The sequence below is a fragment of the Silvanigrella paludirubra genome, assembly GCF_009208775.1.
Classification (GTDB): domain Bacteria; phylum Bdellovibrionota_B; class Oligoflexia; order Silvanigrellales; family Silvanigrellaceae; genus Silvanigrella; species Silvanigrella paludirubra.
Genome location: NZ_WFLM01000001.1, coordinates 230687 through 346029, shown reverse-complemented (window position 1 = coordinate 346029; position 115343 = coordinate 230687). Strand labels below are relative to the sequence as shown.

At 29.7% G+C, this 115343-nt stretch carries 86 protein-coding genes (2 of these 86 running past the window's edge); 33 read left to right on the top strand and 53 right to left on the bottom strand.

Annotated features, from left to right (window positions below; genetic code table 11):
• On the bottom strand, nt 1-869 hold the 5' portion of the coding sequence (gene pstS / locus GCL60_RS01710; RefSeq protein WP_153418132.1) for a phosphate ABC transporter substrate-binding protein PstS. The gene continues 238 nt to the left of window position 1, outside the view; the window shows 869 of its 1107 coding nt (coding positions 1-869); the start codon lies at nt 867-869; its stop codon lies off the left edge, out of view.
• Between the two features lie 248 nt (nt 870-1117).
• Entirely contained in the window at nt 1118-2626 is a 1509-nt protein-coding gene (locus tag GCL60_RS01705; RefSeq protein WP_153418131.1) for an FGGY family carbohydrate kinase, read from the bottom strand.
• Between the two features lie 56 nt (nt 2627-2682).
• On the opposite strand from GCL60_RS01705, the gene GCL60_RS01700 reads away from it, so the two are divergent.
• The 5 genes from GCL60_RS01700 to GCL60_RS01680 all read left to right on the top strand — a co-directional run bounded on the left by GCL60_RS01700 (nt 2683) and on the right by GCL60_RS01680 (nt 14090).
• Nucleotides 2683-3825 (top strand): glycoside hydrolase family 3 N-terminal domain-containing protein, encoded by a 1143-nt coding sequence (locus tag GCL60_RS01700; protein WP_153418130.1) that lies wholly within the window; start codon nt 2683-2685, stop codon nt 3823-3825.
• Nucleotides 3774-4436, top strand: a complete 663-nt coding sequence (locus GCL60_RS01695; RefSeq protein WP_153418129.1) for an energy transducer TonB — start codon at nt 3774-3776, stop codon at nt 4434-4436. The genes GCL60_RS01700 and GCL60_RS01695 overlap by 52 nt, the downstream gene beginning before the upstream one ends.
• 256 nt (nt 4437-4692) lie before the next feature.
• The gene (locus tag GCL60_RS01690; RefSeq protein ID WP_153418128.1) at nt 4693-5718 is read left to right on the top strand and encodes a gamma-glutamyl-gamma-aminobutyrate hydrolase family protein; all 1026 of its coding nucleotides are present in this window, start codon (nt 4693-4695) and stop codon (nt 5716-5718) included.
• A 262-nt stretch (nt 5719-5980) separates the two neighbouring features.
• A complete protein-coding gene (locus GCL60_RS01685) occupies nt 5981-11842 on the top strand; it encodes a calcium-binding protein (protein WP_153418127.1) in 5862 nt (1953 codons plus the stop codon).
• Between the two features lie 610 nt (nt 11843-12452).
• Nucleotides 12453-14090: a peptide ABC transporter substrate-binding protein gene (locus GCL60_RS01680; RefSeq protein ID WP_153418126.1), complete on the top strand. Its 1638-nt coding sequence runs from the start codon at nt 12453-12455 to the stop codon at nt 14088-14090.
• A 206-nt stretch (nt 14091-14296) separates the two neighbouring features.
• On the opposite strand, the gene GCL60_RS01675 is transcribed toward GCL60_RS01680, so the two are convergent.
• The 3 genes from GCL60_RS01675 to rlmN (GCL60_RS01665) form a co-directional block, all read right to left on the bottom strand.
• On the bottom strand, nt 14297-15040 hold the full coding sequence (locus tag GCL60_RS01675) for a Bax inhibitor-1/YccA family protein (protein WP_153418125.1): 744 nt from the start codon (nt 15038-15040) through the stop codon (nt 14297-14299).
• Nucleotides 15041-15135: 95 nt separating this feature from the next.
• Nucleotides 15136-16239, bottom strand: coding sequence for a tRNA dihydrouridine synthase (locus GCL60_RS01670; RefSeq protein ID WP_153418124.1), 1104 nt, complete (start codon nt 16237-16239; stop codon nt 15136-15138).
• Nucleotides 16236-17312: a dual-specificity RNA methyltransferase RlmN gene (gene rlmN, locus GCL60_RS01665; RefSeq protein ID WP_153418123.1), complete on the bottom strand. Its 1077-nt coding sequence runs from the start codon at nt 17310-17312 to the stop codon at nt 16236-16238. Before rlmN (GCL60_RS01665) ends, GCL60_RS01670 begins: the two co-directional genes overlap by 4 nt.
• A 141-nt stretch (nt 17313-17453) precedes the next feature.
• On the opposite strand from rlmN (GCL60_RS01665), the gene GCL60_RS01660 reads away from it, so the two are divergent.
• The gene (locus GCL60_RS01660) at nt 17454-19691 is read left to right on the top strand and encodes a DUF4301 family protein (protein WP_153418122.1); all 2238 of its coding nucleotides are present in this window, start codon (nt 17454-17456) and stop codon (nt 19689-19691) included.
• Nucleotides 19645-20166 carry a hypothetical protein gene (locus GCL60_RS01655; RefSeq protein ID WP_153418121.1) on the top strand — a complete coding sequence of 174 codons (522 nt, stop codon included), beginning with the start codon at nt 19645-19647 and terminating at the stop codon, nt 20164-20166. Before GCL60_RS01660 ends, GCL60_RS01655 begins: the two co-directional genes overlap by 47 nt.
• Here the strand turns inward: GCL60_RS01655 and GCL60_RS01650 are convergent.
• Genes GCL60_RS01650 through GCL60_RS01625 form a run of 6 tightly spaced genes read right to left on the bottom strand, consistent with a single transcriptional unit; the run spans nt 20140 to nt 26137 of the window.
• Nucleotides 20140-21102, bottom strand: a complete 963-nt coding sequence (locus GCL60_RS01650) for a DMT family transporter (protein WP_161998036.1) — start codon at nt 21100-21102, stop codon at nt 20140-20142. The genes GCL60_RS01655 and GCL60_RS01650 overlap by 27 nt on opposite strands.
• A 43-nt stretch (nt 21103-21145) precedes the next feature.
• Entirely contained in the window at nt 21146-22471 is a 1326-nt protein-coding gene (locus GCL60_RS01645; RefSeq protein ID WP_153418119.1) for a glutamate-cysteine ligase family protein, read from the bottom strand.
• A gap of 38 nt (nt 22472-22509) precedes the next feature.
• Complete coding sequence (locus tag GCL60_RS01640) at nt 22510-22932, bottom strand: ExbD/TolR family protein (protein WP_153418118.1); 423 nt, start codon at nt 22930-22932, stop codon at nt 22510-22512.
• Nucleotides 22933-22935: 3 nt separating this feature from the next.
• Nucleotides 22936-23580, bottom strand: coding sequence for a MotA/TolQ/ExbB proton channel family protein (locus tag GCL60_RS01635; RefSeq protein WP_153418117.1), 645 nt, complete (start codon nt 23578-23580; stop codon nt 22936-22938).
• A gap of 23 nt (nt 23581-23603) precedes the next feature.
• Nucleotides 23604-24857: an aldo/keto reductase gene (locus tag GCL60_RS01630; RefSeq protein WP_153418116.1), complete on the bottom strand. Its 1254-nt coding sequence runs from the start codon at nt 24855-24857 to the stop codon at nt 23604-23606.
• 14 nt (nt 24858-24871) lie between these two features.
• Entirely contained in the window at nt 24872-26137 is a 1266-nt protein-coding gene (locus GCL60_RS01625; RefSeq protein ID WP_161998035.1) for an ABC transporter permease, read from the bottom strand.
• Nucleotides 26138-26399: 262 nt separating this feature from the next.
• Here GCL60_RS01625 and clpB point away from each other — a divergent pair, with 262 nt between their 5' ends.
• Both clpB and GCL60_RS01615 read left to right on the top strand, forming a co-directional pair.
• Entirely contained in the window at nt 26400-29003 is a 2604-nt protein-coding gene (gene clpB, locus GCL60_RS01620; RefSeq protein ID WP_153418114.1) for an ATP-dependent chaperone ClpB, read from the top strand.
• A gap of 224 nt (nt 29004-29227) precedes the next feature.
• Nucleotides 29228-31018, top strand: a complete 1791-nt coding sequence (locus GCL60_RS01615; protein ID WP_153418113.1) for a leukocidin family pore-forming toxin — start codon at nt 29228-29230, stop codon at nt 31016-31018.
• Here GCL60_RS01615 and GCL60_RS01610 read toward each other — a convergent pair.
• Together GCL60_RS01610 and GCL60_RS01605 are read right to left on the bottom strand one after the other, a co-directional pair.
• Entirely contained in the window at nt 31000-31728 is a 729-nt protein-coding gene (locus GCL60_RS01610) for an aspartate/glutamate racemase family protein (RefSeq protein ID WP_153418112.1), read from the bottom strand. The two genes, GCL60_RS01615 and GCL60_RS01610, sit on opposite strands and share 19 nt — an antisense overlap.
• A 23-nt stretch (nt 31729-31751) precedes the next feature.
• The gene (locus tag GCL60_RS01605; protein WP_153418111.1) at nt 31752-32456 is read right to left on the bottom strand and encodes a hypothetical protein; all 705 of its coding nucleotides are present in this window, start codon (nt 32454-32456) and stop codon (nt 31752-31754) included.
• Nucleotides 32457-32604: 148 nt separating this feature from the next.
• On the opposite strand from GCL60_RS01605, the gene GCL60_RS01600 reads away from it, so the two are divergent.
• From GCL60_RS01600 to GCL60_RS01590, 3 genes are all read left to right on the top strand, one after another.
• A complete protein-coding gene (locus GCL60_RS01600) occupies nt 32605-35106 on the top strand; it encodes an alpha-ketoacid dehydrogenase subunit alpha/beta (RefSeq protein WP_153418110.1) in 2502 nt (833 codons plus the stop codon).
• 407 nt (nt 35107-35513) lie between these two features.
• The gene (locus GCL60_RS01595; RefSeq protein ID WP_153418109.1) at nt 35514-35939 is read left to right on the top strand and encodes a hypothetical protein; all 426 of its coding nucleotides are present in this window, start codon (nt 35514-35516) and stop codon (nt 35937-35939) included.
• A 51-nt stretch (nt 35940-35990) separates the two neighbouring features.
• Nucleotides 35991-36449 (top strand): hypothetical protein, encoded by a 459-nt coding sequence (locus GCL60_RS01590; protein ID WP_153418108.1) that lies wholly within the window; start codon nt 35991-35993, stop codon nt 36447-36449.
• A gap of 505 nt (nt 36450-36954) precedes the next feature.
• Here the strand turns inward: GCL60_RS01590 and GCL60_RS01585 are convergent.
• The 5 genes from GCL60_RS01585 to GCL60_RS01565 form a co-directional block, all read right to left on the bottom strand.
• Nucleotides 36955-38085 carry a DUF2786 domain-containing protein gene (locus GCL60_RS01585; RefSeq protein ID WP_161998034.1) on the bottom strand — a complete coding sequence of 377 codons (1131 nt, stop codon included), beginning with the start codon at nt 38083-38085 and terminating at the stop codon, nt 36955-36957.
• Between the two features lie 72 nt (nt 38086-38157).
• Nucleotides 38158-39720: a hypothetical protein gene (locus tag GCL60_RS01580; protein WP_153418106.1), complete on the bottom strand. Its 1563-nt coding sequence runs from the start codon at nt 39718-39720 to the stop codon at nt 38158-38160.
• Nucleotides 39717-40067 carry a hypothetical protein gene (locus tag GCL60_RS01575; RefSeq protein WP_153418105.1) on the bottom strand — a complete coding sequence of 117 codons (351 nt, stop codon included), beginning with the start codon at nt 40065-40067 and terminating at the stop codon, nt 39717-39719. Before GCL60_RS01575 ends, GCL60_RS01580 begins: the two co-directional genes overlap by 4 nt.
• Complete coding sequence (locus tag GCL60_RS01570; protein WP_153418104.1) at nt 40036-40656, bottom strand: chemotaxis protein CheW; 621 nt, start codon at nt 40654-40656, stop codon at nt 40036-40038. Before GCL60_RS01570 ends, GCL60_RS01575 begins: the two co-directional genes overlap by 32 nt.
• Nucleotides 40637-43636, bottom strand: coding sequence for a chemotaxis protein CheA (locus GCL60_RS01565; RefSeq protein WP_153418103.1), 3000 nt, complete (start codon nt 43634-43636; stop codon nt 40637-40639). The genes GCL60_RS01570 and GCL60_RS01565 overlap by 20 nt, the downstream gene beginning before the upstream one ends.
• A 115-nt stretch (nt 43637-43751) precedes the next feature.
• Between GCL60_RS01565 and GCL60_RS01560 the strand changes: the two genes are divergently transcribed.
• Nucleotides 43752-44363 carry a Maf family protein gene (locus GCL60_RS01560; protein WP_161998033.1) on the top strand — a complete coding sequence of 204 codons (612 nt, stop codon included), beginning with the start codon at nt 43752-43754 and terminating at the stop codon, nt 44361-44363.
• A gap of 32 nt (nt 44364-44395) precedes the next feature.
• Entirely contained in the window at nt 44396-45109 is a 714-nt protein-coding gene (locus GCL60_RS01555; protein ID WP_153418101.1) for a YggS family pyridoxal phosphate-dependent enzyme, read from the top strand.
• 11 nt (nt 45110-45120) lie between these two features.
• Here the strand turns inward: GCL60_RS01555 and GCL60_RS01550 are convergent, their stop codons facing one another.
• The 5 genes from GCL60_RS01550 to priA form a co-directional block, all read right to left on the bottom strand.
• Entirely contained in the window at nt 45121-46167 is a 1047-nt protein-coding gene (locus GCL60_RS01550) for a hypothetical protein (protein ID WP_153418100.1), read from the bottom strand.
• Between the two features lie 250 nt (nt 46168-46417).
• Complete coding sequence (locus tag GCL60_RS01545; RefSeq protein WP_153418099.1) at nt 46418-50053, bottom strand: ATP-binding cassette domain-containing protein; 3636 nt, start codon at nt 50051-50053, stop codon at nt 46418-46420.
• Between the two features lies 1 nt (nt 50054).
• Complete coding sequence (locus GCL60_RS01540; protein WP_153418098.1) at nt 50055-50951, bottom strand: hypothetical protein; 897 nt, start codon at nt 50949-50951, stop codon at nt 50055-50057.
• Complete coding sequence (locus GCL60_RS01535) at nt 50923-52188, bottom strand: response regulator (RefSeq protein ID WP_153418097.1); 1266 nt, start codon at nt 52186-52188, stop codon at nt 50923-50925. The genes GCL60_RS01540 and GCL60_RS01535 overlap by 29 nt, the downstream gene beginning before the upstream one ends.
• 71 nt (nt 52189-52259) lie before the next feature.
• Nucleotides 52260-54401: a replication restart helicase PriA gene (gene priA, locus GCL60_RS01530; RefSeq protein WP_153418096.1), complete on the bottom strand. Its 2142-nt coding sequence runs from the start codon at nt 54399-54401 to the stop codon at nt 52260-52262.
• Between the two features lie 93 nt (nt 54402-54494).
• On the opposite strand from priA, the gene GCL60_RS01525 reads away from it, so the two are divergent.
• Entirely contained in the window at nt 54495-55166 is a 672-nt protein-coding gene (locus tag GCL60_RS01525) for an HAD-IB family phosphatase (RefSeq protein ID WP_153418095.1), read from the top strand.
• Between the two features lies 1 nt (nt 55167).
• Here the strand turns inward: GCL60_RS01525 and GCL60_RS01520 are convergent, their stop codons facing one another.
• From GCL60_RS01520 to GCL60_RS01495, 6 genes are all read right to left on the bottom strand, one after another.
• A complete protein-coding gene (locus tag GCL60_RS01520) occupies nt 55168-56016 on the bottom strand; it encodes a dienelactone hydrolase family protein (RefSeq protein ID WP_153418094.1) in 849 nt (282 codons plus the stop codon).
• 163 nt (nt 56017-56179) lie between these two features.
• Complete coding sequence (locus tag GCL60_RS01515; RefSeq protein ID WP_153418093.1) at nt 56180-57631, bottom strand: sensor histidine kinase; 1452 nt, start codon at nt 57629-57631, stop codon at nt 56180-56182.
• Nucleotides 57628-58155, bottom strand: coding sequence for a D-aminoacyl-tRNA deacylase (gene dtd, locus GCL60_RS01510; protein WP_153418092.1), 528 nt, complete (start codon nt 58153-58155; stop codon nt 57628-57630). The genes GCL60_RS01515 and dtd overlap by 4 nt, the downstream gene beginning before the upstream one ends.
• 22 nt (nt 58156-58177) lie before the next feature.
• Nucleotides 58178-59044 (bottom strand): CPBP family intramembrane glutamic endopeptidase, encoded by an 867-nt coding sequence (locus GCL60_RS01505; protein ID WP_153418091.1) that lies wholly within the window; start codon nt 59042-59044, stop codon nt 58178-58180.
• 32 nt (nt 59045-59076) lie between these two features.
• Nucleotides 59077-60384 carry a glutamate-1-semialdehyde 2,1-aminomutase gene (hemL, locus tag GCL60_RS01500; RefSeq protein ID WP_153418090.1) on the bottom strand — a complete coding sequence of 436 codons (1308 nt, stop codon included), beginning with the start codon at nt 60382-60384 and terminating at the stop codon, nt 59077-59079.
• Nucleotides 60384-62045 carry a CTP synthase gene (locus GCL60_RS01495; RefSeq protein WP_153418089.1) on the bottom strand — a complete coding sequence of 554 codons (1662 nt, stop codon included), beginning with the start codon at nt 62043-62045 and terminating at the stop codon, nt 60384-60386. Before GCL60_RS01495 ends, hemL begins: the two co-directional genes overlap by 1 nt.
• A gap of 81 nt (nt 62046-62126) precedes the next feature.
• On the opposite strand from GCL60_RS01495, the gene GCL60_RS01490 reads away from it, so the two are divergent.
• Nucleotides 62127-63785 carry a hypothetical protein gene (locus tag GCL60_RS01490; RefSeq protein WP_153418088.1) on the top strand — a complete coding sequence of 553 codons (1659 nt, stop codon included), beginning with the start codon at nt 62127-62129 and terminating at the stop codon, nt 63783-63785.
• Between the two features lie 6 nt (nt 63786-63791).
• Nucleotides 63792-65915 carry an asparagine synthetase B family protein gene (locus GCL60_RS01485; RefSeq protein ID WP_153418087.1) on the top strand — a complete coding sequence of 708 codons (2124 nt, stop codon included), beginning with the start codon at nt 63792-63794 and terminating at the stop codon, nt 65913-65915.
• Here the strand turns inward: GCL60_RS01485 and GCL60_RS01480 are convergent.
• Complete coding sequence (locus tag GCL60_RS01480; RefSeq protein WP_153418086.1) at nt 65912-67039, bottom strand: response regulator; 1128 nt, start codon at nt 67037-67039, stop codon at nt 65912-65914. The genes GCL60_RS01485 and GCL60_RS01480 overlap by 4 nt on opposite strands.
• Before the next feature lie 69 nt (nt 67040-67108).
• Between GCL60_RS01480 and GCL60_RS01475 the strand changes: the two genes are divergently transcribed.
• Entirely contained in the window at nt 67109-67780 is a 672-nt protein-coding gene (locus tag GCL60_RS01475; RefSeq protein WP_153418085.1) for a MarC family protein, read from the top strand.
• Nucleotides 67781-67789: 9 nt separating this feature from the next.
• Here GCL60_RS01475 and GCL60_RS01470 read toward each other — a convergent pair whose 3' ends face one another.
• Nucleotides 67790-68827, bottom strand: a complete 1038-nt coding sequence (locus GCL60_RS01470; RefSeq protein ID WP_153418084.1) for a hypothetical protein — start codon at nt 68825-68827, stop codon at nt 67790-67792.
• A 149-nt stretch (nt 68828-68976) separates the two neighbouring features.
• Between GCL60_RS01470 and GCL60_RS01465 the strand changes: the two genes are divergently transcribed.
• From GCL60_RS01465 to GCL60_RS01440, 6 genes are all read left to right on the top strand, one after another.
• Nucleotides 68977-69627 carry a lysoplasmalogenase gene (locus GCL60_RS01465; protein WP_153418083.1) on the top strand — a complete coding sequence of 217 codons (651 nt, stop codon included), beginning with the start codon at nt 68977-68979 and terminating at the stop codon, nt 69625-69627.
• Between the two features lie 200 nt (nt 69628-69827).
• Nucleotides 69828-79406: a non-ribosomal peptide synthetase gene (locus GCL60_RS01460; RefSeq protein WP_153418082.1), complete on the top strand. Its 9579-nt coding sequence runs from the start codon at nt 69828-69830 to the stop codon at nt 79404-79406.
• Nucleotides 79407-79422: 16 nt separating this feature from the next.
• Nucleotides 79423-79734 (top strand): STAS domain-containing protein, encoded by a 312-nt coding sequence (locus GCL60_RS01455; RefSeq protein ID WP_153418081.1) that lies wholly within the window; start codon nt 79423-79425, stop codon nt 79732-79734.
• Between the two features lie 2 nt (nt 79735-79736).
• A complete protein-coding gene (locus tag GCL60_RS01450; protein ID WP_153418080.1) occupies nt 79737-80129 on the top strand; it encodes an ATP-binding protein in 393 nt (130 codons plus the stop codon).
• Nucleotides 80126-82030: a SpoIIE family protein phosphatase gene (locus GCL60_RS01445; RefSeq protein WP_153418079.1), complete on the top strand. Its 1905-nt coding sequence runs from the start codon at nt 80126-80128 to the stop codon at nt 82028-82030. The genes GCL60_RS01450 and GCL60_RS01445 overlap by 4 nt, the downstream gene beginning before the upstream one ends.
• Before the next feature lie 143 nt (nt 82031-82173).
• Nucleotides 82174-82956: a substrate-binding periplasmic protein gene (locus GCL60_RS01440; protein ID WP_153418078.1), complete on the top strand. Its 783-nt coding sequence runs from the start codon at nt 82174-82176 to the stop codon at nt 82954-82956.
• Here GCL60_RS01440 and rlmN (GCL60_RS01435) read toward each other — a convergent pair.
• The 7 genes from rlmN (GCL60_RS01435) to lspA form a co-directional block, all read right to left on the bottom strand.
• Nucleotides 82949-84070 (bottom strand): dual-specificity RNA methyltransferase RlmN, encoded by a 1122-nt coding sequence (rlmN, locus tag GCL60_RS01435; protein ID WP_153418077.1) that lies wholly within the window; start codon nt 84068-84070, stop codon nt 82949-82951. The genes GCL60_RS01440 and rlmN (GCL60_RS01435) overlap by 8 nt on opposite strands.
• Before the next feature lie 7 nt (nt 84071-84077).
• Nucleotides 84078-84983: an alpha/beta fold hydrolase gene (locus tag GCL60_RS01430; protein WP_161998032.1), complete on the bottom strand. Its 906-nt coding sequence runs from the start codon at nt 84981-84983 to the stop codon at nt 84078-84080.
• Nucleotides 84984-84993: 10 nt separating this feature from the next.
• On the bottom strand, nt 84994-85935 hold the full coding sequence (locus tag GCL60_RS01425) for a ribose-phosphate diphosphokinase (protein ID WP_153418075.1): 942 nt from the start codon (nt 85933-85935) through the stop codon (nt 84994-84996).
• A gap of 210 nt (nt 85936-86145) precedes the next feature.
• The gene (locus tag GCL60_RS01420) at nt 86146-87138 is read right to left on the bottom strand and encodes an OmpA family protein (protein ID WP_153418074.1); all 993 of its coding nucleotides are present in this window, start codon (nt 87136-87138) and stop codon (nt 86146-86148) included.
• A gap of 273 nt (nt 87139-87411) precedes the next feature.
• Entirely contained in the window at nt 87412-88911 is a 1500-nt protein-coding gene (locus GCL60_RS01415; RefSeq protein ID WP_153418073.1) for a carboxypeptidase M32, read from the bottom strand.
• A gap of 13 nt (nt 88912-88924) precedes the next feature.
• Nucleotides 88925-91414, bottom strand: coding sequence for an ATP-dependent Clp protease ATP-binding subunit (locus GCL60_RS01410; protein ID WP_153418072.1), 2490 nt, complete (start codon nt 91412-91414; stop codon nt 88925-88927).
• A 66-nt stretch (nt 91415-91480) separates the two neighbouring features.
• Nucleotides 91481-92107, bottom strand: coding sequence for a signal peptidase II (gene lspA, locus GCL60_RS01405; RefSeq protein WP_153418071.1), 627 nt, complete (start codon nt 92105-92107; stop codon nt 91481-91483).
• A 151-nt stretch (nt 92108-92258) separates the two neighbouring features.
• On the opposite strand from lspA, the gene GCL60_RS01400 reads away from it, so the two are divergent.
• Nucleotides 92259-94334 (top strand): hypothetical protein, encoded by a 2076-nt coding sequence (locus GCL60_RS01400; RefSeq protein ID WP_153418070.1) that lies wholly within the window; start codon nt 92259-92261, stop codon nt 94332-94334.
• Nucleotides 94335-94363: 29 nt separating this feature from the next.
• Nucleotides 94364-95068: a Crp/Fnr family transcriptional regulator gene (locus tag GCL60_RS01395; protein ID WP_161998031.1), complete on the top strand. Its 705-nt coding sequence runs from the start codon at nt 94364-94366 to the stop codon at nt 95066-95068.
• Here GCL60_RS01395 and GCL60_RS01390 read toward each other — a convergent pair.
• The 8 genes from GCL60_RS01390 to GCL60_RS01355 form a co-directional block, all read right to left on the bottom strand.
• Nucleotides 95065-95526, bottom strand: coding sequence for a sugar dehydrogenase complex small subunit (locus GCL60_RS01390; RefSeq protein WP_153418068.1), 462 nt, complete (start codon nt 95524-95526; stop codon nt 95065-95067). The two genes, GCL60_RS01395 and GCL60_RS01390, sit on opposite strands and share 4 nt — an antisense overlap.
• A 334-nt stretch (nt 95527-95860) precedes the next feature.
• Nucleotides 95861-96499 (bottom strand): hypothetical protein, encoded by a 639-nt coding sequence (locus GCL60_RS01385; protein WP_153418067.1) that lies wholly within the window; start codon nt 96497-96499, stop codon nt 95861-95863.
• A gap of 135 nt (nt 96500-96634) precedes the next feature.
• Nucleotides 96635-97663 carry a chemotaxis-specific protein-glutamate methyltransferase CheB gene (gene cheB, locus GCL60_RS01380; RefSeq protein WP_153418066.1) on the bottom strand — a complete coding sequence of 343 codons (1029 nt, stop codon included), beginning with the start codon at nt 97661-97663 and terminating at the stop codon, nt 96635-96637.
• Between the two features lie 17 nt (nt 97664-97680).
• Complete coding sequence (locus GCL60_RS01375) at nt 97681-98763, bottom strand: chemotaxis protein (RefSeq protein WP_153418065.1); 1083 nt, start codon at nt 98761-98763, stop codon at nt 97681-97683.
• A 33-nt stretch (nt 98764-98796) separates the two neighbouring features.
• Nucleotides 98797-101028 (bottom strand): chemotaxis protein CheA, encoded by a 2232-nt coding sequence (locus GCL60_RS01370; RefSeq protein WP_153418064.1) that lies wholly within the window; start codon nt 101026-101028, stop codon nt 98797-98799.
• Nucleotides 101029-101072: 44 nt separating this feature from the next.
• Nucleotides 101073-101381 carry an STAS domain-containing protein gene (locus GCL60_RS01365; protein WP_153418063.1) on the bottom strand — a complete coding sequence of 103 codons (309 nt, stop codon included), beginning with the start codon at nt 101379-101381 and terminating at the stop codon, nt 101073-101075.
• Nucleotides 101382-101394: 13 nt separating this feature from the next.
• A complete protein-coding gene (locus GCL60_RS01360; RefSeq protein WP_153418062.1) occupies nt 101395-101964 on the bottom strand; it encodes a chemotaxis protein CheW in 570 nt (189 codons plus the stop codon).
• A gap of 18 nt (nt 101965-101982) precedes the next feature.
• Nucleotides 101983-102351 carry a response regulator gene (locus GCL60_RS01355; RefSeq protein ID WP_153418061.1) on the bottom strand — a complete coding sequence of 123 codons (369 nt, stop codon included), beginning with the start codon at nt 102349-102351 and terminating at the stop codon, nt 101983-101985.
• Nucleotides 102352-102500: 149 nt separating this feature from the next.
• Between GCL60_RS01355 and GCL60_RS01350 the strand changes: the two genes are divergently transcribed.
• The 4 genes from GCL60_RS01350 (at nt 102501) to GCL60_RS01335 (ending at nt 106400) form a co-directional block, all read left to right on the top strand.
• Nucleotides 102501-102845 (top strand): YhbY family RNA-binding protein, encoded by a 345-nt coding sequence (locus GCL60_RS01350; RefSeq protein WP_153418060.1) that lies wholly within the window; start codon nt 102501-102503, stop codon nt 102843-102845.
• A 10-nt stretch (nt 102846-102855) separates the two neighbouring features.
• On the top strand, nt 102856-103452 hold the full coding sequence (folE, locus tag GCL60_RS01345; RefSeq protein ID WP_153418059.1) for a GTP cyclohydrolase I FolE: 597 nt from the start codon (nt 102856-102858) through the stop codon (nt 103450-103452).
• Nucleotides 103453-103537: 85 nt separating this feature from the next.
• A complete protein-coding gene (locus GCL60_RS01340; protein ID WP_153418058.1) occupies nt 103538-105169 on the top strand; it encodes a peptide ABC transporter substrate-binding protein in 1632 nt (543 codons plus the stop codon).
• A 37-nt stretch (nt 105170-105206) separates the two neighbouring features.
• Nucleotides 105207-106400: a hypothetical protein gene (locus tag GCL60_RS01335; RefSeq protein ID WP_153418057.1), complete on the top strand. Its 1194-nt coding sequence runs from the start codon at nt 105207-105209 to the stop codon at nt 106398-106400.
• On the opposite strand, the gene GCL60_RS01330 is transcribed toward GCL60_RS01335, so the two are convergent.
• Nucleotides 106366-107358, bottom strand: coding sequence for a diaminopimelate epimerase (locus GCL60_RS01330; RefSeq protein ID WP_153418056.1), 993 nt, complete (start codon nt 107356-107358; stop codon nt 106366-106368). The genes GCL60_RS01335 and GCL60_RS01330 overlap by 35 nt on opposite strands.
• 39 nt (nt 107359-107397) lie before the next feature.
• Entirely contained in the window at nt 107398-107679 is a 282-nt protein-coding gene (locus GCL60_RS01325; RefSeq protein WP_153418055.1) for a 2Fe-2S iron-sulfur cluster-binding protein, read from the bottom strand.
• A 120-nt stretch (nt 107680-107799) separates the two neighbouring features.
• On the opposite strand from GCL60_RS01325, the gene GCL60_RS01320 reads away from it, so the two are divergent.
• From GCL60_RS01320 to GCL60_RS01310, 3 genes are all read left to right on the top strand, one after another.
• A complete protein-coding gene (locus GCL60_RS01320) occupies nt 107800-108639 on the top strand; it encodes a hypothetical protein (protein WP_153418054.1) in 840 nt (279 codons plus the stop codon).
• Nucleotides 108640-108716: 77 nt separating this feature from the next.
• Nucleotides 108717-109577 (top strand): lysophospholipid acyltransferase family protein, encoded by an 861-nt coding sequence (locus GCL60_RS01315; RefSeq protein WP_153418053.1) that lies wholly within the window; start codon nt 108717-108719, stop codon nt 109575-109577.
• Between the two features lies 1 nt (nt 109578).
• The gene (locus tag GCL60_RS01310; protein WP_153418052.1) at nt 109579-109764 is read left to right on the top strand and encodes a hypothetical protein; all 186 of its coding nucleotides are present in this window, start codon (nt 109579-109581) and stop codon (nt 109762-109764) included.
• 4 nt (nt 109765-109768) lie between these two features.
• Here GCL60_RS01310 and GCL60_RS01305 read toward each other — a convergent pair whose 3' ends face one another.
• The 5 genes from GCL60_RS01305 to aspA form a co-directional block, all read right to left on the bottom strand.
• Nucleotides 109769-110287: a GNAT family N-acetyltransferase gene (locus GCL60_RS01305; protein WP_161998030.1), complete on the bottom strand. Its 519-nt coding sequence runs from the start codon at nt 110285-110287 to the stop codon at nt 109769-109771.
• Between the two features lie 311 nt (nt 110288-110598).
• A complete protein-coding gene (locus GCL60_RS01300) occupies nt 110599-110973 on the bottom strand; it encodes a hypothetical protein (RefSeq protein ID WP_153418050.1) in 375 nt (124 codons plus the stop codon).
• Nucleotides 110974-111134: 161 nt separating this feature from the next.
• Nucleotides 111135-112556 carry a DHA2 family efflux MFS transporter permease subunit gene (locus tag GCL60_RS01295; RefSeq protein ID WP_153418049.1) on the bottom strand — a complete coding sequence of 474 codons (1422 nt, stop codon included), beginning with the start codon at nt 112554-112556 and terminating at the stop codon, nt 111135-111137.
• 21 nt (nt 112557-112577) lie between these two features.
• Nucleotides 112578-113957: a hypothetical protein gene (locus GCL60_RS01290; RefSeq protein WP_153418048.1), complete on the bottom strand. Its 1380-nt coding sequence runs from the start codon at nt 113955-113957 to the stop codon at nt 112578-112580.
• A 61-nt stretch (nt 113958-114018) separates the two neighbouring features.
• On the bottom strand, nt 114019-115343 hold the 3' portion of the coding sequence (gene aspA / locus GCL60_RS01285) for an aspartate ammonia-lyase (protein ID WP_153418047.1). The gene runs 523 nt beyond the window's last position; only the last 1325 of its 1848 coding nucleotides appear in the window; the start codon falls outside the window, past its right edge — the gene reads right to left on this strand; the stop codon is at nt 114019-114021.

The window sequence follows — 115343 nt, the reverse complement described above, 5'->3', positions numbered from 1 at the left end:
TTTTGATTCGCTAATAAGACATACATACCAGCTGATTTTTCCCATTCCGCATATAATGCGGCTGCTTGAAACGACTTTCTAAACGCTTCGCTTACCTTTTTTTCATTTTGAAATTCATTTGTTTCAAGAACAGGAACAATATTTCCTTCGGCATTATGCATTCGTGACCAAGCTAGTTTATTTTGCATTGCATAAGAATACTCAACATAGCCAATGGAGCCTGAAGTTAATTTAACCAAATTTGTTACGCCTTCGTTTCCTTTTCCACCAAAACCCATAATTCCTGTTGGCCATGATACATTCGTACCAAAACCTATTTCCCAAGCGTTCTTACTGGCATTATTTAAATAATATGTAAAATTAAAGGTTGTTCCCGATGCATCAGAGCGGTAAACAACAATGATTTTCTTATCAGGTAAAGAAAGCCCAGGGTTTAATTGAGCTATACGTTTGTCATTCCAATTTTTAATTTGGCCACTGTATATTTCAGCAATAGTTTTAGCATCTAATATTAGTTGCCCCTGAGAAATTCCTGAAATATTAGTTATAATAACAATACCACCTATAATTGCTGGAAATTGAATTAAACCTTTTTCATCTAGTTCTTTCGCTGTCAAAGGCATATCTGTCGCCCCAAAGTCAACAATTTTATTTTCAATTTGTTTAATTCCAGCACCAGAACCAATAGATTGATAATTTATTTTAGAATCCGTTTCTTTATGATAGGCAGCAGACCATTTATAAATTACCGGAGCAATAAAGCTAGATCCAGCTCCCGTTATTAAATCAGATGCCATAGAAATATTACTGCTTGATATGGCGATTGAAATAGCCATAAATGATTTTAAAAACTTAAATTCTAAAGTCATGTCATTCCTTTCGGTAATATTAAATTGTGTTTCTTTATTAAAAGAAATAATGAAACCAAAAAAAGAATATATTATTTTTTTTACTCTTAATATTTTTTATTGTTGAAAAAACTTGAAATAATTGTGTCAAATTAATTAAATAAAAAAGAAGACACATTTTTTTCATTATTATTTCAAAAATGTGTCTTGATTATTTAAAAAGTATATCCTAAAAAATTACAAATGAACATAAAAATACAATAATATTTTTAACTTCCATAAAACTGATTAACACAGTCTACTGCTTTCAACCAACGATACAAATTTGCATTCGCTAAGGCTTCAGGCATATGCGAATTGAATTCTTTTCCAATATCCGACTTTATAAAAGTAACATCTTCTTCTAATACTCCAATACATGCAGCTCTTGCTGCCCCTAATGAAGTTGTTTCTATATTTGATGGTCTAATTAATATTGTTTGCAAAATATCAGCTTGTAATTGCATTAAAAAATCATTTCTTGAAGCACCACCATCGACACCAACTCTTATGATTTTTTGTTCACTGATTTCTTCCATAAGCCTTAATAATTGGACATTTTGCATTGCGATACTTTCTAAGACCGCTCTTATTATTTGAGATTGTTGGGTTCCTCTGGTTAAACCAAATAAAACCCCTTTTGCCTGTGGATTCCAATAAGGAGCACCTAGGCCTGCCAAGGAAGGAACAAATAATACTTCTTCATCCCTTGGATAACTCATTGCGAGCTCAGCACTTTCTGCTGAATTTTTAACCCAACCAAAATTATCACGTAAAAATTGAACTGCTGCCCCTGCAATAAACGCAGAGCCTTCTAAAGCAAATACTCGTTTTTGTGGAGTGCTGTAGGCCACTGTGGTTAAAAGCCCATTATCTGCCTCAACAATATTTTCTCCTGTGTTCATTAATAAAAAAGCACCAGTACCAAATGTGATTTTTGCTTCGCCTGTTTTTACACAATTTTGTCCAAATAAAGCAGCTTGTTGATCACCTAAATTCCCAGTAATGGGAATACCATCAGGTAAGCCTTCAATTCCTTTTGTTACTCCAAAACGCCCAATACTTGGTTTGATTTCTGGTAATGTATTATTTGGAATTGAAAAAAGACTCATCAATTCTTGATCATAATTTCCCGTGTGCAAATTATATAACATTGTTCTACTAGCATTTGTGTGATCTGTAACAAAAGAAACGCCTCCCGTAAGTTTCCAAATAACGTAACTATCTACGGTTCCAAGGGCGAGTTCACCTGTATGCGCCCATTGTTTTGCTTTTGGATATTGTTCTAACATCCAACGCATTTTTGAAGCACTAAAATAAGGATCACAAACCAATCCTGTTTTCTTTAATATCATTTTGCGGAGTGATTCATTTTTTTTCAATGAATCACAAAACTCAGAAGTTCTTCTGTCTTGCCAAACAATAGCATTACCAGCAATTTCTCCTGTCTTTTTATTCCAAGCAAGACATGTTTCTCTTTGATTTGTAATCCCAATTGCAGTTACTTTACTAATTGAAAAGTTTTTTTCAGAATCTTGTGCCAATTCAATGCTTTTTTTTATAGCTTTTAACGTTGTTTCCCAAATGTCATTTGGATTATGCTCAACTAATCCAGGTCTAGGGTATATTTGTGGAAATTCAATTTTATTATTTCCATGCATAGAAAAATCATTCATACTAAAAAAAGAGGCTTGTATACCTGTGGTACCTTCATCGATAGATAAGATATAATTTGTCATATTTCCCACTCCTTATATTAAGGGAAGATCAATTGCATGCGTAGGAGGATAGTAGCTTGAGTTTAACTGTGCGACAAACAATTCCTAAAAAATTTGAGAAATTTTTTTATTCACTTCCTCTCATTGAACAAGCTGGTTTTTTTTTATGGCCATCGTTAGCAGCTGGAGAATTGAATGAGGAAGAAATAAAATTATTAAAATTAATAAAACCATCAGGAACTATTTTATTTAAAAGAAATATGCAAAGTTTTTCTCAATCAAGATTTTTAATTTCTACACTTAAAAAAAATTGTTCAAGAAAAAATTCCCTATTTAAAATGCCCTTTATTGTTTCTATTGATGAAGAAGGTGGGCGCGTTTCCAGACTTCCACCTCCATTTACAAGGGGAAAACCAGCTCTTGAATTTGCTGAACAAAACGATTTTGAAGGTCTACAAGGACAAATTCTACATCAAGTTTTTATTGCCAAAGCCCTTGGTATCAATTGTTTACTTAGCCCTGTAGCAGATATATTATCTGAACCTTCAAATTTAGTTATAGGAGATCGCTGTTATGGGAGAGACGCTGAAAAAGTAACTCAATTTTCTTCTTTTGTTAATAAAGTTCTTCTTAAAGAAAATATTTATTCATGTGCGAAACACTTTCCAGGTCATGGAAATACAACAACAGACTCTCATAAAGAATTAAGCATAAGTAATGTAACATTATCACAATTAAAAAATAGAGAGTGGATTCCATTTAAAAAATTAATTGATGATGAAGTTCCATTTATCATTAGCGCACATGTTATTGTACCTAGTTTAGACGAAAAAAATCCTGCCACATTAAGTAAAATTATCTTAAATAAATATTTAAGAAAAGAATTAGGGTTTAATGGGCTTATTATAAGTGATGATTTAAGAATGAATGCAATTGCAGAACATTATAAATTAAAAAGAAAAATTGAATCATCTATTACAGAAGAACAATCTGTTTCTTTATCTGAAGATGATTCTTTCTTAAAAAAGGCCTCAATCGATGCATTAAATGCCGGTTGCGATATATTATTAAGTTGTCAAAGTATTGTTAGAGAAGCAAAAATTGCTCATGCTATTGCCGATAAAATGAAAGCTGATAAAATTTTCCATATGAAGATGATGGAGAAAGCGTGGAATATTTTTTATATATTAACTCAAAAGACAAAGAAGAAAACTATTTAACCCGTGTAGGTTATAGCATTCTTTTTCATGTCTTTTTAGTATTTGCTATTGTTTTAATTAGACAAAACCCAGTTGAATTTATAAAAATATCTGTTTCTACCAATACAATCCAGCTTGCTGCTAAAAATGCAAAATCAAATAAACAAACAATTCAAAAACCTCAGGAAAAGCAAATTCCAAAAGAAGAACTTATAAAATCAGCTACTATGCCTAAACAAAATATTCAAAAAGAAATTCCAGCAGATACCTCAATTCCTTCCTCACAAGCAAAAAGCGTTGACAACCCAACTCCGGAGGGACAATCCTCAAACCCAAGCAAAGAATTTTACTCCGCTGAATCTACTGTAGATAAAACAGCACAATGCACTCTTCCAGAAATAAATTTATCTGAAGATGCTACAAATGCGGGAGTTACGAGTGGATCCGTAATCATTGAAATTCAAATTAATAGTCAAGGTAAAGTGACAGAAGCAAAACTGATAAAAGGTACAGGTTACAAAATTGATGAAATTGCTTTACAAGCTGCAAAGTTACTTAATTGCAAAGCAGCAAAAAGAGAACAAGAAAATGTTGGTGTTATAAAACGGATCAATTGGATAATTACTCCATAAAATAATTTAACTATATTATAAAATAATTGATTTAATTTAAATGATTCTATTTTTTTATTATTAAATAAAATTATTTTTAAAAAATTAAATATTTGTTTAATTATAGAATATTTAATTTTTAATTTTTTTTATCACTCTTAATATTGTAAAATATATTATTTAATAGTAATTTAAATTTCATCTATAGTTATAAATTATAGATGAAATAAATATATAATATTAAATAAAATATTTTTTATTTAATTGGAGTTTTATTATGAAAGAAAACTTAATTATAGGATTACTTTGGGATAAAAATAGTAATAAAGGTATAACAACTCCACTTGTTCGAAGTGCAATCGATGATTTTGATCATCATGTTTTAGAAATAAATAAAGACGAAATTGGAATCAATATAAATTTCTTATTAAATGAATTAAAAACCTTTCCTCTAAGAAAAACATTAGGAGAAAACTTAAGACAATTAACATTCAGAACACCTCCTCTTATTCCTCAAAATAGAAATCAAAACATTCATGACTCAAAAAAAATATTCCCTCCCCCAATACCTGCTAGACCAGTTCCTTTAAAAGAAAGTCATGGGAATGCGAGCAACGAGTTTTTAAATTATTTATTTTCAAATTCAAATAATTATATAAATATTTCAAAAATTAAAAATTATGCTTATACAAAACTAAATAATTGCAATGGGATGATTCTTCCTGGCGGAATTGATATTGAAAAATATTTTTATCAAGTTGAAACTGAACCATTAGATAATTTACTTAGCTCAGATCCAATTCGAACAATCCTAGAATTATTTATTATCAATCGTTGTGTTACTTTAGGACTACCCCTTTTAGGAATTTGTAGAGGCTGTCAAATTATTAATGTTTATTTTGGAGGAACTTTAAAAAATGTGGAAAATGAAAATCAAGAAGATCATAAAAAATTTGCTATAATTCAAAAAGAGAATTCTAGGCATTCTATTTTTCAAAATAAGAATCACATGAATGCTGTTTCTATGCATAATCAATGCATAGATTTAATTGGAAATAATTTAACTCCAACATCATTATCTATTCGAAATGATAATAACAAGGTAGTAAAATCGATAGAGTCAAAAACAGGTTCATTAATTTTAGGGACACAATTTCATCCTGAGTTTTATGACGACTATGGTTCGAATGAAAGAATTCATCAAAGAAATAAATATATTTTTGAGTATTATTTTAAAACATGTCAAAGCTATTTATATAAAATGGAAATAAATAAATCGATCAAAAATAGAAAACTTTCCTAAATTATTTTATGCTATATACTATAGCGTATTTTCTCGAAGCTAAATTCACAAATTGACACAAATATTTAATTTTATAAATATAAATTTCAAATTTAATCACGATATCATAATTATTTATTAAAATTCTTTTAATTTATAAAAATTTTTATTCAATTTTAAAATCATTGCAATTTCAAAATTCTTTTTATAGAACAAATGCAATTTATGATACTGATTATCATTATCATAATTTTTTCAAAATTAAATACTAGGAAATCCCATAATGATAAAAAAGTATTATCTTATTGCAATTTTTACAGTTACTTCCATAGCACTACAAACAAGCTGTGCGAAGAAAAAAAATGAAAGTTCATCTAATTTAAATTCTTCTTCTGAAACTCTCTTAAATCATAATTATAGTTCAATATTAAGGCAAAACGAAGAAATAGAAAAAAACAATTTTAATCACATTTTAAATTCTTATGAAAATATTAAAAATAATGCAGAAAAAATTAAATATTTAGAAGAGACATATAAAAATTATAAAGTAAAAATTGTAAAAATTCTAACAAAAAATTCAAATACAAATGTTAAAAAATCAGGAGAACAAGATAATATCCAAAAAGAAATATGGAGACTCTCAGCAACTTTTTATCCAATTGGAACTTCATTTAAAGAGTTTAGCAGTTTAAAAGAAATAAATTCGGAAATTCAAAATAAAGTATATCACGATCTAAAAAACAATTTTACCCGAATTGTTGATTTTGAAAAAAAATATCAGGTAAAAATCAATCATCTTTTGGGAAGTGATAGGTATAAATTTGAATTAACTGCAGATTGGCTAGATTCCACTTTAAGATTTGAAGATCTTGGATCCTTAGAAAAAACAGTTTTAAATGGATATCATTTAATTTGGGAAGATAAATTAACATCTGCTTATCGTATTATTCGAGGCAAATCTCCAAAATCTGTAAAAAGTATTTCTCCATTAAAAGCAAGTAAAGCATTTATTCTAGATGGATTCGATGACCTAGCTACCGCATTAGAAAGTTCACAGCTTTCTAGAAAACTTGTATATAGTATTCAAGGTTTAGTCTTTTATCCAACATTTATTTTTTTTGTAGGAAGCGGTGTGGAAGGAGCTTCTGATCAACACCAAGAATTAAAATCCGAATTAAAAAATTTACTTTTAGAAAGTTATACACAAGAATTAGAAATTAAAGAAACAATTGCAGACTACGTTCGTAAAGACGCTACTATTCCTCCAGAACTTGTTAAGTTAAATATTGATAATTTAAATTTCAAAATAAATGTTTTAAAACAAATTGGGAAATTAGTAAAAAACGCAGATTCAAAGATTTTAACCGAAGCTGCTGAATTCATGAAAAGCCAAAAAGCACTTTTAGATAAAAAAGAAACAGATTTAAAAATACAATTAAAAGAAATTCCTGATAATATAAAAACAGTTTTATATAAAATACGTGATATAAGTGATTTAAATAAACTGAATTTAAACACAAATGAGTCATTAGAATTTTTAGGGCAACTAAAAGAATTTAAAGAGACACAGGAAAATACACTAAAAACCTATTATGAAACCAAATTTCCAGGTGCGATGACGGAAGGAGGTTTAACATCCATGTATTATGGAATGCTTGCCTTTGAAAGCAGAGCGATACTAAATTTAATACAATCTTTTTCTCCAAATAATTTATCCCTTGGTTTTGATAAGGTAAATTTTGTAAACTTATTGGGAACTTTGGGTGATACTTTTCTAGCTGCAGGACAAGCGCAAATGGTTTTGGGAGGGCTTGTTAGTATTGGTTATGATATAAAAGAAATGCATACCATTTCAGGCTGGATTGATCTTATTAATAGCAGTTCTGCATTTGGAGAAAATAGTTCACCAGAATTAAAACAAACCAAAAAAATAATGAATGATTTTTATAAACGACTACGTGTTTTAACTGGATTAAAATCTATTGGCAATGTTTCATTAACAGCAGGGCAATTTGCAATGTTATTAGGAGGACCTTTTGGCTTTGGCAATAATCCGCTTACCTATAGTGGAGCAGGTGCTACTATTTTAGGAGTAGTTACAAAACAAGCATTTGAAAAAATGATTGAAAGCAAATATGAATTTGAAGATGCTGCAGAAGGTACGGAAGAACATAAAATTATTTCAGGAGATTATGATCTAGAAAATACAGAGCCAAATAAGACGGATCCCTTGGAAAGAATCATTTATAGAATAAAAAGATTAACCGAGTTATCTCAAAAAAGAGCACAAGTCCGTGTTTGGCATAAATTATATTCTGATTTAAAATACAATACAAATATTGAAAAATTAATTCACAAAACTAGAAAAAATTATTTATCTGGTCCCGGTTATCATGATTTTTATTTAAAAGCACTCGACTCTATTTTTCCAATTATAGATTCTACTGATTCAACACAAGAGCCTAATTTTATAAAAAGACAAACTCAAATATATAAAGATAATATTGATTTTTTAAACAATGCAAAAAATTATTTAGTACAAGCTAAGCAAAGTGATACATCTAGCCAAAATAACTCAAAGTTATTATTTCATAGATATATGATTCAACACCTTAGCCTAGTAAAAGAACAAATCGAAGCCAAAGGCCCTGCTCCACTAGCAAAAATGGAAATAGATATAGACACAGATTTATCTCAAATGACAACAAAAGAACTCTCAAAAGAAATAAAAGGTATTTTTAATTATGCCGATATTTTAGGTTTTAGTGATGATTTAGAAAGAAAAATATTAAGTAAAATAATAAAGGGTGATGGATCTATACTCGACAAAGGAATACTTGAGAAAGCAAAAGATTACATTCAAATTGAAAAAGTAGGATCTATAGATAACCCCAATAAAACAACTGTTTTTGCGGGAGTAAATTCAATTATTTCTTTTTACAAAAATTATTATTTACCTGACTTTTTAATGCAAAAAATGATTGAAAAACCTAAATTTATTGCAAATGATGCTACAAATGAAAAAATAATTTACTATTTTGATAGAGATAAATTTTTATCTGACCTCGATAATTTTTCAAATTTGAATTCTGATAAAAAAACAATTTTAGGGGATATATTAAAAACAATTTTTACTTCACCTGTTGATGAATCAAAATTAAAAGCAAAATTTGGAAGTGATCATAGAACACCGATTAAACAAATTTTTGATGGCATTTATAAACAAATTGTCCGACAAGATGTTTTAAGACCTACATTACATACAACTCTTCAACAACTCGAATTATACCAATTTACCGAAAAAATGATGGGCGGAGATAAATCTTCCTCAAATCACGTAAAATTTTTAAAAACTACAGCAAATCGAATTCTAACTGGAATAAACGGAATCAATGTTGGTATGAATATTTTGTATACTCCTGCAAGAATACAAAGCATTGCTCTTTTATCAAGAGAAGGAGATCATTTAAGAGCTAGCAGAGATAGCTTTGAAATGATTTTTGATAATGCAGACCTTGTTGTTGATGTCATTCGTGGCAAACATTTAATGCAAACACATCCAAAAATATTTCGCAATTTAGCAGGAGGGCAAGTTGTATTAAATTTAGTAACGGCTGGATTTAGCATTTGGCAAGGTGTTGATAATTTAATTCAAGCATCACGTTCAGAAGGATTAAGAAAACAAGATCATCAAGTAGCTGGTGGCATTGCTCTTGCTTCTGCGGGAGTTTCTGTTGCTACCGTTGCTATAATGCCATTTACTTCTATGGCAGGACCAATTGGAGCTGCTGCAGGCTTTGTTCTTATGTCTGCTCAAAGTATTTATTCTACGGTAAGATTGCACGAAAGTTTAACGGAACTTGGTGTTGATAGCCAAACCAAGGGGGCTCTAGGTGCTTTTAGTCTTATGACTTTTGGAATGCAATTTGATCACAGTAAGGTACCAGGTGTTGCTTATGCTTCAAAAGTAAAAGTGAAAGAAAATCAATTAATCGAAAGTTTAAAATACTTTAATGAAAATTGGGAAAAAAATAAACTCTATTTTACTAAAATAATATCACCTGGTATTAGTTATTATTACCCATATAATTTAAGAAAAAGTACTACATATTCTTGCAACATGGGTGGATGTTCAACCAGTTCATCAGGTGGAGAATTATTATCTGATAAAATACACCATTGCCAAACTAATAATATTTATCCAGAAAATAAACTTAGGGATATAAATTTTTCAAACCAACAAAAATATATTACCCAAAATTATAATAAATTAGATAATAAAAAATATAAAAAAATGGAAATGCCATATACTCCATCCTGCTTTTTCTGTGGAATTACTAATTATTATGATGATTCCCGTTATTGCAATGCCGAACCACAAACAGAAAAAGTATTTCTCGGTGATGCTTTAAGTAAATTTTCAGTCATGAAAACATTTTCAGCAAAGGAAAGAATTCCAAGCAATGTTCCAGCTAATATTTATGCCAATTTAATTTATGTGGGCATTGATGATCAATTTAAACATGGGAACTCAGTTTCACTCATTCATGGTGAAGAAAATTATAAAAACTTCTTTATTGTAAATAAAGGACAGTTTAGTTATGAATTAAATGGAGCAAATAAAGACGACTATTTTGAAATCCGTAGTTTGGCAAAAGAAACGGACAATAATAAAATAAAAATATCTGGTAATGATGGCGTAGATATTCTTTCTCTTCAATTCCTTGAAAAAGAAAATAATAATCGTTTTCTTTTTGTTAAACATAACAATCGACAAATTACAAAAGATAAAAATAATACAAATATTTATAATTATGAAAATAAATACGAAAATATTATTTCTCAATTTACAAATATAGACACTCAAGGTTTACCGCAAATAGAAAACATAGAACATTTTGTTGGATCAAATTATAATGATTTTTATATTGGTACATCGGAAGATGATTTTATATATGGAAATAATGGAAATGATAAGTTATTTGGAAGTGCTGGAAATGACGTGTTAGTAGGTGGCCCTGGATTAGATTATTTAGTAGGCGGTACAGGTAACGATACATATATGATTACAAAAAGCGATTTTATTGAAAATAAAGAAAGTTATGATATAATCAATATATTTAAATCAAATACCCAAGAACAACCTTTTTACACAAATAATAAAGAAGAAAAAGATATCATTCATACCGATTTAGATAATTTAGGAATGTACCGAGAAAACAACGATCTTTGGATAGTAACAAAATCGGTTGAACTCATTCAAAAACATAAATTAGAAAATTTAGGACATTTAAAAATAGCTAAAATAGAAAACTTTTTTAATGTAATTAAAGAAAATAACTATAACTTACCAATTATAACATCTAAAGAAGGATATATTTTTGTATATAATCCAGATGATATTATAGAGAATATAAATTGGCTAAATACAGTTATGGTAAATCCAGATATTAAAATAGATCATTCTGATATAAAAAATATAAACAATCAAATTTCAGCAACAAAAGGAATCCGTTTAGATAAATTAACTTCCTTATCGGAAACCCTGAATGCAATAGGATCCGCCGAATCTGAAATCATAGTTGGGAATAATAAGGATAATGTTCTAAATGGTTTAAGTGGAAATGATTATTTAAAAGGAATGAAAGGAAATGATATTTTAATGGCTAACTTAGATTTAAGTGAAAATAATAATTTACTTGAATTAGATGGTGGTGAAGGTGAAGATATTTATATAATTAACTTATCAAATACGAAAAAATCGACAACTCCAGCAGAAATTCGAATTACTGAAATTCCGGAAGAAAAAAATTCAATTGTGAATATTAATTTGTCAGATTATAATAATACAAATGAAATTTCTTGGACAGCAATTTCAAATTTAGGAACTATAAATATTCTAGATAAAAATAAAACAAAAATATTTACATTAAAGTTCAATAATTTAGCTCTTCCAAAGAAAATTAACATTTCAACAGCTAATAAAATTTATTCTATTGACCATGAAATTTTAAATATGCATGTTCAAAATGTAAAAAAAGAGTCATTAGAAAAACAAGGTGAATGGTTCATACGCAATTCAATAAATGATATTTTTAAAATCGAAGATAAAAGTAATGAAACTTCTAAAACACTTATAAATTAAGTTGTTCAAAACCTAGATTTAATTAAAATCTGAATAAATTCTTATTAAATATATTTAGTTGTGCAGACCGAATTCGCTTAAAAAAGTACTAAATATTTTTCACTTTCTACTACAACTGTTAAATAGACTTTCTCTTTATAATCTTTATAAGCTTCAAATTTCCATTCAATTCAGAATTTTTTTTCTCTAAATCATTGTGCTTTCTTGTATCTAGGTCTAAAAATGATATAAAATTTCAACTCATTATTAATTATTTATATTAATTAAAAACTATATAAAAACGATTCATATTTTTAAATATAAAATATTTAATTACAAATTATCAAATAAAATTATAATTTATTCATACTTTAGTAATTTTAATGTTATGTTGCAGGGGGCAATTCTGTTCGTAGTTTTCCTAATTTTACGTAAAGCGCAATATCTGATGATTTTATTAAATTTTGTTAAAAATAAATTGAACTTAGAATGAAAATTATAGAGAAAAACATTTTAATGTATTCCTTTATTTTATTTATTTTTTGTTGATCAAGCGATGCTCCTAGACGGTTACTTTGTTTAATGGTATTTTTTTGAATTACCAAAGAATACCATTTTTAAGGAGTAGCAAATGCCTAATGCATTGCATAAAGTTATTTCAATATCTTATATATTGTCCGTTATAATGTCTTTTAGTGGTCTCCAATCTGCTTTTGGAGCGGAAGTTCCTTCTGGTACGAAATTAGCGAAGAAGCAAATACTAAATAGGGGCAATGGTGCTGAAACTCCTACAATCGATCCTCAAAAAGTAGAAGATGTTCAGGGAAATAATATCACTCAGGATCTTTTTGAAGGACTTGTCCGCGATAATACAGATGGAATTATAGTTCCAGCCGGTGCTACAAGTTGGGAGTCAAGTAAAGATGGCCTTACTTACACATTTCATTTAAGAAAAAATGCAAAATGGTCTAATGGAGATCCTATCACAGCACATGACTATGTTTATGGTTTTCAAAGACTTGTTGATCCTAAAGTTGCTTCAACGTATTCCTTTTTAATATCTGATTTTAAAAATGCAGATGCAATTAATCAAGGAAAAGAACCTTTAAATACACTTGGTGTCGTTGCTTTAAATAATGAAACACTTCAAATTAAATTAAATAATCCAGTTCCCTATATTTTAGATATCCTTTCTATGAGAAATTGTTCACCTGCTCATAAAAAAATGATGGAAAAATATGGAGATAAATTTTATCAAGTTGGAAACATAGTTTCAAATGGTCCGTATATGTTAAAATATTGGAAAATTGGAGATAAGTTAACTTTAGAAAAAAACTCAAATTATTGGGACGCTAAAAAAACGGTTATTCAAGAAGTTAATTTTTATCCAACCCAAAATTTAAACACAGAACAACAAATGTTTTTAACAAATCAACTTGATATTACAAATGATATATCTATGGATCAATTTGAAAAATTAAAATCACAATTGGGTTCTGAGGTTCAAAGCAATCCTTATTTATCAAGTTATTGGTTTAGTTTTAATTTAGAGAAGCCGCCATTTAAAGATAATTTAAAGTTACGCCAAGCTCTATCTATGGTAATAGATCGTAATATTATTACGAAAGATATAACAAGAAGAGGCGAATTTCCTTCTTATGATTTAGTTGCAAAAGGTGCAAAAAATTATAAACAATTTACCTATAATTGGTCAAAAGATGAATATAAAATGAGAGTTGAAAAAGCGAAAAAACTTTATGAAGAAGCTGGTTATTCCGCTTTAAAACCATTAAAAGTTAATATTTTATATAATACAAATGATAATAGCAAAAAACTTGTTTTATCCATAGCATCAATGTGGAAACAAGCTCTTGGTGTGAATGCAACATTAGAAAATCAAGAATGGAAAGTGTTTTTAAAATCGAGACAAAATGGAGAGTTTCAAGTGGCTTGGGATCGATGGATAGCAGATTATAATGATGTTAATTCGTTTTCTGATTTGTTACGTTCAGGTAGTCAAATGAATAATGCAAAATATAAAAATACAAATTATGATACCTTATTAAAAAAAGCTTCCATGGAAGTGGATTTAAAAAAGAGACAAAAAATACTTGAACAGGCTTCCAGTGTTTTAATGAATGACTATCCCATTTTGCCATTATACTCTGCCGTAACAACACATTTGGTTAAAAAATATGTTGGAGGATATTCTGGTAAAAATCCATTAGATCATACAAGTACTTTTGATCTTTATATTAAAGAACATTAATTATATTTTACTAAATAAAAATGAAAATAAAAAATTAGTTTGTGGCTTAGCCATTAAGGAACAGACTCAATCAATATATAAAAAAGCTGTATAAGCGCATGTTTTGGATTTATTCACTCAATTCTAAAAGATCTACTTTTTTGAATAGAAATTAAAAGAGCAGATTAAATTAATAATCTGCTCTTTTCTTTGTTACCTAAACCAAATTAGCTTTTACGTCCACCAAAAATTTGTAACAAACTTATAAATAAGTTAATGAAATTTAGATACATAGTTAAAGCACCAAATATCATAAATTTACTTAATGCAGGTGAGTTGCCAGCACCATCAAAAGCAAGTTGATAAGCACCTTCACGAATACGTTGAGAATCATAAGCAGTTAAACCAGAAAATACTAAAATTCCAGCCCAACCTGCAAAAGAACGAAGAATTTCACTATGAATAAACATATTAATAATATAAGCGCCTAAAATCATAATTACGCCCATAAATAAAAATGTTTTCATAAAACCTAAATTTTTCTTTGTTACAGCACCAAAAACGGCAAGACCTGCAAAACCAACAGCTGCAACTGCAAACAAAGCAATCACATTACCGATAGGATATACAGCCATAATCATGGCAAAAGTAACACCTGTAATCGAAGCGTAAAGTAAGAACATAAATTTTAATGCCGAAGCGCTTAGTTTTTCTGCAGCAAAACTCATAGCCAATACAAGGCCAATTTGAACTGCAAAAACACCATAAATTGCAAAACGACCCAAACTTGCTATGGCTTGAAGACCACCTGTTTGAATGATTGCAAGACCCATTATGGCACTAAGAAGAACACCAAAGGACATCCATCCATAAACACCAGCAATAGTTTTGCTTGCAGTGGATTGTGCAATGGCATTTTTTCCTGCATTTTCCATCCAATTTGAATTATTTTGAAAACGATTAAAACTCATTTTTTACTTCCTTTCCTTTGAAAGTAGATAGGTACAAATATTACATGTACACTACTAAAGTTAAACGAAATCATTGAAATGACAAGAGGGCTTTATTAGGCATCCATACCTTCATCACCGACACCCCTGTCCAAATTTCGATCCATTTCATATTTTGGATCATAATCACTTGTTATTTCTTGAGAAAATCCAGTGAAACGAATAAAATCTTTAGGCGTTCGCAAAGCATAATCTTTTAAAATTTCTCGAGCTTGTGTTAAATCTTCTACTCTATTTAATAAATCACGAACCCCTTTGCTAGAAGGGAACCCTTTTGTGTACCAAAGTAAATGTTTACGAGCTAAAATAGCGGACAGTTTTGTTTTGCCATAATGCTCTTCTTGATAGCTAATATGTCTCATAACGACGTCAAACCATTCTTCAAATGTAGGAGACAAAGAAGTTCCTGCTAAAATTTCAGAAAAAATCCAAGGGTTTCCTAATGCGCCTCGGCTCACCATGACAGCATCGCATCCTGTTTCTTTTTGCATTTTATCAGCAGAAGAATAACAAAAAACATCGCCATTCCCAACCTTAACTACTTTTTGACTTAAGTTTTGGCCAACTGACATAGCCGATTTAATCCCATTTAAATCACAGGGAGTGGAATAACTTTCAGAACGGGTTCTTCCATGCACAGTAAACATGTCTACATTTGCGTTAATTACACGTTCTGTTGTATTTTCAACATTTACGTTTTCACGGGTGTAACCCAAGCGGTATTTGGCAGAAAGAGGGCGTTTGGTAGATGCTCGAGAAGATAAAACAGTTTCTGTAATACGTTCTGGGTCTTTTAATATAGCACTTCCACACCCTGCCCCTACCACTTTACGAACAGGACACCCCATATTTATATCAATAGTATTAAATCCTTGACCATCTAACACAGTTACGGCATGTGCAACTTGACTGGCAATAGGGCCTGTTACTTGAACTCCAAGAACAGATTCTGTTTTATGCCTAGCCATCATTTCAAAAGTACGTTTATTATTATAAGAAATTGCAGTGGCAGAAAGCATTTCTACATAAGTTAACCCAGCACCTAATTCTTGGCATATTCTCCGAAAAGGAATATCTGAGACTCCAGCAAGAGGCGCTAAAAAAACTCTATTTTTAATATGAAGATCGCCAATCATAATGGCTTGGTTGAAAAAACTCATTCTTTAATTGCCTTGTCTTTAATAAGCTGTCCACAAGCAGCTTGAATGTCTCTACCTTTTGAAAGACGAACCGTTGCTACCATTCCCGCTTTTTTTAATTCTTGTTGAAATGCATAAACTCTTCCCAAGTCAGGTCTTCTATAAGAAGCCCCTTCATGCTCATTTAAAGGAATTAAATTAATTTTAACCGAAACATCCTTTAATAAAGAGACAAGAGCTTCTGCATGTTCCTTTGAATCATTAATACCACGAAGTAAGGTATATTGAATCATAAATGAACGACGTGACCCATTTTTTGAATGTTCTTTAATAGTACGAACTACTTCGGTTATGGGATGCTTTACATTTACCGGCATGATTTTACTTCTTTCCGCTTCAAAGGGAGAGTGCAAAGACAAAGCCACGGCTACTTTTGTATTTTCCAAAACCTGATTTAAAGCTGGCATTAAACCAACTGTACTAATTGTAACCTTATTTGGAGAAAAATTTAGTCCTAGATTATCGCAAAAAATATGAGTACTTTCTATTACATTATCAATATTATCGAGTGGTTCCCCCATTCCCATATAAACAATATTTGTTACTTGTTTATAGGAAGATACCTGAAAATTGGGGTTTTCTGCTTTCCACTTTTCGGCCAAAATAACTTGGCCTACAATTTCTTCTGTTGTGAGGCTACGTAATAACCCCATACGACCCGTTTGGCAAAAACGACAAGCCTGAGCACAACCAACTTGTGTAGAAATACACTGTGTAAGCCTGCCTCTTTCTGGAATGAGCACACTTTCTACGAGCCTACCGTCTTTTTTTAAACGCATAGCAAATTTAACAGAACCATCATGTGTACTAGATTGTAGTTCATGTATTTCCAATGGGATATTAAGGTCATAATGATTTAAAAACCATTTTCTAACTTCTTCGCTAAGTCCTTCAAAATCTACGTCTTGAATAGGATTTTGTTTATATATTTTTCGAAAAAGTTGTTCTGCTCTTAACTGAGATTTTAATTCGCCAAAAGTATTGGCAATATCTTGTACAAGTTTGCTGCGATTTTGACCAAAAAAGGATTTCATTTCAATTTATTCCCATCATCACTTCACCAAAATGGTGATTCTTTATCAAACAAAGTATAAAGAACTGGTCAAGAGGTTTTTGCCTAATTTAGATATTCTTGATAACTTAATCTTGGATTCTATTTTTATAGGAGATAATGAATGCATTTAGAAAGTGATGTAAAAATAAATAAAAAATCTGAACAATCTAGTCCAATTTCTTCAGAGCTTTTATATGAGCACCAATTAGATTTCGAAAGAATTTCAATTCATCACTCAAGAATTCTTCAAGCATTAAATAAACAAATAAACACCACAATTCCTATTATGGGAGCCTGTACAACAAGTAATGGTGGTATTTTATCATGGAAACAAATTACAAGAATACTTTCCTCTACTTATCATCCTATGTTAAGAAAATTTCAAAAAAGCTCAATGAGTTATTGGAGAAATAATCATTTAGTAACATGCATTCCCGCAGCAGGAGCTGCATCCCGATTTTTTAGTGATATACAAAAATTCACTATAATTATAGAAAATAAAATCCCTGAATTTAAAGAATTATGCGAAGTATTTAATCGCGATAAAAAAACTAAAAATATTTCTTTTGAAAAACGAAAATCAATACAAGAAATTTTAATAAATCATAAAATATCTCCTGAGTTATCGTCATTATTTGAACAAATAGAAGATCAAGAATCACCAAATATAAAAAACTTATGCAATTCCTTTTATCATTTTTTAAGTGAGATACTTTATAAAGGAACATCATCAGTTATAAAAATGGATTATAAAATAAGTACAAATAAAGATTCTACTTCTTTTTTTAATTCAGAAAATTATTTAAGGACACCATGGAATTATTCAAACTTAAATAATAAAATAAAAAAATATTCCTCAAGCAATCAAAATCTAAAAAATGAGGGTAATAGTGATCATTGGATGGAAAGAATCAATCCTCAATCAAATATACATAAAAAAGACCAAATAGAATCCGAAAAAAATCATATTTATATTGGAAATCATGAAGAAAGCATTCTAAAAGCTTATGCTGTTTGTAAAATTTTATTAAATCAATATGGATCTCTTCCAAAAGCTTTAGTACCGACAACAAATGAAGGCGATTCTTTTTTAATGCTCAAGCTTTCAGAGCAAATAAAATTATTACCTTGTTTAGGAAATGTTCTTGTTGTCCCTACCAATATGAAAAAAGAATTTGAAAATCAAATTCAAACTCTAACTTCTCAAATTCAAGAAAGTACAATGGATATCTTTACTTTACGTAACAGCCCATTTGCTCCTGAATGGTTAAAAAATAATAGAAAAAATTCGGGGCAATGGTTTATTTTAGAACAAGGTAGAGCCCTCTCAACCATTCGTTTTAATATGGACGGAACTCCTTTTAAAGATGAAGACGGAAAATATACACCTGTTTCTGCAGGACATGGAGAACTTATCCATCTTTTTGATAAAATAGCGGATGAGTTTCCTTCGGCTGAATGCTTACATATTCGAAATATTGATAACGTAATTGGAACATCAAATGACCGCTCAGATGAGCTTAATGTACCTGCTGAAGCTTTTCGTATTGTGCGAGATTGTATCGAATATTTAAGAGCTAAAATTGAAGATTTATTATTTTCAGAAAATAAATGTGAAATATCTTTAAGAATTCATGACAAAATATCTTTACAAGTATTAGATTATTTATCCCAATTTATTGATAATAATCTTGCTCAAGAAGGTTTAAAAATTTGTTACGATAATAAAAATAATTTTAATGGAATTCCATTTCAAGCTTTTCATAAAATTATTGGGAATTTATTTCACTGGCAACCACTTTCTCCATCGTTAAATGAAATTGAGTCTTGGGAACAAACATTAACTTGGATGGAACAACCCATTTCTATTTTTGGAGTCGTGAGAAAAGAAGTTGCAGATATTGGAGGAGGACCTATTTTTGCCACACTCCCAGATGGAACTAAAATTAAATTATGTATTGAAATGCCACATTCGAGTGAAGAAGATTCAAATGAGTATTTTGGATCAAGAGGCAAATCAACGCATTTTAACCCTGTTCTTGCATTTTTCGAACTCAGAACAAACAAGAGGTCCTTTGAAAAAGAAAACTCTATAGGAAAAAAAGTAATTTATTCTAAACTTTTTGACGAACGCTTTTGGTTATTAACGAAAAGGGAATACAAAGGAATACCTGTATGTTATCATGAAACAGTGCTTCATGAACTAATTGGAAATTCTGCAACAACAAACTTAATTTTCATTGAAGTTCCTCGTACTCTATTTAGACCTCATAAATCTTTTTTTGATTCCTTAGGAAATGACAGGCGCTCATATGGTTTTGACGAAACTTTGGCAACTTCCGAAACAAGAAACTTTTAATATTGAGCCACCAAATGAAAAACAAGGAAGAATATTTTTTACGGAATTAAAAAAACAATTAGAAAAAGATATTATTTTTTTACGCAGCCAAAAAGATCTCGGAAAAGAATTATTTTTTAGTCAACTTAAAATATCTTTTGGAGACTTATCTTCAGAAATAAACTTAAAAAACAAAGACTCCATTGAAAATAAAAACTATTTATTTCTTTATATCCCAGGAGAAGCTGGGTTTTTAATAGAACCGAATTTTAAAATAGATACTTTTTATTTATATAGAGCGACAAAAGTTTTACAACAATTAGATTCAGGAAATTTAGAATCACCAAGAATACCTATGTTTATATTAAAAAGTGGGATCATTGAAGAATTTAAATTACTTGATGAAAATTATGTGCGTGTAAAAGAAAATAATAAAACTCTTTCCGTAAAACAAATGAGTGAAATGTTATTACTTTTGGCGGATTCGTTGGAATAATATTTTAGAATTATCACCAAATCTTACTCCAAGATAAATTGATAATAAAACACAAATCATACCCATAAAAGTGTAAATTTGTATTGGCTCATTTAAAAACACGATTGCTAAAATGGCAGAACTAATAGGTATAACACCCGTCATTAAGGCTGCTGTGTTGGAATCAATTTTTGAAATACCACGATTATAAAATACGTAAAATAAAGCACCACTAAAAAGGCCTACAAAAAAACTAAACAACCAGATATTAGAATCAAGTGCAAATATATTTACTTCATTTAAGCTATAAATGGCAAATGGTAAACAAAAAAGTCCATTAAATAAATTAATGAATAAACCTGAAATAACGGGTGACACCTTAATTTTAATCATTTTAGCAAAAATCGTAAATAAAGCTTCAGGAATCATAGCTAAAAATACAATAAAATTACCTAACCAAACTTTAGAAGAATCAAAATTAATTGAATTATTATGAGTTGGTTTACTTAAATTTAATATTAAAACCCCAAGAACAACCAGAAAAATACAAAATACATGAATTTGTTTTAATGGCTGTTTTAAAAAGAAAAAGGAAAAAAGAACAATTATTGTAGGAATAGAACTTCCAATAATTCCAACAGAAGTTGCCGTTGTCTTATCCATGCCACACATGTATATAAAATTAAAAAAGACTCCTCCAGATAAAGCCATTAATAAATAAATAAACCAATCTTTTTTAGAAAATTTTTCTTCCGTTAAATAAAACTGAAATTTAGATTTCATTAATAAAGAAACTGCTAAAAGTATAAGTACACCAAAAATATATCTAAGTTCTAATAAAAGCATAAGAGGTGCTTTTTCAATTAGATATTTATTTAAAATAATATTTACACCAACAAAAGAATTGGCTATTGTCATCTCAGTGACACCAATCAAATAATTATTCTTTTTTTGCACTTTCTTTATACCTTCTACAGAAATTTAATATATAAAATTAAATTTAAAAAAGATTTTTAAGAAACTCTTGAGAAGGCTTAGAAGTTATATTTTTAGTTACAAATTCTTTTGCGCTTTTTGCTTCCCAATAAGACTCTTTTAGTAGAAGAAAGTTTTTATAGGCAAGAACAGCTTTCATACCCTCGAATTCTTTATGTTGATTTAAAATATCAACAGCAAAATCTAATAAAGGATTATATAAGTGCGAAAAACTTGAATTTGAATTAAAAACATTTTTTACATCTACTTTATTTTTCTTAAGTAAATCCCAAACATCTTGCCTAATTTTTTTGGTTTTGGCAAGAGCATGAAAGAAGGCAATGGGAGCTAATGTATGTTCAAACGGTTGAGCATCTATATGGCGTATTTCAAGGAAATCTCTCAATCTCAAATGAGGAAATAACGTACCCAAATGGGTTTCCCAACTTGTTATATCTGGAAAAATGCCTTTGTATCCATTTTTTAACCAATTTTCAAAATTGAGTTCATTAAATAAAGGCTGCTCTTTTATAGGCAATCCTTCTACATAAAATACGTTTGCTTTACGCGCCCACTCTGCATAAGCACATTCCGAGTTTTCTGCAAAAGGCATATTTATTGGAATTCCAGAACGAGTCGGATCCATTTGATTCCAAATTTCTTGTCTTTCCGAATAAAATTTACTTTTTTTTCCTTTTATAAAACGAGAATTGGCAAATAAATTTTGAGTGATTGGGACTAAAACTAAAATAAGATCAACAGCATCTTGCCAATTTTCATCTCCAAAAATATCTAAATTGGCTTGTACAGTAGCACTATGTCTCATCATATCGACACCACGCACTTGCGGTGCCGATTCAAAGTAACGAGTCATGATTTGATAACGTTCTTTAGGAAGCACTAAAGGATGATCATCTGCTGCGATAGGATTTGTTCCATGAGATAAAAAAACAAGTTCACCATCAGATGCTTCTTCTAAAATTTTTAATCCTTTTGTAACGTTTTCAATTAAATCAGATAATCTTTCATACGGGGCCGATGAAAACTCAATTTGCCCACCTGGTTCTGCACTAATATTTCCACCTTGTTTAAAAAAAACATCTGTAATTAAAGACGAAGATTCATCATATTTTATTTTAATAGGAGTAGAAATTTCAGCGACACGTTTTAATAATATTTGCACATCCATTTTTGAACCATTTGTTCCAATGGGAGCAAGGGTATTTGAATCGTAGGCGTGCATTTCCATTTCTAGCCCAATTTTTTCGTTACCTTCTCTTGTTCCTTTAATAGGTTGTGTCCATACTCGGGAACATATATTTTCATTCATTAAAGCTTTTTGATTTAGCATTGCTCAGGCTCCATAAAAAGGGCAATTGGAGCCTCATCTTATTTTTTTTGTGTGGCGGGATCAAGTTGTAAAGCAAAATCTGATACCCCTTCTGAGCGAAGAGCATCCATTGCAACAACAACAGAATTATAAAGAGCACTTTTATCAGCACTTATCATAGCAACAACTTTTACTTTACTTTGAGTAGCATCACGTGCTGCTGATTTTAATTGATCTATTGTCACCATTTTTCCATCAAGCATAAATTCGCCATCTTTATTAATGGAAATATTAAAAGTTTTTTGATTTTGTAATTGCTCCGCAGTTACAGCTTTAGGTAATTCTAGTTTCATTCCTTTATTTACAATAAAATGTGCTGTTACCATAAATATAACTAATAGAACTAAAACAACGTCCACAAATGGAGTAATATTTATGTCAACAATGGGTTCATCATCACCACCACCAATTTTACCTGCCATTTTTTAGCCCCCTTTTCTTTGATTAGAGCCTAAATGGGTCATTACAATTCTAGAAGTTGCATCACTATTTGCCATTTTCTTTTTAATCGCACGATTGAAAAAGTTAAAAGAAACAACTGCAGGAATAGCAACTAAAATGCCAAGCGCTGTCGCAACAAGTGCTTCCGAAATAGACGCCATAATGACCTCAGGACCAGGAGCTGCCGCGGTTGATAAAGCATGAAAGGCTTCAATAATACCAATAATTGTTCCAAATAATCCTAGAAAAGGTGTGTTACTTCCTAAAGTACCAAGAACAACAGTGCCTCTTTCTAATCGTGTTTTAGCTGCAATCATTGTTGCATTCATAGATTCTTCTGCTGCTTTTAAATTATCTTTACTGCGCTCTAAACCAACTGCCGCAACATTTGCTTCCAGCATTTTTTGTCCAGAACACCAAGCAGATGTTTGCTCAATTGGCTCAGAAGAATTTAATCGTTCCGTTAAATTTTTAATAAACTCAGCAAAATCACCTTTCATTTTTTGAAAAAAGATAATGCGATCTATTATAATTGCTACGTTAATAACACTACAAACAATTAACAAATACATTACCCATTGCGGACCCGTTGCAAGAGCAAATTTAGAAAATTCTTGGGTAAGATTCATATAAAATCTCCATTTTAAACACACTAAGTACTAAATTCAAGGTTTTCATAAATACCGTACAAATGCTCTCTTGCTCTTGGCAATGAAGGACGAGCAAGAGCTTGCTCAACATCATCAACATAATGTTCTTTTCGAACACCACATAAAACACTTGTTACTCCAGGATACCAAGCTAACGTTGAAACTACAATTTGGGATAAAGTTGCATCGTCGTAACCCAATACATCAGCTAATTGTTCTTTAGCAAGACGTTCCAAATCGGAAGCTAATTTTGACCAATTTTCAAGACCAAGTTTCATTCCAGCATCTAATTTATCCATATCTTCTTTGTTTACTTGCGGTCTTGTCAATCTAATAAGTCCATCATTAAACATGGCATTAAAAGGTCTATTTAACATAACACCAATGTCATTCTTTTGTGCATAGGAAAGAGTGGATTCACCTAAATCTTCTATGTCATAAAATGCGGGTGAAACTTCTATCCAGTTCATAGGAAATTGAACTACTTTAAAATTTGGATTTTCAAATATAGATTTTGCAACCTCATGAACTTTTTTTATTGAAACTGAAGAATATTCTTCTTGAGGAGCTCCTAAATTATTTGAGCTAATTCCATATGCTTTTATTTTTCCAGTTGAAACTAATTTTTCAAGTGCGATAAAACTTTCTTTTAAACGACTATAAAATAAAGCTCTTGCTTCTTCTACATCCATTCCATCTAGTTCAAATCTTTTTAACATATATTCAGGGTTATGAAGTAAGTAAACATCAATTGTCTCAAGGCCTAATCTGCTACAAGAACGTTCTATTTGGTCAAAAATAAAATCAGGATGAATACAATGCCATGTTTCGTCACCAAATTTACTGATTTCTTGAAATCCGTTACCTTGTAATTCTCTAGATTTTGCTAACTCAATATTTGAAGCTTGAATATAACCAACTTTAGAAACAACAACTATATTTTCTCTTTTAATTATATTTTCATTAATTAATTTCGTAATTGTTTTTCCAATCAACATTTCCGATTGTCCATGTCCATAATTAGAACTGGAATCTATTAAATTTAATCCTTTACGAAGAGCACTCTCTAGTGCATTTACACAATCCGGAAATCCTAAGTTTTTAGAAAAGCCAATGCGATAAGTACCAAATCCAACGGGTGTTACACTAGGGCCTCCTTTATAAAGAACTCTTCTTCTCGATTCAAAAACGCGGCCTAAAGATTGACTTGAAGGTTTTGTCCCCTGAGAAGTCGCAAACCCGATATGAGTTGTCATAAAATATTACCTTTCTAATTTCCTTGATTTAAGCCATGCATTGGAGAAACTCTTGATGCTTTCCATGCTGGATACAACGCCCCAATAAAGGATAAAAAAATTGATGTAAAAAATGCAAAAATAATAAGTTGAAAATCAATATGAACTGGGATTTTTTCAAGATAATAAAATTTTTGAAAATCGCCTAAATAAATACCTGAAAATATTTTTAATATAATAAGTCCACAGATTACACCTAATGTGGAACCAAATATTCCTAAAACAATTCCTGAATAAACAAATGTGCTTATGACTAAAGATTTTTTTGCGCCTAAAGCTCTTAACAATGCAATTTGTTTTGCTCTATCCATTACAGTTAAACTTAATGTAACAATAATATTAAATCCTGCTACAAATGATATAATAAGAACTATTAATTGAATTGCGGTGCCATCTCTTTCAATTTGCTCAAAAAGTCCTGTATGAAGCTGTTGCCATGAAATGACATTATAAGGAATTTCTAAATTTAACTTTTTAGATACCAAAAGTGCTTGATCGGGGTTTTTCATACTAATTTCAATTCCACTTGCCCAATTAAGAGAACCAAATAGTTTTATCCCATCATCAAAATTCATAAACACTTGTTTTTTATCAATTTCAGAAAGTCCAGTATCAATAATACCTGTAACATATAGTTTATTATAACGAACACCTAAAGTATTTCTCTCCGAACCAAATGTCATTAAGGTAACTATGTTACCTATTTTAGCATCTAAACTTTCAGCTAATTCTTTTCCTAAAATAACATGAGGCAGAAATTCTGGTTTATTTCCTTCATCTAAGGTGTTTCTTTTTTGATCTATCAGTTTGCTAGAAACATCTAAAGTTTGAAGTGCATTTTTAGGATGCATATATGGATTTAAATTAGATGCCGATGATGATTTTGTTCCTTCTATAGCTCTTATATATACTGCAGAAGTTTGCCTTCCTAATCCCATTATAGATTCTTGATAGATAAAGTTACTCATTGAATTTAAAGGAACATTTATTAATTTTTTTAATTCTTTTTGAAATTCATTAGGATTATTAATACCGGAAGAAGAATAAATTGTTAAATTGGGGTTAACGGATGAAATGATATTTTTTATTTCGGATTGGAAACTATTTAATACCGTAATCACCACTAAAAAAGCGGCTACACCAAATGAGATTCCAACAATAGAAACTAAGGAAGTAAAGCTCAAAACTTTTGAGTTTTTTTTGCAAATAAAATTAAGTGCAAGCCTAAATAAAAGATTCACTTCAATTAACCTCATTTTGTAAATAAAACATCATAACACCAAAAAACTTCATAAGATAATTTGGAGCATTTCCCAAACGATGGTTTACCATATTCTTTTGTTTCTTAAAGAGGCGGCTTTCAAAAAGATATTTACTACTTTCTTGTTACTAGGTCTTGACAAAGGTTCCTCTGGATAAATCTTAAAATGATAGGAGTTGCCAAATACTTCTTTCTAAAATTTGACTTTTTAGAACTCCCTAAATTTCAAGGAGATAATCAACATGGCCTTAAATCTGACTCACCGCGCTCAAAATGCAATAAATGAAGCCCATACGATAGCAAAAAAAAATGGTAACCCAGAACTCACGCCCGCTCATATCCTTCAAGTCATTTTTACGGAAGAAGAAGAAATCATCCGTATGACTTGCCAGCATCTAGGGCTAAAAATATCAACAATATCAAATGAATTAAAAAAAATTATCGATCTCCTGCCCAAGGTTTCGGGTGGGAATGAGCCGACAAGCGGACCTTTTTTATCCTCATATATGGAATCAATTGATAAATTTAAAAAAGAAATGCAAGACGAGTTTATCTCTATTGAGCATTTTTTAATTGCGGCGCCAACATGTAAACAACCTTCAGTAGCTAGTTTATTTTCAAAAAATAATTTAGACACAAATACCCTTCAAAAAGCAATATTAACCATAAGAGGCAACAATAAAGTGACTGACCAGAGCCCTGAAAATAAGTTAGGTGTACTTGAAAAATACGCTCGTGATTTAACTAAACTTGCTGAAGAAAATAAACTTGACCCTGTTATTGGACGCGATAGCGAAGTACGTCGCGTGATCCAAATTTTATCACGCCGTACTAAAAACAATCCTATTTTAATCGGGGAACCAGGAGTTGGTAAAACAGCAATTGCCGAAGGCTTAGCACAACGTATTATTCGTGGTGATGTGCCTGAAACCTTAAAAAACAGAAAGCTATTAAGTTTAGACATTTCCGCAATGGTGGCAGGAGCAAAATTTAGAGGTGAATTTGAAGAACGCTTAAAAGCTGTTTTAAAAGCTGTTCAAGATGCTGCTGGAAAAATTATTCTTTTTATTGATGAAATTCATACCATGGTAAAGGCAGGTGGTGGCGAAGGATCCATGGATGCAGGCAATATGCTCAAACCAGCTCTTGCTCGAGGCGAATTACGCTGTATCGGTGCGACAACTCTGGACGAATACCGCATTATTGAAAAAGACACGGCTTTGGAACGTCGATTCCAACCCGTTATGGTCAATCCACCAAGCGTAGAAGACACTGTTACTATTTTACGCGGATTAAAAGAACGTTACGAAATACACCATGGAATCCGAATTAAAGACAATGCGTTACTTGCTGCTGCTACTTTATCAGACAGATATATAACAGATAGATTTTTACCAGATAAAGCCATTGACCTAATAGATGAAGCTTCAAGTAGATTAAAAATTCAGTTAGATAGCGTCCCTGAAAAAATTGATACGATTGATCGTAAAATTTCATCTTACAAAATTGAACTTGTCGCTCTCTCTAAAGAAACAGACTATCAAGCACTTGGCAGAAAAGCTGAAATTGAAAATCAATTAAGAGATCTTGAGACAGAGGCTAAAAAACTTCGCGAAAAATGGCAATTGGCTAAGGGAAGCGTGAATGAAATTAACAAACTTAAAAAAGATTTAGAACAAGCTCGAGTCAAAATGGAAGACTTTGAAAGAAGAGCAGACTATGCTCGCGCCAGTGAAATCAAATTCGGAGAAATGCCAAAACTCCAAGAAAGACTTCGCAATTTAACTCAAAATTCATCAGAAAATCCAGATTTAAAAAATGATGAAAGTTCTGTTTACTTAAAAGAAGAAGTAGATGCAGAAGACATTGCTACCGTTGTTTCAACATGGACAGGAATCCCATTAAATAAATTATTTTCTGCTGAGCGCCAGCGTTTACTAAAATTAGAAGATGAGCTCCGTGAAACTGTTGTAGGACAAGATCACGCCTTACGTTCTGTTGCTAATGCCATTCGCCTTACCCGAAGTGGTTTAAAAGATCCAAATAAACCAATGGGATCTTTCCTATTTTTAGGGCCTACTGGAGTTGGTAAAACAGAAACAGCTAAAGCGCTTGCTAAAAGTTTATTTGATACCGAAAAATCTATGATTCGCATAGATATGTCTGAATACATGGAACAACATTCTGTTTCTAGATTGATTGGCGCTCCTCCAGGGTATGTTGGTTTTGAAGATGGTGGTCAGCTCACAGAAGCGGTACGCCGTAAACCTTATACCGTTGTGTTATTTGATGAAATTGAAAAGGCACACCCAAAAGTGCTAAACGTTCTTCTCCAAATGCTAGACGATGGCCGCTTAACAGATGGCCAAGGAAGAACCATTAATTTTCAAAACTGTATTGTGATAATGACCAGCAATATAGGTGCTCATCGCATTTTGGAAGCGCCAGCTGACCAACGTAACAACGAACAATTAAAACAAGCTGTCATGGAAGAATTACTAACACACATGCGGCCAGAATTGTTAAACCGTATTGATGAAACTGTTATTTTCAATGCACTTGGTGAAGATGTCATTGAAAGAATTGTAAGCATTCAAATAGGTAGACTCAATAATAGACTTTTTGCACAGCAACATATGAACCTTGAAGTTGATCCTGCCGTTGTAACTACGATTGCTAAAGAAGGATGGGATGTAAATTTTGGAGCTCGACCTTTGAAACGCGCTCTTCAAGATCTCATTGAAGTTCCGCTTTCGATGGAACTTCTTGAAGGTAAATTTGCTGAAGGGGATACCATTCATGCAAAAGAAGACCAAAATAATATTATTACATTTTCTAAAAAATAAATAATATATTTCGATTTTTACGGCTTCCTTAAAATTAAATTATAAGGAAGCTTTATTTTTTAATTATTTTAAATTTTATTCTTTAAAAAATATATTTTTTTAATTATCTTCATTTTAAATATCTTATTGAATACCAATTTCTACTTTTCAATTTTAAAAAAAATAATCATTGCAAAAACAATATTTTAACAATATAAACTCGAAAACACTATATGGAGTAAAATATGAAAAATAATATTCAAAATAAATTGATATTTGCATGTCTATTTTCTTTAATATTTTCAAACTGTGGAAAAAAAACAGAGAATACAAATAGTAAAAATCAAAACAATGACGATAATTTATCAGAAGTATATAATAAAAATTTTGAAAACTTAGATTTAAATAATTATCAAGAACAATATGAAAAAAATAAAACTATAATAATAAATAATGAAAAAGAAGAAAATTCAGAAAAATACAAAATTATAATGGAAAAACTAGGAGGAATTAGTTTTCAAGGAAATTTAATCATATTAAAAAAAATGAAAGAAGGACCTAAATATATTGTATTTCAAGAAACTCCGACAAAAAAAGAATTAAATAAATATTTAGAAAAATTAAATAAAAAATCCTATAAAACGAATTCTACCTTAGTCAGAAACGATACAGGTATTTCAGAAACTTTTGAAATATCTTCGGCAACTGTTTCCTTAGTTAAAAAAAATATCTCTTGCCCTATGAAATTATATTCAAATGATGATGAAACAAAAGATTATTGCGATAGGAATGCTTCTCTTGAATTAAATTATAAAATAGATATGTCTGGTTCAAAAGCAACTATGAAAGAAGATCCTAAAACGGGATTAATGATCAAAACAGATAATGCAAAATATATTTTAATGACAGTGTCCCCTGAAGAAGAAGGAGGTACGGGGTGGCATATTGCCAAAGAGATTAATCAGGGGTTTAACCGTTGGAATGTGTTATTAACAAAAAGAGATTTTGTAGGACCATATGCCAATAAATATAATTTTTGGATTAAAAATACTACAAATAATCGAGAAGTCCATTTAGTAGAAACATTTCCACAAAATACAAACCCAGGAGCATCAATAACAAAAACAAATGGAATGACAGTAGGTATCTCTGGTGGATTAAATGCAGGGACATCAAACGCACATCCTTATGCTGTTGTAAATTTAGGTGCATCTATTCAAGTTTCCGATTCAAGAAATGTTTCTTATGTTACACAAGAGTATACAATAGAAAATGCCAGCTATAATAATATAGCAAGTTGGATTTGGGACTCAAAAGTAAATGATAAAATATGCGATTATATTTCAAGAAAAAGTTTTAATTCTTGCCATTATACAGAAGCAATCTGGAAAAAAAGTTGGACAGCAAATAAAAATAAATTTTCTGCTATAAGCCACAAATCGTTTACGCCCACTTTTCAAGCAATCTATAAAACAAATAAAAATAATGTAGGAAAATCGAATTTTGAAATGGGAACAAATGTAGAAACAGGAGTTATCTTAGGGAAAAAGACTTCACTAGGATTTATGTCTTATGTTAGTATTCAAACAGATAATTATAAAGCTCCTGATATAACTCAAAACTTTTCTGTCGATTGGAGCTCACCTTATTTTGCTGCAGAACAAAATATAAGACTTCAAAATATGTCTGAAACACAAAATACAAAATGTATTTTTGCACAAAAAAATAAAATAGTAACAGAATCTGAATGTGATGAAAGTAGAGGACAAATTTGGGGATATGATAACGAAGAAAAACAATTTAAAACAAGAATTGAAAATGATTTTTGTTTATCCGTTAATCAAGATAACTTTATAGAAGTAAATTCATGCAAAATGAATAATAATCAAAAATGGATTTTAAATTCAGATGGGTATATCCAATTAAATTCTATAAGTAATAAAGTTATTGGGATAAATTCGGATAAAAGATATATTCTCGTCGACAAAAACTCAAATAGTGCAATTAAATTTGAAGCCTATAAAGCTTTTTTATAATAATTTAAATCTAAATTTAAACAGCTTTTAATACAAGAAAAAGCAAGTATATCATTTGCATCAAATATTGGAATTATATTTTTTCCAATTTTATTATCTAAAAGCAAAGACAAATCTGAGAAATCAGTAACAATACTATCACAATTATTTTCTTCGCAATGTGTATAAATATTTTTCCATATTTTTTTAGAATGATTTGAAAGGCCTGTTTGTTTTGTTGATATCACGAGTTCATTTACTAAATTTTGCAAAGTTTCATCATAAAAATAAGAAGTTCCGATAGAGTTCAATTCATTCTGATAAAAACTATGATACATAGTTCCATCATTTATCAATAAGGCAGGTTTTTTATAATCATTTGAAATTAATTTTGCAACTTCTGTTGCCATATTTAAAATTGGGGCTTTAATTAAATTTGAAATATAATCAATATAAAAACAAGTATTACTACCAATAATTAAAAAATAATCAAAATTTGCATGATTATAATTTTCTAACAACAATTTTATAGAATTTTTTGTTTCACTTTCATTTGTTTTCTTATTATAAATAATATTATTAGATAAAGTCAAAAAAACAAAATTTGGGAAATAAAATTCTTTATTATGATTATTAAAACTTCGAGAAAAGTATGTAATTTTCTCTAAAAATGAAATTAGAATGTGTGGTCCAGACAGAGATAAAGCACCTATTACTAATTGAGATTGCATTTTAAATAACCCCTTATTTTAATTTAAAACTCCCAGCGAAATGATATTGGTAAAATTTTTGTTTCTATTAAGTTTTTTGCTATATTGCCACCAACCATATCTATAGTATAAGAATAAATAAATTCAATATTTGGTGAATAAATTAAATGCTCTTTTAATTTTTTGCCATATAAAAATCGAGTGGCAATATTTACCCCTGCTTTTTTAGTCATAAGAGTTGTAGAGTTATTAACCGTATTTTGAATTATGTCATACTCATAAGCGATTCTAAAGAATAATTCAAATAAATCCTCATCATTAAAATTTGGATAAATAAAAAAATATGGCCCAATTAAAAAATTAGATTCTAAAGTTTCATTTAAATTATTACCTTCTCCAAGAGTTTTTTGACTGCTGTTTACTAAACCATAAAGTCCTAATTCCAATTTTTTATAAAATTCTTTGCCAATTAAAAGTGAACCTTCTGTAGAAGAATTATATGGATTCAAAGCAATATTTGGTCGAATATTTATGTCATTTATTTGAAAACAAAATCCAATTGCAGGCCTGCCTGTAAATATTTGATATGTATTTCCTGAACTCTTTGAATTATCAGACAATATCAATTGATAATCATATAGAAATCCATCAATTTGCATATAATTACATGTAGATGGAGGTGTAATTGATTCCGCATATATACAAAAATTTACCATCAAAAATATGCATAAAATTAAAATATTTTTCATTTTATTCCTAAAAATGTTTAGATACTCCTTTTTAAAAAAAGAAGCTCATTGGTAGATTTTTTTAATTCTCTCATATATGTGTATGTAAAAGCAATCCCATATTTTTGGGATAATGCATTTATATCAAAGTTTATAGGAGTGAGTTTCTATGGAAACAACCCGAATTATGAAATCTCCAAATGGAAAGTATTCTTTTACTTTTGAAGAAATTATTGCAGATTACCGTTTAGCAATCCGAAGTCGATTTGCAAGTTTACTAGGCAGAAAAGAAGTTCTGACAGGAAAAGCAAGCTTTGGTATATTTGGTGACGGTGTTGAACTTTCACAAATAGCCGCAGCAAGGGCTTTTCAAAATGGAGATTTTAGAACGGGTTATTATAGAGATCAAACTTTTGAAATGTATCTTGGGAATGTTAATGTAACACAATTTTTTTCACAATTGTATGCTGATCCTGACATAAACAATGATCCGCATTCTGGCGGAAGACAAATGAACTCACACTTTGGAGTTCGCCTTTTAGACGAAAATGGAATGTTTAAAAATCAATTAAACATGAAAAATTCTATCTCAGATATTTCTCCTACTGCAGGCCAAATGAGTCGTATGCTAGGACTCGCTTATGCTTCAAAACTTTATCGTAACGAAAAATCTTTAGAGAAAATATCATCAAATTTTTCAAAAAACGGTAATGAAATTGTTTTTGGGTCTATTGGAGATGCATCTACATCTGAAGGTGTTTTTTTTGAAACAATGAATGCTGCAGGTGTTTTACAAGTTCCTTTACTGATGTCTGTTTGGGATAACGGATATGGAATTTCTGTTCCTAGAAGCCTACAAACAGTAAATAATTCAATTTCAAAAGCTTTATCTGGTTTTCAATCTGATAAAGAAGGAACAGGAATAGATATATATCAAGTTGAAGGATGGGATTATTTAAAACTTTGCGAAGTTTATTTAGACTCCTCAAAAAAAGTAAGACAAAAACACAAACCCGCATTAATTCATGTTATTGATATTACACAGCCCCAAGGACATTCTACGAGTGGAAGCCACGAACGTTATAAATCAAAAGAAAGACTCGACTGGGAAAAAGAATATTGCTGTATAAAGAAATTTCGTGATTGGATTGTGAAATCAAAAATTGCTTCACTAAATAAATTAAATGATATTGATGAAGAAGAACGAATTCATGTAGAAAAATCGAGGGCTCAAGCCTGGGAATTATTAATGAATCCGATTAAAAAAGAATTTAATGATGCTTTGTCTATTTTAAATAAAGTCCTAAAAAACACAAAACAAATTGACAAAATTCAAAATTGCATTTTTAATATTGAAAACTCTGTAACTTCGAATCGTAGAGTATTACATTCCAATTTATTTAAAGCCATTGTTTCCTTATCGAATGAAGAGTCTCAAGAAAAAACATTATTATTAAATTTTTATACCGATTTCTCAAAAAAATATTCACAACTTTATGAAAATAAACTCTATAGTGAATCAAAAGAATCGCCTCTTCATATTCCTAAAATAGATCCTGTTTATTCCCATAATTCAGAATCCGTTGACGGAAGAATTGTTTTGCAAAAGTGTTTTGATCAATTATTTTTAAATAATCCAAAATTTTTTGTAATTGGAGAAGATGTCGGAAAATTAGGAGATGTAAACTTAGTATTTGAGGGGCTGAATGCAAAATATGGAGATCTTAGAGTTACCGACACCGGAATTCGCGAAGCAACTATTTTAGGCCAAGGGATTGGTACCGCCATTCGAGGCTTACGCCCCCTAGTCGATATTCAATACTTGGATTATTTTCTCTATTGCTTACAAACAGCCTCAGATGATCTCGCCACATTGCATTATCGAACCGCTGGTGGACAAAAATCTCCGGTTATCATCAGAACAAAAGGTCATCGCCTTGAGGGCATTTGGCACACAGGATCTCCTTTATCTATGATTTTAGGTTCAGTTAGAGGCATGTATATTTGTGTTCCTAGAAATATGACTCAAGCTGCGGGAATGTATAATACTTTATTTCAATCTGACAACCCTGCGTTAGTAATAGAAGTTTTAAATGCCTATCGTCTTAAAGAAAAAATCCCAGATAATTTAAGTCAATTTACAGTTTGTTTAGGGCAACCTGAAATTTTGAAAACAGGGAATGATATTACAGTAGTGACCTATGGTGCTTGCTGTAAAGTTGCATGTGATGCCGCTTTGGAGCTTGAAAGAATAGGAATTTCCGTTGAAGTAATAGATATTCAAACCCTCATTCCATTTGACTTAACATCCACCATTTTAGAATCTATTAAAAAGACAAATGCCGTTTTATTTTTTGATGAAGATTTACCAGGCGGAACAAGTGCCTACATGATGCAACAAACCCTAGAAAAAAACAAAGCATTTCATTATCTTGACTGCATGCCAAGAACATTATCCGCAAAAGAAAATCGCTGCGCCTATGGGAGAGATGGGGATTATTATTGTAAACCTCAAATAGAGCATATGGTTGAAACTTGTTATCGCATTATGCAAGAAAGAGAACCTAAAAAATATATAGAATTATTTCCCTTGAATAAAAAAGTACAGGGCGCCATGTCTTTAAAAAATGAAGGAAACGAGCCATACAAGGAACAGCAAGAGTTATTCTAATTAGCTTGCAATAATTCTATATCATTAATATTACTTAAAAAAAACATACAAAACCTCATAAATATCTTTTATTTAATTATTGACATTTAAATAATGATAATAATAAATTGTAAAATTTAATAAAATAACAATCATTTATTAAATTATTTATTATTTGTAATCAAAAAATTAAAAATAAATTTTTTATTTAATAATAAAATAATTTTATATGTTACATAATTAATTCATAAAAATAAGTTAAATTTACAAATCATTTTTGACAAATTATAATAAAATTATACTTTTATATTATTATTACACATGAATTAAAATTATATTAAATAGATATTGACTATTTAAAAAATATTACTTAACAAGAATAACTGATTTTTTTGGTTATGGTTTTTTACTTAAAGGAAATATTTATTATGAAAATATTAAATAAACTATTAGCAATTTCTTGTATTTCAGCTTTATCAAGTGTGTCCACTTTTGCAAATGAAATAAACAATACAGAAGAAAATAATAATAATGTTGCTGTTAATTTTGTTTTTGGAACTGCTTTTTTAGCTAATGTTTGCTTAAATAACGATTGTCATTCAACTCAAGGAGCATTCACTCAAAGAGTTTTAAGCGCAAAAAAAGGCGATTTTATTTGTGTTAGTGTAATTGGTGGAATTAATACAGGCGGTGTAGTTAGATCTAATTATAAATTTGTTAAAACAAATGACGAACCTTCAGTTATTAGTTTTTGGGGCACATTTTTGAGTCCTAAATTTAATTTTTCATCTGAAACATTATCATATGCAATGAATAATGTTACATGGGGCAAAGGACCTTGCGATTTTAATTAAAAATCACATATTAAAGAAAAATAATTAAGTAGTTTCAAAAAGGAATTTAAAATGTTATTAAATAAAAGTATAGTAGTTTCATTATTATCATTAATAAGCATTTCAGCATTTGCTACAAACAAAGATCAAAATGATTCAAATTTTTCAATTCATTTTTTGTATTTAAATGCATCTAATAAAGTTAGTGGTTTTACAGTTTGTTCAAAAAATGGCTGCACACCTTCTACTCTTGGTGATGGTGACAAATTTTTAGATAAATTAAATAAAGGTGACAGCGTTTGTGTTTCTTACAATGTTGGTACTATTTATCGTACAAGCAGATTAGACTATTTCTTTAAAATTAATACTAATGATAATAATCGAATTGACTTTATTTCCTCAAATATTAGTTTAAATTTAACTTTATCTAATTATCCTGTTTATAAAGTTACTGAAGGTGAATCTTATTTAGCTCACACTCAATATACAAATGGCTTACTTCCATGTGCAAACTGGGATTTTACAAAGTAAAATCCCAAAATTCAGTAAAAATAGTTTTATATAAAGTATATTTTGTTAAATATTACGAAATATACTTTTTTAATATTTAAAAACCGTATATTTTAAAAAATAAAAATAGAAATTAATTTATTTATTTATTGCTCTATTATATAAGGATTTTTTCATATGAGATTTTTAAGTAAATTTATAGCTATATAATTTTTTAATGAATCTATTTTAATTTGCAGATTTATATAGACTCCTTTTTTGAAGTAATAAATGATGAAGAATTTTCTGAAATTTTGTGTTGATATAGTAGAAGTTCCTACAACTCATCTATGTTCAATTGTACGTTTAGATTATTATTTTAAAGTTATAAAAAAAATAATGATTTAAATATGAAAGTTTGAGGATTATCCTTTTATCCCTTTTTTAATTACTCTAGAGAATCTTTTGAATTTTTAACCAATGAAAATACTTATAGTAAATTACTTTGTAATAACTGTGATTTTAGAAATTTATCAAACAATAAATATTAAATTAATAATTTTAATAAATTATTTTTATTTGTACTTTCATTCATTGGTTTATTTAAAATTATTTTTTTTCCTTCATTTTTACCTTCATCAAAATATGAAGTATAAACTTTATTTGAAGTAGCTCCTTTTTTAGTTAATTTTGGAAATAAATTTTTGGTAAATGAATTTAATTTTAAATCTTCATTTTGCAAAATAAGCATAATTTTATTTTTACTCATTTCATTCGAATTTAAATTTTTAACTTTGTCACTTTGTATTTTATTTAATTTATTTTGAAATCCATCTAAAATACCTTTTTGGTAGGATAATTTATATCTATTGGGGACAGAATTTATTTTTTGATAATTTTCCCACAAAGAATTTATACGTTCTTTTAAAAAATAAAAGACAAATTCTGCCATTAAAACATTTTGTTTTGTTCCAATTATTTCTATGATTTTATGAGACTCATCAGATAAAGGATCATATAAATCAGAGTATATCACATTTACAAAATAATGAGATTGAATTAAAGAGGAAATATAAATATAAGTACTAGGCACAACTTTCTTTTTAAAATTTATAATTAAAGTACAATATTCTGAATTTATATTATCTTGAATTCGTTTTATATTATATTTAGAATATATTTCTTGCACTTTTTCCATGGCTAACAAAGACTCATTTTCATTAGCTGATTGCGCTAAACTCAATAATTTTTCTACTTTTCTTAAAATATTTTGATCTTCTACTTCAAAGTTTGAATTTTTCCAATGTGAAATTTTGTCTTCCATATTTAATGTTGATTTTCGATAATCTTTTGGAAGCGCTATAAGATCACAAGCTTTATGGAAATAGATTCCATGATTTTCATTAACTAAAAATATTTCACTAACGATTTGATGAGCCATTTCGTGTTTTAAAATATTTAAAACAATATCCCATGAATAATCAGAAATTAGTTTTGAAGAAAGAGTTATAATTTTATTTTGCGAATTCCAAGTTCCCCATGTTGCTGATAAATCTTCAATGATAATCATAGGCTTTTTTAGTTTTAATTTATATTGATAACAAATATGATCGTATTCTTTATAAAGCTGAAAAATAACCCTAGAAAACATTTCCTTTAAAATATTGTCAAATTTCATAAATCCTCGAATCACCAATAAAATATTTACAATTTTAATTAACATTCTTTTTTCATAAAAAAAAGATCTTATTTAGTCTTTAATAGGAGATAATGTTGTTTTTGTTGAAAATGCAGAACTATCTTTATTTTTCTCAGAAAACTGGCCTTCAGGTGCTTTTTGCGTATAAATTGGGACTACAATTTCCTTTGTTGCGCCCCCTGCTAAGGAAAGATCAAATCTCGTTTTTGGTAATACTAAATTTTGATCTCCTACAAAATAACTTAGCCAAAAATCTCCTTCTGGAAGATAAATTTCATCTGGTTTAAAAAACATAAGATCAATAGATTTTCCAAATACATTTGCACTTTTTGCTTCAAATCTAACAAAATCAGTTTTTATGTTTCCAGATGTATAACGAATTTCCCATTTAATTTTAACTCGACCCAATTTATCTGTTTTAACGGATTCTTCTGATGCATTTAAATTTTTAAATATACCTTTAATTCCTTCAATCCCATATTCATACTTTTGATCAAAAACAAGAAAAGGCATATCTGTCATGACTGTCATGAGTACAAAAGGCATTCTATTTATATGAATTGTTATCCTAGAAGGAGGATGACATTTATCATATTTTTCTAAGCAAGGAGGCGATATTACTAGTGCCCCCCTTGTTTTTACTTCACTTACTTGATTTTCTGTAACATCTACATATTTTTCAATTTCAGTACCTTCTAAAGTAACTCTATATTTTCCTGGAAAAACAGGATAATCCGTGTTTAAACGAAATAAAACTTTTTCATTGATATAGGCAAAGATGGGTTGTCCACCTGCTTTTAATCTTTCTTCAATAGGAAAGTTTTTCGGAGAAACAATTCGAATTACGCCAAGCTTTATCTCATAATTTGAAAAATCTTTAATACTTATTATTTTTTTACTTCCGTTAACTTCAATTTGATATCTTCCGCTTTGAAGCCAAATTGTCCCATTAACAGGAGATGAAATAACGAATTTTTTTTCATTAGGAGATAAATCTAATGGCAATGAAAAATATTTACTAGAATCTGTATTTATAGGTGAAGAAAGTGTTAATGGCCATAGAGATATTTTTTTGTCTGAAAATAAGGATGGATGAAGATTAAGTTCAATATTTCTTCCAGATATAGAAATTACATTTTTCCCTGGCAAAATATCAAACTCAGATTTATTTGTGAACCAATGTTCTTGACCGTCAAGTGGATCATAGCAAAAACTATTATATGTATTTCCTACTAAATTTTCAAAATGAGTATTATTATTTATTTCGTTTATAGGATTAGAATTTGAATCATTCTTATTTTTGTTTTGAAATTGCAAACTAACTTTACTTAAAACAACTTTTTGTTCTTTTACACCATCATTAAAAAATTCATATGAACTACATTCATTTGCTAATAAATACGTTCCAACTGGTAGCAATATTTTTGTATTTGTAGATAATCTCATTAAAGGGTAATATATTTTTTTATTATTATTATTTTTTGTAACTTTATATACAGTAACTCCTTTATTTGGAATTCCTAAAAATATAAAATACTGCTTTCCTTCTTTTGAAGAATTTTTGCTACAAGATAAAGTAAATAAAATAGTTAATATGAATATTAATAATTTCAATTACCACACCTCAGCATTGATGAGTATGAAAAATATTTATGGCCTTTAAATTGCAACAGTTTTCCTAAAATAGAAATTTGATTTCCCTTTTGAATACATTGAATACTACTTGTAATATTTTCTGTTGTTACTTGAATATAACCTGTTTTATCTTCTAATATAAACCATAATCCACCTGGTCCAACATCATAAATTTTTCCCGAAAGCACAACAGGAAAATCATAATAATTATTTGGTGTAAGAATAAGAAGTTTAATTTCAACAATCCTAGTTTTTTTTTCACAAGAAAAAAAGAGTGTTAATAACAAAATTATTTTAATGATCTGAAGAAGATTCTTCTCCACCATTTTCAGATTCCTCTTTTAGATCGAAAGTCATTTCAGCAACAATTTTTTCAAGATCAATAATACCACGAATTCTATCCCCAACTCTAGATACCCCAGCTAATATTCGATATTCAGCTGGAAAAAAGTTTTGGGGTATAGATTCCACTTCTGTCGGCTGTAACCTTACAAACTCGGTAATATCATCTACGATAACTCCAAAACCACCATAATCACATTGTAAAATAATCACACGTGTTGTTGAGTCCGCCTTACCTCTTTCAAACTTTAAAAAACGTCTCAGGTTTAGAACAGGCATAATTTCACCACGAAGTGCAATAATACCTTCCATTAAAAATTTAGCACCAGGCACAAAAGTAATTGTAGTTAACATGATAATTTCGCGAACAAGTGACATTGGTAATAAAAATTCTTCTTTGTGTAATTTAAAACCAATATATTGAATACCTGGAGTTTGAATCACTCCTTCATCGGTTACATCATTAATGTAACCATTCGCATTTGAAGTATCATCTTGATAAGGTAACTGAACCTGTGTAGCAGCTCCGTCACCAGATAAAAAATATATTTTTTTAATTTGGTAATGCAGCACGATTTGGATACCCCGATTTTGATTGTGAAAAATCGTCTATTATCTCGCCAACATCAAGCACAAGTGCAACACGACCATTTCCTAAGACACAGCCACCAGCGACTCCTCTTCTTTTACCCATCAACCGACCTAAAGACTTAATTACAATTTCTTGCTGTCCTTGTAATTGATCAACCACAACACCTACTCTTTTTTCTCCAACACCAACAACAACAAAAATAATTCTTGGTTTTGTATGTCTCACTCGAAATGAAAAATTATGACCACCAGAAGTTGGTTTTCCTTCTCCATTATGAGGTGTATTAGTTGCTGGCTGAACTTGTTGTGACTCTGGAGTAGGCCGAGAAGGATTTGCTGCTTTTTCGACACCATCATTTTCATCGTGATGTTTTATTCTTTGAATATCATTTACAGAATACCATAATAATTCACTCATGGCATGAAGATCAAAAACATCTGCTAATTTTAATAAAGGCAAAACTCGATCCCTTAACTTAACAAAGTCAGCACTACCCATTTTCTGAACATCTTCTGGACGTATCCGAATACTTTCAATTACATTTACAAGTGGTATTGCATAGCTCTCGCCTTTTGTTTCAACCATAAGACTAGGAATAATTGCCAATGTCAAAGGAAGTTTAATTGTTGTCGTTGTTCCTTTACCTAATTCACTATCAAGTTCAATAATTCCTTTTAATTTAACAATACTTTTCTTAACAACATCCATACCAACACCACGGCCAGAAATATTTGTTACCTTTTCTGCTGTGGAAAAACCAGATTCAAAAATTAAAGAAAATATTTCTTTATTCGTCATATGGTCACTTTCTTTGACCAAGCCACGCTCTATCGCTTTTGCTCTAATTTTGTCAATTTGCAAGCCTTTACCGTCATCTTGAATGGTAATGACAATCATATTTCCATCTTGGCTTGCTTTTAAATGTATATTTCCTTTTCTATTTTTTCCTAATTTTTCTCTATCATCTGGGAGTTCAACACCGTGGTCAACACTATTACGAATTAAATGTACTAAAGGATCTCCAATTTCTTCCACTAAAGTTTTATCAAGTTCTGTTTCACCACCAATAATATGCAAGTCAATTTCTTTGCCAATTTGCCTACATAAATCGCGAACAACTCTTGTAAACTTATAAAATGCATTCCCAACAGGAACCATTCGAATTTTCATAATAATACTTTGGACTTCATTCATATGTCGTCCAAATAATAAAACACTTTCACTCATGGAATGGCCCAATTCACTATTACCATTTCCTCTTAATTCTTCTTCTATTCTTGCAAATCTTGTTCTATCTATTACAAGTTCACCAACTAAGTTAACAAGGCTATCCAATCTTTTTAAGTCAACACGAATTGTGCCCCCCGCCTCGTCTGCTTTTTTCTCATCTGGTTTTTTCTTATCTGCAGGTTTAGCAGCGGCGGGCGCTGCGGCTGGTGGAGGAGCCGCAGCTGGTGGTGCGGCGGCGGGCGCTGCGGCTGCGGGAGCAGAAGCAGGTGGTGGTGCGGCTGCGGGAGCAGCGGCTGCTCCTCCTGCTTTTTTAGCACCACCAGCCATGGAACCAATCCGAAGTTTTGTTAAAGCATCATTGATAGGCTGTTCTGATGATTGATTTTTTTTGATGGCTTCAAACATGCTACGAATGCGATCAAGTCCAAAAAAAAGTCCATCCATTAATGCAGGAGTAACAGTGAGTGTTCCCTTACGAATGCGATCAAATAAATTTTCCATTTTATGGGTTAATTTTTCAATCGCACGAAAGCCGAACATCCCCGATGTTCCTTTAATCGTGTGCGCATTTCTAAAGATACTTTCAACGGCATCTTTACTTTCAGGATTTCCTTCTAGATCAAGCATAGATTGACTTAAATTTTCGATTAAATCATCTGCATTAGAAAGAAAGTCTTGTAACATTTCAGGATCAAGATCTGGTTTTTCAAATCCATCACCACCCGCTAAATTTTTAGTATCAAAATCTTCTTCTGGTTCTTCTTCAGCACCGCCTCCAGCATGTGGATCAGCAGCTTCAGCAGGAGCGGCTGGGGCTGCGGCAGCGGGAGCTTCAGCGGCGGCGGCGGCAGGAGTCCCCCCCCCACCTGCGACAGAAAAAACAAGAGCATCCCATGGAGGACCAATTTTTTTCAAACAATTAGGATCTTTTTTATCCAATTCAACAACATCCGCCTCTACAACCCCCTTTAAGGTTGAAGCTTCAAGCTCAGCTGCAAAAATAATTAAAGACCCAGTTGGAGATGCTCTATAAAGAACAAAGTCACCAACTCTTGAAATATTATCAACCTGTGGACCAGCTTTTAATTCTTCTAATGTTTTATATTTGTCGTCATTAAAAAATACGGCAAAAAGTTTTTCAACTCGAGTTGTGAATTTATTAAAAGATGCATTTTCTTCTTCACTCACAACATTTGAATTTGAAACCGTTCCGGCTCCTTCTGCAGCTGGCTCCGAGGTTGCTGCTGCAGGTGGTGGCGCTGCTTCGGAAGGAGTTCCCCCATTTTTTACAAAATCCGATTTAGCATGAAATTCATGAACAATTCTTTCAGCTTCCATCAAGACATCAGGATCGATGGGCTGAGGATAGGCTTTATAAACTTGTTCAAACACATTTTGTGCGTCGGAAACAAGTTCAATTACTTCTTTAACTAGTTTTACTTTTTCTGAACGGACGAATTCAATATAATCTTCAACGGCATGTGCCATGGCAACCATCTCAGTGAGATTTGCCATTTGGGATAGTCCTTTTAGAGTATGAAGAGTTCTGAATAACTCTTGACTTTCTTCTAAAGGAACCTCTTCATTTGCGATGAGATGTTCTTGAAACCCCTGACAAAGAGCCGCTAATCTCTCATATAATTCAGTTGCTTCATTTTTCAACTCTTCCGCTAATCCTGAGTCTGTCTGTTCAGGTGTAAGAATAGAAGCAAATCGTTTGCCTTGAAACACTCTATCCCCCGTAAAAGCATCTTATTGGTATAAAATGAGTTATGCCATATATTGTTATTTTAAACGCAATAACTGCGTATGTACTTTTTTAGAGTTAAGGATTTGGCGGTATTTTATGATTAGCAAAGAAAATAAAAAAATTATCCTCGCAAGTAGCTCACCTAGAAGAAAAGAAATGTTTCAAGCAAGTGGGATTCCATTTGAAATAAATGTTGCAAATATTGATGAAAAACCAAAAGAAAATGAAGGAGGCCATGATTATGTACAGCGTAATGCAAAAGAAAAAGGCCTTGCTGTTTGTAAGAAATATAATCAAAATGAGTTTATTTTAAGTGCAGATACAATTGTTGTTACTAAAGATGATAAAATACTTGAAAAACCTTTAAATGAAAATCAAGCCCGTGAAATGCTCCAAAATTTATCTGGTAATACCCATTTAGTGTTGAGTAGTTATTGTATTTTTCAAAATAACAAAGAACTTATTTCAAGAATTGTCGAAACATTTGTTACTTTTCGAGTTCTCTCTGAAAATGAAATTAACTCTTACATTAAAACAAAAGAACCATTTGATAAGTCAGGTGCATATGGGATTCAAGGCAGAGCAATGGGATTCATTCATAGTATAAGTGGAAGCTATACAAATGTAATGGGATTGCCATTAAGTGAAGTTTTAATGGATCTTAAACATTTTGCTGGTGTGGAATCTTTTTCCTCATTTGACCATTAAAATAATGCAAAATATTTAATAAGGCCTTTAAAATGTCTGAACTTATAAAAAAAAATATTGAAGATATAAAAAATAAAATTAATATATTATGTAATAAGCACAACCGTAATACATCTGATATTGAACTTATTGCCGTAAGTAAATTTCATGAAGCGAATAAAATTCAAGAAGCTTATTTGAATGGATTAGCACATTTTGGGGAAAATTATATACAAGAATGGCAAAAGAAAAGCGATTTATTAAAACCAAACTTACCCGATCTAAAATGGCATATCATTGGACACCTTCAAAATAATAAAGCCAAATTTATTAATGATAATGTTCACTGCTTACAGTCACTTGATAGCTTATCTTTAGCAAAAGAAATTGAAAATAAATCACAACTCAATTCTAAATTAAATATTTTAGTTCAATTACAAATAGACATAAATGATAAAAATAAATCTGGAATACAAATTGAAAAAACAAATGAACTTTTAGACTTTATTTCACAAAGTAAAAAACTTTTACTGAAAGGATTTATGGGAATTGGTCCAGCTGAAATAGAACATAATAAAAGAAAAGATTTATATTATACATTTGTTGAAAATTCAAAAAAATTATGGAATGTTTTTTATAATAATCCTCAAAACCAGAAACCAATTATTTCTTTAGGAATGAGCTCTGATTATGAATTAGCTATTGAGTGTGGAAGCACTATGTTAAGAATGGGAACAGCAATTTTCGGAGATAGAAATAAATCTTAAATTTCTTAAAATTAAGCATTTAGATAATAAACATTTAATTCATATTTGATTGTTTTATAAGCTAAAAACCCTTGAGTTAAATCTTTAATTGCTTTATAAAAGGAATTTATATTTTTAAATGAAAATAAACCAAAATTTGGATCAAATATTAAAAATTGATTTTTAGGCTCATTCGTTATAATAAAACAGATTTGATGAGCATCTTTTTTAAAAGTTATACCTGTATTAAAGCAAATTGCCATATCTTTTTTATTTGAGCTAGTTAATATTTGGTGGTGTTGATCAATTAATTTAAATACATCTTGAACGTTTTCAACATTATCAAGTGAAGAATTATATTTCCAACTTATAGCATTTTTCATAATAAATAATAATTCAAATAATAGAGAATAATCTGCTGAATTATTGCCTGTATGGGCTTTCAAAGAATCTTTAATAAAATTCATTTTTGAATCATATTGAGATTGTAATATATTAATTTCTTTTAAATCTTTTTCGGTTGAATTTAAAGCGGTTTCATATTCTTTGGACTTGATTTTTGAAAGATAATTGTACTGCTCAAAATTAAAATTTACCGATTTATCATTTTTAAATTTTTCAAATAAGCTTTTAAAATTCAATTCTTGAGTTTTAATTCTTACCGCTTTTGTTAACTTTTCATTATTTGCATTAGTGCGTTCATCTATAGTATTTTTCAAATGGATAACTTTAAGATCTTTTTCAGGCATATAACTTTTAGGACAGGATATAGGAGTCTTAAAATTATCAAAAATCAAATGCTGCAATCCCATCCAAAAATAGACATTAGGCATAATAACATCTGAATTTGTTAATTCTTTTTTTATATTTAAGATTAAAATATCTGTATTTATTTTCCCAAAATTTTGAAAATATTTCATAAAATACAAAACAAAAGCGGCACACCCCCCCTCACTAATTACTTTTGTATTTTCTAGAGAACCTTGATTTTTAAATTTCTTTTCATATTTTGATAAACTAACAGAAAGTCCCTGAGTAAAATAAAATTTACTATTCGTAACATAATTTAAAATAAACATGACAAAATCCTTCTTGCCTTGTGAGTTAAAGAAACATAAAAATCAGTTCTTTTCAAAAAGCAATATATATGCCAAAATTTATTTTCTTTATTATTAGATATTTATAAAACTTATAATAAAAAATTATTCTTATAAAAGAGTATTTGTCACTTTATAGCATTTAAAGTGATATATTTTTTAAGTTATTGGAGCGTAATTCTTAAGCAAATTTAATTTTCAGCAATAATTCTATACTAATTTTAGTTTCTGTTTATTTTGTCAATTCTGAAATATCCCCATGGGAATTTATATTTGTGTAATTCAATTTTTCAATTGTAGCTCTTCGTAATATTCCTTTATCAAAACGAGCTACATCGTCACAAATAGAAAGAAGTTTTGATTTCAAATGAATTGAAAAAATAACGGTTACATCTTTAAATTCTGTGGATAAAAGATCTATAATCCTTAATTCCATTTCTTCAGGTAAAATTAAATTGTCCACAAGTAAAATTTTATTTGAAAATAAGATGGCTCTAGCGAATGAGAAAAATAAAATCTCACCAGACCATAACATTTGTTTAGGAAGATCATCCACTTTTGTATTTAAACCATTTCTAAGAACGGCAACAGATTGAGCAATACCAACTCTATTTAATACCGACCATATTTCAGAATCATCAAATTGTTCAGTAGGATCTAAATTTTCTCGAATCGTAAGAAAAGGGAATAAAGAGTTCATAGATATATAAGTATATTTATCTCTTAGTTCAATTGGATTTAATTTTAAAATATCTTCATCATCAATTATAATTGTGCCTGTATCAAAAGGAACAAATAAAAGCAAACTTGCAAAAAAAGTAGATGTTTTATTTTGACCTTTATCTGTAATAAAGCCAAATCTTGCTCCGTGAGGAATAAAAAGATCTAAATTATGTATTGGATTGGGGTATTCAATAGAAGAAGTAACGGTTAAAGACATGACTCTTAATGAACCTTTTTGAGGCCAATAATTAGAAGTAGAGCATGAATGATTTTCAATATCATCATAATGAATAGAAGCACGCATCAAATCTTCAAAATAAGGAATACATTTAATAAATTTTTTAAAATCCTCTTCAATATTGACAAAAGCTTGGAAAAAGAAAATCACAGATAAAAAGGACATGATTACTGTTCCAATAAACATTTTTTCAATATTTATAACATAATACGCGACAGATAAAGCTACTATAAATACAAGTGATAAAGATATAAATTTAAAAAATTGTATAATAAAAGTATCTTTTTCTCGTGTTTTCTCATCTACTTCATTTATTTTATCATTGTGTTTTTTATACAAATACTCTCTAAATAAAAATGAGTTAGAAATTTTTAATGATTTTGTATAGTGAAATGTTAATTTAGCTAACTTATTTTTTTCAGATTGCATTTCAAAATAAGCCCTTAAATAAGAACCCTTTTTAACTAATGCAAAAACAAATGTGAAAATAACAAATGCAACTAACAATAACAAAGCGGAAGCATTTGCAATTGAAATTAAAACAAATCCTGCCACAAGATAGGAAAACCTTACAATTAATGAAGTTAGAGATGCAAATAAATCATCTTTTGCCTTAGAAAAATTATCTAAATATTTTGCTGTAAAAGAATGATCATCTTTATATTTTTTAATTAAAACATTATATACTTTATTTTCTATTGTCGAACCAAAAAGTAGATTAATCATGGCATTTTTTATATGAAAAAGATAAAAAAGACCTAATGAAATTAAAGTACTTGTCACAAACATTATTATTTGAATATTTTTTGAAAATTTTTCTGCAATAGTATGAGAAAATAAAGAGTAAAACCCTATGCACATAAATATTTGAGATAGAAGAATTATACCCAAACTTAAATAAGAATTTTTATTTTTAAAATAGGATTGAAAAAAGAATTTTGTTGAACTAAAAATTTGTCGAATATATTTTATTTCATTTGATTTATCATAAAAACTGAAATCATAATATTTATTTTTTTCATGACTAGAAATTAAATTTGATTTAATTTTTGTCTTAGACTGATTTTGGGTTAAGCCAAATTGCCTTGAATCTGCTGCAGCATAATGAAGTCTTGCATAAACACCTGCTTTTTCTATAAGAACTTTATGACTTCCTTGTTCCACAATCATTCCATCTCTCATGACAACAATGTGATCACATAGGGATGCTATTTCTAATTTTTCAGTAACAATTACACGATTTAGACCGTGTAATAATTTTAAAAACCCTTCATTAAAAATGTGGGAAATTTCTGGTTGAGATAAATTTTGAAATGGTTCATCTAAAAAATAAAATTCAGATTTCGCATATAAAATACGAGCGATTGCAATTTTTCTTAAAAAGCTTTCACTAAATGTATTTTCTTTTGTATCTAAGTATGTTTCATCACCATCCTCTAAAGAATTTAATTCTTCTTCGAGAAAACTGGCTCTGACAGATTCAATATATCTTCTTCCTTCAAATTCTTTATTTAAAATAATATTTTCTCTTAAAGTCCCATCAAATAAAGAGATATCTTGAGGTAAAATCTCAAAATGATTTGGTAACTTTTTTTCTCCACTTATTAGTTTTAATTCACCTGCACATGCTGCTAAAAAAGAGGATTTTCCAGAATTAGGTTGCCCTACAATGGCGGTTATATTTCCCTGCTTTTGTTCAAATGAAATATTATAAAGGTTTATCACCTTTCCGTTCATAAAGGATGCTTTATGAAACCAAATTTTTTCTTGCTTAACAACTTTTTTATTTATATTCACAAAATCTTCAAAATCATTAAACTCTTCATTAACTTCTTGAGTTATCTCTACATCATTATTTTTAACTAATGTTACATTAGAATTTAATAACTTATAATTATTTTTTAACTCTATAATTCGAGAAGAAAATGATAAAATATTTGAGTAAAAGTGAGCTGCTAATATAAAAAACACTAAAAGCGTTGCAATGGATGTTAATGGTGCATTTGGATGTACATAAATATAAATTGCAATACTAGGAATTGCTAATATAAAACAAGAATAATAAAAAATAACACGTGAAGCAGAAATTCGATTTATTATATTTAGCGTTATATTTTTACTATTTTGCTGCAATAAATTTATTTTTCTTAAAAAGAAAGATTCCATTGCTAACAAATGAACTCTATTACCGTATAAAAAAATCTTTTTTAATAAAAGACTTCTTGATTCAAGAAAAAACAACACTTTTTTCATGGTTCTTGAAACAAAAATTTGATTTTGAATTTGTAAAAAGAACATAATCATAAGAATTGAAATTGGTATAAAAAAAAGCTTGTCCATTAAAACATAAATAAAAATAAAAGAAACTACCAATGCAGGAATACTAAATAATAAAGACAAAACATTAGGAAGATCAATAAATTTATATGAAAAAAAGTTCCCATCTTCATCACTAAATTTATTCAGCATTATATTATTTTGGTCTTTTGATGAATAACAACATATATGTGACATAATATTTAGGGACTGATATTCAATCTCTCTTTTCCAATTTATGAATAGCTGTTTCTTTAAATAAGAAACAAAAAGAAAAAGAGAAACAAACGCAAAAAAATACATTGATGACAAAAAAAGTTTTTTACTTACTTCAGCAAAACTTGGTACTAAAAAAAATTCAAGATAATATTTAATAATAAATGGAGACATTAAGGCTAATGATAGCAAAACAATTTGTAAAAAAGATGCTATAAATATATTCTTTTTAAAAACTAAAAAAAATATCCATGAAAGCGATTTTTGTTTATTAACTGTCTTTTGAAGTATTTTTTCTGATGAATTCGATTTCTCTGAAAAAATATTCTTAAAGGAAAAAAAAGAAGCAGAAATTTTTTTTTGGTACCCAGGCATATTAGTATTTCAACCTTTTCGTCATGAGCAAAAAAATAGTAATGATGAAGTATATCACGACAGTTATAACATTTGCAGGACCAGACATCCACAAATTTCCATTTTCTACTAATGTCCTTGCAGCAACTACATAATAAATATTTAGATATAAGCCAGATGAAATTATGGGAAGGAGAAGAGATCTTTTTGCTTCAATTTTAAGCTTTTTATTTTTTGCTTCTTTCGGATCACAGGCTGGTAAAATAGAAAGCCAAACATAAAATCCAGACAGACTTAGAAATAAAACAAGCCAAAATATAATATACAATATGTTTCTTTCACCACCACCAAAGTAACCAAACCACAAAAAAGGAACAAAAGCAATAAATTGAATCAAACCTGCAAAAAGCCAAGAATTTTTTATTTTTGCTTTATTCATGAGCTCTATAAAAAAAGCCCTGAATGATAACTCTGTACCTAATGAAACAACGACACAAAAAAGAATAATAGGAAAATAACCAGATAAAAATATATTTAAAGCTGAGTATATTGTATCACCAGAAAGAAAAATAGGGCTATCTGGAGAAATTAAATTTATTTGAGACATGTTAAGACTCAACTTAATTCCTATTGCAGCAGCTAATAAGGGAACTAAAATTCCCCAGATTATTTTTTTACTGAGCAAGGGGATTAATAATAGCATATCAAAAGATAGTCTAAATATTTTTATTAAAAATATAGAAATTAAAAAAGGGAGCCAAGAAATCATTAATAAAGAAATTAAAATATATAATGTTTTTCCCTTTGATACTTCAGAATAAATTGTAAATTGAATGAACCATGATATAGCAATTGTAAAAAGACAAAAAAGGAATAGAACAACTAAGTTTTTATTTTTTTCTTGATTTAAGATTCTCATTGTAATCGGCAATAAATTTTTCAACACCTTTTTCTCGTAACTCCTTCAATATATTTTTTTCTTCAAGTAACTTCGCATCTTGAGCCATTGCCGCCTGAAAACAGCTGACAGCACTAGAAATGTTACCGGAACGATAGTATGCCATACCAAGATTAAAATAAACATGGGCTTTAAATTTATCGAAGAATTGAAGTGCATTTTCATAAAATAAAATCGCTTCTTCCACTTTTCCTTTTTTAACTAAAGCAACGCCTTTATTATTAAAAAAACTTGCCAAAGATTTACTTTCAAAATTTCCTTCTATTTTTTCAAAAAAGGATTTAGCCTGATCAAAATTTCCACTAACAGAATTCGTTTTCATCATGCCAACTAAAGCTCCTGTATTTGAAGGATCTTTATTTAATACTTCATTAAATTTATTTTCTGCTCCATTAATGTCATCTAAACCTAATAAAGCATCACCAAGCATAATTTTATGCCCTAAATTATTTGGACTTTTCGATTCTAATTTTTCATAAATCATAGAAGCTTCTTCAAACTTACCAACTAAACAAAGAGCTTTTCCAAGAGTGCTCAATGTCTTTAAATTTTCATTTTGTCTATTTTCACGATTTTTATCGAGATGATTTTTTAAAAATTCGATAGCTTCATCGTATTTTTTCTTTAAAATACGAACCTCACCGCCTAAATAAGTATATTTTGAATTATTTGTAATTTCTTTCTCTACGTCTGAATTTGAAAAAAGAGTGTCAATGGATTTTATATCTGACTCATGGATTAAATGTTTTAAATCTTTTAGTTTTGCAGAAATTGCTTGTGTATTTATAAATTCGGAACGAACTTCTTCCATTTTTAATAAAAACTCAGACGCATTTACAACCTTGGGCATAGTATAATAAATATCAATTTCACTCATTAAAAAAGAATCTTGCGGGGAAAATGCAGCAGAGCAAACAACCAACTCAATATGATCATAATTCACTTCATTTTTTATCTTTTGTGAAAAGACATGACCAGGCATTTCTTTCATATTCCAATCAAATAATATGATTTGGATCGTATTTGCTTCTTTACTAAGAATCTGCAATGCTTCTATAGGAGACGCCGCATTTTTTACTTCATAGTTTCCCGTTTTTGTTAAAACACCCATAAAAAAAGTACGAAGGTCTGCTTTTTCTTCAATGATTAAAACACAAACTCTTTCTGAATTTTTATTATTTTCAGAAGCTTGAGGCATTTCATACCCTTCATTTATCTTATATAAAGGAAATTATACTCCTCTCAGTATCGGAAAATTTTTTTCATATTCTAAAGAAAAGAGTAAGGATCAACATCAATACGTAAACAAGATATCAATTCTTTGTCATGAGATATTTCCTTTGGAAAAAGGATAAAAGGATGATAATCTCGCGAACTACTAATACAAAGTTGCATTCGAAATTCATCTCTTATTTTTTCAATTGTTGCAGAATAAGGTCCTGCAAGTCTTACTTTTAAAGGATTAAATTGATTTAATTTCCAATGTGAAACTAAATATTCTTTAAGTTTATTAGATAAATTTAAGGCTTTTTCTTTATTTCGATGTCTTATTTCAAATAATATTTGTCTAGAGAATGGAGGATGAAAGCCAATTTTTCTTAATGAAATTTCTCTATTCATAAAATCATCTACTTTATTATTTAAAGACATTTCTATAACAGGATGACCAATTATTAGAGACTGTAAAACCACCGTCCCCTTTTTTTCTCCCCTTCCCGCTCGACCCATGGCTTGAGTTAACAATTGAAAAGTTCTTTCAGATGCTCTAAAATCTGGCAAAAATAAAGAATCTTCAACATGAAGAATAACGACCAATGTTACTTTAGGAAAATCATGTCCTTTCGCTAGCATTTGAGTTCCCACTAAACAATCTGTATTCCCAATACGAAAATTTTCTATAATTTCATTTAATTTTGTGTTACTTGTTAGCACATCCCTATCTAGTCTATCTATTTTTAAATTTGGTATTAAAGATTGAATTTGTTCTTCTATATTTTGAGTCCCAATCCCTTTTAATAAAAATTGATTTGACTGGCATGATGGACAATTTTTTCTTTTATTCTCTCGGTATCCACAATAGTGACATATTTCTATGGATCCATTTTGATGTAATGTTGTCGTAACAGAACATCTTGGACATTTTAAAGGGGATGTACATTCAGCACAAATTGCGAAATTAATATATCCTCTTCTATTAATAATAACGATACTCTGTTCACCTTTATCTTTTTTTTCTTTTAAAAGAGAACAAACTTCAGATGAAATACTATCATTTTGAAAAGATATTTGAGTTGATTTTAAAGGATAATTACCTTCTTTTAACCTTGAAGGTAAATTCATATTTTTTTTGCTATCAATTATAATACTATCAACGGTATTATTTGAATATTTATTTTCAAGTTTAAAATATTCATACTTTCCTTGTAAAGCATTATACATTGACTCCACAGAAGGTGTAGCTGAGCCTAATATACATAAGGCTTTTTCTTTTTTTGCACGCAAAACAGCAATGTCTCTTGCTTGATAGGGTGGCAGATCTTGTGATTTATAACTTCCATCATGTTCTTCATCTAAGATAATTAGTCCTATATTTTCTAATAAAGTAAAAATAGAGGTTCTTACACCAAGCACAATTTTTACAAATCCTAAATGAATTTTAAACCATTCTTTTTCATATTCATTAGATGTTAATCCTGAATGTAAAATTGCTAAATTATTTTGAAATACAGCACGAAATCGCGAGCTCATTTGAGGAGTTAATGCAATTTCAGGAACAAGAATGAGGACTGTTTTGTTATCTTTTATTATTTTTTGCGCAATTTTTAAATAAATTTCTGTTTTACCTGACCCTGTAACGCCATGTAATAAACAAACAGAATTTGGTTTTAATAAAATTTGATTATAAATATTTTCTTGTTCTTTTGATAAATCAATTTGTTCCCTTACAGGTAAAATTGCCTCGCCTTTAATTCCTTTTTTATTATTTTCTTGATTAATATAATAATGATTTTTATCATCAATATGAAAAAATTTAGACAATCTTTTAAAAAGGAGAGTATGTTTTTCTACATTCCAAACAAATTTAGGAGCAATATTTTGCAATACACGTTCAAATGGAAATAAATAATACTCAGCAACCCATTTCATAATTGAGATTAAGACTTCTGGAACCTGATTTGTAAAAGGAACATAACTTATGATTTCTTGGCAAGGAAAATCAGGTTTTTCAGTATATTCTATAAATAAAGCGACAAATGTTTTTAGTGATTTACCTTGGCGCATTGGAACAAGGCAAAATTTACCTAATTTCATATCTAAAAATTTTTCAGGAATTTGATACGTTAAAAACAGTCCCGTTGCTGCTATCACTACAAAATTACCGTATTTTTTCTGATTAATATCAAATTCCATTTTCTTACCCTAATTTTGACTTTTCCTATGATTAAGAACTAAATATAAATTCAAACCTATAGGACATGTAGGTATCTAAAAACGGGAGACTTTATGCAAACCCCACGTTATGCTTTTTTTGATTTCGACGGCACCCTCATTTGCCAAGATTCATTCCTCACACTTCTAAAAAAGATCCTCAAGAGCGAACCCTTAAGAATTCCATTTCTCCTTATGATTTCTCCTTTTTTAATTCTTACAGGGCTTCTTAAACTAGATAAAACATTAGCAAAATCGTTAATTTTATGGAGTCTAACGGTTGGAAAAGAAAAAAGGGAATGCGCTCGATTTTTAAGAAATATACTGGCAACAGAAAGCAACGCCCTTTGGTTTCAAGAAGCTATTGAAACATTTGAAAAACTAAAACAAGAAGGAGTTGAAATAGTTGTAGTTACAGCATCTGGGCAAACATGGGTCAGAGGGATGCTCCATGGCAAATACTCACATTTTAAATTGATTATTGGAAGTAAACTTACTTTTTATGCAGGTGGGGTGATTTTAAAATCAAAAAATTGTTACGAAAGTGAAAAAATAAAACGGATTCACGATGCTCTTGGTGAGAATATTATTTGGCATAGTGCTTGGAGTGATCATATTGCCGATCTTCCTATGTTACTTAAATCTCAGGAGCGTTATATTATATGTCCTAAAGAAAAACATAAAAAAATCTTTGAGAAAAGATTAGAAAAGAATTTTAAAATATTAAATTGGACGGTATTAAAATAATTTAATGATTTTTGATCCAATTTAACATTTCACGAATGCCTTCATCAGCAGCCATTTTATTATAACTTGGTCTATAATCTGCGAAAAAGCCATGCTCCGCTTCAGGATAAACAATAATTTTAGAACCACTTTTTCCTTTATCAAGAGCATTTTGCATTTGATCAACATGTTCTTGCGTGATACGAGCATCTTTGCCACCATAAAGCCCTAACACGGGAACTTTTAATGTTGCTGCTATATTGACAGGAAATTCCATTTTATCGCCAGGATTTCCAACAAGAGGACCATACCATGCAATTGCAGATTTAATATTCGGGTTATGTGCTGCATATAGCCAAGTTGTTTTTCCACCCCAACAAAATCCAGTTACATTTAATTTTGATATATCAGTTTTTTTATTTAATTTGGCAAATTTAACGGTAGCATCAAGATCCATGTTTACTTGTTTATTTGTAACCTTTGAAACAACTTTAGAAATAATATCTGGAATTTCTTTTATTTTTGTTACATCGCCTTGCCTAAAAAATAAGTTAGGAGCAATGGCATAAAAACCAAGTTTTGCAAACCTACGGCATAAATCTTTAATATGTTCATGCACTCCAAAAATTTCATGGCAAATTAATAAAACAGGAAAAGGACCATTGCCTTTTGGCATTGCAAAATAACCAGGAATTTTTGATTTTCCAACAGGAATTTGGATATCACTGACTTCAATGCCTTCAGAATCAGTACTTATAACAGAAAAAGCAACAGGAGTAACAGCTAGCGCATATCCTGTGGCCACAACTGTTTTTAAAACGAATTCGCGTCTGTTTATATTAGCTAAAGAATTTTTATCGTCTTGATCCATATTTGTCACCTTTGCTTTTTAAGTAACAGCATAAAATTAAATTTATCAAACATTATCAAAAACGGATAGTTGAGTCAATGTATTATAAATTCAACAAAATACCTTAACAAAAGTAAATTTAATTTCTTAAAAATATTATTTGAAAAATAAAAACGGATATCTTTTAAAAGGAAGTAAGCAAATCAATTTTCTTTTTACTTGGATTGATAGGTAACATAATTGTAAAAACACTTCCTACACCAACTTCACTTCGTAAAGAAATTGTACCGCCATGAGCCTGTACAACATGTTTTACAATAGCAAGTCCTAAACCAGAACCACCACCCAATCTATTATGTGATTTATCAACACGATAAAAACGTTCAAAGGCACGGATACGAGAATGATTTGGAATTCCAATTCCAGTATCTTCTAAAAAGATAATATGATGAGTTTCATTTTTACGAACACTTATTTTTACAATACCACCTGGTCTATTATATTTAACAGCATTATCTACTAAGTTTACTAATACGGAATCGAATCTTTGAGAATCAACAAATATTTCATCAATATCAGGATCGACATCGGCTAAAATTTCAACTTCAGCTTGTTTCGCCTTAGGTAAAATATTTTCGACAACACGCCTAATGCCATCATGAATTTGATAGGGTTTAATAGATAAAGTAAGCGATCCCGATTCTAAACCTGTTACGATAAGCATTTCATCAATTAATTTTGTTAAATTTTCTGAATTTCGAACGATGACAGATAAAAAATTTTGTGCTGTTTCGTTATTAATAAAATCAGGCATATCTTGAATAATTTCGGCATAGCCCCTTATTGCTGAAATGGGTGTTTTTAATTCATGACTCACATTGGCAAAAAACTCTCTTCGAATTTCTTCCCCTTTGTGAATATCGGTTAAGTCAAATAAAAATATCATCAATACAGGATTTTGTTGTTCCGAATATAATGCTACAATTTTTGCACGAACACGACGAATCTCAGGACCATCTAAGTGAAGTGATTCAATAATTTGTGCTTGGATGATTTGATTACCTTTTATTTCAGAAATCATTTTTTGGATCATGGCAGAAAGTTCTACACTTCTTAAAACTTCAAGTACATCTCGTTCTGCAACATCAGTATACCATCCAATCCATCTTCTAACGGTATTGTTGATTTTTAGAATTTTTCCTTCATGATTTACAATTACAACCCCTTCCCCGATAGCTCCAAATATTTCATCTAACCGTGAAGTTTGTTCTCTTGCTTCTAAAATACTGCCACGCATTCTTTTTGCCATATCTTGAACAGCTCTAGCAATTCGAGAAAATTCATCATTTCCTACAATGGGCAAGCTATCTATGCCTGCATCAAAACCACCATGACGGGTTAATTGCATTAAAGAATGTGTAGGTTTATCTACTAAAATATATAAAATAAAGTAACAATACAGAAAAAATATGGGGAGAACAAAAAATAGAGGTAAAAAATGGTAAAGCACACAAGAAAAGATAGTTCCTAATATGATTCCAAGAAATATTCTTTGCTTAACAGTGCTAGGATAAAAAACAGATAATAATGGCCTTAAATTTGCCTTTACATTTGTAAAGTGAGAATCAAAACTCACATAAACCCCTTTATCCCTGAATCAATTATTAATGTAACAGGACCGTCATTACATAAAGATACTTTCATTTCAGCGCCAAAAATACCAGAATAAACATTTAAAGAGTCCATTTTCTGTTTTAAAATCTCTAAAAATTTATCATACATTGGTTTTGCAAGTAAGGGTTTTGCGGATAATGTAAAACTAGGTCTATTTCCTTTTCGGCAATCCCCAAATAAAGTAAATTGACTAATTAAATAAATTCCTCCTTGAATATCTTTTACAGATAAATTCATTTTTCCTTCTTTATCTTCAAAAATTCTTAATAAACAAATTTTATCTGCAAGTTTTTCTAATGAGGGGATAAACTGATTTATTATTTTTGAAACATTTTCTTCATGAATTTCCATTGATATATCTTTAAATCCGATACCAAATAAAAGAACAAGCCCATATTCCATTTTACCTTGGGATTGTTGATTAATTTGGACTTCTGCATGTTTTGCTCTTTGAATGACGGTTCTGCAAATTAAATTATCAATCATGAAAAAGAATCTCCAAAAACATTTATATTTTATAATACGGATAAGTAAAAAAGATAAAGTGTGTTATATTTAAACCAAAATGAACTAAAATAGCAGATTCTAGTTTCCAAGATTTTTGATATGCGTAGCCATATCCAATTCCTGCAATAAATGCAAAAATAGCCATTAATACACCACTATATAAATGCCCTAATCCAAATATAACTGAAGTTATTAATATCGATAAAAGAGGTGCGGCTTCTTTCATTTTAAAATTTATAGAAAAAATATCAAATAATTTTTTTTGTAAAAAACCTCTAAAAAACACTTCTTCTGCTACAGATGTTAGTAATAAGTTATTTAAAATAAATAAATACATGCCATCAGGAATTTTATAATTTAATTTTACGAATCCTGTAAATATAGCCGGTGTAAATAATAAAATGATTAATATTAACAATACAGGAATAAATTCCTTAAAAATTGTTTTCCATTCGGAAAAAGTTTTAGCTCTTTTTATAATATATGCTGTTAAAATAATTCCGCATACCGCTTTTTCAATATTGATTCCCATCCAAAAAGGAGCAGAAATTGAGCTAAATTTTATACCTTCAAAAATAGGTACAGGATTTGAAAAAGGAATACCGCCTTTCATTGCTATCGCTGCAAAAAAAGCGATAAGTAATGTTAATAAAAAACGTATTATTTTATTTTGAAGGCTAATATAAAAATGACATGATAAAGCAAATAAAACGATAAGTAATAAAGAAGGATAAGAAATAAATCCCATAAAAAACGTTAAAAAGGAAAAGCCTATTGCTATTGCGATAGAAATTTCTTTTTTAGAAAAAATCCAAATAGAGAGTGAAGAAAAACAAATGACACCTTGTAACAATTCAGAAGTTAACATGAAATGATTTTCCCTTTAAAAAAACCGAAGATTTAATCTTCGGTATTTAATACATTCTTTACTATAGAGACCATCAGATCTAAATCTTCATATTCAATACAAGCACTCAAAAAACCAACTTCATAACCACTTGGTCCTAAGTAAATTCCATTTTGAATCCATTCATGATACACTTTATTAAATAACTTCATATCAGTTTTAGAAACTTCATCAAAATTATTTGGCGCACGGTTTGTTCCAAAAAAGAAACAAAAGAAAGACTCTATTCGAACGAAACAAACTTTCGACTTTTCAATAAAAGGAGTTAATTCTTTTTGAACTAAGGAATCAAGATATTTACCAAGACTTTCAAGCTTTTCAAAAGCATTTTGATTTTCTATTTCGCTTAGTGTTGCATAACCTGCAACCATAGCTAATGGATTTCCAGATAAAGTACCAGCTTGGTAAGCATCGCCTAATGGAGAAATCATTTGCATAATTTCTTTTTTACCACCATAAGCTGCTGCAGGAATACCACCACCAATAATTTTTCCAAATGTCCAAAGATCAGGCTGAACTTGAAAGTAACTAGCAGCTCCACCTTTTGACAAACGAAATCCAGTCATCACTTCGTCAAATATAAGAACGGTTCCATTTTCTTTTGTTACTTTACGTAAAAATTCAAGATAACCAGGTTTTGGTAAAACAAGACCCATATTTGCTGCTACAGGTTCAATAATAACTGCCGCAATATCATTTCCATATTGACAAAATATTTCATGAATACTTTCTTCGCTATTATATATTGCAGTTAAAGTATCTTGAGTTGTTCCTGAAGGAACGCCTGCTGAACTTGTATTACCTAAAGTAGCAAGACCACTTCCTGCTTTCACTAAAAATTGATCTGCATGGCCATGGTAACAGCCTTCAAACTTAACAAACTTGTTACGTTTTGTAACAGCTCGCGCAGCTCTAACAGCACTCATTGTTGCCTCTGTTCCGCTACTAACGAAACGCATCATTTCAATACCAGGGATCCAGTTTTGCACTTTTTCTGCCAAACGAACTTCGAGATCAGAAGGAGCTCCAAAAGTAACAGCTTTTTGAAGTTGCTCTTGCATCGCAGAAATAAGGGATGGGTGTGAATACCCAAGAATGAGTGGACCCCATGAAGAACAAAAATCAACGTAACGATTTCCATCTACATCAAATAAATTTTTTCCCATTCCATGAGAAAAAACGATTGGAGATCCTCCAACTGAACGAAAAGATCTTACAGGAGAATTCACACCACCAGGAAATACCTTGCGGCTTCTTTCCATTATTTCAATAGATTTTTCAAAATTTCGAATTTTTGGCATTAAGTATTTATCTCCTCTTTTCTTTTTGAGTTTACCAATGCTGCCGCAATAAAGTCTCTAAAAAGAGGATGTGGTGCAATAGGTCTACTTTTTAATTCGGGGTGAGCTTGACATGCTAAAAACCAAATATGATTTTCCAATTCCATCATTTCAACTAAGGTACCATCTGGACTTTCCCCTGAAATGATAAATCCAGAATCTTCAAAACGTTTTTTAAAGTCTAAATTAAATTCATAACGGTGGCGGTGTCTTTCACTGACCCTATCGGAATGATATGCATCAAATGCTTTCGTATTACGGCGCACAAGACAATCGTAAGCACCTAGACGCATACTGCCTCCTTTTTTACCAATACCTTGCTGACTTTCCATCAAGTGGATGATCTTATTTTTAGCATTGGAATCAAATTCTTCTGAAGTAGCATCAAGAATGCCTAAAGCATTTTTTGCATATTCTAAACAAGCTAGCTGCATTCCTAAACAAATTCCAAAGAATGGAACATCATTTTCACGAGCGTATTGAATTGCTTGCATTTTGCCTAAAACACCACGATCCCCAAACCCACCTGGAACTAAAATGGCATCAAATTCAGACAACATTTCTTTTGTATTTGCTGATGTTAATTGTTCGGAGTCAATTCCTACAATTTTAACATGAGATTCGTTTGCAATACCTGCATGAGTTAGTGCTTCATAAACAGATTTATAGGAATCTCTTGTTCCCATATATTTTCCAACTACAGCAATTTTAAGATGGTGTTTTGGTCTTTCTATGCATTCAATAATGCGATTCCATTCATCTAAATTTGGCTGCGCTGTCCAAATGCCCAATAATTCTACAATACGAGCATCCATTCTCTGCTCATGATAAATAATAGGCATTTTATAAATACTATCTGCATCAAGAGCTTCAAAAACGCTTTCTTTTGGTAAATTACAGAAAGTTGAGATTTTCATGCGAACATCTTGCGCCATTGGCTGATCAGCTCGGCAAATTAAAATGTCAGGCTGAATTCCAATAGAACGAAGCTCTTTTACGGAATGCTGGGTTGGTTTTGTTTTTAATTCCCCAGCAGCTCGGATGTAAGGAACTAATGTTACATGGATAAAAATAGAATTTTCTTTGCCAACATCATTGCGGAACTGGCGAATGGCTTCGAGAAATGGTAGGCTTTCAATATCGCCAATCGTACCGCCAATTTCCACGATCGAAACATCAGCTCCTTCAGAAGCTGTAATGATGTTTGCTTTGATTTGATCTGTAATGTGAGGAATAACTTGTACTGTTCCTCCAAGGTAGTCACCACGGCGCTCTTTATTGATGACCGTATCGTAGACTTGTCCCGAGGTGAAACTATTTCGTTTTGCAAGATTTGCCTTGGTAAAACGTTGATAGTGACCTAAATCGAGGTCAGTTTCTGCTCCGTCATCGGTAACAAAAACTTCTCCATGTTGGAAAGGAGACATGGTGCCTGGATCTACATTGATATAAGGATCCATTTTAGTCATTGCTACACGTAAACCACGTGTCTCAAGAAGAGCTCCTATGCTTGCTGCAGCAAGACCTTTACCTATGCTGGAGACGACTCCGCCGGTAACGAATATATATTTAACAGGGTGTTGAGAGAACCGCTTAGGGGCCTTACTATCGTTATATTGCATTAGACTTACTCCGTTCGACAATCTTGTTTCGACACGGGAACACAGGGTAACACTAACTTATGGTCAGGAGTCAAGATAACAATGAAGAATCTGCGCAACGAATTTCAAATGAGTGCAGAACAGCAATCCACTGATGGAATTGTTTCTCATATGTTAATGGGTTTTGTGGAAAGAAAAATCTCTCCACAGACAATAGCCGATGTTCTGCGAGCACAAATATTTGAGTCGCATGTTCCGTCGCATCTTTTAAATACCGCTACATGTAATGGCATTTTAGAAGCCGTTACTCAAGCAAACTCTACTGAGGATTGTAGCGACCTCGTCTTTTACCTCGCAACACATCCTCAGTTTCCCGAATTTTTATCCTTTAAAGCCGCATCAGGCTCTTTAAGAGCCTTGCTTCGTTATCTGCAAAAGAACATTCAAAACGAAGCTCAAAATCCAGTTAAAATTGATAAATTGATAGAAAGTTTATCTGAAAAAGTTTTAACTTTTTTCCATGAAAGAAAACAAGTTAACTTAGATGACAAATCCAGTTTAACGGTTCTAATTAAAACAACAAATCCAACATTAGCAAAGCTAATGAGAAACTCGCCCCATTTCCAGCAACTTCGTTTTATGCTTATGTCTCCCAATGATTATACAAATGAAACAACTGTAGCTACAGTTCGCCCCGAACCACTAGAAATGGTAAATATTATTTTAAAATCATCGGATGATCATCTATTACGTAACGGAACATTTTATTATAAAACGAATCCATCCATTAACGGAACATCAGGAAGAATCAAACATTTAAAAACAGTTTTAGATATTTTTAAAATTAATAAAGCATCGGAATTTAAAATTGGCTTTATTATAGAATGGATATTTGAAAAAGCTCTTGTTGAAGTGGTTTTACACGATGAATGCTCAGAAAGTTTTGTAAGCGCAATAAAATTTGCCGCAGAAAGTGCGGGAACACAAATACAAATCATTCGTGGTCTTATTCGCGCCATTCAAAAAGATTTTTCGTTTTTAGCAACTCACCCTATTCAAAAAAATCATGACAATGAGCCTAGTTTAATTGATAAATCTATTTTATTAACCCAACATATATTCCCAATATTAGTTAAGTTAACAGAAAAAGATAATAATTACGTCTCCAAATATATTGCAAATTGGGCTGTCGAAATGCCATTGCAAAATGAAGAAAGCCGTTTCTTTAAACGGGTTCAATGGAGATGGATTCGTACTTTAGCCGCCCATATTTGGGATGCAAGCCTAAGAGAACCTCCTGCTTGGGTTATTGAAGGCGGCAGCACTTACTGTGCTACTATCTTCCAAACTGCACCTGCATTATGGTTACAGGAATATTCTTTTGCTTTATTAGAAAAAGTATATAGAGAAACTTTACTAGAAAATTTTGAACCATCGAAACCGCACTATGACTATGTGGAATTTTTAGCACGTTCCATGAGAAAAAAATCTCCTTTTTTTGCAAGTCGCACCGAATCATTATATGCATTACACTTAGTATCACGTTTAACAAGAACAGAAGCAATGCAATACGCAAATGCAGAAGCGAGATTTCAAGCGCAGATCCAGAATTCTTCTTCACAGCAAGAGGTTTCATCTGAATTTGCTTTGTGGAAAGAAATTATATTAAACCCTAATATTGAAAATGACTTAGGGAATAATCCTGTTACGCGCTCACTTGCTATACTTGCTAGACTTGCTAAGGAAACATCTAAAAAGTAGGAAAATATGTGCGGATATTCTGGCGTTATTTTTAATTCGACGAGTATCTTTTCATCAAGTGCAGACTTTAAAGCAAAATTTTTTGCGAATGCCTCTAATGTAAAACATAGAGGCAATGAACCTATGCGAAAAGCTGAATTTGATAATTTATTACTTGCTCATTTTAGATTAGCATTTTTAGATATAGCCTCAAATTTTCAGCCTATGTTAAGTAAAAATAAAAAATGGGTTATTGTTTTCAACGGAGAGATTTACAATCATAATATTTTAAGAAAAAAAATTACAGCTGAGCAAGGTTACAAATTTGAAACCAAAAGCGATACAGAAACTATATTAGAAGGATTTTTAAACTACGGTCTGGAAATAGAAAAATATATTGAAGGTGAATATAGTTTTGTCATTTGTAATACAGATGGAACAGAATTGATTGCAATGAGAGATCCTTTCGGAGTAAAACCATTATTTTTAGCATTAGAAGATGTACAAACAAATATATTTTCTACAGCAAAAGATTCATATTTATTTAAAACACCGTCCATTCAATTTTCAAGCGAAATAAAAGGCCTTTCCATTCCCAAAAAATGGAATAAAGAAGGGTTTTTAAGACAATTTGTTGGCTTATACGAACCTATTCGTACACCTTATCAAAATATTATTCAATTGCCACCAAATTCGTTTCTTTATGCAAAAAAACAAGGTGACATGTTTATTTGTAAATTACAAATGAAAAAAGTTCCTGTTAGACCACCATTAAATGATAATGATTCAAATCAAGAAGAATTATATAGTGAATTTGCTAAAAGTTTACATAAATCAGTTGAGCATAGAATGCTTTCCGAAGTAGAACTTGGTGTTTATTTAAGTGGTGGTATAGATTCAAAAGCTGTTACCTATGAAGCTGTTCAATACTATTTAAAAAACAAAATTAAAAATCCTTTAAAAACATTTACAATTGCTTTTGAAGATGAGGCATATAGTGAGTCGACAGAAGCTTTATCATTTGCACAAAAAATGGGGGTTACTCCCAATATTTTGAAAGTGAGCAATGATAATTTAATTTATTCATACAAACATGCAGTTTATTATTCCGAAAATATTCAACCCTATACAAATGGTTCTGCAAAATGGTGGCTCAGCCGCTTTACAGGAAAATATGTCAAAGGTATATTAACAGGAGATGGTGCTGATGAATTATTTTGTGGTTATCCAAGTTTTCATTATGCAAGTTGGTGGAAATTCGCATTAAATATTCAACCAGGCGAAAATATTTTAGATCGTCTTAATAAACTTCCTGCAGGAAATAACTTAAAAGACTCTGGTGCCTTAGCGAAAAAAATAGCAACGAATGAGAAAGATCCATGGCTTGCAGGCTCAAGCTCAGAAGGCTCGGGTGAAGATTTTATTGAAAGTCTAAAAATTTGGGGCATACCCCATCCCCTTTTTGGCCAAATAAAAACAATAGCTATTTCAATTTTAGGTAACGAAGAAGCTATAAAATGGCTTGCAGAGCAAAAAGAATCAGTTGCATCTTGGTTTTCTTTTGGATTATCTTCTGAAGAATCCTTTTTGACAGATCCTAAGAACGCTTTGTTACTTTGGCAAAATTATTTCACAAAAACACATCTTCCCGTCCAAGTTCTGAATTGGGTAGGAGATCGTATGGAAATGGCAAATACGGTTGAAGGAAGAACTCCCTTTTTATCAAAAGAAATGTCACATATAAGCGCAAAATTAAAAGATAGTATGCTTATAAGAGGAACGGAAGATAAATCTATTTTAAGAAGAAGCTACCAAAAAAAATTAGGTCAAGCGGCCTTAACTCCTAAAAAACAATTTGGAGCCCCATTTTTATTTAATGAAGCAACTTTAAAAACTCATTTTGATCAAATTATAATAAAAGCTAAAGAAACAGGATTAATTGATATAAAATACGTTACAAGCCTTTATGATTTTATGAAGAGTGACTTTTTAAAGAAAAAAGCATCACCACATGTTTTAGCGCATTTAAATTCTGCATTTCAAACTTTAATTTGCTTTACATATATTGATGATTTTATAATTAAAGGAAATATTCCAGCGAGAAATATGGATTATGAAGAAAAAGTAATCAATAATCAAAAAATAATTTAAGCTCTTTCCAATGAGATTATAATTGTAGAACTAATTGAATTAAATTCACAATTAATTTTTGCTTTATGCATATCTAATATGGGTTGTATTTTTTCCTCAATTAAGGCTTCAACAAACAAAGAAGCACCTGGTGGCATACAAGTAAAAATAATATCAACAATTTTTTTTGACTTTGTCTTAATAGCAATCATACAATTAGAGCCTTTAATTTCACGCATAGGATGAACAATTTCATAAATTAACAATGAAAATACACTTAACATTTGAGGGCTGCGACACAAGATTGGAATTTTTTCTTCCTGTGGTAGTAAATAAATTTCTGTAACTGTTTTAGATATTTTTTCTTTAGCGGCTCTCACAGATTGCGCAAGTATATCATTTACATCTTCTACTTTAAAAGAAGCGGATTCTATCTGTCTTGTTCTAGTCTCATTTATGATTGGAACTAAAAACTGTACATATTTTTCACGGCCTTCCGTAAATTGAATTCCACAACCCGCCTGCTCTCCCACTTTCGCTTCTTTTCTAACCCAAACGACTTTTCCTTTTCCCTCTAAAGATTCTAATGAAGAAAACATTAATTTAAACTCAACAATATCGCCTAATTCAGGAAAATTATCTGTCAAAGCGACAAAAAATCCTCCAAAGCTTATATTGGTTGAAAAAGTCGAAATGACTCTAGCCGAATTTGCCATTTTAATATTTACTTTTGAGGTTAATTCAATTCTTTCATCTAAACGTTTTGTGTATCCTGCTTTTCTAGAAAAAACAGCATCTTCTACAGAGTAATACAATGACTTAATTTGAAATGGCTTTGTGAATAAAGCCCATCCGCCCATTGCAATGGCAACCTCCGGGGCCAATGTGCTTCCTTGATCCGATAATAGAATAGCTACAGGCGGCGTTTCTTTGCCAAAAGACAATTTCAAAGCATCATAAAAATCAAAAAAATTGCCATCGGATTGTATATGATCGGCAACAATCACATCGGGGCGCTCGTCTTTACAAAGCTTTTCAGCATCTTTTAATGAAGATGCTGAAAAAACATCGTATCCTTGTTGCTTAAATTCAGCACACACAGACATTGCGAGCGCATTATCTTGACTGACAGCCACGAATTTCACTAGTATCCTCCATTGCTAAACAACAAAAACGTTGTCTCGCAAAACTCAAATCATGACAGGAACAAACATATGGATTTCATCACATTTTTGATGGATCAAAACTCGGCAATCGGGGCGGCTTTTAAATACTTTTCTGTTACATTTACTTCAATTTTTGTAATGGTCGACCCTTTTGCCGCTATTCCAGTTTATCTTCTTCTTACGGAACGTTTCACCCCAAGCGATGTCAAAAAAACGAGAAGAAAGGCACTGATCATAGCTTCCTCAATTCTACTTGTTTTTGCATTAACAGGAATGGGAGTATTAAACTTATTCGGAATTTCTATTTCAGCCTTAAGAATCGCAGGTGGAATTTTACTTCTTAAGTTTGCTCTTGAACATATGATGGGTTCCCCCGAAAAAATAAAACATGAAGAAGAAGATGAAAGCAAACTGAAAGATGATATCTCAATTGTTCCTTTAGCAATGCCATTATTAGCCGGACCAGGAGCAATATCAACAACAGTTGTGCAATCAACTCAAGCAAATAATATCCCTTATTTTATCTTATTAATTGCAGCAATTCTCTTAGTAATGTGGGTCACCGCTTTAAGTTTAAGATTTAGTCAATATTTATTCCGTTTACTTGGTAAAACAGGCTTAAATCTTATGGGACGTATTATGGGTATTTTAATTGCAGCCATTGCCATCGAGTTTATTATAACAGGTCTTAGAGACTCGTTTCCCAATCTTTGGAAATAAAATTCATATTTAATTCAAAATTAAATTTTTATCTAAGAGAAGATTTATTTTTGATTTACATTCATTCCACTGCTTTGATAAAAAGGGTGAAATATTTCCAATTTTACTTGTTTCTTTTAATAAAGGAAACAGCTCAGCATCTGTCCGAATATTTACTTTTTTTTCATAATCAAATAAATAAGAACCTTCAGCTTCATAACTTAATCTTAAATTTCGAATGAATCCATCAGGAAAACGTTCGACCAAATTTAAAATAACAGGACTTATAATTGCTAATGGAATTTCTTTATGACAAAACAAAGACCAATTTAATAAAGCATTTAACCCTCTTATAATATCATAATGATAAAAACGAGGAAAACAGGGTAATAGCCATTTTTGCTCATTGTCTTTTTCGTCTGCATTAAACTTTGTTTTAGAACCAAACATAAGTTTTCTTCCTAATAAAAAATCGCCTCCTTTATCCAAAAATTTTATTTCTTCTAATGTTCTAGGTCTAGTTTGATTTAATAGTATGGCTTCAAAAGCAGCAATTGTGCCAACCATGGAACTGGGACATTCATCTGTTTGATGATAGGCTTTTTCATCACAATTTAATCCACCATCTTGCATTTGATATTTATAAAACCAAGGCTTTATCCAAGGAAGCTCTTTATCAACATCTATTCCATATTTATGTATAATTTGATACATATTTCCTAATGCACAATGACAAGAAGTATCTCTTATTTTATTAATATTTTTAGGTAACTCTTCCTCGTAAATGGGAAAATACTGAATAGGTAAATTATTTAATGCTATAATCATTTTTAAAATTACTTTTTCTGGAATTTTTTTTGTCTCATTCATTTCATGCAATAAAGACATATGCCACCAAGGTGAATTCCATTTGGGCCAATAGGGATCCTTTTCGATACTTAACAAAGCATTATTAGAAGACAAATAATCTAATGATGCTTGAATTTCTTTATCGAAACTGAATTCATAAAAATCTTTGGAAATAAATAAAGAATCCATTATTTTTTTAAAAGAATTTAAATCCAACATTATTAAAATATCCTTTCGAAAAAATGTTATTATAAATCGAATCATTAATAACATAATAATTCAAATTATAAACAAAATATTTTTTTCTTTTCATTTTTGTTGTAAAGTGAATTTTTAAATTTCTCAATCCTTTAAAAGAAAGAAGACCTATGATTTTAAAACATAATTATTTAATATGGAGCTCTCTTTTTTTATCATTTGTTTATTTAACCACAATGAGATACCCAAAAATAAATTTTAGATGGCTTATCAAAGGAACAAGTATTTTATTATTGAGCTTATTCTCTTTATTTAATTGCCCGCCCTCTATTTCTATTATTTTATCAATCTCATTAGTGTTTTCTGCCTTTGGTGATATATTTTTAGCTTATAACGAAAATAAATTTTTTATTCATGGTCTAGTATCATTTTTAATATCACATTTAATATATAGTTACATTTTTTATTCAAATATGGATATCTTATATTTAAAATTTATTTTAACAAAATCAAATATTATAATTCTTATTCTTCTAATTCTCCATTCCATTATTATGATAAAAATACTTTATCCAAAATTACAAAATTTAAAAATTCCAGTTTTGGTTTACATGACAGCATTAATGGCTATGTCTGTAGGTACCATCTTATCTAATTATTCAAATCCATATTTAATAACTGGAGCACTTTTTTTTATAGCCTCTGACTCCGCTTTAGCTATTCAAAAATTTATAAAGTCTTTTTTGGGTATAAATTCATTTATTTGGATCACATACTATTTTGCTCAAATTTTTATTTTATTCAGTTTCCTAAAAGTATAAATTTTTAACTTTACAACATAATATATAATTATAATAAAACAATATTTTCAGCATTTATATTATATATTAGATATTAATAAAACTCATTTTTAATTGTTCCTAATCTTAAATATTTCAACAAAAGACTTTATCTTTTCACAATTTTAGAATACAATAAAAAAATGATATTAGTTTTATAAAATCTAATTGCGTGGTAAATCATGAATTATATAATTGAAAAATCCAACAAAACAGAAAAAACAATAATATATAATAAAACTTATATTGAACTATTTGAAGAAAATTTAAATTACCATAAAAATAATATCTCTCTTGTCTATAATAATAATTTTTTAAATTATTATGAATTAAATAAAAATGGAAACAAATTAGCAAGATATTTAAATAAAATAGGGAATAAAAAAAACGATAGAATTGCTATATACCTAGATGAATCTATTGAGATGATCACTTCAATTATTGGTGTTTTAAAATCTTCCTCAAGCTTTATTCCCATGCCAGATATTTTTCCAATAAATAGAGTAATTGATATTATTGAAAATGCTAGTGCTAAAATCTTAATTACAAAAAGAAAACTAATTGAAAATATAAATTTAAATGCAAAAGTTATTTATATAGATGAAGTTGACTTGAGCTATGAATCCGGAGAAAATGTTTTAATTGAAAATAATGTTGAAGATTGCATTTATAACATTTATACTTCAGGTTCCACTGGAAAACCCAAAGGGGTTAGTATAAGCAATAAAAACATTATTAACTTTTCAAATTATATTAAAGACCGATTTGAAATAAGCCAAAAAGATAATTTTTCAAAATTTGCCGGATTTGGTTTTGATGCCTCAATCATTGAAATCATGCCATGCTTATTAAATGGTTGCACTCTTCATATTTTAGATAAAGAAATAAAATCTGATATAACTAAATTAAATGAATATTTTGAAAATAATAATATTACAATTAGTTTTTTACCGACACAATTTGCAGAAATTTTTATGCAAGAGGTAAAAAATAAATCATTAAGATATTTAATTACAGGTGGAGAACAGCTTAAAAAATATGAATTAAATAATTATCATATTGTTAATATTTATGGACCAACAGAAACAACAGTGGCAGCAACTGATTATGAAATTTTATCTGATAATATTGATAAAATCCCCATTGGAAAGCCAATTGATAACTACAAAATATATATTATAAATTCAAACATGCAACTTTGTTCTATAGAGGAAGAAGGCGAACTTTGCATTGCAGGTGATGGAGTTGGATTAGGATATATCAACTTGCCAAATTTAAATTCAGAAAAATTTATTACAAATCCTTTTATCCATCAAGATGATCCTTTATTTGAAAAATATTCTAAAATATATCGCTCAGGAGATTTAGCTAAATGGCTACCAGATGGAAATATTGAATTTGTAGGAAGAATTGATTTTCAGGTTAAAATAAGAGGATTTCGAATAGAATTAGGTGAAATTGAACAAAAATTAATTCACTTTAAAGAAATAAAAGAGTGTGTAGCAATAAGCCTTAAAGACTCTTTAGAACAAGATTACATTTGCGCTTATTATGTAAGCAATCATAAAATAAACGAACAAGAATTGAAAGACTACTTATCTCTTTCTCTGCCTGATTACATGATCCCATCCCTTTTTTATTGGCTTGAAAAATTTCCTATTAATGCAAATGGTAAAATAGACAGAAAAAATCTTCCTATTCCAGAATTACAAATACAAACAGAATATATTCCACCTAATAATGAAATAGAAATATTTATTTGCGATACTATAAAAGAAATTTTAAATATTTCCAAAGTAAGTATGACCTCCAACTTCTTAAGTTTGGGTGGAAATTCTTTAAAGGCAATTCAATTTGTCGGAAAAATAAAAAACAAATTTGATATTCAAGTTCGAGATATCTTAAAATCCAAAACGATAGCAGAAATAACTTCAAAAATTTCACCAAAAAAAGAACAAATTCAAATATTGAAGTCAGACTTAAAAAAATATCCTGCTACTAAATCTCAAAAAGGCGTTTATTTTGCGTCTATAATTAAACCAAATTCTATAATTTATAATACGACTTCTTCTTTTTTAATTGAAGGAAATTTAGATTCTGAAAAACTTGAAAGATCCATTCAAAATTTATTAGACAATAATAAGATTTTAAGATGCAATTTTATAATTGAAAATGATATTTTAATCCAAGTTATCCATGATAAATATAAATTTCATTTAAATATGGAAGAAATTCATTCAAGTGATATAAAAAGTTCTTTTATAAATTTCGTTAAACCATTTAATTTAGAATCAGATCCTTTAATAAGATTTAAACTTTTAAAAGAAAGTAATAAAAAAAATATCCTATTTATAGATATCCATCATTTAATAAACGATGGATATTCTCAAAACTTACTTATTCAAGATTTATTTCATATTTATAACGACAGCGTATCAAATAAACTATCTGTTGATTATCTTGATTATTCATTAATTGAAGAAAATATAAATAAAGAAAAAACAATAGAATTTTGGAAAAATAATTTAATTCATTTTGAAAAAACACAAATTTCATTTGATTATCCAGAGAACGACTTTAATAGCGAAGGTAATCAAATTATTCTAAATATACCAAATCATTTGTTTGACAAAATATCTACAATAACTCAAAAATTAAAAATAACTCCATATTGTTTTTTCCTTAGTGCCTTTGCTATATTGCTGTATAAATACTCAAGAAGAAATCAAGTTACAATGGGGGGCTTTTTTTCTGGAAGACAATTACCAGAAACTCAAAATATGCTTGGCATGTTTGTTTCCTCATTACCAATTTTAATTGATATAAATAATAAAAGTTCTATTGAAAATTGCTTAATAGAAATACAAAATAAAATAACAGATATCTTAGAATATCAAAATATTTCACTATCTGAATTAATCGAGATAAATAAATTAAATATTGATAATGGAAGAAACCCTTTTTTTACAAATACCTTTAATTATGTAGAATTAGATAATTATCATTCAAAAAATATTAATTTTAATAATATAAATATTCAAAACTCAAACAAATCAAATTTTGATTTGTCATTAAATTTATTTAAAATTGAAAATAAAATACAAGCCATTTTTGAATATAGCAAATCAAGCTATAATTTTGAAACGGTGGAAACAGTAAAAGAAGGATTTTTTCAAATTTTAAACGAAATTACTGAAATAAATAAATTTGTAAATCAAATTAATTTTATAAATATAAACGAAAAAAGTATAATCTTAAATAAATTCAATAACACAGACTATGATTTTAAAAATAAACTCACCTTTATTGAAAATTTTCAAGAAAAAGCAAAAGAATTTCCAAATAATGCTGCCTTAATTTTTAAAGAAATTAAATATACATATCATGAATTGAATATAATTGGAAATCAAATAGCATATCTATTAAAAGATCATTTGGCAAATTACAATGACAAAATTGCAATATATTTAGATGAATCTGTTGAAATGATAACAGGTATTATAGGAGTTTTAAAAGCTTCAGCAAGTTATATTCCTATTCCAGATTCTTTTCCAATTGATAGAGTAAATGAAATCTTAAAAGACTCTAATTCAAAAATATTAATTACAAATTCAAACTTTTCAGAAAAAATAAAACCAATTAATAAAGATATTAAAGTAATATTTTTAGATAAATTTGAATATTCAAAATATGATAAAAATAATTTACCAATTAAAACAAATTTAAATGACTGTTTATACCATATATATACATCAGGCTCCACAGGAAAACCTAAGGGAGTTAGTATAAATAATAAAAGTACAATTAATTTTTCTTTAAATATAATCCAAAAATTAATGTTAAACGAAAAGGATCAATTTTCTAAATTTGCAGGATATGGTTTTGATGCATCTATTGTTGAAATTATGCCTTGCTTTATGACTGGAAGCTGTTTACACATTTTAGAGAAATCTATAAAACTGGATATACAAAAACTTAATAAATATTTAGAAAATAATAATATTACAATTTCATTTTTGCCAACTCAATTTGCTGAATTATTTATGCATCAATCAGATAATAAATCTCTTCGCTATCTAATAACAGGAGGAGATAGACTAAAAATAATTAAAAAATCAAATTATAAAATATTAAATTTTTATGGCCCAACAGAAGCAACAGTAGGTTGTACATATTATGAAGTTTTAAATGATAATTTAAAAAATATTCCTATTGGGGCTCCTTTATTGAATTATAAAATTTATATAACGGATAGTGATATGAATTTATGCCCAATTGGTGTGGAGGGAGAGTTATGTATTTCGGGGGAAGGATTAGCAGTTGAATATATTCAATTACCAGAATTAACCGCTCAAAAATTTATCGCAAATCCTTTTATTGATAATAATGACCCACTTTATAAAAAATATTCTAAACTTTATAAAACAGGCGATTTAGCTAAATGGCTACCCGATGGAAATATTGATTATATTGGAAGAATCGACTTTCAAGTAAAAATAAGAGGTTTTAGAATTGAGTTAGGAGAAATAGAACAATCAATATTAAAAATAAATGAAATTTCTGAATGCCTCGTAATGCCATTAAAAGAGAATAACCAAGAAAATTATCTCTGCGCTTATTATGTAAGTCCGATTTCTTTAGATGAAAGTTTTATTTCAAATTATTTATCAAAAAGCTTACCGGATTATATGATACCTTCATATTTTTATTGGTTAAAATCATTTCCTATTAATCAAAATGGAAAAATTGATCGGAAAAATCTTCCAACTCCTGAATACAACATTGAAAAAAATATTATTTTACCAAAAAATAGCAAAGAAGAATTTATTTACCAATGCGCAGTTGATGTTTTAAAATTAAGCCAAATCAGTATGGATTCCAACTTTTTTCAATTAGGTGGAAATTCATTAAAAGCTGTTGAATTTGTATCAAAAATTCAACAAAAATTTAATATTAATATTAGCGATATTTTTAAACATAAATATTTAAATAAAATATCTTTAAATTTAACCGAAAAATCAAATGAAAAAATAATTGAAAAAAATAATTTAAATAAATTTCCAATTACAGAGTCTCAAAAAGGAATTTACTTTGCTTCTATAATTGATGAAAATTCAACTATATATAACATACCAATAGCTATAGAAATAACAGGAAAATTAAATAAAGATAAACTTGGAGAATCTATAGATAAAATTATTCATGAAAATAGAATATTAAGAACAAAATTCATTTTAGAAGAAAACTCTATATTTCAAATTATTGACGAAAATATAAATATTAAAAAAGATTTTCAAAAGTCAAGATACGAAGAAATATCTACTTTATTTAATGAATTTATTACTCCTTTCAACTTAAGAGAAAGCCCTCTTATAAGAATAAAATTAGTCCAAATAGAAAATAAAAAACATATTTTATTTATTGATACTCATCACATTATCAATGATGGATTTTCACAAAACTTATTTATAAAAGAACTATTTAAATATTATTATGGCGAGCAAAAAACTTTAAATACACTAGATTATCTAGATTACGCTATTTTTGAAAAAAATAATATTGAAGTAAGAAATTCTTCAGTTGAATATTGGAAGAAAAATATATCTAAGATTGAAAAAAGTTACTTGCCATTCGATTTTCCTGAGTATCAATTTAACGATTCAGGAAATATTATTACAATTGATATAGATAATAATTTATTTCATAGAATTATTAATTTTTCTAGTAAAAATAATTTTACATTATACAATATTCTTTTATCTGCTTACTCTATTTTAATTTATAAAATAGCAAGAAATCATAATATTACTATCGGTGGTTTTTTCTCTGGAAGATATTTATCAGATATGCAAAATATGCTCGGGATGTTTGTTTCAACTTTACCAATAACAATTAATATAAATCCTGAAGAATCTATAGAAGAATTTTTAAATTCCATTCAATTACAAATTTCAAATACTTTAGAGCATCAAAACTTTTCTATTTCGGAACTATCAAATTTGAAAGACTCACCCTCTGAAAATGGTAGAAATAAATTTTTTAATAATGCTTTCAATCTAATCGAGTATTCTGAAAATAAATATAAAGATTTAAATTTAAATATGATAAATTTAAAGACAAAAACGAGAGCTCATTTTGATCTTACCTTAAACTGTTATAAATTAAATAATAAAATAAAAATTGATTTTGAATATAGCACTCATAGCTATAAAGAAGAAAGCATAAAAACTTTTATTCATTCTTATATTTCTATATTAACTGATATTGTTGAAAATAAAAAAATAATTAAAAATATAAATTTTATCACAAATGAAAATGAACATACTATTTTAAATCAATTTAATAATACAAATAGGTCCGTTGATTATTCAAAATCTTTTATTCAAATTTTTGAAGATAATTCATTAAAATACAAAAATAAAACAGCATTAGTCTTCAAAGATAATTTTTTAACTTACTCAGAATTAAATTCCATTGGAAATCAAATTGCTAGATTTTTAATTGAAAATGAAATTAAAAAAGTTGATAAAATAGGTATTTATATTGATGAATCATTTGAAATGATTACAAGTATCATTGGCATTTTAAAAACAGGTGCTAGTTTTATTCCTATGGCGAATACTTTTCCAATAAATAGAGTTATTGATATATTAAAAGATTCAGAGTCTAAGTTTCTTATTACAAATAAAGCCACTTTAGATCAAAGTTTAGAAAATTTATTAAATGTGAAAGTGATTTATATAGATGAATTAAATATTAAAAAATTTAATTCTGAAAATATAAACATTAAACAAGATTTAACAGATTGTATTTATAGCATTTACACATCTGGGTCTACTGGAAAACCAAAAGGAATAAGCATTAGTCAAAAAAATATTATCAATTTATGCAATTATTATAAAAATGATTTTAATTTATCTGAATTTGACAATTTTTCTAAATATGCGGGATTTGGATTTGATGCATCTATCTTAGAAATTATGCCTATTTTATTTTCAGGTGGAAGCTTACATATTATTGAAAAATGTATCAAATTAGATACTAATAAATTAAATGAATATTTTGAAAAAAATAATATTACATTCAGCTTTTTACCTACACAATTTTCAGAATTATTCATTCAAGAAACAGATAATAAATCTTTAAAATATTTAATTGTAGGAGGCGATAAACTTAAAAAAGTAACAAAAAGAAATTATAAAATTATCAATGGTTATGGTCCTTCTGAAACTACAGTAGTGTGCACAAATTTTGAAGTTGATAGATCAGATTACTTAAACATTCCAATTGGAAAACCAATAGATAATTGCAAAATTTATATCTTAGATCAAGATTTAAACCTATGCCCAACAGGAATAGCTGGAGAACTTTGTATTTCAGGACATGGTGTAGGATTAGGATATATAAATTTGCCAGAAACAAATAAAGATAAATTTATTGTAAATCCTTTTTCTAAAGATAATGACTACTCTCTCCTCTATAAATCTGGTGATTTAGCAAAATGGCTTCCAGATGGAAATATAGAATTTTTAGGAAGAATTGACTTTCAAGTAAAAATAAGAGGATTTCGAATTGAACTTGGTGAAATCGAGCATCAAATGTCTTTATTTCCTAATATAAAAGAATGTATTGTTTTGTCATTAAAAGACCATTTAAAACAAGACTATTTATGCGCGTATTATATTAGCGAATCTGAAATTCAAAATGATAAACTTAGAGATTATTTATCTCAAAACCTACCCGAATACATGATACCTAGTTTATTTTATTGGATGAATGATTTCCCTATAAATGATAGTGGTAAAATTGATCGTAAAAAATTACCTATACCTGAAATGATAAAGACGCATCATATTGCACCAAGAAATGAAAAAGAAAAATGGATTGCAAGTCATTTTGAAGAAATTTTGGAAATAAAACAATTAAGTGTTTTATCAAATTTTTTTGAAATTGGTGGAAATTCCTTAAAAGCTGTTCAATTGGTTTCTAAAATTCAAAAGCAGTACGACATTAAAGTTAGCGATATTTTTAAATATAAAACTATTGAAAATATTGCTAAAAACTTAAAAGAATATGAGACAGGATTTAATATTGAACATAGATTTAAACAAATAAAAGATAAATTAAAAGGTTCTGAAAATCAAAATATTTATTTTGATAAAAAACAAGAAGAATTGTATTTTGAAAAATTAAAACCATATGCTTCATTTATACCAGAGGAAAATAAAGATCTAAATATTCTTGTCACAGGTGCAACTGGATATTTAGGTAGCCATGTCATATTAGAATTATTATTTGAAACAAATTATCCCATTTCTGTAATTATTAGAGAATCGAATGAAAATTCAAAAGAAAAATTTTATAATATATTAAATCATTATAATGGAAGCAATATTCCTGAGAATTTACTGAATAAAATTCAAATTTATATTGGTGATATTTCTTTTGAAAAATTTAAGATGAGTGAAGATAATTTTGAATTTTTAAAGAATACAGTAAATTGTGTGATAAATTGTGCTGCTAATGTTAAACACTATGGGGATTACAATACATTTTATCAGGATAATGTAACAACAGTCCAAAATTTAATAAATTTTTGTCAATTTGGCATGAAAAATCTGCACCATGTATCTACCTACTCTGTATCTATGATTGAAAATTTAAGTATCAGTAAAAATGAGATATTTACAGAATTTGATTTTAGAGATTCAAGTTTAATAGATAATTACTATATTAAAACAAAAGCCGAAGCAGAAAATTTAATTCATGAGGCTTATATTAATAAAAAATTAAATGCAAATATATATCGAGTCGGGAATCTTGTTTTTAATACCAATACAAGTTTGCATCAAATAAATATTGAAAATAATGGATTTTATCAAAAATTAAAATGTCTTTTTAACATTGACTCATTATGCACTCACGACTCTATTGATCTAACTGAGCTTTCTCCTATTAATAAAACTGCTCAAGCAATTGTTTTAATATTAAAACAAAAAAATCTTAATAATGAGATTTTTCACATTTATAATGATCAATTATATAGACTTTCTGAAATTTTTAAGACAAATTCTCAAATTAATTTAAACTATGATAATTTAGAAGTATTTATTGATAAAATAGCCAATCTATATAAATTTAATTATACTAATAAAATGTTAAATAACTTTATGTTACATATGGGCTGGATGAATTTATTACCAACAACAACAGAAATTACTTTAAAAAATGATAAAACAAAATTAATATTAAATAAACTTGACTTTCAATGGGGAGAAATTAAGGACTCTTATTTTGAAGATATGATCAATCACGCTTACGAAAATAGGGTTAAATCTTTAAAAGAAAATGATACATTTTTAGGTCTAAATAAAAATTTTATTAAAAAAATGAATTCATATAGCAAGCTAAAAATTGTCGATGAAAATGAAATTATTTTATCCCCAACAAAAAATGACGGATCAATCTATGTTATATTAAATGGATTTGCTCAAATAAGTATAAAATCTCTAAATGGGGGATGGGTTAGTTCAATTGGAATCCTTTCAGAAGGTGATCTTATTGGAATTGAAAACTTAGCTCAATTTCAAAATAAAAATATTATTATTGATAGTATTTTAGGAGAGCTTGTGATGCTTGAAATTGATAAAAATTCAATTCAAAATTTAAAATCAAGCTATAATGCATTTTATGAAGCAATTTTTACTTACGCTATTAAATCTTTACATAATAATAATTTATTAATATCAAACTTTGTTTAAAAATAGGAGATATATTATGCTTTATATTAATCATTCATTAAAAGAAAAAACATTAAATTTCGATTGCGATGGAAGTTTAGATATTGAAAGTTTTGAAAATTTTGATAAATATTTTACAGGAAATTACGATAAATCTTTTGAAACAATTATAATTAATTTAAAAAAAGTTAATTACATAAGTAGTGTTGGATTAAGAAGCTTATTAAGATGTGCTAAACAAGTCTATTCAGATAAAAATAAAATTTTTTTAAAAGTTGAAAACGAAATGGTTAAAAATATAATAACATTATCAGGTTTTTGTAAAATACTTCCATTTATTGAGGATTAATTATGATCTATAAAGTAAGTAAAACGAAATCAGATGTCATTCGATTTTTAAATTTCGTTGAGAATAGCTTAGAAATTGATGCCATAAAAAAAGGAAATTTAAAATTAGTGCTAGAAGAACTTTTAACAAATAGTATTAACCACACATCAAATAATTTAAAACCTTTAGAAATTGGAATTGATGTGCATAATGATTCCATTAATATAGAATACCATGAATATTCAGACTTTTTTAATATTTATGATTATTACAATGGATCAGATATTATGGAAGATAAAATTAATAGAATGGAAGAAGGTGGTTTAGGCATCTATTTAATATTTAATCTTATAAAAAATTACCAATTTTTTTATGATCAAAAACACTTAAAAAATATTATGAAGTTTAATATATGAGTCCTGATTTTAAAAAAATAAACCAAGATTTTGAAATTTATATTAAAAATATTTTAATTAAAAGCGCAATTGTTTCTGTAATTCTTGCGTTAATAGCATTTATTATTTTATTTTTAAGGCTGTTATCCTTTAATATAGAATTACAAAAAGAACATATTGAAAAAAACTCTCAAATTATAAATAATCAAATAGATTATATATCTAATCATATTGTAACATTAAAAAATTCATTTGTTTCATTTAAGAAATTCGACCATAAATATATATTTGACAAAAAGAAAAGTAGCAAAGACTCTTTAAACAGATACATTTATAATTCAAATGAAATTGGCACATTTATTTCTTTATATAAACCTGTAAATGTATTTTTAGATGAATTTTCAGCATTAGAGCATTTATCCGTTCAAATTAAAAATTTTCAAAAAATTGATTATATTTTATGGACTTATTATTATTCTAAAAATAAATTTGTATATGTACACCCTAAAATTAAAAACCCAATTACATATAAATTTTCTGAACTTTCATACGCTGGAGATATTCTTGAAAATACGGCAACAGTAAATAAACCTTACATTTCTCCAATATATCAAGATGCCATAACAAATAAAAAAGTTTTTTCTTTAACGATTCCTTTATTTCAAAACTCAAATTATCAAGGAACTTTTGCTATTGATATAGACTTAGAAAAACTTTTTCAAAGTGTCACCAATTTAAATAAAAACACAAAAAATGTAGATCTTTTTTTAGTAGATAGAAAAAATCAACATTATTCCCTAGAAGATGAAATTATAAATAGCAGTTGGTTTCATTTTAATGAACATTCCAATATTAAATCTGGTTTTAATTTTAAACAAATGAAAGTTTATAATTCACAAAAAATTGTTGATGGAACAGTTTTAGTAAGCAGTTTTTCTATTAAAAATATACTCTATAATTCATTATACGATCCTAATTTAATTTATTTTATTTTTGTTTTAGGAATTTTTTATCTTTTTATTTCTTTAACCTATTTTAGATATATTAAACCACAGCAAAGTATTTTAATTGGTGTATTAGAATACTTAGATTCAAATAAAGATACAAAAGAGAGCAAATTAAATAAAATCACCAAAGAAGTCTATAAAGCATTTAAATATCTTATTAGTGAATTTACTTTAAAAATAAAAATTGATAACGACATAAGACACAGTAAAGAAACAATTGAGTATTTTATTAAAAGCCACCACTCCGATGATTATTGTGGATATTTAATTAACCCTGCTTTTAATTTTAGCGGAGATTATGTTAAAATTTTTGATTTAGGACAATCTAAAAGAATTTATTTTATAGCCGATGTTTCTGGAAAAGGTGTCGGAGCTATGATATTAGTTAACCAAATAGATTTTTTCTTTAATTTTCATTTAAAAAAAATAATAGACTTAAAATCATTTGAATCTGTTCTTGAAGAGTTTAACTTGTATTTTGTTGAAAAAAATATGAATTGCAATTTTATTGCTTTTAAGGCCATTTATATTAATAAAAATGAAGAAAAACTAGCAATTATTAATGCAGGTTTTCCAAATATATATTATTGCAACCATCAAAATCAAATAAAAGAGTTAAATAATATCAACTCCTATACTCCATTAGGGATTATAGAAAATGAAAAGTATGAATTTAATGAAATTAAAATTTCGGACTCCATTCATTATATTTTTTCAACCACAGATGGTATTTTAGAACAGATGAATAAAAATGGTTTAATATATCAATCTAAATTTGTTACGGTATTAGATGAAAGCTTAAAATTTGAAAAAATTCCTGATATGATCAAATATATTTGGAATGACTTTTTTAGCTTTATTGATGCTTATGAAAATCAATATGATGATTTTACACTTTTAATCATAAAAGTATGACACTTGAGATTGACTGTCTTATTTTAATTTTACGCTTTAAGTTACTTCATTATATAATAACAACTGACAAATAAGCCACAGTAGAATTTAATCTTTTTTTATCTTATCATTACTCCATATTTATTTATAGGAGTAAATGAATTATGAATGTCAATAAAGTGAAATTTTATGCGCTCTTTTTTTTCTTATTTTTCTTCTATGAAAATTTACATGCCTCAGAAGAAGAGATCAAGTTTGAAACAGATATATGGTGCCCATATACCTGTGATGAAAAATTAGATGGAGCAAAAGGATTTGTTATTGATGCAGCTATAAAAATATTTGCAGAACATAATATTAAATTTACCTCTACAGTAGCACCTTGGGCTAGAGTAATGGTGAGAACAGAAAAGGGTGAAATTGATGCCATGGGAGCTGCTTATAAAGAAGGAAGAGAAGAAAAATATTTATTCCCAGAAGAAGATTTTGGCAAAAGTACAAATAGTTTTTTTCTACTTAAAAGTAACAAGTGGAAATATAAAACTCCAGAGTCTTTAAAAGATATTATTTTAGGTACAACAATTGGATATGTCTATGGAGGAGAGATTGATACCTTAAACAAATTTGCAAAAAAAATATCGCCAACTGGTGGCGACAATGGTTTTGAAAGAAATCTTGATAGAGTAAACAAAAAGGAAATTGATGCTGTCATAGAAGAAAGCATTGTTGGTGAATATACTTTAAAAAAATTAAAATTAAATGATAAAATAATTGAGGCAGGTACCATAGGAAAAAAAGCTGGAATCTATATAGGTTTTACAAAAGCAAAACCTACTTCAGCTCGTTATGTAAAAATTCTTTCAGATGGTTTAAAGAAAATGAAAAAAAGTGGGGAATATCAAAAAATCATAAAAAAATATGGATTAAATCCAGCTAAATTTAATTAATTTTTACTTTACTAGATAAATATTCACGCCTTCTTGCTAAAGCAACTGTTCTAGGAGGCAAATTGATTTCATCTTTTCTTTTTGCAGCAAGCTGTCCACATGCAGCACTTACATCTTGACCGCGGCTGTACCTTACAGGAGCAGGAATAGATCTATCTGTTAAATATTTTTGAAAAACACGCATTTGATCAAAATCTGTAGCGACCATATTAACAGCACCAGGATGTGGATTCATTGGAATTAAATTCACTTTTGCTTTCATACCATGTAAAAATTTTACTAATTTTTTTGCATGGAGAATGGAATCGTTAACTCCTTGGATCATCACATATTCAAAAGTAATTCCGTGACGTGTTTGCACTGGATATTCTAGTAATGCTTTTTTTAATTCATCTAAAGGATATTTTTTATTTACAGGCATCATTCCTGAGCGTTGCGGATCATCTGCAGTATGCAATGAAATTGCTAAGGCCACAGGAACATCGTTTCCTAAACGAAGGATTTCAGGAACTAACCCAGATGTAGAAACTGTCACCTTATGCTTAGATAAACCAAATAACTTAGGATCAATTAAAGCTTTGCAGGCATTAACAACATTTTCATAATTATCGAGAGGTTCACCCATTCCCATAAAAACAATATTTGTTACAGAACGATTCAATATATTTCGCTCAATAAGCCTTTTATTTGCAATAACAACTTGTGTTAAAATTTCACCCATTGTTAAATTTCTAGTTAAACCCATTTTTCCTGTTTGGCAAAAGGTACATGCCATTTTACAACCAACCTGACTACTTACACATAAAGTAACTCGGTTTTCAGATGGCATTAAAACACATTCCGCAAATAAACCATCTTGAAGTTTTAATAAGATTTTTTCACTGCCATCTTCAGAAGGTAACAATGTGTCAATTTTCGGCAAGGACCAATTAAATTCTGAATTTAATTTCTCTCTTAAAATTTTTGGAATATTTGAAAACTCTAAAGGATCAAAATTGTGGCGAATATACATCCAATCCATAATTTGTCTGCCTCGAAATGATTTATCACCATTTGCCACAAACCATTCCGACCAATCTTTTTCATTCATATGGATAGCGAGTAATTGAGACATAAAATCCTTATTTTAAAAAATTGCTAATATCAATTGCAAATTTTTCAGGTTCTTCAATTAAAATTAAATGACCAACTTCACTATAGATAGTCAATGAAGAATTTGGAATATTGTTACTTAAATAAGATGCATTTTCAACTGGAATAATTTGATCTTCATCACCAGAAATTATGAATGTTTTTGCTTTAATTTCGGATAAATGATTTGATCTATCAAATGATGCCGATGCGTAAAATTGAATTTCAGCATTCTTATTATCTTGTGCATCAGATTTAGACTTAACAAGAGTTTTACACATCATTTCAAACAATAATGAGGAGTTTTTTAAAAACCTTTTCCCAAAATAACGGGCCATATGTTTTTTTGTAGATTCCAAATTTTCATAATGATTTTTATATTCTAAAGCAAGGGGATCTTTAACCTCTACAGGCCATGTCCGCCCTTTTCCGCCAGCTGTCGTGCTTATTAAAAACAATTTATTTACTTTAGAGTGATAAGAAGCAAGAGTTTGAACAATCATACCTCCCATACTAATTCCAAGTAATGAAAAGGTATTTAACTGAAGTGCTTTACAAAACAAAGCAGAAAGAGCCTCAACATCTCGAGCCATGCGCGGTACTGTTAACGTCTCAGTCGAGGTTACAGTTGTTTGGCCACAAAAGCGATTATCTAGAGCTAGTGTAGCCGTTGTTGGTGAGAGCTTCTCTATTTTTTTACGGAAAGCTCTAAAGTCGAGGCGATTTCGCTGATAACCATTAACAAGTACTAGTAAATTTTCACAAGGTTGTATTGATGGGGAAAAATCGAAAGCGATCTTGGCCCCTTCAAATTCAAGATACTGCAAACCTTCTGTTAACTGAACTTTGGATTCAAATAAAGAAGAGGGCAAAGAAGAAAAATCAATATTTTCCACAATTTAACCCTTATATAAAGAGATTGCTAATGGAATCTGAATTGTGAATTCTACGAATTGCTTTTCCTAAAAGCTCGGAAACACTTAAAACTTCAATTTTAGAGCATTTTGAGGCTTCTTCTGTCAGAGGAATGGTGTCTGTAATAAATAATTTTTCAATACAGCTGTCATTTAAACGGTTAATTGCTGGCCCCGATAAAACGCCGTGTGTTGCTGCTGCATATACTTTTAAAGCACCATTTTCACGTAAAACAGCGGCGGCTGAAGTTAAAGAACCTGCTGTATCACAAATATCATCAAATAATATTGCGGTTTTATCTCTAACATCACCAATCAAATTCATAACTTGTGAATCACCAGGACGATCGCGGCGTTTATCTACAATAGCAAGACCACAGCCAAGCACTTTGGCAACAGCACGAGCTCTTTCCACACCACCCGCATCTGGAGAAACGATGATAGGATTATCAAGCTTCATTTTAGCAAAATGCTCTACAAATACGGGTTTGCTATAAAGATGATCAACTGGTAAGTTAAAGAACCCTTGAATGGCTCCTGTATGAAGCTCAATGGTTAAAATGCGGTTTACACCTGCACTGACAAGTAAGTCAGCAATTAATTTAGCGGTAATTGGTGTCCTTGGAGTACTTTTGCGCTCTTGACGGCTGTAACCATAATAAGGAATTACTGCCGTTATTCTTTGAGCACTTGCGCGTCTTAAAGCGTCTATCATGATAAGAAGTTCCATGATATTTTCATTCGCTGGCCTGCAAGTTGGCTGAATGATAAAAACATCGCGCCCACGGACGTTACTTTCAATTTCAATACGGGTTTCCCCATCAGAAAATCTTCCTATTAAAGCTGTTCCAATCGGAACATCAAGGTATTGGCAAATTTTATTTGCTAATTCACGATTGGCATTACCTGAAAATATGAGAAGTTCGCTTTCCATATGTTTAACCCATAAATAAGAGTAAAAAGAGCTCACAAGACCCTTTTTCTGTATCGGGAAAAGCCTATAAAAGCAACTTGAAATTCAATTCAATTTGAATACAATTTCTTTGCTTAAAAAAACCAACATTAAATGCCATATATTTAAACAGTTATAAATAGACAAAGGAGATTTATAATTCACTTTAAATTCAAGATAGTTAGAAAAAACTTATAAATAACAGCCTAATGTAAAATTGATATTCCAAGATTTGTAGAAGTTAGAAATTCCGTTATACGAAACACCATTATCATCTTGGTAATTGTTAAATTGAAGATAAGAAGTGGAATAGGATGCGCCAGGTCCAAAATAAAAATGTGATGCTTTAAATAAAATGTTTGCACTCGCGCCTAAACTGATATGATTTAGGATAGATGGTGATGCTGTTATGGCCGTTCCATCTGACTGAGTGATTGTTCTTGTAAAAGAATTATAAAATCCAAAATAAGCGAATGGGTTTATTACAAAATCTACCAAACTTGTTTTAAAAAAGTAAGCTAAATCAAGTCCTGTTTGAAATGAATTAAAATTAATATCCGAATTATTAATTGTTTTTGAATTATTATTAAAAGATAAGTTTTGGTACCTTACCCCTACGCCATAAAACCAATTATAATCATGCGAAAATGGAAACATAAATTTTAAAAAAACATTATAACCAGTATATTTAGTATCACTAATATTTGCTGCAGAATAACCAGCTCCGCTTAAAAATGAAAAATAATTTAATGAATCATATTGTTTATTTTTTTTAGCTAATAGATACTTCCCTAATTTAGAGTTTTTATCTACCATTTTAAGACGAACGATACCCATAGAACTATATTGTTTATCTTCTTCAGGCTCATAAATGGACACCGGTATTTTAGGGTAATTTTTGATTAAATATTTTTTAATTGACATAATTCGGTCATCAGATAATTTTTTATTTCTATTTCTTTTACCAAAAGAATCACTAGAAGCAAATACATCTATTGAAATAATTTCATTTTTTAAGAAATATTTACGAATACATTCATCTAATTTTTTTCCGTTAAAATTAATTTGATTAAATTCAAAATCAACATAACAATTAATTTGAATCTGTTTAGCCTGAGAATCTAAAGCATAAGATTTTGAAAGAAATAATATTGTGCAGAATAAAATAACAAATAATTTTGTCATAATAAATTCTGATTCCTATAAGATCTGAAATAAAAAAACAAAAATATATAAAAAAGCGCTACCCAACCCTTTTACAAATCGCAACCATTGGTTCCATCCATAGAACCTAAACCCATCCCTAGGCAAACAGCAGAATTTAAGCGCTGAAGTCCAAAATGAGGTTTCCTTTTCCCCCTTCCATAGGGGTCATTTGTAATTAAGCTGAGTAACGCTGAAAACTCTTTCGTCGTAATTGCAATTTTATAAACATGAAAGATAATAATAGAGTGTCAATTATTTGATAGGATATTTTTTCTTAAGGTAACTCATATAGGGATCAATTGTAAGATCTTTATTTGTTGCTCTTTTCAATACTTCAAGGCCGTTATATTTCTTGCCATGTTGGTATAAATTTTTTTCTAGCCATTTTTTTAAATTTTCAAAAGAGCCATTTTTAATTTCATTTGATAACAAAGGATTTCCCTTTTCTGCTGCTTCAAAAAATTGGGCGCTCATAATATTCCCTAAAGTGTATCCTTGAAATTCACCTCCAATAAGCCCACAAAACCAATGTACGTCTTGCAAACAACCCAATGAATCACTAGGAACATTCATCCCTAAGTCACTTAAGTAACGTGAATTCCAAGCTTCGGGTAAATCTTTTACTTTTAAGTTACCTTCTAACATTTGAAGCTCTAAATCAAAACGAATCATCACATGAATATTATAAGTGAGTTCATCGGCATCTGTTCGAATTAAGGAATTTGATACTTTATTTATTGCAGAATAAAATTCATGCAAAGAAACATCATTTAATTGATCAGGAAAAAACGTTTGTAATTTTGGATAAAAGTATTCCCAAAAAGCATAACTTCTACCCACTATATTTTCCCAAAGACGTGATTGACTTTCATGCACCCCAGATGATGTTCCACCAAAAAGAGGAGTACCATCTAAAGAAATATCATTTCCAAGTTCATAAAAAGCATGACCCGTTTCATGAATTGTACTAAAGAGACTTTCGGCTAAAAAATTCTCTTGGTATCGAGTTGTAATACGGACATCACCATGTGAAAAAGAGATCATAAATGGATGATGAGTTGTATCCATTCTTCCTCTATTAAAGTCATAACCTAAATCTTCAATTAATTTTTTATTAAATTGTTCTTGTAATGAAAGTGGATAATGTTTTTTTAAACAGGAATCATCTATTTGTGGATAATTTAATGTTTCTTTAACAAAAGGAATTAATTCTTTTTGAAGTTGATTAAATAATTCTTTAATTTTTGTAGTCGTAAATCCAGAATCATAATTATCTATAAGCGGATCTGCAATATGATTATATTCAAAACAATTTGCGTATTTTTTAGATAGCTCTAAATTTTTTTCTAAAAAAGGTTGTACTAATTTAAAGTTATTTTGTTCTTTTGCTTTAATCCATGCTTCATAGGAATTCGATTGATTTGTAATGATTTCTGAAATTAATTGCGAAGGAACTTTTACTGCTTTCATATAATTTTTTCTTACATGCCTTATGTAAGAAGATTCAAAAGAATCATAAGAACTATCTTTTTCAAACGTTTTTAATTTATCTAATAACATTCCAATTTCTGAATTTGTAAATTTTTCATGGGCTATTTTACCTAAAGTAGCAAGTTGCCTTCCACGCCCTGTTGAACCAAGAGAGGGCATAAAAGTATTTTGGTCCCAAGATAAAACAGATGACGCTGCATTTATATTTTCTACTTCAGAAATAAGATCTGTTAATTTAGAAAAATCTTTTAAAGATTCCATGATTTATTCCTGCTTATTCAATAGTTACTTTAATTTGTTGATTTGGCTCTTTTATCAATTCAACGTTTAATATTTTACCGTTAACAAGCCCTGTTTCTTTATTTTTTCCTTTTACAATAATCTCTTGGGCAATTCTATTTTCAACTTCCGCTTCTAAAAGTCTTCTTAAAGGACGAGCGCCATTTAATGGACTAAATCCTCTTGCTGCCAAAAACTCTTGTGCATCATTTGTAATTTTAAAATCGAGTCCTTGGTTTTTAACTTTTTTCGCTAATTTATCTAAATTTAATTGTAGAATTTTCTTGATATCATCAGGATTTAATTTTTCAAATACAATGATTTCATCAAGTCTATTTAAAAACTCTGGTTTAAACGCTTTTTTTAGTTCACCTGTGACCAGATCACTTACTTCGCTGTGAGTAAGATCTTTATCAAAACCACCAAGACCTACAGATCGTTTATTTGAACTAATATGTTCACTACCTAAATTACTTGTAAAAATAATAAGAGTATTTTCAAAACTTACTTTTTGTCCTTCTGCATCGGTTAATCTTCCGTCATCTAATATTTGTAAAAATAAATTAAAGACGTCAGGATGTGCCTTTTCTACTTCATCAAAAAGCAAAACACTGTAGGGTTGCCTTTTAACTTTTTCAGTTAATTGACCACCTTCTCCATACCCGACAAATCCTGGAGGAGAGCCAATTAATTTTGAAGTTTCATGACGCTCCATAAATTCAGTCATGTCAAAACGTAATAAACGGTGTTCATCATTTAAAACATATTCAGCTAGAGCTTTAGCAAGCTCTGTTTTGCCAACTCCTGTAGGCCCCAAAAAGAAAAAACTTCCAATAGGTGCTTTTCTCTCACGTAACCCAATTCGATTTCTTCTTAATGCATTCGCTACAGAGACGATAGCTTGCTTTTGTCCTATGAGTCTTTTAGATAATTCATCTTCAATATGAGCTAATTTTTCAAGATCTTCTGCTTGTAATCTTTGCGTTGGGATCCCAGTTACTTTAGAAACTAATTCAGCAATGTCATCAGAAGTAACAATACGCTCTTCTTGTTTCATTTCTGATTCCCATTGTTTTCTCCGTTCCGATATTTTATTTTCCAGATTTAATAATTCCATTTGCGCACTGGCAACCATTGCAAAATCTTGGCGATTAAAATAATCATTTCGTTCAATATCTTTTTTTGCTTTTTCTTGTTCTAGTTTTTGAATATCAGGGGGAATACTTACCACTTTAATTCTTTTTAAAGCACCAGCTTCATCAATTAAATCTATTGCCTTATCTGGAAGGCTTCTGCTAAATATATATTTGTTACTTAATTCAACTGCGGCATCTAGACTTTCAGGACTGTATTGAATTTGATGATGCTTTTCATATTTAACAGCAATCGATTTTAAAATTTCTTTTGCATTCGCAATGGAAGGTTCTTCAATACGAATCGGTTGAAAACGCCTCTCTAAAGCACGATCACTTTCTATATATTGTTTATATTCTTTAAATGTTGTTGCACCAACACATTGAAGTTGTCCAGTTGCAAGTGAGCTTTTTAAAATATTAGAAGCATCTAAAGAACCCGATGTTCTTCCTGCACCAACAACAGTGTGAATTTCATCGATAAATAAAATAACTTGTCCTTCTAAAGCAATAATTTCTTCTTTTACTGCTTTTAAACGTTCCTCAAACTCACCGTGCATTTTACTACCAGCAACAAGATCTGCCATTTCAAGACTCAATACACGTTTTCCGACAAGATGATCAGGAACTTCAAGATCAACAATACGTTGTGCAAGGCCTTCAATAATTACAGTTTTACCTACTCCTGGCTCTCCAATTAAGACCGGATTATTCTTTTTTCTTCTAGATAAAACTTGCACAACTCTTTCAATTTCAGAATCACGAGAAGTAACAGGATCCAACTCACCACGACGAGCCATTGCTGTTATATCTCTTGTGTATTGAGTTAACGCACTTTGTTTTGCTTCGTCATCCCGATTTGTTACCCTATGATTTCCTCTGACGTTTAATAATGCTTTTTTTGCTTCTTCATAATTTAATCCAGCTTTTACAAGAATATCTCTCGAACTTAATCTAGAATCAAAAAAAGCAAGAAATAAAGTACCAGTACTTATATAGGCATCACCAAAATTTTTTCTTTCGAAATCTGCTCTTTCCAATAAAAAAGCAACTTCAGGAGATCCATACATTCCTGTTGGATCGCGTGATTGAGAAAAATGTGTATCCTGTTTTTTTTGAAGTTGATTAATGCTATCATAAATTCCATTTATAATAGATGTTTTAACTAAAACTTCATCTAATTTACACTCATCCGCAATTTTTAAAGCGATCGAGTCTTTTTGTTCAATAATTGCAAATAATAAAAATTCAGGAATTAACATTTTAACTTGTGCATTAAGAGCTTCTGTTATACCTGATTGAAATATTTCATTAACTCGGTGGGTAGAATTTTTAAGGAACTGCTGTGCCATATCTAAATCTCCATTAAGTTCTGAAAGTCCAGAATACAATGGAACATTTACCGAAATCTGAATTTGTCAACCTTTTGCCAATTTCTTTGCTTTTCGATTTCGAATTTCATCAATAATAGCATCTAAAATCAATATGATAACACCCCCCGTAACAGCGCAGTCTGCTACGTTAAAAACAGGATAATCATAATTCCAACCTAAGAAATCCCATTTAAAATGAATCCAATCTATGACATAATGCAACCATACTCTATCAATAAAATTTCCGGCAGCACCAGAAAAAATAAATGCAATACCTAATCGAGACATTGTTTGCTTTGCATTTGTTTTAAAAAAAATAATTAAAATAATAAGCATGGCAATACTAGTTAAAACATAAAAAAAGTATGGCCTTATGTTTTCGGGTAAATTACCTAAAAAACCCCAAGCTGCTCCTGTATTACGAACATAGGTGGTATCAAAACTCAACCAATTTTGAGAAGAACCTATTGTAAAAATATGATCCGAAATTTGTGAGTAATTCCTTATATCAGTTAAAGAAGAATTCACCATATATAATTTTTCAGACCAAAGTTTTGTAGATTGATCTAAAATTACAAATCCTAAAAACAGGAAAAAGAAACCATGTAAAGAATATTTATGTTGCTTAGGCTTATTTACTTTTGAAGTAACGTTAGAAGAGATGTTTTGCATTTATGACCCTTTAAATAGAAACCAAACACGCATACAATTAAAGCATATCCGCATTCTTAGCAAGTGCCGATTGAGGATCTCCATCGGAGCTGATATGTAAAACAGACTTCGCTTCTCTTTTTACAGCGGCACAAACAATAGCAGGTAATTTATGAATGAGTTTCTCTCTACTGAAATATTACAAAAAATGATGAAACAAAAGCAAAGTCTAATTGCTTTAAATCCTAAACTCCATAATTTTTTTACTGACATTTTTTTTACATCATCCGGACTAAAAACAAAAATTCCATTTTTACCCATTCGTTGTTTTCGTGATTTTAATTTACATACACAAGCTGCTTCGGATAAAGATACCATTTTTTATTCCAGTGGTAGTACAAACACAATACAGGCTAAGCATATTTTTACAGAAGAGAGATTAAATTTATATTCAAAAAATTCTTGTATTGGTTTTGAGCGTTTTTTAGATCTGCATGATTTAAAAAGAGATATACCTATTATCAGCCTTATTCCACCAACAGATATTTGGACTAAAAGTTCTATTGCAGCTATGATTGGGATGTTTAAAAACAATGGTTTTAATTTAGAATACTGTGATGTTGAATCAAATCCACAAAACATAGAAAAATTATTACTTAATCCAAAATACTGTGAAAATATAATAATATTTGGAACAACATTTCACCATTTAATCGTGGCTGAATATGTCCAAAAAAACAAATTAACACAAATATTTAAAGGCCAAAAACTAAATATAATTGATACAGGTGGCACAAAGGGAAGAACACAAAGTTTTAATCTTCAAGAAACAATTCAAATTGTTAAAGAGTCCTATAGCAATCCTTCTGATTTTTCGTTTTTATCTGAATATGGAATGTGCGAATTAAGCTCACAAGCATGGTCATTGAAAAAAATACATGATGGTTCATTTCAGTGCAATCAAACTTTAACTCCTATTGTAGTTAACTTAAATGAAAATAAAGTGCTAGGAGAAGGTGAGTATGGGTTTTTAGCTTTTTTTGACTTCATAAATATGGAATCATGGCCTTCTATTATTACCGAAGATATTGCTTGTATTATAGATCAAAAAGAAGGCATTTTTCATTTAAGAGGACGATCTCCTGATGCTACTTTAAAAGGCTGCAGTTTAAATGTGAAAGATAGTTTTTTCTTTTTAGACATAAAAAAAGAAAATGAAAATACAGATGTTAAAACTAATCAAATAACTTCCCAAAAACAATTTAAATCACAAGAAGATATTCACAAATTCATTCAAACTTTGAATCCATCTTTTTGGACTTCATTTTGCTGGTCAGATTTAGCGGAATCTTTAATATGCTGGAATGAAATTCAAGTTAAAAATTCTACAAAATTAGCAGAAAAAAATATACTTATCATTTCATCCGCAAATATACCAATTGCATGGCTTTATCCAACAAAAGTTGCTTCCTTAATGGGAGCAAAATCCGTACATATAAAATTACCAAGTTTAAGAAATGAAGACCCATTTGCAAATAAAATTCGATCAAAAATTGAAGACCTTGTTGAAAAATTAAAACCCTATTTTTTCCCAACCGAAATTGTTATTGAAAAATCTCGTTCTCTTTCTAAAGATTATCATAATTTTGATTCTGTGATTGTTTTTGGTACTGATACAACAATACAAACGTTTAAAAAACTTTTAAGCGGAAAAAATACGCATTTAATTCCTCAAGGTGATATTAAAAACAGCTTAATAATTAACTTACATTATTCCACAGAAGAAGTAGCAAAACTTTGTAGTTTATGGCATGGAAGAGGATGTTTAACTCCGATTTGTTTATTTATGTCAGGTCGTGATGAAAACAATACATTAAATTGGATTCAGGAGTTTCAACTTATTTTAGAAAATAACTTTATGGAGAGATATAAAGAAGAAGGTATTATTTCAAAATTTATTCATGACACTCAATTATTATATACAAAAGCTATTATAAAAAATTTAGGTCTTGAAATGGAGAAAACAATTTTTTCTGGTAAGTTAACACATGTTTTTAATCTAACAAAACTTACAAAAGATGAAATTTTACATAGTAGATTAGACTTTTCATTTGGAGGAAGTGGATTTGTTTTTGTTTTAGATGAGTCTGTAAAACCTTTTTTTCCACAACTTTCATCAGAGAAAATTATTCCAACTCTGCTAGATAAACATGACGGAAAAACTTGGGAAGAATGGCTTGATTATTAAAAATATGGTTTTAAATGAAGGATCTTTTTGTGAAAAAAAATGAAACAATGAATTCTGCTAAAAAATTTATGACACTTTTCCCTTCATTAAACCAAGAAGAATTAGAGATACTAATTCAAAGTTCAACAGAGTTAAGGGTAAAAAAAGAACAAAATATATTTATAGCAGGCGAAAAAGCATATTCCATTTATTTTATAACTTCTGGTTGCGTTAAATTTACAAAAGAATGCGACAGAAATAGATCTATTATAAGCGGCTTGGCTAAAGAAGGTGATTGTTTTGGTATTTATGAAATGTTTGCAAAATATCCTTATTATGAAAGAACATGTACTGCCATAACAAATTGTGAGTTTATGTCAGTTCCCAATGTGGCTATTTCAGGAATAGGGGAAAAAAATTGTTCTATTTATTTAGATTTTTTAAGAAGGATTTGTCGTCACTCTTCGATGTTATATAATCGAATTGAAGGTGTTAGATACAAAACAGCTAAACAACGACTTGCTGCTTGTTTTTTAGAAATCCACCCCTATTTTATGAATAGAGATAATGTGAAAAGAGCCTATTTAAACCGCAGTGATTTTGCAGATCTTTCCGATATGACCCCAGAAACGGTAAGCAGGGTTTTTTCTGAGTTAAAAAAAATGGGTGCCATTGAGGGGAATATTTCTGATTTTAATATTGTAGATTTAAATTTGTTAAAAGAAATTGCCGAAGAAAAGTCATACGAAAACTAAGATAGCTTCGGTTTTTTAGACCAATATCCAAACTTGCCTCCACAAAAACCTTGTGGCTTCATTCCTTTTAACTTTGTCCACGTATGCGAACCTGTATAAGTAACTAAACGACTTATACCGTTTACTTTGACAATTCCTGTAAACCAACTAATTAAAATTTCTTTTGACAATTTTTTTAAATCTCTTCTTGATTCAGGTATTTGATTGTGATTATAAGAATACAGTTCAATAATTTTTCTTTTATTTTGCTTATTGGCTATAATTAAATGTTCTAAATACTTTTTTCCGAGTTCTAAATCTAATTCATTCTCACCTGTTAAACTTTCTGAGATTTTCATAAATTTTTTAAGAATATCATTATCACTTTCTACATAAGAATTGATCGTGATTCCCATTGATGTTGTTCCAAAACCTTTGACTAAATTTGATATAAATTTTCTTTTTTTTATATTTTTCATAATTTACACCTTAAAATAGCTATTTATAAAAATCAAGAATATCTAAATTTATTTAAATAAAAAAATAACACATTGGAACAAATTAACTTAAATTAACATTTAATACCAAACAATAGGGTAACTAATTACCATTCATAAACTGTATGGCTCTATTTTTGATATATCAGATATTTATCAATTTGCAAAAATTTTGGAGTCCATTTTTTTTATAAAATTAAATTTATTTCATTTTAATATATTTCAAATTATTTAAAATAAAATAATTTTTAAAATTTTTAATTTTATTATTTTAAATTTCTTTATTTACTAATATAAATTGCTTACCAAAAAATTTTTATCTTAAAAAATAAGTGAAAGAAACATTAAAATTATAAATATAGTATCCTCCCTGACCGCCTTTCACTGTTAAACTATAAAAAGAAGTATCATTATATTTCATATACCCATAAGCAATATAAGAATCTAACCCTATACCAAAATCGGAAAATATTTTGTAAATTAACTTTAAATCTATGCCTGTATTTAAATTATAATCGACAGATGCTTCTTTAATGATATCTGTATTATTTAAATATATTTTATTTTCAAAAATAGTATGTGGTGAATAATAAAATGAAGGCAATAGAAAAAACCTTAATTCAGGAAGTATTTTATATCTTAATCCAGTAATTATTCCAACTTCAAATGAATTTATTGTTGTTGCATAACCATAGTATTTTTCTTGCGTTAAATAATCTACTCTTTCTATCCGTATACCTCCACCAAGAACAATGTCTAGATTATCAGGCTGGCTATGATAAATGGGACTAAGCAAAGATAATTTTACATTTCCACCTGTAAAATTATCTCCTGCAAAATTTACCATTGAAAATCCTGAATCTATAATAAAATCTGATGATTTTGAAGCAAATAATTTTTGATTTAATGATATAAGAAAAATAATTAATATTATAAAAATTATTTCTTTCTTCATTTAAATCTGAAACTCCTGTAGATTCATTTTTATTTATTAAAATTTTAACATTGATTTTTTTTTGAAAAAAATAAAAGCTTCAAATTTTTATTTTGAAGCTTTGTTAAAGATAATTTTTAAATTCATAATCATAATTTATATCGTTTTTCCAGTTACAATTTTAGTTATAGCCGCTGCCATGTCTTGTAAATCAAATTCAAAATTTGCTGTTCTTGCTTCGATAGCAGCTTTTGGCATACCGTATACTACGCAAGAACTTTTACTCTCTGCTAAAATCATACCGCCACGAGAACGAACGGTTTTTCCACCATCTGCACCGTCTCTACCCATTCCTGTTAAAATGACACCTAATAATTCTTTACCCATAACTTCAGCAGCAGATTGAAAAAGAACGTCCGCTGAAGGTTTATGTAATATATTACGAGGTTCTTCACTTAAACCGCAATAAAGTCTGCTACCCATTTTTTTAAATAAAACATGCAAATCACCAGGTGCAAAACATATTTCACCAGGCACTAAAGTATAATCTTCTTTTGCTACAGATGTTTTATGTTTTGTTTGTTGTGCAATTCTTTCTGCTAACGAAGCAACAAAGGCTGCTGGCATATGTTGAACAACAACAATAGGAACTGGCATTACAGGCAAAGCATTAAATAATTTATGTAGAGCAGCTGGCCCTCCAGTTGATACACCAATAACGATTGCTTTGACAGTTTGGTGTGGCAAAGAAGCTATGGGAACACTTGGTTTATAATTTGATTCACCTTTACGCTTTTGAGTAACAAAAGCATAAGCGTTTGTTACTCTTTCTTTTAACATATCAGGAGTAAATGATTTTCCAATTTCTGTCTTAGGGATGTAGTCAAAAGCTCCCTTTTCAAGAGATTGTAAAGTCGCTTGAGCAGCCTGATTTGTAAGAGTTGAACACATTATTATTGCGGCATCACAAGTTTTTTGCATAAGAGGCAGTGCTTGTAAGCCACTTTTTCCTGGCATTTCTATATCTAATGTAATTACATCAGGTTTTAGTTTTGCGGCCAATTCTAGCCCTTCTTCAGCTGATTTCCCAATACCAACAACGTTAAACCCTGCATTTCCCATAATTTGAGAAAGCATTGCACAAACTGTAGGGGAATCATCAACAATAAGAACATTAATAGCCATAAAAAACTCCGTTTAAACTAAGATGCCATGTCTGTATCGTCATCCGTCTCATTTAATTCACTCGTTCTGTTTGTTTCTTTCTTATCCATTAGTTTTCTCCAGATACGATTTACTGTAGCAATTAAAGCATCTCCATTAAATTTAACAACATACTCATCTGCTAAAGATTTCACCGCATCTTGATTTGCCCGACCAGAAAGAGAGGTATGCATAATCACGGGAAGAGAACTTAATTTTGGATCTTTTTTAATGGCTTGAGTAAATGCATGACCATCCATGCGTGGCATTTCAACATCGGAAACGACAACTTGAACAAGATCTGTAATCTCTTTGCCATCATTTTTAGCCTGATCTAGTAAAGCCTGTAATGTGAATAAACCTTCCTCACCATCTGTTGCCGTTATCACTCGATAACCATGTTGAGTTAAGAAAAGTTCAACTTGAGTTCTTGCAGTCGCACTATCATCGACTACAAGTACAGTCCGAGTTTCATCTGTATTCGTTTGAACACGATTATTTTGTTTGTCTTCTGAGAATTTATTAAGAGCGTAAGTTTCACCATTAATTTCTGCAACAATTTTTTCAAAGTCCAAAATAAGAAGCATTAAATCACGTTCATTGTCTGGACCTTTAACTAATTTATGCATTCCTGTTACGCAACCACCTTCGCGTCCAATCAATCTTGTAGGAGGTAAAATGGCCTCCCAAGAAATACGGCGGATTCTCATTGCTTGATGCACAACAAATCCAGTAACTAAACCATTAAATTCACAAATAATAATATTATCTGTGCTTCTTAGTGCATGATTTTCATAGCCTAAATATTTTGCTAAATTTACAATTGGGATAGCTTCTTCACGAAGTTCTAGCAATCCTTCAATACATTCATGGGTATTTGGCATTTTAGTAAATTGGCTGATTTTATTGATTTCACGAACCTTAGCAATATTAATACCATAAATGCCTTCATAAGCAGCGGGATGAGACATATCAGCGCCTGCAGGGAAGTCTTTCAATCTGAAATCAACAAGTTCAAACTTGTTGCTTCCGATCTGAAGCATTCTTTCTTCTTTTTTGCTCTTGGCGATATAAATAGCCATTAGACTCTCCTATCTGGCGCTAGTTTTGCGTCATTACGCCGCTGTTTTAGCATCGTCATGACAAGCCGCATAATAAAGTTCTTTCGGCTCAAGCACCAATACAACCGACCCGTTACCCATAATACAAGCCCCTGTAAATACAGGAATATTAGCCAAAAAGCCGCCTAATGGCTTGATCATGATTTGTTCTTGCCAATACAAAACATCAACAAGAATTCCAACTTTTAAACCATCTATTTGTACGATAACTACTGGATTTGTAAGTCCATCATCTTTTTCTTTTGGACCTGCATGTGAATCCGTATTTTCTTCTTCATTTTGATTTAAGCGTTTCTTTTCTTGATGAATAAAATCATCAAGAATAGAAGTTCTTAAATTAACAACTTCATTTAATCTTAATAGTGGAATTACTTCGCCACGTAAGTTAATACTTGGCTGATTATTTAAGTTAACAACATCATTTTTCTCAGCACGAACTGTTTCTGTGATTACTTCTTGAGGTAATGCATACGTTTCACCATCAACACCAATCAATAATGCTTCGATAACAGCTAAGCTTAAAGGTAAAATGATTTTAAATTCAGTTCCCTGACCTGGATTTGTATCAACAAATATAGAACCACTAGATTTCCTAATGTTGTTACGAACCACATCCATACCAACACCACGACCACTTACATCTGTGATCTCAGCTGCTGTAGAGAAACCGCTATGAAATATAAATTCGATAATATCTTTCTTGCTTAACATGTCAGCTTGTTCTTGTGTGACAATACCAAGTCCAACTGCTTTATTTTTAACTCTATCTAAATCAATACCATTACCATCATCACGCACAACAAGTTTAACGTTGTTACCCTCATAACCCGCTTTTAGTAATAAAGTACCAGTATCTGGCTTACCTCTTTCCTTACGTGTTTCTGGATTTTCAATACCATGGTCTATTGAGTTTCTAATTAAATGCATAATTGGGTCAGAAATAGCTTCACTTACTGTTTTATCTAGCTCTGTTTCTTCACCTTCAATAACTAAATTTACTTTTTTATTTAATTTTTTAGCAACGTCACGAACAAGTCTTGTGTATTTTGTAAATACACTGCCTACAGGAACCATTCTTGCATTCATTACACTTTCTTGTAACCTTGCAGAAAGTCTTGTTACATGACCTGTTCCTTCTTTGAAACCTTTTGTAATTTCATTTTCAGGCAATACTTCTTCAAGTCTATTAGCTAAGTGAACAAATAAATTCTTAACCGTAATTAGCTCACCAACTAAATTCATTAATTGATCTAGTTTTTCTTTTTTCAAACGAACAAAGTCATTGGCATCGCCACCACCATGACCTGCATCAGGTTTAGCCGCTGCTGCTGCTGGGGCTCCTTTTGCGGCAGCGGGTGCTGCTGCGGCCGCTGGTTTAGGAGCGGGTTGTGCTTTTGCTGCGGCGGGCGCTGCTGTTTTTGCTTCCATGGGCTTAGCTTCCCCTGCTTTCTCTGCTGCCGGTTTTGAAGCCGCTCCTCCCGCGACTCCGTCCATTTCAATTTTCACATTGCTAGAACCAATTGCGAATTCAAAAATATCTTGAACTGTCTTAAATTCTGCCATTGAAACAAAATTAAACGTAAACTCAAAGTAACAACGTTCTGGTTCTATTTCAGATAAAGCAGGAATTCGTGAACAGTTTGTAAAAAGCGAAAATACGCCCGAAGAAATATCTCTACAATTTAAAACGAGTGTAATAGGATCAATACCAGTTAAAAAGAATTGATCTGCACCAGTAATAGAAATATGAAATGGGCATTCACCAGGCTTAATATTTTCTTGAGTAGGAGTAGGTGCAACTTCACCAGAAGCGACTTTTTCTTGTAGTTGTTCGCCTGTAATTTCTTTAAAGTCACAAAGCTGACGAACAATATCGGAGTTATCAAAAGTAGATAAATTTTGTTTCTTTTGAGCACCATCCATCATTTCTTTTAAACGATCGAAACAACGTAATAACGCTGAAAATACTTCTTCATTTGGCTCTAATTTTCCTTCACGCATACGGTCAAGTAAGTCTTCCGCATGGTGAGTTAAATCAGCAATTTCACGTAGACCAAAAACCCCACTAGAACCTTTTAATGTATGAACTTCACGAAATAAATTTTTAATAATTTCTAAATCGCCTGGAGTTTTTTCTAAAACAAGAATGCAACTATCGATATGCTCGAATACTTCTCGCATTTCTTGAAAGAATATTTCTTGCATTTGTTCTTCATTATAACTCACAGCTTAGCACCTCATCCCTAATAAAAACCTAAAGTAACAAATCATTATGCTGCTTTAGGAAAAGTATCTGCAGGCATCCCAAACAAATCTAAAAGTGAATCAAATGTTTGAGTACTTGCTTTTAATTTTAAATTTCCTTTACCATTTTTAACTAATTGTTTAAGAGCAAGTAAAAGTTGTAAAACAGCAGCATCAATTGCTTCTACCCCTGATAAGTCTAGAAAAAAATCAGATTCCTTTGCCGCTTCTGCATTATATCCTTCTAAAATTTTATTTTTTAGTTCAGAAACTTTATAAATAGTTAGTTTTCCTGTGAACTTAAAAGTTTTATTTTCATAGGTTACAATGCTCATAAAAAACCCTTCATTAAGCAGCAGCTGCTTTTTCGTTTTGTGAACTAAACTCAGAATAAATAGCACCACAGTCAAGCCATAAAATATTTCTATGTTTATGAGGTTTTATAATTCCTTTTAAAAATTTAGATCTTTCACCAGCTACAATATCTGGTGTAGGTTGAACAGCTTCTTTTTCTACTTCGATAACTTCACTTACAGCATCAACTATAATTGCAGCTAAAACATTTTTATCATCTAGAACTATGATTCTACTTCTATCAGAAATGGGTTGATTTTCTAAACCCATTATTTTATGAAAATTTACAACTTGAAGAATATCTCCACGTAAATTTGCTACACCTTCAACAAAATGCGGCGCCTTTGAAACTCTTGTTACGAGTGGCACCTTAACAATTTCTTTTACTCTTTCAATTTCAATTACAAATTCTTCTTCGTTTAGTTTAAAACCAATTAATTTATAAGTTTCAATTTTAGGAGCAATTCTTTTACGAATACCAGAAGTATCGTGTTTTAGTTTGTACAAAGCATCTAGCTTTGCTCCACCTTTGCCACCTTTTCCGCCACCTTCATTATCAGACATAACTAAACCCTTTCAAAACTAACGAGCTAGTTTCTTTACGGCACCAACAAGTTGTTCCGGATTAAAAGGCTTCACAAGCCAACCACTTGCTCCCGCCTTTTTGGCACGTTCTACTTTATCGCCACTACTCTCTGTTGTGAGCATGATTATGGGGATAAATTTAAATTGCTCAATTTTTCGTATCGATTCGATCATCACTAGACCATCCATATTCGGCATGTTCACATCTGAAATGATCATGCTAATATCTGGTGTTGCCTGAAGCTTATTAAGTCCGTCTTGACCGTCTTCTGCCTCTACCACTTCAAAGCCTTCCTTAGACAAGGTAAAGCCCACCTGCTGGCGAATCGTACGAGAGTCATCAACGATGAGTATTTTCTTGGCCATTGCCATCCTCCCTGTTGCAGATTCATTATCGACAGATTTTTTTACTAATTAATAGTTTTTATGAATTATGTTAGTGTGCAAAAAGTATGGCATCTGAACAAAATTTGGTGCAAGGTACTTTTTTTACGTCTACGAAGGAGCATTAAAGGATGGCTATAGACAAAAAAGTCCATAAATTCACTGAAGTTTTAACAAGCGAACAAAAAGCAAAACTAAAAAGCCTCGCTCATCATTTAAAACCTGTGGTCCAAGTTGGGAACCAAGGATTATCTGAAACTGTGATCAAAGAAATTCATTTAGCACTTGAGAAACATGAACTTGTTAAAATTCAACTGCCTGGAAATACAGATGCAGATAGCAAAAAAGACAAACAAAATGAATTGAGCTCTGTACTCGCTAAAAACTCTCATGTTATAGGTCGCATAGGTAGAAGTGTCATTCTTTACTTAGAAAAAGAACCGCAGGAAGCAAAAATAAAGTTAAAAAGCCTTTAAGGAGTGATTTATGAGTCCGTTTTTTAAAAAAGCAATTGGAGCAAATAATATTAGTGCTGAAAAAGCGACGGAAGCAGTTCGTACTTTATTACTTTATATTGGTGAGAATCCAAATAGAGAAGGACTTGTAGATACTCCTGACAGATTTTGCCGTGCTTTATTAGAAATGACGGAAGGTTACTCAACAAACCCGGAAGAAATTCTTTCCACTACTTTTGAATCTGAATCCGATGAAATGGTTTTAGTTAAAAATATTGAATTTAATTCTTTATGTGAACATCATTTATTAAGTTTTGCAGGAAAAGCACATATTGCTTATATTCCGACGGATGGAAAAATTGTTGGACTTTCTAAACTTGCACGCATAGTTGATGTGTTTTCTCAAAGGCTACAAGTACAAGAAAGACTTACACAGCAAGTAGCAAATGCAATCAATAAATATCTTAGGCCACAAGGTGTTGCAGTTGTTTTTGAAGGTGTACATAGTTGTATGTGTGTCCGTGGTGTTAGAAAACAAAATTCCACTATGATAACAAGCGCTATGCATGGACAATTTCGCGACTCTCTCGCTTCAAGAAATGAATTTATGTCTCTTATTTCTAAATAATCTCCGTTTCCTTGACAATGAAACCCACCCTCGTTAGAAATTAATTTGTAAAATTAATTCATGATGTTAAGTGGGAGAGTTGTGTATGAAGAGAAAATTATTTCAAATAGCTTCCTTTGTTCTCGCATCAAGTACTTTTGTTACCTTAGCCAATGCTGCTATAGTACCTAAAGGAACAAAATTAGCAAAAAACCAAATATTAAATAAAGATAATTCAAGCGAACCTTCATCATTAGACCCATCTCACTGTCGCGATAATATTGGCGCAAACATTATTATGGACTTATTTGAAGGACTAGTTAGCGATGATCCTGTTGGTAAAATTATTCCTGCAACAGCAAGTCACTGGGATATTAGCAAAGATGGATTAAAATATACTTTTCATCTTAGAAAAGATGCAAAATGGTCTGATGGTAAAGCCGTTGTTGCAAATGATTTTGTTTATAGCTTTAAAAGATTTGTAGATCCCAAAACAGCTTCTGAAATGGCTTATCTTGCCGAAATGATTAAAAATGCAAAAAGAATAAATGAAGGCAAGCTAAATACAGATTTATTAGGTGTTAAAGCTGTTGATCCTCATACTTTTGAAATAACTTTAGAAGAACCGACTCCTTATTTTTTAAGTGTTGTTTCAGGAATAAATTTTGTTCCTTTAAGGAAAGATATTATTGAAAAATTTCAAATGGCTTGGACTCAACCTGGAAACTTAGTTGGAAATGGCGCTTATAAGCTAACATCATGGAAAATTGGAGACAAATCAACTCTTGAAATAAATCCAAATTATTGGGATGCTAAAAATACAGTTATTAAAAAAGTAAATTATGTTGTTGCCCAAGATAAAACAGCTTCATATAGAATGTATGAATCAGGACAATTAGATTGGACTTATGGAATTCCTCCAGGGCAATATCAAAGTTTATCTAAAAAATACCCTAAAGAATTAAGAAGCGCACCTGATTTATCATCAAGTTATTTATCTTTTAATAACACAAAACCTCCATTTAATAATAAAAAACTAAGGGAGGCATTATCTATCGTTATTAACAGAGAAAATTTCACTAAATTTGTTACTGGTAGAAATGAAAAACCTCTTTATGATATTGTTCCATTTGGCGTAGATAATTACACACCTTATGTCCCTAACTGGTCCTTATTATCTGAAAAAGAATTAATTGCAAAAGCAGAAAAACTATATAAAGAAGCTGGTTACTCTAGAGATAACCCTGCAGTTATTAAATTTTCCCATGCAACTAACGAAACAGATAGAAAATATGCCACAGCACTTGCCTCTATTTGGGAAAAAGCTTTGGGAGTAAAAACCGAAATTATTAGTGAAGAATGGAAAGTACATTTAAGTTATCTTACTGAAAAAAAATATGAAGTTACAATGCAATTATGGAAAGCAGATTACAATGATGCTCAAAATTTCATAGCTTTATTACAATCAGGCAATATGCAAAATATTTCTGGATATTCCAATAAAAAATATGATGAACTTCTTTATAAATCTAGTAAAGAATTAAACCCTTCAAAAAGAAAGGCTATTTTACTTGATGCGTCTAAAATAGCTATGGATGATTACTCTGTAGCACCATTATATTCTAATAAAACATACAGATTAATAAAAAGTTATGTTCAAGGTGTTACATTTTCTAGTCCACTAGACAATTATAGAACCAAAGATCTTTATATTGTATCTCACGATGGAAATAGTTAATTAATTTTTAATTTATTATTATAGAGTAACATAATTAATGAAAAATAAAAAATCAGTATTATCAATTTGTTTTTTAGTAGTTACTCTTACGTTATATTCAATAATTATGCTATGGATTCATTTTATAATTACCAAAGAAATGAATTTAAAAATAAGTAAATTATATTCTATTTATCCAGAAATTCAAAATATTGAGTATAAAGGAATATCACTTTCTCCATTATTTATCATAAATAAAAAATTTAACATTGATAATTTATTCATAAAAGTCCAAAATATTCCTTTTGAACTTTTAATAAAAAAAATAGAAATAAACGATTTTTTTATTTTTAATAATGATTTTTTTCCTATTGAAATTTCTTCAGAATCTATTCAAATTTATAATTTAGAAGTACTTAAAGAAAATATAAAAAAACAAGACAATAACTTAAATCAATTTTATGAAAGTATTTACTATTTTTTAAATTCTCCTAAAGCTTCTTTTCATGCTAAATACCAATCTAATCAATATTCTATTGATCTTAGATTTTACTTAAAAAACAATTTAATATTAAACAGCTCATATCATTTAAATAACTTTAATCCGGTTGAAAAATCTAAAAATATTTTATATTTAAAAAACTTCAAAATCAATCTTGAAGACATTCCTTTAAACACAGAAAAAGTATTTCCAAAAAACACAGCTCTTCAGGAAGTTTTAGGAAATAATTATAAAAATTTATTAATAAATTTAAATATAAATTATAATTCAACCCAAAATAATGAAAAAGAAGCGAATTTAAATGCCAATATAGAAATTCAAAGAATCATAAATATTAAAATTTTAAGTCATTTTATTATTTATAATTTAGTAAATTTAAATAGTTCTTCATTTGAAAAAACTTTATTTCAATTCACCGATCAAAATTTTTTAGATGAATACTATAAAAATGAATCAATTAAAAAAAACAAATCTATTGAACAAGTAAAAAATGATATGATAAAACAAAATAATTTATTATTAATATTCATATCTAATCCTATTATTGAAAAAGCTCTCCAAGAAATGAATAATTTTATAAAAAACCCTAAAACATTATCTATTTTTATGAATCCAGAAAATCCAATTTCAATTGATTCTTTTTTAAAACTAGCTAAAGAAGATTATTTTGGTTTATTAAAATTACTTAATATTAAATTTGAATCAAATAAAAATTTTATTGAAATAAATAATGAGGAATATTTCCACTAAATACTTTTTTAGATGGACCTGATAATATTCTTTGTTCACCATAATTTTCTATTGTAATGATTTTAGAAATAGAAATAATGCCACCAGGCATTTTAAAAAAAACTTCATTCAATTGAGTTGAAATATTAAGTGAATGCTCCAATGCAATTCGGGCCGCAACTCCTCCTGAACCACAACAGGCTGTAAGCCCAGCACCTCGTTCATATACAACAAGATTCCAATGACTTACATTTTTTTCATGAAATGAAAGCATTCCAATATTGGCAAGAGGAATTTTATTTTTTAATGCTTTTTGTCTAAGATCATTCTGAGCATAATGACCAAATTCTTCATACATTTTTTTATTAAACTTTAGAAATTCTGATGAAATAAATACCCAATGAGGATTTGATAACGAAACAAATATAGGAGTTATATTTTCAAAATTTCCGAAATTTGCCAATGAATGATCTTGGATGGGTGTTTGAAATATTTCAATTTCTTTACCCATAGCAACACTTACATTAGCATCATTTAAATTATGAACATTTGCTTTTGTCAAAACAGCAAAAGAATTTTTTTGTAATATAAACTCTTCTTCAGACAAAATTGTTTCTAATTGATTTGTAAAAAATGCAGGTAATAATCTAAAAATAGGAAATGAATTTAAACCATCCCATTTTTTATCTTGAATGAGTTTTAGACCTAAACAGCGCAAAGCATTCCCGCAGGTACCAGCAAAACTTCCATCTGAATTTATAATTAAAATATTTACGAGAGTGGTATTTTGATCTAAAGGATATTGATAAAAAACAACTCCATCAGCACCAATTCCTTGATTTCGATCGCAAATTTTTTCAGCAAATTTTTTCAATTCATTTTGATTCGAAAAAAATTTTAAATAGGAATCTGAAATAAAAATAAAATCGTTTGAGGCTCCATGAAATTTTTCAAATTCTATATTAAAATCTGAATGCATTACAATTTACCTTATTTTTAAAGGATTTAATTAGATTAATTATTCTGAGACTTCTATTGTTACATCACCTAAAACTTTGCATTGACAAGCAAGACGTTCATCTTCTCTAGCTGCCATGGTTTCAAGAAAATCTTTTTCATGTTCTTCCATAGGACTTAAATTTTCTGGATGCTCGACAACTCGTATCATGCATGCACCACATGCCCCATCGCGGCATCCAAATAAAATGCTTGTTTCTTCAGTCTCACAAACATCAATTATAGATGAACCTTTTTCAACAGTTATATTTCTTTTATCGGTTTTTACAGTCAGTATTGGCATGATACATTTCCTTCCTAAAGTACCTTAACGGCTCTGCTTATTCCTAGCGGACTTCCTGATTTATGGCAATATTTACTTTTCATGCAATTTTACCGATAAACTTATTTGTTATGGTTTGCAATGGGAAACCTTCTAGTTTCATTGAAAGAAAATATGGGAATACCTCGTAACATACAATCTTTTTTGAAGGCTCCTTCGACAAGTTTATCGCCTATGCAAAGACTATGTCGAGTATTTAAGGGACCAGGTTGTTACGTTTGTGGTTTATGCGGGAAAAGATATAATAACCCAGATGATGCTTGGAAATGTCTTACTAGTAATGGATTAAATATTAATTCAATTCCTGTTATTGCTACTCAAAGTAATACCCAAACTTATTTTTGTTTACTTTGTGGCAAAACATATTCTAATGAGCCTGATACCGCACTTTGTATTTTAAGAGACCTTCAAGCAGCGCGTTACCCCAAAGTGCTTGGAGATCACCTTCATAATCTTTTTGCATCCTTAGCGGAAAGAGCGGAAAAAACAAAAAGAGATTCACTTGTAACAAGACCAGGAATTATAGGATCTTCCGTTCCAAAAAAAGTAGCTACTTTTAAAGCTCCAAAATCTTCACCAAAATCATCTCCAGAACCAACTCCCAAATTACCTCCTGTTGAAGACACCTCAACTGATGATGCAACTTCGTCAGAACAAGATGTTGTACAAGCACAAGCCCCTGCTGTAGATGAAACTCCAGAAGAGGAGCCTGGCACTTCTGGTGATCCAATGGATCATGAAAGTGATATCAAACAAAAACCTCAAGAAATTGAAAAACCAGTTTTGTATCGAAGACCAAATCAAAAACCATTCGCAAGAGACAATGCACAATATAGATGTACTGTTTGTAATGAAAAATTCTTCACAAAAATGGAAGTAGAGACCCACTTTGAAGAACACCCTCTCGTAGAAGATGTATAGACGAAAATTAAAAAAGTCGATAAAGTAAAAAAACTAAAAAACTCCGTGTTTTTAGTTTTTATTATTTTGGGGATCTCATGATTATCAACGGTCTATTAAATATTCTTTCTTTTTTATTAAACATTTTAGGGCATAGAGGAATTTATATAATATCATTCCTTTTAGGAATATTATCATTTGATATCTTACGTATAAGAAGAAAAGTAATTCTAAAAAACTTAACAATTGCCTTTGGCGAAACAAAAACACAAGCTGAAAAATTAAAAATTGGAAGAAAATCTACTATCAGTTTTTTACAAACAGCACTTGAATTATTTACAGCAAAAAAACTTTTTGAAAAAACTAATATAATTGTTAAGAATGAAGATTATATTAAAAATGGACTGGCAAAAAACAAAGGTCTTTATGCTATTTGTATTCATATGGGCAATTGGGAATATCTATGTCATGTTGGGTCCGTTAAATATGCGCCCATTCATGTTGTCGTAAAAGCGATAGGCAAAGGGACATTAGCAAAATGGGTTGAAAATATGCGCGCTTCTATTGGATTTCGCTTGATCGATCGTAAAGGAAAAGAATCCACAACTTCTCAAATATTTCAGGCCTTAAATAAAAAAGAAATTATTGGATTTATTGTAGATCAAAAAAGACCTAGAGGAGAAATGTTACCTTTTTTTGGAAAAGAAGCATCGACAAATAATAGTTTAGCTAAACTTTGGATGCGACAAAATGCTCCTATTGTCCCTGTGTGTATTAAAAGAATTAAATTGGATACCCATGAAATGACATTCTTCCCTGAATTTGAAATGATCATAGATAAAGAAAAAACAATTCAAGAAAATATCACAGAAAACACAAGAAGAATGAATTTAATTGTAGAAGAAATGGTAAAATTAAACCCTGAAGAATATTTTTGGATGCATAATCGATGGGGGTAAAATGAAAACTAAAAAAAATTTAATTGAAGACCCAAAAAAACAGCATGATATTCTTGCAGCACTGCGATTTCTTGAAAATCTAAAAACCGAAATTTCTATTGCAACAAATATAGAAGATATAAATGATCCTGCAATTTTGAATAAATTAAATGAAGTCATTTTATTTTTAAAAAAAGAACTTTTATAATCATCTATTGAATTTTAATATTCTCAATTTTTAAATCGGGTTTATTTTCAATTATCACTTTTAAATCATTTTGAGATAATGGTTTATCTAGCATTTTAATAAACATTTTAGAGTCTTTAGAATTTTGATAACCAAATTTTAAATAAAATGAATGTGAGTTTTCTCTAATGATATTTGTATATAAAAAGATGTCTTTAAATCCACAATTTTTAGTCCAATTTTCAGCATAATTTAAGAGTTTTTTTCCAATTCCATGCCCACGCAACTTTTCATCTACCACGATTGCTGAAATTTCAACCTTAAAAGAAGAAACTAAAAGATAACGAATTTCTAAGTGCATCCAACCAACCACATTTTTATCGGATACGGTTTCCGCTACGACTAGATGATGGTGAGGTAATTTATTAATTAATGAGAACCTTTTATCAAAATCAACGAGCTGGTCTGGATAGCCCAACTGTACGGTTAACTCTTTACATTTTAAAGAATCAAACTTATTCATTTCACGTATAATGATATCCACTTTTCTAAATCCTCGCATTGAAAAACAGACGATTTCAATGAAGGTCTTAATATTTTATAAGTTATAAAATATTAAGAATTCACGTCTGTAATAAAATATAACATGTCTATTTTTTTTTTCATCTTGAGCACTAAAAAAAATATATGAAAATGAATTTATTGATTTTTCTAAAAAATTTTTAAATTTTATCATATAATAATTAATATTTAATTTAAAACAAATTATAGTTTTCAAATTTTATTGAAATTAATTAATAAATTATCAAAAATAACAAATTAACCTAAAACTATAAAATGTTTATTAGTAATAACTTAATTTACCTTTAATTGAACGTTATTGTTTTCAAATGTAAATGTAAGTTCCTCGAATCCAGAAACATAAAAGTCTTCCATTTTTACTTTAATGGGTTTTTTGCTGTGAGGATCTGTAATGACTACACAGGACCACATCCCCTCTTGTTCCCATCCTCCATCATTATGATAAAGTTCCCATAAAATGGATTCTTTCTTATTTGCGGAAAAAGATCTTTGATAATTATGAATAAATCTCTCATTATAACAATCAATTTGAACTAATTTGTTATTATTATTTATAAAATTCCATCTTGATTTTAATGGAAAAGAATAACTAAAAAAAGGAGTTAAACTAATCATTACAGAAATTAACAATAAAAAAACACGAATCATATAAGTAAATCCTTAAGAATAAATTGAAACATACAAAAACAATTTTATATATTAAATAGAATTTTAAATTTCAATTTATTTATTTTTTATATAAACTTCATTCTAATATCATATATATTATATTTTATGAATTATTTTAATAAGATAATATTTTTAATTTGCTATTTTTTCTTTGATATAATTTCTAAAACTCTTTTATTATTAATTGTAAGCGCAATTATCACACCCATAAAGGAAATAAGAGCTAAAATATTAAAAGCTCTTTCAAAAATGGGTAAGGCATTTGAATTGGACAATATAAAGTTTGAATTGATATTCATTTCGCGAAATCCGCTTGCTAATATTAAAGAGGAAAGAGCAACTCCAATACTAATTGCAACCTGACGTCCTGCATTAAATACAGAACTCGCTCGCCCTGTATCATTTTTATGAATATCAAATAACGCTGAAGCTTGAATAGGGCCATTGGCAAATCCAATTAAAAGACCGCGTACCCATAATAAAATAGAAGCATATAAAACCTCTTGAGGAGATTTCACAGAATAAATAAAATAAGTTGCTAAAGATAATCCACAAAGACCAAAAATAATGGAGTATTTTGGGCCAAACTTATTAAAAACTCTTGCAGATATGGGAAGCATCATGATTGAGCCAATAGGCTGAGTACACATTGCGAGTCCGCTTTGTATTGGGGACATTCCTAATCCAGTTTGAAAATAAAGCGCAACAATAAAAATAGAACCAAAATGGCATATTTGAAAACATAGTTGTATTATATTTGCTTGAACAAATAATGGAATTTTAAAAAATTTAAGATCTAATAATGGATATTTTATTTTACTTTGCCAAAAAATAAAAATAACTAATGAAAATAAGGAAACAAACCCTCCCACCCATACAATATCATCGGATAATCCATAATGCCCAACTCGTGATAATGTATAAAGTAACGAAGAGAGACCTATTGCAGATAAAATAAATCCAAGCCAATCCAGCGAAGGGGTGTTCTCAAACTTGTCTTCTTTTAAATAGATAAAAGACAATATAATTGCCATAATGCCTATAGGAACATTAAAAATAAATATCCAACGCCAACTAAAATGTTCTAATACAAATCCCCCTAAAGTAGGGGCAATCGCAGGAGCAACCAATGTTGGCATTAAGGTATAGCTCGCTGCTTTAGAATATTCGCTTGTAGGAAAAGCTCTATATGCCATAGCCATACCTACAGGTACAATCATACCACCACCTATTCCCTGCATAATACGAAACAAAACAAGAGAATTTAAACTCCATGCACAAGCACATAAAAGGGAACTTAATGTAAAAATAAAAGTTGCAATTATAAATATTTTTTTATAACCAAATTTATCTCCTGCCCAACCACTTATAGGTATTATAATTGCTAATGCTAATAAAAAACCAGTTGATACCCATTCTGTTTCCGTTATGTTTACTTTAAAAACTTCCGCAAAAGTGGGCATAGCGACATTTACTATTGTGACATCCATACGGTCTAAAAATAAAACACAAACATATATAACGGCAACAAGATATTTATATTCAATTTGTTTTTTAAACATTATTTATAGCCATTAATAAAATTAAAAGAAAACTGGATCACCAGAGGCTACTTTAGATTTATTCTCTTTAATTGTCGAGTCGGGAAAGAAAAAAGAATATGAAAATTTCTCTTGATCTGTAACAAGTCTATCAACAATTTGAATGAGTATTTTCTCTTTCAGTTTTTCCAAAGACATTTGATTACTTTTTACGAGGTGTAAATTTTCTTTAAAAATATTTATTTCAGCAATTCGATGTTCAAGTACCTGACGTACTAAATCAAATCCTTGTAAAGCAACAATGCATCTACTTAACTCTGTATCAATTGATTTAAATTCACTTTTTATTTCATTATATGTATCATTCCATGTTAAATTTATATATTGATCCAATTTTAATTTTCTTCTAATAGTCGATATGCTTTTCTCAGTTAAATGATCACCATTAAATGTTTTAAATGTTTGATGTAAAGTACCAAAATCTCCATATTTTAAAACATTATCCCCTAACTCAACTCCAACATCTTCTAAATTTTTAGCAATGGGAACAAGTTGATCAGAAAAGTTTATAAAATCTTTCATTTGATTAAATACTTCAGAGGAATCAAGTTTATCTCTCATAAATAAAGCTTCAAATGTTTGAACAACTGCTTCAAACGTTGTGCTACTTAAATTGATTGCAACCACAACAGATTTTGATATTTCATGAATGTGTGGCATAAGTGACATAAGATAACGAGATTTATATTCTGAAAAATTGGGATCAATATTTTTAATTGAAAATTCTAAGTTTGAAACACGGGCACAGATATTTTGTAATGACTCTTCAATTAAACGAGAAGTAGATTCTTGAGCTAAAGAGCAAATTTCCAAAACAAGTCTTGTAAAACATGAATATTCATAGAAAAAATTACATATCTCTTGGTTTTCATTGCACCATTTTGAAGAATAATTCTTTTTAGGTAAATTATAATCATTAAAAAATGGGCGACATAAATGATGCAATGAACCACAAATGGTTTCTCCATTTGTTAATTTAGCAAAACATCCTTGCTTGTTTCCAAGTTCTACAAGTTTATCTAATGTCATAACCATTTTAATGATGTCACATTGTTTATTAAAAACTTCCACTTGAAAACTTTTAATTCCTACTTTTTTTCCAAAATCAGGAAACAATAATAAAATTCTGTAAATATGGGGAGGAATATTTGATAATTTTATAGAATCTTCTAAATTTAAAATTAACTCATAGAGTCGTTGAATTCCAAGCCAACTTACAGAATTTAATCGAGCAAAACTAATTTCTCGTGATTTTGAAAAAGGATCTTTCAGAAAATCAATTTCTGTAGAATCAATTAAATGCCCTTTAAGGGTTGAAATTCCATTTTCAAAAATCACTTCGAAATCGTTCTCAATTTCCATTCCAATTCCCCTGACATTTTTGAAAATATCTTTATGATTTTCGGAAAATCAGGGAAATTCTTTAGCGGGCGCTCAACATATTTTCAGGTTTTAAAGCGTCTTCAAGTTGTTCTTTTGTAAGGAGTTTATGTTTTAATACGAGGTTAAATACACTATCTCCCGACTCAAGAGCTTCTTTTGCAATCATCGTGGAATTTTCGTACCCAATTAAAGGATTTAAAGCAGTTACTAAACCAATACTATGCTCAACAGCACGGCGGCAAGCTTCACGATTTGCTGTAATTCCTTTGACACACAACCTAGTCAACGTCCGCATAGCTCTGCTCAACATATTCACACTTTGAAAAATATTAAAAACCATAACTGGTTCAAAAGCATTTAGCTGGAGCTGCCCCCCTTCAGAAGCCATTGTTACTGTTAAATCATTGCCAATTACTTGAAAGGCAACTTGATTCACAACTTCAGGAATTACGGGATTCACTTTTCCTGGCATAATACTTGATCCTGGTTGCATTGGAGGCAAATTGATATCTCCAAAGCCACAACGAGGACCACTTGATAATAGCCTTAGGTCATTGCAAGTTTTGCTTAACTTAACAGCTAAACGTTTTAAAATACCTGAAAACATCACAAAGGCACCTGTATCAGGTGTTGCTTCAATTAAGTTAGGTGAGGCAACAACATCAAGACCTGTAATTTCTTTTATTTTTTTCACAGCTGTCGCAGCATATTTTGGATGTGAATTAATTCCTGTTCCAATAGCTGTTCCGCCAATACTTAATTCTAAAAAGAGTTTTGAACCTTCTCGAATACGTGCAATATCTTCACTTAACATGACAGAAAATGCTTCAAATTCTTGTCCTAATGTCATAGGTACGGCATCTTGTAATTGGGTGCGGCCCATTTTTATCACATCAGAAAATTCCTTGCCTTTTTCAGATAAAGTTTGACAAAGCTCCTCTAAAGATTCCACTAATGTGGGTATAGATTGAAGAGCTGCTAAACGAATTGCCGTTGGGTAAGCGTCATTAGTTGATTGGCCTAAGTTAACATGATTATTTGGGTGAATAAAATGATATTCTCCTTTTTGTTTCCCCCAAAGCTCTAATGCTCTATTTGCTATCACTTCATTTGCATTCATATTTGTAGAGGTTCCTGCTCCTCCTTGGATCATGTCAACCAAAAATTGATCATGCCAATGACCAGCAATAATTTCGTCGCAGGCCATTACAATATATTCAGAAATTTCTTTTTCAAGCACGCCAATCTCGCAATTTGCAAGAGCAGCCGCTTTTTTTACTTGAGCTAATCCCTTAATAAATACAGGAAAATCTCTTAAAACCACACCAGTAATATTAAAATTTTCAATTGCTCTTAAGGTTTGAA

Coding starts and splice junctions, on each gene's coding strand:
- GCL60_RS01705 (WP_153418131.1), bottom strand. CDS start 2,626: ATGACAAATTATATCTTATCTATCGATGAAGGTACCACAGGTATACAA.
- GCL60_RS01690 (WP_153418128.1), top strand. CDS start 4,693: ATGAAAGAAAACTTAATTATAGGATTACTTTGGGATAAAAATAGTAAT.
- GCL60_RS01685 (WP_153418127.1), top strand. CDS start 5,981: ATGATAAAAAAGTATTATCTTATTGCAATTTTTACAGTTACTTCCATA.
- GCL60_RS01680 (WP_153418126.1), top strand. CDS start 12,453: ATGCCTAATGCATTGCATAAAGTTATTTCAATATCTTATATATTGTCC.
- GCL60_RS01675 (WP_153418125.1), bottom strand. CDS start 15,040: ATGAGTTTTAATCGTTTTCAAAATAATTCAAATTGGATGGAAAATGCA.
- GCL60_RS01670 (WP_153418124.1), bottom strand. CDS start 16,239: ATGAGTTTTTTCAACCAAGCCATTATGATTGGCGATCTTCATATTAAA.
- rlmN (WP_153418123.1), bottom strand. CDS start 17,312: ATGAAATCCTTTTTTGGTCAAAATCGCAGCAAACTTGTACAAGATATT.
- GCL60_RS01660 (WP_153418122.1), top strand. CDS start 17,454: ATGCATTTAGAAAGTGATGTAAAAATAAATAAAAAATCTGAACAATCT.
- GCL60_RS01655 (WP_153418121.1), top strand. CDS start 19,645: ATGGTTTTGACGAAACTTTGGCAACTTCCGAAACAAGAAACTTTTAAT.
- GCL60_RS01645 (WP_153418119.1), bottom strand. CDS start 22,471: ATGCTAAATCAAAAAGCTTTAATGAATGAAAATATATGTTCCCGAGTA.
- GCL60_RS01640 (WP_153418118.1), bottom strand. CDS start 22,932: ATGGCAGGTAAAATTGGTGGTGGTGATGATGAACCCATTGTTGACATA.
- GCL60_RS01635 (WP_153418117.1), bottom strand. CDS start 23,580: ATGAATCTTACCCAAGAATTTTCTAAATTTGCTCTTGCAACGGGTCCG.
- GCL60_RS01630 (WP_153418116.1), bottom strand. CDS start 24,857: ATGACAACTCATATCGGGTTTGCGACTTCTCAGGGGACAAAACCTTCA.
- clpB (WP_153418114.1), top strand. CDS start 26,400: ATGGCCTTAAATCTGACTCACCGCGCTCAAAATGCAATAAATGAAGCC.
- GCL60_RS01615 (WP_153418113.1), top strand. CDS start 29,228: ATGAAAAATAATATTCAAAATAAATTGATATTTGCATGTCTATTTTCT.
- GCL60_RS01610 (WP_153418112.1), bottom strand. CDS start 31,728: ATGCAATCTCAATTAGTAATAGGTGCTTTATCTCTGTCTGGACCACAC.
- GCL60_RS01605 (WP_153418111.1), bottom strand. CDS start 32,456: ATGAAAAATATTTTAATTTTATGCATATTTTTGATGGTAAATTTTTGT.
- GCL60_RS01600 (WP_153418110.1), top strand. CDS start 32,605: ATGGAAACAACCCGAATTATGAAATCTCCAAATGGAAAGTATTCTTTT.
- GCL60_RS01595 (WP_153418109.1), top strand. CDS start 35,514: ATGAAAATATTAAATAAACTATTAGCAATTTCTTGTATTTCAGCTTTA.
- GCL60_RS01590 (WP_153418108.1), top strand. CDS start 35,991: ATGTTATTAAATAAAAGTATAGTAGTTTCATTATTATCATTAATAAGC.
- GCL60_RS01585 (WP_161998034.1), bottom strand. CDS start 38,085: ATGAAATTTGACAATATTTTAAAGGAAATGTTTTCTAGGGTTATTTTT.
- GCL60_RS01575 (WP_153418105.1), bottom strand. CDS start 40,067: ATGGTGGAGAAGAATCTTCTTCAGATCATTAAAATAATTTTGTTATTA.
- GCL60_RS01560 (WP_161998033.1), top strand. CDS start 43,752: ATGATTAGCAAAGAAAATAAAAAAATTATCCTCGCAAGTAGCTCACCT.
- GCL60_RS01555 (WP_153418101.1), top strand. CDS start 44,396: ATGTCTGAACTTATAAAAAAAAATATTGAAGATATAAAAAATAAAATT.
- GCL60_RS01550 (WP_153418100.1), bottom strand. CDS start 46,167: ATGTTTATTTTAAATTATGTTACGAATAGTAAATTTTATTTTACTCAG.
- GCL60_RS01545 (WP_153418099.1), bottom strand. CDS start 50,053: ATGCCTGGGTACCAAAAAAAAATTTCTGCTTCTTTTTTTTCCTTTAAG.
- GCL60_RS01540 (WP_153418098.1), bottom strand. CDS start 50,951: ATGAGAATCTTAAATCAAGAAAAAAATAAAAACTTAGTTGTTCTATTC.
- GCL60_RS01535 (WP_153418097.1), bottom strand. CDS start 52,188: ATGCCTCAAGCTTCTGAAAATAATAAAAATTCAGAAAGAGTTTGTGTT.
- priA (WP_153418096.1), bottom strand. CDS start 54,401: ATGGAATTTGATATTAATCAGAAAAAATACGGTAATTTTGTAGTGATA.
- GCL60_RS01525 (WP_153418095.1), top strand. CDS start 54,495: ATGCAAACCCCACGTTATGCTTTTTTTGATTTCGACGGCACCCTCATT.
- GCL60_RS01520 (WP_153418094.1), bottom strand. CDS start 56,016: ATGGATCAAGACGATAAAAATTCTTTAGCTAATATAAACAGACGCGAA.
- dtd (WP_153418092.1), bottom strand. CDS start 58,155: ATGATTGATAATTTAATTTGCAGAACCGTCATTCAAAGAGCAAAACAT.
- GCL60_RS01505 (WP_153418091.1), bottom strand. CDS start 59,044: ATGTTAACTTCTGAATTGTTACAAGGTGTCATTTGTTTTTCTTCACTC.
- hemL (WP_153418090.1), bottom strand. CDS start 60,384: ATGCCAAAAATTCGAAATTTTGAAAAATCTATTGAAATAATGGAAAGA.
- GCL60_RS01495 (WP_153418089.1), bottom strand. CDS start 62,045: ATGCAATATAACGATAGTAAGGCCCCTAAGCGGTTCTCTCAACACCCT.
- GCL60_RS01490 (WP_153418088.1), top strand. CDS start 62,127: ATGAAGAATCTGCGCAACGAATTTCAAATGAGTGCAGAACAGCAATCC.
- GCL60_RS01485 (WP_153418087.1), top strand. CDS start 63,792: ATGTGCGGATATTCTGGCGTTATTTTTAATTCGACGAGTATCTTTTCA.
- GCL60_RS01475 (WP_153418085.1), top strand. CDS start 67,109: ATGGATTTCATCACATTTTTGATGGATCAAAACTCGGCAATCGGGGCG.
- GCL60_RS01470 (WP_153418084.1), bottom strand. CDS start 68,827: ATGTTGGATTTAAATTCTTTTAAAAAAATAATGGATTCTTTATTTATT.
- GCL60_RS01465 (WP_153418083.1), top strand. CDS start 68,977: ATGATTTTAAAACATAATTATTTAATATGGAGCTCTCTTTTTTTATCA.
- GCL60_RS01460 (WP_153418082.1), top strand. CDS start 69,828: ATGAATTATATAATTGAAAAATCCAACAAAACAGAAAAAACAATAATA.
- GCL60_RS01455 (WP_153418081.1), top strand. CDS start 79,423: ATGCTTTATATTAATCATTCATTAAAAGAAAAAACATTAAATTTCGAT.
- GCL60_RS01450 (WP_153418080.1), top strand. CDS start 79,737: ATGATCTATAAAGTAAGTAAAACGAAATCAGATGTCATTCGATTTTTA.
- GCL60_RS01445 (WP_153418079.1), top strand. CDS start 80,126: ATGAGTCCTGATTTTAAAAAAATAAACCAAGATTTTGAAATTTATATT.
- GCL60_RS01440 (WP_153418078.1), top strand. CDS start 82,174: ATGAATGTCAATAAAGTGAAATTTTATGCGCTCTTTTTTTTCTTATTT.
- rlmN (WP_153418077.1), bottom strand. CDS start 84,070: ATGTCTCAATTACTCGCTATCCATATGAATGAAAAAGATTGGTCGGAA.
- GCL60_RS01425 (WP_153418075.1), bottom strand. CDS start 85,935: ATGGAAAGCGAACTTCTCATATTTTCAGGTAATGCCAATCGTGAATTA.
- GCL60_RS01420 (WP_153418074.1), bottom strand. CDS start 87,138: ATGACAAAATTATTTGTTATTTTATTCTGCACAATATTATTTCTTTCA.
- GCL60_RS01415 (WP_153418073.1), bottom strand. CDS start 88,911: ATGGAATCTTTAAAAGATTTTTCTAAATTAACAGATCTTATTTCTGAA.
- GCL60_RS01410 (WP_153418072.1), bottom strand. CDS start 91,414: ATGGCACAGCAGTTCCTTAAAAATTCTACCCACCGAGTTAATGAAATA.
- lspA (WP_153418071.1), bottom strand. CDS start 92,107: ATGCAAAACATCTCTTCTAACGTTACTTCAAAAGTAAATAAGCCTAAG.
- GCL60_RS01400 (WP_153418070.1), top strand. CDS start 92,259: ATGAATGAGTTTCTCTCTACTGAAATATTACAAAAAATGATGAAACAA.
- GCL60_RS01390 (WP_153418068.1), bottom strand. CDS start 95,526: ATGAAAAATATAAAAAAAAGAAAATTTATATCAAATTTAGTCAAAGGT.
- GCL60_RS01385 (WP_153418067.1), bottom strand. CDS start 96,499: ATGAAGAAAGAAATAATTTTTATAATATTAATTATTTTTCTTATATCA.
- cheB (WP_153418066.1), bottom strand. CDS start 97,663: ATGGCTATTAATGTTCTTATTGTTGATGATTCCCCTACAGTTTGTGCA.
- GCL60_RS01375 (WP_153418065.1), bottom strand. CDS start 98,763: ATGGCTATTTATATCGCCAAGAGCAAAAAAGAAGAAAGAATGCTTCAG.
- GCL60_RS01365 (WP_153418063.1), bottom strand. CDS start 101,381: ATGAGCATTGTAACCTATGAAAATAAAACTTTTAAGTTCACAGGAAAA.
- GCL60_RS01360 (WP_153418062.1), bottom strand. CDS start 101,964: ATGTCTGATAATGAAGGTGGCGGAAAAGGTGGCAAAGGTGGAGCAAAG.
- GCL60_RS01355 (WP_153418061.1), bottom strand. CDS start 102,351: ATGGCCAAGAAAATACTCATCGTTGATGACTCTCGTACGATTCGCCAG.
- GCL60_RS01350 (WP_153418060.1), top strand. CDS start 102,501: ATGGCTATAGACAAAAAAGTCCATAAATTCACTGAAGTTTTAACAAGC.
- folE (WP_153418059.1), top strand. CDS start 102,856: ATGAGTCCGTTTTTTAAAAAAGCAATTGGAGCAAATAATATTAGTGCT.
- GCL60_RS01340 (WP_153418058.1), top strand. CDS start 103,538: ATGAAGAGAAAATTATTTCAAATAGCTTCCTTTGTTCTCGCATCAAGT.
- GCL60_RS01335 (WP_153418057.1), top strand. CDS start 105,207: ATGAAAAATAAAAAATCAGTATTATCAATTTGTTTTTTAGTAGTTACT.
- GCL60_RS01330 (WP_153418056.1), bottom strand. CDS start 107,358: ATGCATTCAGATTTTAATATAGAATTTGAAAAATTTCATGGAGCCTCA.
- GCL60_RS01325 (WP_153418055.1), bottom strand. CDS start 107,679: ATGCCAATACTGACTGTAAAAACCGATAAAAGAAATATAACTGTTGAA.
- GCL60_RS01320 (WP_153418054.1), top strand. CDS start 107,800: ATGGGAAACCTTCTAGTTTCATTGAAAGAAAATATGGGAATACCTCGT.
- GCL60_RS01315 (WP_153418053.1), top strand. CDS start 108,717: ATGATTATCAACGGTCTATTAAATATTCTTTCTTTTTTATTAAACATT.
- GCL60_RS01310 (WP_153418052.1), top strand. CDS start 109,579: ATGAAAACTAAAAAAAATTTAATTGAAGACCCAAAAAAACAGCATGAT.
- GCL60_RS01300 (WP_153418050.1), bottom strand. CDS start 110,973: ATGATTCGTGTTTTTTTATTGTTAATTTCTGTAATGATTAGTTTAACT.
- GCL60_RS01295 (WP_153418049.1), bottom strand. CDS start 112,556: ATGTTTAAAAAACAAATTGAATATAAATATCTTGTTGCCGTTATATAT.
- GCL60_RS01290 (WP_153418048.1), bottom strand. CDS start 113,957: ATGGAAATTGAGAACGATTTCGAAGTGATTTTTGAAAATGGAATTTCA.